The sequence below is a fragment of the Leclercia sp. 29361 genome, from assembly GCF_011290365.1.
Lineage (GTDB): Bacteria > Pseudomonadota > Gammaproteobacteria > Enterobacterales > Enterobacteriaceae > Enterobacter > Enterobacter tamurae.
In genome coordinates this window covers 1,897,760-2,009,969 of the sequence record NZ_CP049786.1, presented here as the reverse complement: position 1 = coordinate 2,009,969, position 112,210 = coordinate 1,897,760, and the positions used below count along the sequence as shown (strand labels likewise).

Below are 112,210 nucleotides of genomic sequence, written 5' to 3'. Positions count from 1 at the left end.
GACCTAACGCCTTATTGAAAAGGGTCGGCGAAAAATTGTCAACGTTTTGATGCTGTTGAAACGAAAAGAGGGAGCAGAGCTCCCTCTTCAACTGGCTTATGCCAGAGCTGCTTTCGCTTTTTCGACCAGCGCGGTGAACGCTAACTTGTCGAATACTGCGATGTCAGCCAGGATCTTACGGTCGATTTCAACAGAGGCTTTTTTCAGGCCGTTGATGAATTTGCTGTAAGAAATACCGTTCTGACGTGCTGCTGCGTTGATACGCGCAATCCACAGTTGACGGAACTGACGTTTACGTTGACGACGGTCACGGTAAGCGTACTGACCAGCTTTGATAACTGCCTGGAAGGCAACGCGGTATACGCGTGAACGCGCACCGTAGTAGCCTTTGGCTTGTTTCAAAATTTTCTTGTGACGTGCACGGGCAACTACACCACGTTTTACGCGAGCCATATGTGCTCTCCTGTATCTATTCTAATTAAAAAGTTAAAAAACGTTAACGACTTATGCGTACGGAAGGCACGCGATTACCAGGCCCAGATCGCCTTTAGAAACAAGGCCTTTTGGACGCAGGTGACGTTTACGCTTAGTAGATTTTTTGGTCAGAATATGACGCAGGTTTGCGTGCTTACGCTTAAATCCACCACCACCGGTTTTTTTGAAGCGCTTAGCAGCACCGCGTACGGTCTTAATTTTTGGCATTTTAATAACTTCCACTTCGCATTGTTAATAAACGAAACAAAGGCGAACAAAATCTGTGAAGCCTTTCGGCTCCACAGAAATTGCTACTTGAAGGCCTACTGTTTCTTCTTAGGAGCAAGCACCATGATCATCTGGCGGCCTTCGATCTTCGTAGGGAAGGATTCGACTACTGCCAGTTCACTCAGATCGTCGCGGACGCGGTTAAGCACTTCCATGCCGATCTGTTGGTGGGCCATCTCACGACCGCGGAAACGCAGTGTGATCTTGGCCTTATCGCCCTCTTCGAGAAAGCGTATCAGGCTGCGGAGTTTTACCTGATAATCGCCATCGTCGGTACCAGGACGGAATTTGATTTCCTTAACCTGGATAACTTTTTGTTTCTTCTTCTGTTCCTTGGAAGACTTACTCTTTTCATAAAGGAACTTGCCGTAGTCCATGATACGACAAACTGGCGGTTCGGCGTTAGGGCTGATTTCAACTAAATCTACTCCAGCTTCTTCAGCCTTTTCGATCGCTTCTCTCAGACTCACAATCCCCAGTGGCTCACCTTCCAGATCTGTTAAGCGAACTTCCTGGGCGCGAATCTCGCCATTGATACGATTCGGACGTGCCGTTTGAACTCGTTTTCCGCCTTTAATACCTTATTCCTCCAGTTGTTGAAGACTGCGGCTGCGAATCTCTTGTTGCAGCTTCTCAATCACTTCATTTACGTCCAGGCTGCCCAGGTCTTTACCACGGCGGGTGCGAACGGCAACTTTGCCTGCTTCCACCTCTTTATCACCACAGACCAACATATACGGGACACGACGTAAAGTGTGCTCGCGGATTTTAAAGCCAATCTTCTCATTTCTCAAGTCTGCTTTTACGCGAATGCCCGCATTTTGTAGTTTCTGCGTCAATTCTTTAACGTAATCAGCCTGAGAATCAGTAATGTTCATCACTACCACCTGCACTGGCGCAAGCCAGGTTGGGAAGAAGCCCGCGAACTCTTCGGTCAGGATGCCGATGAAGCGCTCCAGTGAACCGAGGATAGCACGGTGAATCATTACCGGCACCTGACGCTCGTTATCTTCGCCAACATAAGAGGCGCTTAAACGCTGCGGCAGGGAGAAGTCCAGCTGTACAGTACCGCACTGCCATGCACGATCGAGACAGTCATACAGGGTAAATTCAATTTTCGGACCGTAGAATGCGCCCTCGCCCAGCTGGTATTCGAACGGGATACCGTTCTCTTCCAGCGCCACGGCGAGATCCGCCTCAGCACGATCCCAGGTCTCATCGCTACCGATACGTTTTTCCGGACGCGTTGAGAGTTTGACCACGATCTTCTCGAAGCCAAAGGTGCTATACATATCGTAGACCATACGAATACAGGCGTTAACTTCATCACGTACCTGATCCTCAGTACAGAAGATATGAGCATCATCTTGCGTAAAGCCACGAACACGCATCAGACCATGCAGTGCGCCTGATGGTTCATTACGGTGGCAGCTACCGAACTCTGCCATACGCAGCGGCAGATCGCGATAGGATTTCAGACCCTGGTTAAAGATCTGAACGTGCCCCGGGCAGTTCATTGGCTTGATGCAGTATTCACGGTTCTCAGAGGAGGTGGTGAACATCGCATCTTTGTAGTTGTCCCAGTGGCCGGTTTTTTCCCACAGCACACGGTCCATCATGAACGGGCCTTTCACTTCCTGATACTGGTACGCTTTCAGCTTGGAACGCACGAAAGTTTCCAGTTCGCGGAAGATAGTCCAGCCATCGTTGTGCCAGAAGACCATACCTGGCGCCTCTTCCTGCATGTGATACAGGTCGAGCTGTTTACCGATTTTACGGTGGTCACGCTTCGCCGCTTCTTCCAGGCGCTGCAGGTACGCGTTCAGGGCTTTTTTGTCAGCCCAGGCGGTACCGTAGATACGCTGCAACATTTTGTTGTTGCTGTCGCCACGCCAGTAAGCGCCCGCGGTTTTCATCAGTTTGAAGTGATGGCAGAAGCGCATGTTCGGCACGTGCGGTCCACGGCACATGTCGATGTATTCTTCGTGATGATACAAGCCAGGCTTGTCATCATGAGCAATGTTCTCGTCAAGAATAGTGACTTTGTAGTTTTCGCCACGCTTCACGAAGGTTTCACGCGCTTCGTGCCAGCTGACAGTCTTCTTGATGACGTCGTAGTTGCTCTCAGCCAGCTCGTGCATACGCTTTTCGAGGGCTTCGATATCTTCCTGGGTCAGCGTGTGGTCAAGGTCAACGTCATAGTAGAAACCGTTGTCGATAACCGGGCCGATAGCCATTTTGGTGTTAGGCCACAGCTGCTTGATCGCATGACCGAGCAGGTGAGCGCACGAGTGACGAACGATCTCCAGACCTTCTTCGTCTTTCGCGGTGATGATCGACAGCTTCGCATCGTTTTCAATTAAATCGGAAGCATCAACCAGCGCACCGTCTACGCGGCCAGCAATAGTGGCTTTCGCCAGACCCGGGCCGATATCCAGCGCAACATCCATTGGGCTGACGGCGCGGTCGAAATGGCGTTGGCTGCCATCAGGAAGAGTAATTACAGGCATTTTATGTCCTTATTTGCAGTGATGCCCCACACATAAGAGCATATGCAAAGAAAATAATCTTTAATTTACAGTGAATTGCAAAGCCATCTGACCAACAATCGTCAAATTGGCCCGCAATCATGCACAGGATCGAAATCAGAAAAATGGCAATTTACGATCAGCCTGTTGATGGTAACACTAACGCCAGGGTGAAAACACCCTTACGGGCAGATTGAACGCGTTAGTACTTTTGCATGAGTTTAACGTTGAAATTCAAACAGCTTCTCGCAATACCGGGGGGCTGGGCTATTCTTGAACAGGTCCTTCAACACGCTATGGGGCATATTATGAACGTATCCAGCAGAACAGTCGTTATCCTGAACATTCTTTCTGCCACCGCATTACTCGTGATTCTGGCAGATAAGTTTCACTGGTTTTGAAGCTCATAGTTGCAAGCGCCTGACGCTTTGACATCCCGGCGAAGCGCAATTATTTTTGCTCTTTGGTAAACTACCGCCACCAAAGAACAAGGATGATTTGATGCCGACAAAACGCTTTTCAAAAAAATACTGGAAGATGGTGATTGTGTTAATCACCCTTTGTGCTGCCCTGCTGTTATTCCGTTGGGCAGCCATGCTTTGGGGTTAATCTCATCTTCCCTCTTCTGTAAGTTAACGTTGTTACGCTTTTTTGCGTAATCCCAACGAATATAAACTTACGTTTTAATTATCTTTACACAAAATACAGAAATAAAAAAACCGGTACATCAGAATCCGGTTTTTTTTAGCGGTAATAACAGCCAGCAAATGAATTTATCGTGTTTGACGAATCAATCAGGACCATTCACCGGCAACCAGTTTATGCACGTCGAACGCGTCATCCATGGATTGCCCGGTAGATTGCGAGCCCGGGGCGATGTTCGATCCGGCTTCTACATCAGAGGCTTTCGTGATGCCAATTTGTGTAGACGTGTCACTGGCAGAGTTATATGCAGAATCAGCGGCAAATGCGCCGAACGACAGTGCAGAAAGCACTATTGCTGCAGAAGCAGTTGTGATTTTATTCATGATGTTTTTCTCTTACTGAATTAATACAGACCAACTTAGAGCAATATCTAACTTATCCTCATAGTTTAGATCTGGATCACACTTTTGCATAGTCAAAATATTTATCAATTCGTGTCAAATAAACTGAATGTTAACAAAGCGGGGAATTATGGAGAAAATATGGAGATATCGGCTGCGGCTATATTTTAAAACACTGTTTATTATTTATCAGCACAAAAATTAAAAACGGGCCAATATATTATTGGCCCGCTGCGATTACATTTTGTAACCCAGAGAGACGGTAGTTCTGCGATCGGTATGTTCCGGTGCAGAGGCTGGTGGCTCAGAGTTCCAGGTCACATTGTAGGCAACCTTCAGCCCGAAATGGGCGTTAATCGCCACGTTCAGCGCAGTCTCAGAGTTGACGGTAGTGTCGTCAGCGCCAAAGACAGAGACGCCCTGGGTAAATTTGGCGTTATCGGTCATCTGCCAGGCATAGGTCCCGGACGCATAGCCCAGCGGCTGGGTTTCGGTGTCGCCGTCAGTATATTCGTCGTAACGTACACCCGGACCAAATTCAAAGCGGAAGCTGTGTACCGGACCGTTCAGGAACTGACGACCATAACCGGCCGTTGCTACATCACGCTGGCGATAGCCGTTGTAGCGGTCGGTCAACCAGCTTGCCTGGCCGAAGAGGTAGTCAACGTCAGTCATGTTGTAACGGCTACGCCCACCCACCGCATATTTCTCGGAAGAGCGCTCATCGTTAGATGAGGTATTGCTGGCGTTACCCCACAGCGACCAGGCGGTGCTGGTGCCGTACCAGGTCATAGTGGTGTCAGCGGTCAGGGAGGAGCTTTTGGTATTGCCTGATTGCGCCAGATAACCTGCGTTCAGGTTGCCTTCAAAAGGTTTCTGTGCAGTGGAGGGATCGTCCATGACAGTAAAAACGGAATCATCGGCTGTTGCATGCATTGACGCAAACAGGCCTCCCGCTACCATCATTGCAGCGGGTACTGTCTTTAAAAGCTTCATTTATAAAGAGTCCGTACAACAAAAAAAGAGACCATTACGGTCCCGGAAACTTTCTTGCGGATCAATGCCATGAGATCCAACGAAAGGTAACAAATTATAAAAAGGCTCAAATAACATAGCAATGATTTCTTGTTTCATTTTTGGAATAAGAACGATCTTAAACCAGCCGGTTATTTATAAATAAACGTCAGGGTACGTAACGATATTCATATTTAAAATCATATTGTTATTTACTTTCCCTTCCGCGGGTTAGGTGCCAGGCTTAAGGCTATCCTCATTCAAAGGAGATCAGCATGGATCGTATCTTTACGTTGACGCTCTCCCCTTCTCTGGACAGCGCAACCCTGACGGCACAACTCTATCCTGAAGGTAAACTCCGCTGCAGCGCGCCGGTATTTGAACCCGGCGGCGGTGGGATTAACGTGGCGCGCGCCATTGTGCACCTGGGCGGAAAAGCCACTGCCATTTTTCCCGCGGGCGGCGCCACAGGTGAGCATCTGGTCTCGCTTCTGGCTGATGAACAGGTCGCCGTGGACACGATTGAGTCCCACGACTGGACCCGGCAAAACCTGCACGTGCATGTTGAATCCACCCACGAGCAGTACCGTTTTGTGATGCCCGGTGCGACGCTGAGCGATGATGAGTTTCGCCAGCTGGAAGAGAAAGTGCTGGCCATCGAGAGCGGCGCGCTGCTGGTGATCAGCGGCAGTCTGCCTCCCGGGGTCAAAACCGAACGGCTGACGCAGTTGATCCGCGCTGCGCAACAGAACGGCATCCGCTGCATCGTTGACAGCTCCGGGGAGGCCCTCAGCGCCGCGCTGACCCTCGGTAATATCGAGCTGGTGAAACCCAATCAGAAAGAGCTGAGCGCGCTGGTCAATCGCGATCTCAGCCAGCCGGATGACGTGCGCCGCGCCGCTGAAGAGCTGGTGAAAAGCGGCAAAGCCCGGCGAGTCGTGGTGTCGCTCGGCCCACAAGGTGCGCTGGCCGTGGATGAGACCGGTTCAGTGCAGGTTGTACCGCCGCCGATGAAAAGCCAGAGCACCGTCGGCGCGGGTGACAGCATGGTGGGGGCCATGACCCTGAAGCTGGCGCAGGGTGCCTCCTTACGGGAGATGACCCAATACGGCGTGGCGGCAGGCAGCGCGGCGACCATCAATCACGGTACCCGGCTCTGTTCCCTGGATGACACACAGAAAATATTCACTTATCTGACCAATGCGTAATCATGGCCCTCCCGGTGACCCGGCGAGGGCGACAAATGGCATGAATCGTCTATGCTAAAAAAACTTTCGTGATAACAACGAGGTGAATTATGAGCAGTGGAGAGATCGCTCGCTACGTGGTAACCGTCAAAATTCATGAAGACTCGCTGACAGAACTCAATGAAATCAACAACCATCTTACCCGCGGCGGTTTTTTACTGACCATGACCGACGAGGATGGCACGCTGCACGAGCTGGGGACCCATACCTACGGACTGATTAGCGCGTTGAGTGAAGACGAGGTAAAAGCGCTGACCACGGGTCTGGTAGAGAGCGCCACCGGTAAAGCGCCCCAGGTTGAGGTGACGAGCTGGGAAAACTGGCACCAGCAGCAACAATAAATGCCATAGGGTCAACCAAACGGCCCAGATGTGCGTTAGTTCGTGTTTTTTGACCATAGTTTCACGCTAACTTTATGATCTGGCAGACAACATGGGAGAGCTATCATGTGGCAGGCTATCAGTCATCTTTTAAGTGAACAACTGGGCGAAGGTGAAATTGAACTGCGTAACGAGCTGCCAGGGGGCGAGATCCACGCCGCATGGCATCTTCGCTATGCAGGACGCGACCTCTTCGTAAAATGTGATGAACGCGAGCTGTTACCCATCTTCACCGCGGAAGCTGACCAGCTGGAACTGCTCTCCCGCAGCAAAACCGTCTCCATACCCCAGGTCTGGGCCGTCGGCAGCGATCGCGACTACAGTTTTCTGGTGATGGACTACCTCCCTGCCCGTCCTCTCGATGCGCACAACGCCTTCATTCTGGGGCAACAGATTGCCCGCCTGCATCAGTGGAGCGAGCAGCCGCAGTTCGGTCTCGATTTTGACAATGACCTCTCCACCACGCCGCAACCTAACGCCTGGCAACGACGCTGGGCGACCTTCTTTGCTGAACAACGGATCGGCTGGCAGCTGGAGCTGGCGGCAGAAAAAGGGCTGGAGTTCGGCAACATCGATGCCATTGTCGATCATATTCAGCAGCGTCTGGCCTCGCACCAGCCGCAGCCATCGCTGCTGCACGGCGATTTATGGTCCGATAACTGCGCGCTGGGCCCGAACGGTCCTTATATCTTCGATCCGGCCTGCTACTGGGGAGACAGGGAGTGCGACCTGGCTATGCTGCCGCTGCATCCTGAGCAACCGCCGCAGATTTACGACGGCTATCAGTCGATCTCGCCGTTACCGGCCGGTTTTCTGCAAAGACAGCCGGTGTATCAGCTCTATACCCTGATGAACCGCGCCATTCTGTTTGGCGGCGAGCATCTGGTGACTGCGCAGAGGGCGCTCGAGCGGGTGTTGGCAGCGTAACGCACAGACTGCCGGGCAGCACTGCCCGGCAACGAATGCTTATATCAGCCCGAGGAGGGAGAACAGGAAGTACCCGGCGACGATCATCAGCACCGGCAGCACATAGAGTGTGAAAATTTGCAGGAATATGGTGTGATTCGGTACCACGATACGCGATTCGATCTGCTCGCGGCTTAACCCCTCTTCTCCTTTCGCGTTCTCCAGAATCAGCTGTGCCTCCAGTCCTTCGCGAATCATACGGGTTTGTCGACGCATCCGCGCCCCTGAAGCCTGCAGCGCCAGGGCAATAAAGATCAGGGCAAAAATAATCCAGAACGCGATATTCATCCCCTGCCGGAAATCGGGCGTCGGAGAGTTGTACCAGAAGAAATTCAGAAATGGCGTGTTAAAGCGCATCATCTCGATCATGACGTGGGCAAAATCCAGCATCACGGCATTGATCCCGGCCTGCTTTTCGCTGTGGTCATAGATAAATTTCAGGACGGAAATAATGGTTGAGATCACTGCCGGGATAAAAATTATCCATCCGGCGATGATCTTCAGTATCGCTACACGTCCAGCTTGTTGATATGTCATCGGTTCCTCATTTTTAAAATACATCCTTTGAGGCTAAGTCTACCTGCTGGATGTCATTTTCGCCCGTTCTTTGCAGGCGATATGGTAAATTGCCAGGGTTAGGTAGCCTTTACCTCTGATCAACACCCACGAAAGGAGAAGTTGCATGTCGACGCCGCGTCAAATTCTTGCAGCCATTTTTGATATGGATGGATTACTGATTGATTCCGAGCCGCTCTGGGATCGTGCTGAACTGGATGTGATGGCCAGCCTGGGCGTGGATATCACCCGCCGTCACGAACTGCCGGACACCCTCGGCCTGCGCATCGATATGGTGGTTGAACTCTGGTACGCCCACCAGCCGTGGGTGGGACCAGGCCGTGACGAGGTAACCGACCGCATTATCAACCGGGCCCTGACGCTGGTGGAAGAGAACCGCCCGCTGCTGAAAGGGGCACGTGAAGCTGTGGCCCTGTGCAAAGCGCAAGGGCTGAAGGTGGGTCTCGCCTCCGCTTCGCCGCTGCATATGCTGGAAAAAGTGCTGATTATGTTTGATCTGCACGACAGCTTTGATGCGCTGGCCTCGGCAGAAAAACTGCCTTACAGCAAGCCGCATCCGCAGGTGTATATGGACTGCGCCGCGAAGCTGGGCATCGATCCAACCTGCTGCGTGGCGCTGGAAGACTCCGTTAACGGCATGATTGCCAGCAAAGCGGCGCGGATGCGCGCTATCGTCGTCCCCGCTGAAGAGAACCAGCATGATGCCCGTTACGCGCTGGCGGACGTCAAACTGGACTCACTGCAGGCGCTCACCGCCGCCCATCTGCGCGGATAGTTAGCGACCGCGGGTAACGCCCTGTTGCCCGCAAATATGATCCATCTAATATTTTTAAAACATCATTTCATTTCCATTTGATATTCCATTCTGCTGCTTCTATGCTTATCTCAGAACAACTATACCCCCCTACTTTCTGAGGTCTGTATGATACTGGATGCCTTTAATCTTTCAGGAAAAGTTGCCATCGTTACCGGCTGTGATACCGGCCTCGGCCAGGGCATGGCGCTGGGTCTGGCTCAGGCAGGCTGCGACATTGTGAGCGTTAATCGCCGTGTCCCGGAAGAGACCGCCGCAGGCGTGAAGGCCCTGGGGCGTCGGTTTTTGGCCATTCAGGCCGATCTCAGCAAGCAGGATGGCATTGACGATATTGTCGGGCAGACGGTCGCCGGGATGGGACGGGTCGATATTCTGGTTAATAACGCCGGCACCATCCGTCGGGAAGATGCTCTCTCCTTCAGTGAGAAGGACTGGGATGATGTGATGAACCTCAACCTGAAATCGGTCTTTTTCCTCTCCCAGGCGGTGGCCCGCCAGTTCATCGCTCAGGGGCAAGGGGGCAAAATTATTAATATCGCCTCCATGCTGTCGTTCCAGGGTGGGATCCGCGTTCCTTCCTATACCGCGTCAAAAAGTGGCGTGCTGGGGATCACCCGTCTGCTGGCTAACGAGTGGGCGCAACATGGCATTAACGTCAACGCCATCGCACCGGGCTATATGGCAACCAACAACACCCAGCAGTTACGCGACGACGAGCAGCGCAGCAAAGCGATCCTCGATCGCATTCCGGCAGGTCGTTGGGGTAAGCCGGAAGACTTACAGGGCCCGGCGGTGTTTCTGGCTTCGTCAGCCTCGGACTATATCAACGGCTATACCATCGCCGTGGATGGTGGCTGGCTCGCCCGTTAACAGGTTTGTGACAAAGAGTTACACCGTCACCGCTTCCGTCTACTGTATAAAAACCCTATACTGGATGCATCGACAGTTTAGTGGGTTTTATCATGACGGCGGAAGGTCATCTGCTCTTTTCTCTCGCCTGCGCAGTGTTTGCCAAAAACGCTGAGCTTACACCTGTGCTGGCGCAGGGTGACTGGTGGCATATCGTGCCATCGGCAGTGTTGACCTGCCTGTTACCTGATATCGATCACCCCAAGTCGCTGCTTGGCCAGCGGCTGAAGTGGATCTCCAAACCCATTGCCCGCGCCTGCGGCCATCGCGGCTTTACCCATAGCCTGCTGGCGGTATTTGGCGTTCTCACCCTGTTCTATTTAAAAGTCCCGGATAGCTGGCTGATCCCGGCGGATGCCATTCAGGGGATGGTGCTGGGTTATCTGAGCCATATTCTGGCGGACATGCTGACGCCGGCGGGCGTTCCCCTGCTGTGGCCCTGCCGCTGGCGTTTCCGTCTGCCAATCCTCAGACCGCAAAAAGGTAACCAGCTGGAGCGCGTCCTGTGCATGGCTCTCTTCGCCTGGGCGGTGTGGATGCCACAGACGGTGCCGGAAAACGGGGCCGTGCGCTGGTCGTCGCACATGATCAATTCCCTGCAGTTTCAGTTCAACCGCTTTATTCATCATCAAAGTGAACAGTAACTGGCCAAATTTAGCCGTTTTTGCATAACCCATTCCATTTGGATATAAGCGACCAGATCACACTTCTGATAATCTTGCGCCAATAAGGTCGGACCTAATACCGATCTGCAATTTAATCAGGAGAACGGGGATGAACTTTCCATTAATCGCGAACATCGTGGTGTTCGTCGGCTTACTGCTGTTGCTGGCGCAGTCGCGTCACAAACAGTGGAGCCTGGCAAAAAAAGTACTGGTCGGTCTGGTGATGGGTGTGGTCTTTGGCCTCGCGCTGCAGGCCATTTACGGTGCCAGCAGCCCGGTGCTGAAAGAGTCTATCCAGTGGTTTAACGTGGTGGGTAACGGCTACGTCCAGCTGCTGCAGATGATTGTTATGCCGCTGGTGTTTGCCTCTATTCTGAGCGCAGTAGCCCGTCTGCATAACGCTTCCCAGCTGGGTAAAATCAGCGTTCTGACCATCGGCACGCTGCTGTTTACCACTTTGATCTCTGCCCTGGTGGGTGTGCTGGTCACCAACCTGTTTGGCCTGAGCGCAGAAGGTCTGGTGCAGGGCACCGCGGAAACCGCGCGCCTGACCGCCATCGAGACCAACTATGCGGGTAAAGTTGCGGATCTCTCCGTACCGCAAATGCTGCTCTCCTTTATCCCGAAAAACCCGTTTGCCGATCTGACCGGGGCCAACCCGACGTCAATCATCAGCGTGGTGATTTTCGCTGCCTTCCTCGGCGTGGCGGCACTGAAGCTGCTGAAAGATGACGCCCCGAAAGGCCAGCGCGTGCTGGCCGCCATCGACACCCTGCAGAGCTGGGTGATGAAGCTGGTGCGTCTGGTGATGCAGCTGACCCCATACGGCGTTCTGGCGCTGATGACCAAAGTGGTGGCAGGTTCTAACCTGCAGGACATCATCAAGCTGGGCAGCTTCGTGGTCGCTTCATACCTCGGTCTGGGCATCATGTTTGTGGTCCACGGCATTCTGCTCGGCGTGAACGGCGTCAGCCCGCTGAAATACTTCCGTAAAGTATGGCCGGTACTGACCTTCGCCTTTACCAGCCGCTCCAGCGCGGCATCTATTCCACTGAACGTGGAAGCGCAGACCCGTCGTCTGGGCGTGCCGGAATCGATCGCCAGCTTCTCCGCCTCCTTTGGCGCGACTATCGGTCAGAACGGTTGTGCCGGTCTTTATCCGGCGATGCTGGCGGTGATGGTAGCGCCAACGGTGGGCATTAACCCGCTGGATCCGGTCTGGATTGCGACCCTGGTCGGGATTGTGACCGTGAGCTCTGCTGGTGTGGCCGGTGTGGGCGGCGGCGCGACCTTCGCTGCGCTGATCGTACTGCCTGCGCTGGGTCTGCCGGTAACGCTGGTGGCACTGCTGATCTCCGTTGAACCGCTGATCGACATGGGCCGAACCGCGCTGAACGTCAGCGGCTCCATGACCGCCGGTACGCTCACCAGCCAGTGGCTGAAGCAGACCGACAAAGCGGTACTGGACAGCGATGAACATGCAGAGCTGGCGCACCGTTAAGCACCTCCCCTGCTAAAAAAAACCGCCTTCAGCAATGAAGGCGGTTTTTTATTGTCTGTTAATCCTCAACGTCTTCTTCCTGGCGGACCTGCGTCGCCCAGCGTTGAGCCGACTCGGGCACGGTAAACGTCGGTGAGCGGCGAAAACGCTCGCCAATCAGCACAAAGGCCACATATTTGCCGCGTAATAACCAGACGTCACGAAAGCCATCCATTTTGCTGGCATGTTCTGGCGGCGCGGGTTCAACGCGGGGCTGGTAACTGATAACAGGACGATTTTGTTGGCGAAGAGGTTTCATAAGCAGCGGGTTCACTAAAGCAAACTCTAAAATCAGTAAATTCCTATGATAGCCGATTGCCCCTCCTGCGTCGCGCCCCATGTGCCATCTCAGCGTAAGCGGTAGCCAGGGATCGGGTTATCACCCGGTGCTCGCCCTGTAATGTTCTATAGTTATTGAGTTTTAACGCAAATATGACCGCGTTTCGGTAATAAAAACAGGAGACGAGTGCAATGTCGCAAAATGATAAGACTCACCACCCACAGCAATCCCCGGTCCATGACGAAAATGAAGCCAAACCCGGACTGGACTCGCTGGCCCCCGACGATGGTTCCCACCTCGCCAGCCCGGTTCCTACCCCGCCAGGCCAGGAGCCAACCGCGCCCGGCAGCCTGAAAGCCCCGCATACCGGCAATGAAAAGCTGAACGCGCTGGAGGCGGTACGCAAGGGCGGCGAAAACTTCCCGCTCACCACCAACCAGGGTGTGCGCATTGCTGACGATCAGAACTCGCTGCGCGCCGGCACGCGCGGCCCGACCCTGCTGGAAGATTTCATCCTGCGGGAGAAGATCACCCATTTCGACCATGAGCGCATCCCGGAGCGTATTGTCCACGCTCGCGGTTCAGCCGCGCATGGCTATTTTCAGCCTTACAAAAACCTGAGTGATATCACCAAAGCCGCCTTCCTTTCTGACCCGGATAAAATCACCCCAGTGTTTGTCCGCTTCTCCACGGTGCAGGGCGGCGCCGGCTCTGCCGACACCGTGCGCGACATCCGCGGGTTCGCCACCAAGTTCTATACCGAAGAGGGGATTTTTGACCTGGTAGGCAACAATACGCCGATCTTCTTCATTCAGGATGCCCACAAGTTCCCCGATTTTGTCCATGCGGTTAAGCCGGAGCCTCACTGGGCGATCCCCCAGGGCCAGAGCGCGCATGATACTTTCTGGGATTACGTCTCGCTGCAGCCTGAAACCCTGCATAACGTAATGTGGGCGATGTCCGACCGCGGCATTCCCCGCAGCTACCGCACCATGGAAGGCTTTGGCATCCATACCTTCCGCTTGATCAATGCCGAAGGCAAAGCCACCTTCGTGCGCTTCCACTGGAAACCGGTGGCCGGCAAAGCCTCACTGGTGTGGGATGAAGCGCAGAAGCTCACCGGGCGCGATCCGGACTTCCATCGTCGCGATCTCTGGGAGTCCATCGAAGCCGGCGACTTCCCGGAATATGAGCTCGGTTTCCAGCTGATCCCGGAAGAGGACGAATTCAAATTTGATTTTGACCTTCTCGACCCGACCAAACTGATCCCCGAAGAGCTGGTGCCGGTGCAGCTGGTGGGCAAAATGGTGCTCAACCGTAACCCGGATAACTTCTTTGCCGAGAACGAACAGGCCGCCTTCCATCCAGGGCACATCGTCCCGGGGATGGACTTCACCAACGACCCGCTGCTGCAGGGGCGTCTGTTCTCCTACACCGACACGCAGATCAGCCGTCTCGGCGGGCCGAACTTCCACGAGATCCCGATCAACAAGCCAACCTGCCCGTACCATAACTTCCAGCGCGACGGGATGCACCGGATGGAGATCGACACCAACCCGGCCAACTACGAGCCGAACTCGATCAACGACAACTGGCCGCGCGAGACCCCGCCGGGGCCAAAACGCGGTGGTTTTGAGTCGTATCAGGAGCGCGTGGAAGGGACCAAAATCCGCGAGCGCAGCCCCTCTTTCGCCGAGTATTACGCCCATCCGCGCCTGTTCTGGCAGAGCCAGACGCCTGTTGAGCAGGAGCATATTATTGGTGCCTTCAGCTTTGAGCTGAGCAAAGTGGTGCGTACCTATATCCGCGAGCGAGTGGTCGATCAGCTGGCACGCATTGATATCACTCTCGCCCAGGGCGTGGCAGACAATCTGGGGCTCACCCTCACCGACGAGCAACGCAATCTGGCGCCACCGCAGGATGTCTGCGGCCTGAAAAAGGATCCGTCCCTGAGCCTGTATGCCGTGCCCGGTGGTGATATCAAAGGCCGGGTCGTGGCGGTATTGCTCAACGATAACCCGCGAGCCAGCGACGTGCTGGCGGTGCTGCAGGCGCTGAAGGCCAAAGGGGTACACGCGAAGCTGCTCTACTCCCGGATGGGTGAAGTGACCGCCGATGATGGCTCGGTGCTGCCGGTGGCGGCGACCTTTGCCGGATCGCCGTCATTGACCGTCGATGCGGTGGTGGTGCCCTGCGGTGATATCCAGAGTCTGCTGACCAATGGCGATGCTGCCTATTATCTGCTGGAAGCCTATAAGCACCTCAAGCCGATCGCACTGGCAGGTGATGCCCGTCAGTTCAAACCGCTGTTGAAGGTGGCGGATCAGGGCGAGGAAGGCATTATCGAAGGCGATACCGCGGCAGGCGCGTTTATGGACGAGCTGGTCGTGCAGATGGCGGCGCACCGGGTCTGGTCGCGTCGCAGTAAAATCGCCAGCATTCCGGCGTAAAAAAAGCCGGGTGGCGCCGTGCCACCCGGCAGTATCCTGGGCCGGGTAGGCGAAACCGCCACCCGGCACTTCTCACAGATCCCTGAACGTCCCCAGACGATACCCGCGCTCGGCAATCGCATATTTCAGCGACGTCGAGGTGAGCACATCCAGCTCCGTCAGACGCGGCCAGCAATAGGCGCTTTTACGGATAGTGTTATCAATGAAAGCCGGGTGCGCCATCACCTCCAGGGAGCGTTCGCCCTGCTGCACGGAATGATCCAGCACGCTCAGGAACAACTCCTCACCGATCTCCTCGCCATAAAACGCGCTGCTGAAACCGTCAGTGGTTGGCGGCAGCTCAGCACTCTGTTCCCCGAGCCCCTCGACCTGACGATCCACCCGCAGCGCCACCCCTTTGCGGCGGGCAAACTCGGCCACCACCGGGAAGATGACCGGGATCATATGCACATGGTGATGGCTGTCGATATGGGTCGGCTCGCGGCCAAAGAGATCGACGAAGCGGTTGAACTGACAGTCCAGCTCGCGGGCAATCTCCTCCAGCGGCAACGTCCCCTGCCCGGCCATCTCCCAGATCCATTTCCCCAGCAGCCCCTCCCGCGTCAGCCCAGGCATCGGCGTCAGCGGCATGCCGAGAGTCAACACGAAGTGCATCCCGACACCCAGTTCCGGCAGATCCCGGCTGAGCGCGGCGGCGTGCTCAATGGCATCGCCGTTGACCATCGCGGTAGTCGAGGTCACCACGCCGTGTCGACAGGCTTCCACGATGCCGTAGTTCTGCCCTTTTGAGAGGCCATAATCATCGGCGTTGACGATCAGCAGATATTCCATTGGGCCCCCTCTCAGTGCTGCTCGCTTTTGAGTTTATCGATAGCGGCGGCAAAATTCGGCAGCCATTTCTCATGGGCCAGAATCAGGTCGCGCGCCAGCTTCTCGGCATCGCGATCGGACTGCACCAGCGGGCTCAGGTTCAGGGCCAGCAGCACGTCGTTCAGCTCGCCGCTGAGTGCCGCCTGGCTTGCCGCTACTTCAAAGCCCTTGATGGTGTGGATCAGCCCCATCACCTTGTCATCGAAATGGGTCAGACGCGGATGCGGCTTCGCGCCCTCACGGCCGAGGATGCAGGTCATCTCTACCGCCCAGTCGGCCGGGATATTATCAATGTGGCCATGGTGCGGCACGTTGACGTAGTGCTCCGCCTGCTTGTCGTTGTAAATGGCGTTGATCACTTCGCAGGCGGCGTCGGAGTAGTAAGCCCCGCCACGCTGCTCCAGCTCTTTCGGCTTCACGTTCAGCTCCGGATCCTTGTAGAGATCGAAGAGCTGTTTTTCCACCTTCTGCACCACCTGCGCCCGGGCGCCGCCTTTGTAGTACTCGCCCATCTCAATGGCCAGCATCTCTTTCAGCTTGAAGTAGTAGAGCAGATAGGAGCACGGCAGCAGATTGAGCGAGCGGATCAGCCCTTCGCTGAACGGCAGGTCGAAGATATTCTTCACCGAGCTGGCTTTCAGAGTGCCGGATGCCACGCCGTCCAGCAGCTCGGCAAAGCGTGACTCGCCGTTGACCAGCACATCTTTGATGAAGACCATGTGGTTCAGGCCGAACAGGTCGATGGAGAGTTCATCGTTGTCGGTCAACGCCAGCACATCGCGGATAAACATCTTCATGCCGATCGGAATATTGCACACCCCGATAAAGCGTTTGAAATCGGTGTGGCGGTAGACCGCCTCGGTCACCATCCCGGCCGGGTTGGTAAAGTTGATCACCCACGCCTGAGGGCAGATCTCCTGCACGTCTTTAATGATGTCGAACACTACCGGAATGGTACGCAGCCCTTTGAACAGGCCGCCAGCGCCGTTAGTCTCCTGCCCCAGATAGCCGTAGCTCAGCGGAATGCGCTCATCCAGCTCGCGGGCCTTCAGCTGGCCGACGCGCAGCTGAGTGGTGACGAAATCGGCGTCTTTCAGCGCCTGGCGACGATCGAGGGTTTTATGCACGGTCATCGGTACGCCCGCTTTTTTCACCATCCGCTGACAGAGGTCGAAAATAATGTCGAGCTTCTCCTGGCCTTCAGCCACATCCACCAGCCACAGTTCGCTGACCGGCAGTTCATGATAACGCTTGAGGAACCCTTCCAGTAATTCCGGGGTATAGCTGCTTCCGCCGCCGATGGTCACTACTTTCAGTTTCTTTTGCATAATATTCTCCCTGGGAGATCGACCATTTGAGTATAGCGATCCCGTCCCACTTATTTGGGCAAGTATTGAAGTCGATATTTCCGGCGGCAATTCCGCCGGACGTTAATTAATAACCGTGATATTTTTCCGGTAGCTGTTAGGTGTAAATGAGGTCAATTTCTTAAAGGTCTTAATAAACAGGCTCGGACTGCTGTAACCGGATTCGTAAGCAATATCCGTCACCGAATAGTTGGTGATCTCCAGCTGTTTTCTGGCGAAATTGATCCGTATTTCATTAATAATTTGCACCGGCGTTTTCTGATAATAACGCTGGGTCGCCCGGGTCAGGTACTCTTGCGATTTACCCGACAGCGCCACCATATTCTCCAGCGCGTTTTCACCAAAGCGCAGTTTATCGTGCATCATTTCAACGGTAGTGCGCAGCCATTGCGGAATATCGTCCGTCACCTGCTGCTCTTCACGATAGTGGCGTAAGCGGTTGACGACGTAGAAGGTCACCGTTTCGATGAATTCATCAAATTCATTGTCACGAAAGTTAAGCGAGGCAATCACGGTGTCGATCCAGTTCAGGAATTCACTTTTGACGTGATAGACCTGCGAGGCGACAAAGCAGAACGGCAGCAGCGGCGCGTAGTGGGTGTCGAAGAAGCGTTTACTGATACCCACGTTGAGAATGCGCGTGGCACCGAAGTCGTAAAAGCTCTGATGGTGCGATCCCATCGGGATGAAGACGAAGTCCCCGCGTTCCAGCAGCACCCGCTTGCCGTTGATCTCCTGGAAATAGCGGCCGGTCAGCACAATGGTGAACTCATAGTAGTCATGCTGATGCAGACCGCTGATGCTCTCCACCTTGTTGTAGATAAACACATGAAAATTTTTACCATTGAACAGCTGTTGTTCCCGGGCGGTAGTGATTTCCATGGCGCTGACCTCCTGCTATCAGTCTGACTTACTGCATTTTCTCGTGAAGTTCGATGAGTTCCGCCACCAGCTCACGGGCCAGCATGGAGGTCATCAGATGGTCCTGGGCGTGTACCAGCACCAGGCTCACCTTCATCTTACCTTCACCCTGATCGCTTTCGATCAGTTTTGTTTGCACCAGGTGCGCTTCGTTCAGTGCGGTGCGCGACTGGGCCATCATCTCTTGCGCACTGTCGAAATCGCCCTGCTTGGCTTTTTTCAGGGCCCCATACGCCAGACTACGGGCCTGTCCTGAGTTGATGATAAGCCCCATCACCACTTCTTCAAGGTCGTTCTCTGCAACCTCTTCTGCTTGTGCAACAACATTCTCTAAATCAAACATCTCGGTTTCTCCTGTACTGACGCGGGTTGCCCCGCGTCATACGACATCAGAATTTCAGTGCGAGGGCGATCTCTTCTTCGCTCTCTTCTTCATCGATAGTGGTCTGGGCCTTGTTGGCGATGGCAACGAACGGCATGTAGAGCAGGGTTGCCACCCCAAGGTTAAATATCGCCAGCAGGAAGGCCGCTACGCTGCCGTTGGTGTTGAAGAAGGCACCCAGGCCAGCGGGCATGGTCCACGGCGCGATGTTGGTCACCGGCGGGATGATCCCCAGGTAGTAGGCGGTCAGGGTAATAGCGGCCAGCAATGGCTGCACCAGGATGAACGGAATGAACATCACCGGGTTCATGATAATCGGCAGACCGAAGAGGATAGGCTCGTTAATCTGGAAGATGCCTGATGGCAGCGCCAGCTTCGCCACCTGACGGTGATCCGCACGACGGGAGGTGATAAACACCGCGATGATCAGACCCAGCGTCGCCCCGGTACCGCCCAGGAAGATATAGGAGTCGAGCATCGGTTTGGCCCACACGTGGAAGGTTTTACCGGCCGCCAGCGCCGCGTCAACGGAGCCGTACTGCTGATAAAGTGCCACGTTTTCCAGCGCCCACGGGGTCATGATGCCGCTGTCCAGCGCCGCCAGCGCCAGCGAGCCGTGCACACCGAAGAACCACAGCAGAGAGGTGAAAATCACGTAAGCCCAGCCCACGACGCCACCCATGGAGGCCAGCGGTGTAGAGATGGTGTCCATGATGATCTGGTGGAAGTTGGTGCCCCAGTGAGAGAGCGCCCAGGCGAGGGTCCCCATGATGGAGAGGATAATGAAGCCTGGGATCAGCGCCGAGAAGGAGCGGGACACTGATTCTGGCACGCTGTCAGGTAAACGAATCACCCAGTTGCGACGAATAATAAAAGTAAACATCTCCGCCACGACCAGGCCGATCACGATACCGGAGATGATGTTTGCCCCGCCCAGCCAGTTGGCCCCAACCGCGTAGGCTTCACCGACGCTGTAAGGGGTCACGGTCATAAAGGCCGCGACAGATAATAAACCGGCGGCCAGCGAGTCGACTTTACGCTCTTCCGCCAGCGCCATCCCAATAAAGAAAGGTGCCATCAGCGACATGATACCCAGCGTACCGTTGTACACATTGCCGCCGATGGCCTTGAAACCATTTAACGTTTCAATAGTTGAGGGATCTAAACGCACACCTAATGAATAGAAGAAGGAACCATCACCGAAGCTAAGAAAAACGTTATTAATTAAAACGAACATGGCCCCGGCCAGGGTTAACGGCATTACCTTAATAAAGCCGTTTTTAATGGCGTTGACATGCGGTTGCTTTCCTATTTTAACTGCAAAAGGAAGGAGTACCTTTTCAAGCGCAGCAATAAATCTACTCATAGAAAATGCCCTTAAATGCCGCAATAATATTGCGGCGTAAGTGTGTGTGAAATTGCTCTTTGACGGGAAAAATAAAAAATAAATTAATTAGCAGCTTTTTTAATCGCCGCTACAGCAGCTTTAAGAACACCCAAACCATCCACTTTGCCGTACAGCGCAGAGTCGATCACTTCCACCGGTTTATTCGGTAACAGACGTTGAATTTCCGGCAACATATAGGCAATTTGCGGCCCTAACAGCACCACATCCGCATTGATACCCTTCTCACCTGCCAGGGTTTCCGGGAAGGCTTCGATCACAACAGGTACTTCGTACTTTTCTGCCTGCGCGCGCATCTTAGACACCAGCAGTGACGTTGACATGCCCGCTGAGCAAAACAGATAGATATATTTCTTTTCCATAGCAATTTCCCTCTTATGTGCTCACCGCTTGCGCCGCGATATCCCCGCCTTGACCGACCGGAATCCCTCGCTGGCATATCTGATAGATGGAGTATACGGCAACTGATTTCCCAGGGATAATTCGAAAGGGAGTGCAATTGTCTCTCCTTGACCTGTCGTTATGACACTCTTCACATTTTAGGTAAATAATTCGCGGTGAGAATTAAGGTGGGTGGCGACGTAAAAAAACCGGCCTGCTGGCCGGTTTGTCTTTTTGCTCAGGAAAAGGTGTTATCAGGCCTTAGGTGCCTGCGGATCAGTATCGTATTCCGCACAGGTCTGGTAGCCGGAGTTAATCACGTGGCCAGTATCGTCGAGGGCCACAAAGTAGGTTTCTGTTTTACCATCGCGTTGACCCAGGATATAGGTCTGGCAAGTACCACGGGCGTGGATCATCGTCACCTCAGATGACGGCTTACCGGCAAGCTGCTGTACCTGTGCACGGCTCATGCCTTTTTTAACGTCTTTTACGACAGGCTCTTTAAACTGATCCGTGGTACGGTCATACGCAGTACACCCTGCCAGTAAAGTCATTACAGCCGCTGCGCCTAACATTCCTGCTAAATTCTTGTTCATATTCCGTCCTCTTGTTTATCAGCGTGTTAAGTAAGCCTGGAATAGAAAATCACATTTTTCAACCTTAAGCGTGACGGCAAAGTTTTTTCGGAAAATTCCTGTAATGCACGCATAAGCTGCTAAATCGGCCTGGTTCGCCCAATTCAAATCTGTGATCCTTGTCGTTTTCCGCATGACGAGTTAGCTTTAACAGAACATTCATCAGGCAAATTTGTGTAACGGAGGGGCTAAATGGCTCTGCAACAAGAAATTATCCAGGCGCTGGGTGCCAAACCCACCATCAATGCGGAAGAAGAGATCCGCCGCAGCGTCGATTTTTTGAAATCCTATTTAACCCGCTTCCCGTTTCTGAAGACGCTGGTGCTGGGCATCAGCGGCGGTCAGGACTCCACTCTCGCCGGGAAGCTCGCCCAGATGGCCATCAGCGAACTGCGTGCCGAAACGGGTAACGAATCCCTGCAGTTTATCGCGGTGCGCCTGCCCTTCGGTGTGCAGTTCGACGAACAGGATTGCCAGGATGCCCTCGAGTTTATTCAGGCGGATCGCGTCCTGACCGTGAACATTAAAGAAGCGGTGCTGGCCAGCGAAAAAGCGTTGCGCGACGCGGGCATTGAGCTGAGTGACTTCGTGCGCGGCAACGAAAAGGCCCGCGAGCGGATGAAAGCCCAGTACAGCATCGCCGGGATGACCAGCGGCGTGGTGGTGGGCACTGACCATGCGGCAGAGGCACTGACCGGGTTCTTCACCAAATATGGCGATGGCGGCACCGACATTAACCCGCTGTTCCGTCTCAACAAGCGCCAGGGCAAACAGCTGCTGGCCGCGCTGGGCTGCCCGGAGCATCTGTATAAGAAAGCCCCGACTGCGGATCTGGAAGACGATCGCCCTTCCCTGCCGGATGAAGCCGCGCTGGGCGTGACCTATGAAAACATTGACGATTATCTGGAAGGCAAGACGCTGGACGAAGGCACCGCCCGCATTATTGAAGGCTGGTATCTGAAGACCGAACACAAACGTCGCCCGCCGATCACGGTATTCGACGACTTCTGGAAACAATAATTCTGACGGGGCGGCATCTGCCGCCTCTTTTTTAACCACACCACAGCTGCTACACTGTATGCCTGAACAGTATCAGGAGTACGTTGTGAGCAGGCGTCAATCGGCACCGCGGCTTGAATTCGAAGCAGCCGCTATCTATGAATATCCCGAACATCTGCGTCCGTGGCTTGAGGCACTGCCTAAGCAGCCTGGCGTCTATTTCTTTCATGGCGACAGCGATGCCATGCCCCTTTATATCGGCAAAAGCGTCAATATTCGCAGCCGGGTCCTGTCGCATCTTCGCACCCCGGACGAGGCCGCCATGCTGCGCCAGTCCCGGCGTATCACCTGGATCCAGACCGCAGGTGAGCTGGGCGCTCTGCTGCTTGAGGCGCGTTTAATTAAAGAGCAGCAGCCGCTGTTCAATAAACGCTTACGCCGCAATCGCCAGCTCTGCTCCCTGCAGATCACCGAGGGCAAACCGCAGATCGTCTATGCCCGCGAGGTCGATTTTTCACACACCCCGAATCTGTTTGGCCTCTTCGCCAACCGCCGGGCTGCGCTGCAAACTCTGCAGACGCTGGCCGATGAGCGGCAGCTCTGTTATGGCCTGCTGGGGCTGGAGTCGTTAACTCTCGGGCGGGGCTGTTTCCGTTCCGCCCTGAAGCGTTGCGCGGGGGCATGCTGCGGGAAAGAGAGCGTGGAGGATCATCAGCAGCGATTAGTCGAGGGGTTACAGGCGATTGGGGTTACCTGCTGGCCGTGGGACAGTGCCGTGGCGCTGAAAGAGTCGCGCCCGGACATGACCCACTACCATATCATTCACAACTGGCTATGGCTGGGCGCGGTCGACAGCCTGGACGAGGCGGCGGACCTGCTACGCACGCCCGCCGGTTTTGATCAGGATGGGTATAAAATTCTCTGTAAGCCGCTGCTGACCGGCAACTATGAGATCATTCCCCTCAGTGTCCCGGAAGCCAGAAAATCTCGCTGAACAGCAACGTTCCCTCTTCCTTCAGCAGCCGCAGCGTATGGTCGCCCTCATGCCACCATGCGCCCTGATCGGCGGTGAGTAGCTTCTCGCCCAGCTGCCACGCGCCGCTCAGTACAAACACCACCCCGCCGCGTGACGCAAAGGTGGTGAAGGTGCGATCCGCCACCCGCACCTTCGCCCGGCAGCGGTCCCGGCGGGTCATAATGTTAAAATCCATCGACATTTGCCCCTCCATCAGCTGCGCCTTAACCGGCAGATCGCCGGCAAAGCTGAAGGGCTGATGACGCTGCAGCGTATGGGTAAACGCCTTCCCGCCATCCAGATGCACTTCTCCCCCTTCCAGCAGGGTGATCACCCGATCGATGCCGGGGGAGACCGAAAAGTCGCCGTTGCTGGCCAGAGAAGCGATACTGGCACGCCAGTTAAATTCCCGGGTTGCAGGGGGAAAACAACATATTTCGCGCGTCTCCCCGGCCCCGTTGCGCCAGAGGCTGATCGGCATTTTGCGGATATCAAAGAATTCCATCACCACTCCAGATGGCGCAATAGGCGCCAGAGCGTCCCGCACAGGGCGGTCGCGTTTTGTTTGTTATCGTTAGATCATCACTGTGTAGTATCGGCAGATGTGCACCACGGCCTTAGCCTGACGACGAAAAAATCCGTAACGCCAGACATTTCAAACACATTGTGCAAATCAATAACAGGAGAATACCGGGATGGCGGCGGCTGGCAAGAGGCGGGAAAAGAAAAAACCGCCGGACCTGTCCACAGCGTATTCGCTTGGGTGAACAGGACTCCGGCGGTCTTGAATGGCTTAACCGATTATTCGGCTGGTGGGGTCATTTTACCTTCCGGCGCGGAACGTTCTGTCAGACGCTTCTCAAAATTGGCATCAAACTGCTTTTTCTGTTCCGGGGTCAGAATGTTGTAAATCTTGTTCTGGGTTTCCATGTGCGCCAGCATGCGGGCCTTGTTCTGCTCGGCCATTTTGTCGACCTGCGCCTGAGCTTTCGCTTTATCGAAGCTGTCGCTGGCGATGATGTCGTGCATTGCGCGGCGCTCTTCCACTGGCGGACGCTTCATCTGGTCACGCTGGCTTTTCATGATGTCGCGGATCTGCGTTTTCTGTGCATCCGTCAGGTTCAGATCTTTAAACATCATGTCGTGATGCATACCCGGCTTGCCTTTATGGTGCATCATTTTGCTTTCGGCCGGCGCTGCGGTGGTGGTAGCGGTATCCGCAGCGAACGCCGCGCCGGTAGCGCCCAGAGCCAGGGTAGAGGCAACAAACAGTGCAGTTAATTTACGCATAATTTTGTCCTTCCTTTTCAGTTATTCTTCGGCGCTATGCCGTGTTGACGATATTCACTTTACGGGGATTATCGTCAATTAATCAGAGCAACAGTAAAACAATGAAAGTGTAAAAAACAAATTATCGTCAAATATGGAGAAAATAAGGATAAAGCGTGGAGAGTTGAAACAAGAATATTCATCTGGCTGATTTTAAAGAGATTGTGAAGGAGTATACCGGCAAGAAGATTAATAATAAAGCAAACAGCCAGGAATAATCTGTAATAAAACGCCAGATATCAGAAACGACTGAGAAAATAAACGACCCCACCGCATTACGCTGATGGGGTCGCGGGGTTTTCAGGTGATTTTTTCCAGCATCAGCCCGGCGCGCAACCCAAAGGCCACGGCGGGATTGGGGAACAGAACATACTCGGTCGGCTTTTGTACCTGGTAGCGTTCATCGCCATCCTCCGCCAACAGCACGCCCTGGCGGAACGGGGTGAAGTTCAGGGTGTGCGCCGCCATGTGCAGCACGAAGGCCTCGCTGCGGCGGGTGATCTGCTGCACCACCCGATACTGCTCGACCTGTGCCACGTGCGGCTCTGGTGCCTCGCCGTTCAGCAAGGCATACAGCGCCTGATGGGTAGCGGCGAAGCGGGCCAGATCGTTATGGCCGAACGGCAGCGCCTTGCCCAGCTCCAGCGTACAGGCCAGGGCGCCAAAGCGTTCGCAGCTGAAATGGGTGAAGGTCCCGCCCGGCGCCTGATGAAAGACCAGCGCCTCCAGGCCGGCATCTCCCAGCCATTGAAGAAAGGCCGCATCCCATGGCTGACTGCGCTGGGGCAGCACGCCAAAACGTTCATGATACGAGGCGCGGATGGCGGTATGCAGATCCAGATGCCAGCGATCGGCCCCCGCCTGCTGGTAAAACGCCGCTACCCGTTCCTCCAGCAACGTTACCCGGGCGGTTTCGTCGCAGGCCGGAAACTGCGCCCCGCGTCCGCTGAACAGGCGATTGATATCACAGGTCAGGTAGCGCTTGCCGGCCCTCAACGCCGGAGGATTACCAAAGATAATCAGCAGACGACAGCGCAGCGTCAGTTCGCCCCGAAACAGCGACCGCACCAGCAGGTCAACGATCTCTACCGGGGCGGTTTCGTTGCCGTGGATCCCGGCCGACAGCACCAGCGAGCGCGTGCTCGCCACTTCCGGGGTCAGCTCCAGCACCCCGCGCGCCAGCCAGCGCCAGTCAAAGGACGCTCCTCTGCCCTCCCGCTGAGCGGGCGTTTCATCGGCCATCGTCAGCGCCAGAAAGTTTTCCATCACGCCTCCTTTATTGCTGGAACGGGTAGACAGAGCCGAGCTGCAGAATCTGGCTCAGAGCATCCAGCGCCTCGCGCCCTTCGCGCAACAGCTGCGGATCCACCAGGTCGGCCTGGATCAGACGGTCACGGTAGTAGCGGTCCACCCAGTCATTGAGGGTGTTGAACAGGGTCTCGTTCATCATCACCGCCGGGTTGACCGCCCGCAGCTCCTCAGGGGTCAGCACCACGCGCAGGCGCAGACACGCCGGCCCCCCGCCGTTAGCCATGCTCTCGCGCAGGTCGAACACCCGCAGTTCACTGATGGGGTTATCCTCCGCCACCAGACCGCTCAGATAGCGCCAGACGCCCGGATGCGCCTGCGACTCCTGGGGCAGGACCAGCATCATGCTGCCGTCGTCCCGGCTCAGCAGTTGGCTGTTAAACAGGTAGGTGGCAACGGCATCCTTAACCGAGACCGCCTCGGTCGGCACCTCGATGGGCATAAAGCCAGGGACGCGATCGCGCAGGGTTTGCAGCAGCGCGGGCTGGTCGACGAATGCCTGCTCGTGGCAGAACAGCACCTGACGGTTCGACACGGCGATGACGTCGTTATGGAACACCCCCTGGTCAATCACCAGCGGGTTTTGCTGGGCGAAGAGGATCTGCCCGGGATTGACCTGGTTCAGCCGGGCAACTGCCTGGCTCGCGGCCAGGGTCTGACGGGCCGGGTAGCGGGCCGGCGCCTCATGGCCTCCCTCTTCACGTCCATAGACAAACAGCTGCAGGCCCGGCTCGCCGTAGTCGCCGCCGAGGCGGTTATGGTTGGCCGCCCCTTCATCACCGAACATCGCCACCTGCGGCAGCGCCGTATGGACGGTGAAGCGAGCCTCGTCGCGGAAAATGGCGCGCAGCACCTTCTCGGTGGTACCTGCTTCACTGGCGCGGTGGAACTTGTTGTTCAGGTTGGCAACGGTGAAATGCACTTTTCCGTCGAGGGTGTCCGCCGACGGGGCCACCGTCGCGGCATTGGCGACCCACATCGAGGAGGCCGAACTGGCGGCAGAGAGCAGCTGCGGCATCCGGGTGCCCGCCCTCTCCACCACCTGCTCATCGGTGCCGGTAAAGCCGAGCTGACGCAGCACGCCGACGTTAGGCCGCTCCTGTGGCGGGATCACCGCCTGGGGAAAGCCCGCATCCGCCAGCGCCTTCATCTTCAGCAGCCCCTGCTTCGCCGCCAGCCGTGGGTTAGAGATCTGAAAACGGTGTTTGGTCGAGGCCTCATTGCCAAACGACAGCCCGGCATAGTGGTGGGTTAACCCCACCAGCCCGTCAAAATTGACTTCACGCGCTTTCATGACGTTTCCCCTGAATAAAATCGAGGCCCGGGCTCAACTGCTCCGGCAGGACGATGGCCGGGGTTTCGAGGCTCGCCATGGGCCAGGCGCAGTAATCCGCCGCATACCAGGCGCTGGCGCGATGGTTCCCGGAGGCACCCACTCCGCCGAACGGTGCGGTACTGGCCGCGCCGGTAAGCGGTTTGTTCCAGTTAACGATCCCGGCGCGCGCTTCCAGCAACAGCTGGTCAAACTTGTCGCGTTCCGGGGAGATCAGCCCGCACGACAGGCCGTAGCGCGTGGCGTTGGCCATGGCGATGGCCTGGTCGAAATCGTCATAGCGCCAGACGCAGAGCAGCGGGCCAAAGACCTCTTCATCCGGCACATCGCGCACGCCGGTCATCTCGACAATCCCCGGGGTTAATAACGAGGTGCCCGCCCGGACCAGACGCGGATCGAGCAGCGACTTGCCGCCGCGGGCAACGTGCTCCCGCCAGACGTGATAGACGTTTTTCGCCGCCTGCTCGGAGATCAGCCCGCCGATAAACGGCTGGTCGTTGTCATCCCACGCGCCCGGCAGCAGATGGCCGCTCACCTCCACCAGACGGGCGAGGAAAGCGTCACCTTCGGCACCGTTTTTCACCAGCAGACGTCGGGCGCAGGTGCAGCGCTGTCCGGCGGTGATAAAGGCCGACTGAATGGTCAGGTGGACCGCGGCGTCGATATCCGCCGGATCGTCAACGATCAGGGCATTGTTGCCGCCCATCTCGAGGGCCAGAATTTTCTCCGGCTGTCCGGCCAGCTGGCGGTGCAGCTGATAGCCGGTCCCGGCGCTGCCGGTGAACAGCAGGCCATCGATATCGTCCAGCGCACTCAGCACCTGACCGGTTTCGCGCCCGCCCTGGACGAGATTGAGCACCCCTGGCGGCAGCCCGGCCTGCTCCCACAGTTTGACGACTGCCTCGCCGCTCCACGGCGTCAGCTCGCTCGGCTTGAAGATCACGGTATTACCCGCCAGCAGCGCCGGCACGATATGGCCGTTCGGCAGATGGCCGGGGAAGTTATAGGGGCCAAATACCGCCAGCACGCCGTGCGGACGGTGGCGCAGGCTGGCGGCCCCGTCGGCCATCTCAGTATGCTGCTCGCCGGTACGGGTATGGTAAGCCTTCACCGAAATGGCGATTTTATTGATCATCGCGGTAATTTCGGTTGCCGCTTCCCAGCGCGGTTTGCCGGTTTCGCTGGCAATCACGCGAGTCAGTTCCTGCTTGTTGGCCTCCAGCAGGGCAGCAAATTTCTCCACGATGGCCTGACGGGTGCTGAACGGCAGTTTCGCCCAGCCCGGGAAGGCCGCGCGTGCCGCCCGGCAGGCCTGCTCAACCTGTGCGGCGCTGGCGTCCGCCCCCTGCCATAACACCTCCTGACCTACCGGATTGTGTTTGGTGCGGGGTTCAGCTTCGCCGGTTACCCAGTCGCCGTTAATCCATAAGTTCATGCTGTTTTCTCCTCAGCGCACAGGCGCACCATGCGAATACGATCGCCGGCGCGGCATTTCAGGGCATCCAGTTGGGCTGGGGTCAGCACCAGACGTTCACAATCGGGATCCACGCGGATCAGCGTGGCGCGGAACTGGTCATACTGTTCATTAGCGACCAGACAGGCAGGCCACTCGCCCGGCGCAGGCTGGCCTTCGGCCACCTCCACCAGACGGCTTTTGCGGATCGCCCGCACCCGGTCGATATCGCACTCCAGCGTCGGACCGCCGTCAAAGATGTCGACATAGTTGCGGTAGCGGAAGCCCTCTTTTTCCAGCACCGCACGCGCCGGGGCGGTGTGCGGATGGACTTCGCCAATCACCGCCTGCGCCTCGGGGCTGAGGAAATGGGTATAGATAGGATGTTTCGGCATCAGCTCGGCAATAAAGGCTTTCTGCCCGGTGCCGCACAGGTAGTCGGCCTTGCTGAACTCCATCGAGAAGAAGCGTTCGCCGAGGCTTTTCCAGAACGGCGAGAAGCCGGTTTCGTCGATCACGCCGCGCATCTCGGCCACCACTTTTTCGTTAAAGCGATCGCGGAAGGCGGCCATAAACAGAAAGCGCGATTTCGAGAGCAGATAGCCGTTGCCCTCTTTGCGCCAGTCGGGATCGAGAAACAGGCTACAGAGTTCGCTGCTACCGGTGTGATCGTTACTGAGAAACAGCGTCGGCAGCGCGTTATAAACGTTGAGCTCTTTTGAGGCGTGCACCAGGGTGCCGACACGGTAGTTATACCAGGGATCGTTCAGACCCACCGCCACCTCAATGGCGCAGATCCCGGCCACGGTGCCGGTAGTGGACTCTTCCAGCACAAACACGTAACCCTGTTCGCCTTTCGGCAGCGTCCCTTGCCAGGTCTCCAGCGAGCGCTCGATGCGCGCCGAGAGAGTATGTTCATCAACCGGAAGCGAGGTCAGCCCGCCTCCTGTTTTACCGGCAAGCTGCATGAGGGCGGATAAATCCCCGCGCTCAATGGGACGGATGACCATCATGATGACACCCCGGACTTCACACGTTCACAGGCCAGCGCAAAGCGATCTAACCCGGTCTGCACCTCTTCCTCGCTGACGATCAGCGCAGGCGCAAAGCGCACCACGTTAGCCCCGGCGATCAACACCATCACGCCCGCTTTTGCCGCTTCCTGAGAAATAAGTTTAGCTTTTCCGGCGAACTCATCCGTGAGCACGCAGCCAATCAGCAGCCCCAGACCGCGAATTTCTTTGAACAGGCCGGTTTTACCGTTAATGGCCTGCAGGCGCTCGACAAACCACTCGTGACGCTGCTTCACGCCGGTCAGCACTTCCGGGGTGTTGATGATATCCAGCACCTGACCGGCCACCGCCGACGCCAGCGGGTTGCCGCCGTAGGTGGTGCCGTGGGTGCCGACGGTCATTACCCGGGCGAATTTGTCGGTGGTCAGCATCGCCCCTACCGGGAAACCACCGCCGAGCGCCTTGGCGGTAGAGAGCACGTCCGGGGTGACGCCGTAGTGCATATAGGCATACAGCTCGCCGGTGCGGCCAACGCCGGTCTGAACTTCGTCAAAAATCAGCACCGCGTTGTGGCGGTCGCACAGCTCGCGCAGCCCCTGCAGGAAGGCTTTGTCCCCAGGCAGCACGCCGCCCTCGCCCTGCATCGGCTCGACGATCACCGCGCAGGTGCTATCGTCGATCAGCTCGCTGGCCGACTGCAGGTCGTTATAGACCGCGTGGCGGATATCCGGCGGCAGCGGGGCAAAGTCCTGGGAATAGGAAGGCTGGCCGCCCGCGCTGACGGTAAACAGGGTGCGACCGTGGAAGGCATTTTTGAAAGCGACGATGCCGCTCTTCTGACTACCAAAATTATCGTGGGCATATTTACGCGCCAGCTTCAGCGCTGCTTCGTTAGCTTCGGCCCCGGAGTTACAGAAGAACACTTTTTCGGCAAAGGTGGCGTCGATCAGTTTTTTAGCCAGCCGCAGCACCGGCTCGTTGGTGAAGCCATTCCCGGTATGCCAGAATTTCGCCGCCTGGTCGTTGAGCGCCTGACGCAGCGCCGGATGGGCATGGCCCAGGGCGTTAACCGCAATACCCCCGGCAAAGTCGATATACTCTTTACCCTGTTGATCCCACAGGCGTGAGCCCTCTCCCCGTACCGGAATAAAAGCCGCCGGGGCGTAAACCGGCATCATCCATTCATCAAAGTTTTCACGCGTAATTGACAGAGACATAGCGACCTCATCCGGGTAAATAAAAGGTTGATTAAATGTTAAATATTTTAGTGTTTGCGCTGTAAATGTAGATTGCAGCGATCGTGCCAGCCAGCGATAAAAATGCATAAACGGGATGGGGTAACGTAATATCAACAGGTTACGACATGGAGTTATTCACTGTTATTGCATATAAAGTGAATATTTTTACAACAAGCGCGGCTTTGCCGGATGAAAAACAGAAGTTTTATGCAGAAACGAAATATAATTCTGGAATTGTGATCGCTGGCGAAATTTGTGGTCTTTTTACGCGCCATCGCGGGGCATCACGCGCCAGATCGGTGCAAAAATTGCACTGTCGCCGCGATCTGTCGCAGTAATTGGTGGAACATACGCAGCGGCGGCAGTCAGCCTGGCGAAATTCTGCTACCATCCCTGCACTATTCACCTTGCACTGGCAGCGACTATGAAATTTGTCTCTTTTAATATCAACGGCCTGCGCGCCCGTCCTCATCAACTGCAAGCTATCGTCGACCAACATCAGCCTGACGTCATTGGCCTGCAGGAGACAAAAGTCCACGACGATATGTTTCCTCTCGAAGAGGTGGCAAAGCTGGGTTACAACGTCTTTTATCACGGCCAGAAAGGCCATTACGGTGTGGCCCTGCTGACCAAAGAGACGCCAGTCTCGGTGCGTCGCGGCTTCCCGGGCGATAATGAAGAGTCCCAGCGCCGTATCATCATGGCGGAAATTCCTTCACCGCTGGGCAACATCACGGTGATCAACGGTTACTTCCCGCAGGGCGAGAGCCGCGACCATCCGCTGAAATTCCCGGCCAAAGAGAAGTTCTATCAGGATCTGCAGTCGTACCTCGAAACCGAGCTGAAAAAAGAGAACCCGGTGCTGATCATGGGCGACATGAACATCAGCCATACCGATCTGGATATCGGCATCGGCGAGGAGAGCCGCAAACGCTGGCTGCGCACCGGGAAGTGCTCCTTCCTGCCGGAAGAGCGCGAGTGGATGGCACGCCTGATGGACTGGGGTCTGGTGGATACTTTCCGCAGCGCCAATCCGGAAACTCAGGATCGCTTCTCGTGGTTTGATTATCGCTCCAAAGGCTTCGATGATAACCGCGGCCTGCGCATCGACCTGCTGCTGGCAAGCCCAGTGTTGGCAGAGCGCTGCATCGAAACCGGGATCGACTACGAGATCCGCAGCATGGAAAAACCGTCCGACCACGCCCCGGTTTGGGCGACCTTCGACGTAAAATAAGTGGCTGCGGATAGTCGCAAAATCCTGCTTCTGTGCGCCCTTGTGGGCGCATTTGTCGTTATTTATACCCAACTGCCCCCCGGCGTTTTGACGCTGGAAAATCTTCAGGCCCGGCATCTGGCACTGCTGCATTACTGCCAGCAGGCGCCACTGCAAAGCGCCGCTCTCTTCTTCACTCTCTACGTGCTGGTCACCACCCTGTCGCTGCCGGGCGCTGCGCTGCTGACCCTGCTCGGCGGGGCCCTGTTTGGTCTGTGGCCAGGGATTGTGCTGGTGTCGTTTGCCGCCACACTCGGTGCGACGCTGGCGATGCTGGTCAGCCGCTATCTGCTGCGCGACTGGGTCCAGCGCCGCTTTGCCGGGCCGATGCGCACCGTCAATGACGGGGTCGCCCGCGACGGGGCGTATTATCTGTTTGCCCTGCGCCTGATGCCGCTGTTTCCTTTCTTTGTGGTCAACCTGCTGGCCGGTTTAACCAGCATCAGGGTGAGGCGCTACTGGTGGGTCAGCCAGCTCGGGATGCTGCCCGGGGCGGTGGTGTATCTCAATGCTGGCCACCAGTTAGGGCAGATCGCCTCGCTGCGTGATATCCTCTCGCCGGGCGTGGTTTTCGCCTTTACCTTGCTGGGCCTGCTGCCGCTCGCCACCCGCTGGCTGTTTGCCCGCTTTTCCCGAACGTCTTCATAACAGGGGGCATTATGCGCCGTGTGCGTTTGTGCATGTTTCTGACTGGCCTGCTGATCGCAGGGCACGCGCTGGCTGATGACAGCTGGCAGAAAGTGAAAGAGGAGGCCCGGGGCCAGACCGTCTGGTTTAACGCCTGGGGCGGCGATGCGGCGGTGAACCGCTACCTGGACTGGGTGAGTGGCGAAATAAAAAGCCACTACGCCATTACCCTGAAGATTGTCCGTCTGGCGGATGCCGCCGATGCGGTGAAACGCATCCAGACCGAGGCCAGCGCCGGGCGCAACACCAACGGTTCCGTCGACCTGCTCTGGGTCAACGGCGAGAACTTCCGCACCCTGAAAACCGCCGGGCTGCTGCAGACCGGATGGGCACAAACGCTCCCTAACTGGCGTTATGTCGACACCACCAAACCGGTGACGGAAGATTTTGCCATCCCGACCGAGGGGGCAGAGTCGCCATGGGGCAGCGCACAGCTCACCTTTATCGCCAGCCGCAAGACCCTGCCTGAACCGCTGGCAGATCCGCAGGCGCTGCTGGCCTGGGCCGCTCAACACCCCGGCACCGTCACCTACCCGCGCCCGCCCGACTTTACCGGCACCGCATTCCTGGAACAGCTCCTGCTGACGCAAACCACCCAGCCGGAGGCCCTCAAACAGCCGCCGGACAGCGCCACCTTTGCCGCAGTCACCGCCCCGCTGTGGGCGTATCTGGATAAACTGCATCCCCACCTGTGGCGCGAGGGCAAAGATTTCCCGCCGTCACCGGCGCGGATGGATGCCCTGCTGGCCAGCGGCAATTTAGGCCTGTCGATCACCTTTAACCCGGCCCACGCCCGGCAAAAGGTGAACAGCAAGGAGCTGCCCGCTGACAGCTACAGCTTTGGTTTTCAGCAGGGGATGATTGGCAACGTGCACTTTGTGGCGATCCCGGCCAACAGCTCTGCCAGCGCGGGTGCGAAAGTTGTCGCTAACTTTTTACTCTCGCCGCAGGCGCAGATCCGCAAGGCCGATCCGGCCCACTGGGGCGATCCGAGCGTGCTGGATCCACAGACTTTGCCTGCCGCTGAGGCCGCCGCACTGCGTCAGTTTATCCCGGCAGAACTCCCGGCGACGCTCGGGGAACCTCACGCCGCCTGGGTTAACGCGCTGGAGCAGGAATGGCTGCGTCGCTACGGCACCCATTAAGCGGCCTGGCCTGGCTGCTGATGGCGGTGGTGTATCTGCCGCTGCTCCCCGCCGTCGTCCTGCTGTTGCCCCCGGTCTTCTCACTGGAGAACTGGCTGGCGCTGGCGGCCGATCCTCAAATACCCCAGGCGCTGATCGCCACCCTGGTTTCCACCCTGATTGCCGCCGCCGGGGCGCTGCTGCTGGCCCTGGCGGTGGTGGCCGCGCTGTGGCCCGGCAGCCGCTGGCGACGGCTGTGCAACCATCTGCCCTGGCTGCTGGCGATCCCCCACGTGGCCTTTGCCGTCAGCGTGCTGCTGATTTTTGCCGAAGGCGGCGAGCTCTACCGCCTCTGTTCGATCTGCTCCCCGGTGCTGGATCGCTACGGGATCGGTCTGGGCCTGACCCTCGCCGTTAAGGAGAGCGCGTTTGTTCTCTGGGCAATTTACGCCTCGCTGCCGGAAAAAGATCTGGCGCAAAAAGTGACCGTGCTGCGATCCCTGGGCTATGGCCGCTGGCAGGCGCTGAGCTGGCTGATCCTCCCCGCCATTGCGCCCGCGCTGGGGGCGGTGATGCTGGCGACGATCGCCTGGACGCTGTCGGTGGTGGATGTGGCCCTGATCCTCGGGCCGGGTAATCCTCCCACCCTGGCGGTGCTGGCCTGGCAGTGGCTCTCGCAGGGCGATGCGCAGCAGCAGGCCAAAGGGATGCTGGTCTGTGTGATCCTGATGGTCATCCTGGAGCTGATCGCCGTCGCGCTGTTTCTCGGCTGGCGACGCTGGCGGCGTACTATTCCGGATGTCTCCGGGGAGCGCCCGACGCCGCGCCCGCTGCGGGTGGGAAGCACCTGCGCCCTGCTGTTGCCGCTGGCGGGTATCGTCAGCGTGGCGGTTCTGGTGCTGGTGGCAGGCAACGCCAGCGTCTCCCGGGAGACGGCGGGTGTGAGCCTTGCGCTGGGGCTCGCCTCGGCGGCGCTTGCGCTGGGAATGATCCTGCTCTGGCTGGAGTGGGGCCCGCAGCGCGGAGCCTTCTGGATCTGGCTGCCGCTGGCGCTCCCTGCCCTGCCGCTGGTGGCCGGGCAGTATCAGCTGGCGCTGCTGCTGCAGCTCGACGGGCAGTGGATTGCCATCCTGTGGGGGCATCTGCTGTGGGTGCTGCCGTGGATGCTGCTGGTGATGCAGCCAGCCTGGCGCCGACTCGATCCGCGCCAGTTCCTGATTGCCCGCACCCTCGGCTGGGGATCGCTTAAAATATTCTGGCTGATCAAATGCCCGCAGATGATCCGCCCGGCGCTCACCGCCTTTGCGGTCGGGTTTTCCGTCAGTATGGCGCAGTATCTGCCTACCCTGTGGCTGGGCAGCGGCCGGTTCGCCACCCTGACCACCGACGCCGTGGCGCTCAGCAGCGGCGGCAGTAGCGCCGTGCTGGCGGCCCAGGCGCTGTGGCAGTTGCTGCTGCCGATGCTGGTTTTCGCCACCTGCATCTTGCTTTCCCGGCTGGTTGGCCGCTTTCGACAGGGGTTACGTTAATGCTGATGGTCAAGGATGTTTCACTCTCGCTGCGCCAGACGACGCTGCTGCACAATGTCAGCTTCACCGTGCCGCCCGGCGATATTCTCACCCTGATGGGCCCCTCCGGCAGCGGTAAATCGTCGCTGTTTGCCTGGATGGTGGGCGCCTTGCCTGGCGATTTTCGCGCCGTGGGGGAGCTGTGGATCAACGCCCGGCGCTGCGACACGCTCCCCACCGAGCAGCGGGGAGTGGGCCTGCTGTTTCAGGATGCGTTGCTCTTCGATCACTTCAGCGTCGGGCAGAATCTGCTCCTGGCGCTCCCGGCAACTATCAAAGGCGACCAGCGTAAACAGCAGGTGATTGCCGCCCTGGACGCCGCCGATCTGAGCGGTTTCTTTCCTCGCGATCCCGCCACCCTCTCCGGGGGACAGCGCGCCCGGGTGAGCCTGCTCCGCGCCCTGCTGGCCCAGCCCCAGGCGCTGCTGCTTGATGAGCCCTTCAGCCGTCTGGATAAAAATCTGCGCGACCAGTTTCGCCGCTGGGTGTTCGCCGAAGTGCGCGCCCGGCAGATCCCGGTGGTGCAGGTGACCCACGATGAGGACGATATTCCTCCGAATGGGCAGGTGCTGCCGATGGCAGGCTGGCAATGAATCCCGTGACATCCTGCGCAAACGCAACGTTTTTTGTCGGGCCGGTTGCCACAATGTCGGCTCATTTTTTTACGATCGGGCATTTCGATGAAACGTGTTTCTCAATTGACCGCGCTGACCGCCGCTTTAGGTCTCGCCTCTTTCTCAACCTTTGCCGCTGATATGTCGCACTCCCTGACGCTGACAGAGCTTCAGCAGCAGCAAGGTTCGATTATTGATACCCGTGCCAGCGCCTTTTACAACGGCTGGCCGCAGACCCTGAACGGCCCTTCCGGCCACGAGCCTGCCGCCCTTAACCTCTCCGCAAGCTGGCTCGGGGCGATGAACGCGTCCCAGCTGAAAGCCTGGGCGTCGCAGCATCAGCTGACGCCGACCACGCCGGTGGCCTTATACGGTAGCGACAGCGATAACCAGGCCGTCAAGGCACGGCTGGCTCAGGCGGGCTTCAGCCAGGTCACGCTGTTAAGCGATGCCCTGAAAACCCTGGATCGCCTCCAGCGCCTCGCCCACTTCGAACAGCTGGTCTACCCGCAGTGGCTACACCAGCTCCAGCAGGGTAAGCCGGTGACCGCCGCCCCTGCCGGGGAGTGGAAAGTGATTGAAGCCGCCTGGGGCGCACCGAAATTTTATCTGCTGAGCCATATTCCCGGCGCGGGCTATATCGACACCAACGAAGTGGAAAGCGAGCCGCTGTGGAATAAGGTCTCTGATGCCGATCTGAAGGCGATGCTGGCGAAACATGGCATCCGCCATGACACCACGGTGATCCTCTATGGCCGCGACGTGTACGCCGCCGCGCGCGTGGCGCAGATCATGCTCTACGCCGGGGTGAAAGATGTTCGCCTGCTGGACGGGGGCTGGAAAGCCTGGGACGCGGCAAAACTGCCGGTCGAGCGCGGGACGCCGGATAAGGTCACGCCAGCCGCCGATTTTGGCGCGCCGATCCCCGGTCAGCCGCAGCTGATGCTGAATACTGACCAGGCCCGGGGCCTGCTGCATCGTAAAGATGCCTCGCTGGTGAGCATCCGCTCGTGGCCCGAATTTACCGGCGTGACCAGCGGCTACAGCTACATCAAACCGAAAGGTGAGATCGCAGGCGCCCGCTGGGGCCATGCCGGAAGCGATTCGACCCATATGGAAGATTTCCATAACCCGGATGGCACCATGCGTACCGCAGACGATATCGCCGCCATGTGGAAGCAGTGGAACATTCTGCCGGATCAGCAGGTAGCGTTTTACTGCGGCACCGGCTGGCGGGCATCAGAGACCTTTATGTATGCCCGGGCGATGGGCTGGAAAAAGGTCGGCGTTTACGACGGGGGCTGGTACGAATGGAGCAGCAACCCGCAGAACTCGGTTGTGACCGGTGAACGCGGGCCAGAAAGTTCACTCTGATCCTGGCTGACGCTGAACCTCTTTCAGCGTCAGATAGCCACTCCAGATGCGCGTTGCGGTGGTGAGCCAGCACAACGCGCCAAACACCCACGCCAGCCACGCAAAGTGCGCCGGAAACAGGCAGAAAAGCACAAACAGCAGAATGGTTTCGCTCCCTTCCGTCAGCCCACCCAGATAGTAAAACGACTTATGGGCGTAGCCCGGATTGTCGATGTCGTGCTTCGCGGCGAGCGTCGCAAAGGCCAGAAAGCTACTCCCGGTGCCGATAAAGGCAAACAGCAGCCAGGCGGCGGGCAGCGCATTTACCGCCGGATTGGCCAGCGCAAAACCAAAGGGCACCAGGGCATAAAACAGAAAATCGAGGGCGTTATCGAGAAAGCCCCCGGCATCGCTCAGCCCGCGCCGCCGCGCCAGCGCTCCATCGAGCCCGTCCAGCAGCCGGTTCAGCACAATCGCCACCAGCGCCGCCAGATACCAGCCCAGGGCCAGAAACGGCAGGGCCAGCACCCCAATGGCAAAGCCGATCAGCGTAATGCCGTCCGGGGTGATCCCCGGTTTATCCAGCTTCATCACCAGCCGGTTGAGCAGCGGTTTCAGACGTGGGTGCAGATGACGGTCAAGCATGGGGTTTCTCTCCGGGCATGGCGCATAGCCCCTGGGAAGGGATCTCCAGCGCGGCATTAAAACGCGCCGACAGGTTCTGGAAAGCGAGCAGCGCGGTCATCTCGGTGATCGCCTCCTCACTGAAGTGGCGACGTAACGCTGTTTTAATGGCATCGTCAACCACCGGGGGGGTGGCAGTCACCGCCTCGGCATAGGCCAGCGCGGCGCGCTCTTCGTCGCTGAAAAGCGCGCTGTCGCGCCATGTCGCAACGGCCTGCACCTTCTCCAGCCCACCGCTGCGTTCCGCCAGGCGCAGCGCATTGGCGTCGATGCAGAACGCGCAGTGGCACACCTGCGAGACGCGGGTCATCAGCAGCGAACGCAGCCCCGGGTCGAGAGGCGATTTTTTACGCTCCAGAAAGCCGACAAACAGCGCCACCAGCCAGAAGAGCCGGGGCATTCTTCCCCACCAGCGCAGCGGATTGAGCACCGCGCCATAATGTTTTTTCTGCATCCTGGCGATTGGCGTTAAACTGACGGGGATGGATTCGATGGGTTTAACCCAGACGGGTGGTAACTCTTTCACAGGAGGCTCCCTGGTCGCTGATAAGTACGCCGATCCTAACGCTTTCTCTCTCAACCATTATTGACGATCATGCTAAAAACACTCGATGTTGTCTGCGCTATTCTCGAACGGGATGGCAAAATTTTACTGGCGCAGCGCCCGGCGCACGCCGACCAGCCGGGGATGTGGGAGTTTGCCGGCGGCAAAGTGGAGGCCGGGGAAACGCAGCCTGACGCCCTGGTGCGTGAGCTGCGCGAGGAGCTGGGCATTGAGGCCCGGCCCGGAGGGTATATCGCCAGCCACCAGCGGGAAGTGTCCCGGCGGCTTATCAACCTGCACGCCTGGCACGTCCCGGCGTTTACCGGCACGCCCACAACGCATTACCACACCCAGCTGGTGTGGTGCACGCCGCGCGAGGCGCTACGCTACGATCTCGCCCCGGCGGATATCCCTCTGCTGGAAGCCTTTATTCTCTTACGCGACGCCAGACCAGCGGATTGGTGCTAATCGCCTGCGGATCGCGCTGACACTGCAACAACACGCCTTCGGCTTTTACCACCGATCCTTCTGAATAGTTCTGATCCTGATAGATGCAGCACTGGTTGCACGGCGGCGGGCGCTGACCGCTGGAGCTGAAGATCTCCGGCGGGATATTCACATCTACACCCCCGGTACTAAATCGCTGGTCGGCCTGACTGCTGGCCGCGAAAATTCCAAGCAAAACAGCCATCACAATATGCTTCATCGACGCCTCTTCCTGTTGTGTCCTGATATTCACTATAACGGTAAACCAGCCGACAAACTTTAATCCCACCGATCATCGTTTTTTGTTATGACCCGGCGCGTTTAATGAATTTAACTTGAGGGCGAAATTTAGCTTGCGTCACAAAGTGCATCGGGTGGTATAGTCGAAAAACACAACAACATGCATCTTTTTGTTACAAATAAAATAATCCCAATATATTAGAGGAACTTATAGTTATGGACCAGGCGTGCTCTCTTGAATCCTTTCTGAATCGTGTTCAACAGCGTGACCCGCATCAGAGCGAATTTGCTCAGGCCGTACGTGAAGTGATGACCACGCTGTGGCCATTCCTGGAACAAAACCCCCGCTATCGTCAGATGTCCCTGCTTGAACGCCTGGTTGAGCCCGAGCGCGTGATCCAGTTCCGCGTGGTGTGGGTGGATGACCGCAATCAGGTACAGGTCAACCGCGCCTGGCGCGTTCAGTTCAGCTCGGCGATTGGCCCGTTCAAAGGCGGGATGCGCTTCCACCCGTCGGTTAACCTGTCGATCCTGAAGTTCCTCGGCTTTGAGCAAACCTTTAAAAACGCCCTGACCACCCTGCCTATGGGTGGCGGCAAAGGCGGCAGCGATTTTGATCCGAAAGGTAAGAGCGAAGGCGAAGTGATGCGCTTCTGCCAGGCGCTAATGACCGAACTCTATCGCCACCTGGGCGCGGATACCGACGTACCGGCCGGGGATATCGGCGTGGGCGGTCGCGAAGTGGGCTTTATGGCCGGGATGATGAAAAAACTCTCCAATAACAGCGCCTGCGTCTTCACCGGAAAAGGGCTCTCCTTCGGCGGGAGTCTGATCCGCCCGGAAGCCACCGGTTACGGTCTGGTCTACTTCACGGAAGCGATGCTGAAGCGTCACGGGATGAGCTTTGATGGTATGCGCGTCGCGGTGTCCGGCTCCGGCAACGTGGCCCAGTACGCTATCGAGAAAGCAATGGAACTGGGTGCCCGGGTGATCACCGCCTCCGACTCCAGCGGCACCGTGGTGGATGAAGCGGGCTTCACTACTGAAAAACTGGCGCGCCTGTGCGAGATCAAAGCCAGCCGCGACGGTCGCGTGGCCGATTACGCCCGCGAGTTCGGTCTGACCTACCTGGAAGGCAAACAGCCGTGGGCTGTCCCGGTCGATATCGCCCTGCCGTGCGCTACCCAGAACGAACTGGACGTGGATGCCGCGCACCAGCTGATCGCCAACGGTGTGAAAGCGGTAGCAGAAGGCGCCAACATGCCAACCACCATCGAAGCTACCGACCTGTTCCTGCAGGCTGGCGTGCTGTTCGCACCGGGTAAAGCGGCGAACGCCGGCGGTGTGGCAACTTCAGGCCTGGAGATGGCGCAGAACGCCGCGCGTATGGGCTGGAAAGCCGAGAAAGTGGATGCGCGTCTGCACCACATCATGCTTGATATCCACCACGCCTGCGTCGAGTACGGCGGGGAAGAGAAGCAGACCAACTATGTCCGCGGGGCAAACATTGCCGGGTTTGTGAAGGTGGCGGATGCGATGCTGGGTCAGGGTGTGATCTGATTCTGTGTGGTGCGGGCTGATGCCCTCACCCCGGCCCTCTCCCACGGGGAGAGGGAGGAAACATTAAAAAAGGCAACGCAAGTTGCCTTTTTGCTTTTACCTCGTAGCCGCCACCCGGCAATTCCTCAGGCCGCACTCTTCTTCTTAAACTTTTTCTTCTTGTCGCCACCCGGCGCAACCATGCCGCGAAAATCCCTGACCGAGGTGTTCCGTGCTTGGTTAATCAGATCGAATAACGTGCCCACCAGCGGCTGCATAAAATCCTGATAACGACACTGCTTTTCGCTGATCTGGGTCAGGACCGACTCCCAGTGCGCGGTCATGTCCGGTCGTGCGGCCATCTCCGGCAGGGAGTGGATCAACGCCTTCCCGGCGTCCGTCGCGTGAATATAACGCCCTTTCTTATGCAGAAAACCGCGCTTAAACAGCAGCTCGATGATCCCGGCGCGGGTCGCTTCCGTTCCCAGTCCGTCAGTGGCGCGCAGGATCTTCTTCAGATCTTTATCCTGCACGAAGCGGGCAATACCGGTCATGGCCGAGAGAATGGTGGCATCGGTGAAGTGGCGCGGCGGCTGGGTCTGTCGCTCCACCACTTCGCCCTTCTCGCACAACAACTCGTCATCTTTTTTCACCACCGGCAGCGGCGTGCCGTCGTTCTCTTCGTCCCGCTCTTTATTGCCCAGCAGCGTGCGCCAGCCCGCTTCGGCAAGGAAACGCGCTTTGGCGATAAACTTGCCTTTGGCGATCTCCAGCTCAATGACGCACTTGCGGAACAGGGCATCCGGGCAGAACTGCATCAGATACTGGCGGGCAACGAGGTTATAGACCTTGGCTTCGTTCTCGGTCAGATTGACCTTGCTGCTGCGCGCCGTCGGGATGATGGCGTGGTGAGCATCCACCTTTTTATCGTCCCAGCAGCGGTTGCGGGTGTCCGGATTGACCACCGGCTGCGGCACTAGATCGGGAGCATGAGCGGCAATGGCGTTCAGCACCGCGTGGCGTCCGGCGAAATGCTCTTCCGGCAGATAGCGGCTGTCGGAACGCGGATAGGTGATCAGCTTGTGCGTCTCATACAGCTTCTGGCAGATATCAAGCACGTTTTGCGCGCTCAGGCCGTAGCGTTTTGCCGCCTCGATCTGCAACGCCGACAGGGAAAATGGCAGCGGTGCAGGTTCTGATTCCCGTTTATCGTTATAGCTGGTGACGACGGCGGGCTGGCCCTGAATGCGGGTGACCACGTGGTCGGCCAGGGAACGATGCAACAAACGCCCCTCTTCATCCTGATACGGCTCGCAGGCCTCGCTCGGCTGCCAGATGGCGGTAAAACGCTCCTCCTTCGGGGTGACGATATGGGCTTTCACTTCGAAGAAGTCTTTGGCGACAAAGTTCTCGATCTCTTCATCGCGGCGCACCACCAGCCCCAGCACCGGGGTCTGCACGCGGCCCACCGAGAGCACCCCCTGATAACCCGCGTTACGCCCGAGAATGGTGTAGGCGCGGGTCATGTTGATACCGTAGAGCCAGTCGGCGCGGGCGCGGGCCAGGGCCGAGACGCACAGCGGGACAAACTCGCTGTTGGATCGCAGACGCGAGATGGCGCGCTCTACCGCCTGTGGGTTGAGATCGTTGATCAGACAGCGCTGCACCAGCTTGCGCTTTTCTGGCGCAAGGCTCAGGTAGTCCAGCACCTCGTCCACCAGCAGTTGCCCTTCCCTGTCCGGGTCACCGGCGTGGATCACTTCCGCGGCGTCTTTCAGCAGACGCTTAATGACGTTGAGCTGTTTGGTGACCGACGGGCGCGGCTGTAGCTGCCACTTTTCCGGCACGATGGGGAGATCGTTAAGATTCCAGCGCGCGTAGCGGCTGTCGTAGGCGTCCGGCTGGGCCTGCTCCAGCAGGTGACCGATACACCAGGTGACCACCTGCCCGTTCCCGCACTCGATATAGCCATCGCCTTTGCGGTGCGGTTTAGGCAGCACATCGGCGATAGCGCGCGCCAGACTCGGTTTTTCGGCAATAAATAACCGCATTGAGTTAACGGATCTCAATCATCGGACGACCGCCACGGGCCCGCACCAGCTCGCCAATGGCGGTCAGGGTGATCCCGAACTCAGCGGCGGTCGCCTGGACGTCGGCTTCTGCCTCCGGGGTCACCGCCAGCAGCAGGCCGCCGGAGGTCTGGGGATCGCACAGCAGATCGCGCCACTCGGCAGGCATGTCGCCCATCAGATGACCGTAGCTGGCAAAGTTACGCTGCGTACCACCCGGGACAGCGCCCTGGGCAATATAGGCTTCAACGCCCGGCAGCTTCGGCACGTCCTGGTACCAGACCTGAGCCTGCACGCCCGCCCCCTGGCACACTTCGCTCAGGTGGCCCAGCAGGCCAAAGCCAGTGACGTCGGTCATCGCCTTCACGCCGTCGATGTTGGCGAAGGCGGCCCCGGCGAGGTTCATCTGGCACATCACCTCTGTCGCCAGCCCTTTGTGTTCCGGCAGCAGCAGGGATTTTTTCTCGGCAGTAGTGAGTACGCCAATGCCCAACGGCTTGGTGAGGAACAGCTTGCAGCCCGCTTCAGCGGTACTGTTACGTTTAACGCGTTCGGTTGGCACTACACCGGTGACCGCCAGGCCAAAGATGGGCTCCGGCGCATCGATGGAGTGACCGCCCGCCAGCGCAATCCCCGCCTGCTGACAGGCAAAGCGTCCGCCCTCGATCACCTCGCGGGCGATCTCCGGGGCCAGGGTATTGATCGGCCAGCCGAGGATCGCAATCGCCATGATCGGCTTGCCGCCCATGGCGAAAATATCGCTGATGGCGTTGGTGGCGGCAATGCGCCCGAAGTCGTACGGATTGTCGACGATCGGCATAAAGAAATCGGTGGTGCTGATAATGCTGGTCCCGTTACCTAAATCGTAGACGGCGGCATCGTCGCGGGTTTCGTTACCCACAAGCAGATTCGGGTCGACAAACTTCGCCTGCTCGCTATGCAGAATGGTTTCCAGCACTTTGGGGGAAATTTTACAACCGCAACCGGCTCCATGGCTGTATTGCGTTAAACGAATGGCTTGCTCGCTCATGACAATCTCCTTTCATTACAATTGCACTATGTTAGCGCTCATTCCATTAAGTGATAAGTATGACTGTCTGAATTCTGCTGCAGTTGTTCAGGATCCAGACAGTTTTTGCGCAGGGAGATCAGAAACGGGTGACAAACGGCGTGGTGTCGGGCACGGAGACGGTGGTCGACGCCTTCAGCTGCGGGGTGCCCAGATAGAGGAAACCGACGATTTTATCGTCTGCACCGCAGTTCAGTCCTTCGCGGACCACCGGGCTATCGGTTAACGCGCCGCTGCGCCAGATCCCGTTATACCCCTGGGCGACGGCCGCCATCTGCATGGCCATCACCGCACAACCAGCCGACATCTCCTGCTCCCACACCGGCACCTTGTGCTGCGGCTGGCATTTGGCGACCACGGCGATAATCATCGGCGCACGGAACGGGGCGTTGCGGGCTTTTTCAATCGCCTTCTCATCCTGCCCGGCGGCCACGGCCCCCTTCTCCAGCAGGGCGCTGAAGCGATCGCGTCCTTCACCTTCTATGATAAAGAAGTGCCACGGCTGCAAGGTACCATGATCCGGGGCGCGCATCCCGGCGCGGAGAATGTTGTCCAGCTGTTCGCCTGCCGGGGCGGGCTCCGCCAGGCGCGACGCGCTACGACGATTAACGAGCAGTTCGAGTGCATCCATGGGGTTACTCCTGTCTTGAAATTTACTCAAAATTAACACGACGGCAGATTTTGTTACAGCGTGGCAGGCGATTCCTGCTGACAAGTGGCGGTCGGGTCATTACGATAGCCCGACAACACCGTCCAGTGGCGACGGGAAGGTAATTATCTGGACAGGGAGAATACATGCGAACCCTCTGGCGACTGTTTGCCGGCTTTTTTAAATGGACGTGGCGACTGCTGAATTTCGTCCGCAATCTGGTGATGAACATCTTCTTCATCCTTATTCTGATGGTGTGCGTGGGTGTCTGGATGCACATCAGCTCCACCAGCCAGGCCCAGAATGCCGGGCGCGGCGCGCTGCTGCTCGACATCGCCGGTGTGGTGGTGGATAAACCCTCCACCAGCAACCGTCTGGGCGTGCTGGGCCGCCAGCTGTTTGGCGCCAGCAGCGATCGTCTGCAGGAAAACTCGCTGTTCGATATTGTCGATGCTATTCGTCAGGCAAAAGACGATCGCAATATCACCGGCATCGTGCTGGATCTGAAGAACTTCGCCGGGGCGGATCAGCCTTCGATGCAGTACATCGGTAAAGCGCTGCGTGAGTTCCGCGACAGCGGCAAACCGGTGATTGCGGTGGGCGATAACTACAGCCAGGGGCAGTACTATCTGGCGAGCTTTGCCAATAAAGTGTGGCTCTCACCGCAGGGCACCGTCGATCTGCACGGTTTCGCCACCAATGGTCTTTATTACAAATCCCTGCTCGATAAGCTGAAAGTCACGACCCACGTGTTCCGCGTCGGGACCTATAAATCGGCCGTTGAGCCGTTTATCCGCGACGACATGTCCCCTGCCGCCCGTGAAGCGGACAGCCGCTGGATCGGTGAGCTGTGGAAAAACTACCTTGGCACCGTGGCCGCCAACCGTCAGATCACCCCGGAGCAGGTCTTCCCGGGTGCGCAGGCAGTGCTGGACGGGCTGCGTAACGTCGATGGCGATACGGCGAAGTACGCCCTGAACAGCAAGCTGGTGGATGCCCTGGGCTCCAGCGCCGAGATTGAAAAGTCCCTGACCAAACAGTTCGGCTGGAGTAAAGAGGAGAAGAATTACAGCGCGATCAGCTTCTATGATTATCAGGCGAAAAAACCAGCTGATACCGGCGACAGCATTGCCGTGGTCTTCGCTAACGGCGCGATCATGGATGGCGAAGAGACACCGGGGAACGTGGGTGGCGATACCACCGCCTCACAGATCCGCGACGCGCGTCTCGACCCGAAAGTGAAAGCCATCGTCCTGCGGGTGAACAGCCCGGGCGGTAGCGTCAGCGCCTCGGAAGTGATCCGCGCTGAACTGTCAGCGGCCCGCGCCGCCGGTAAACCGGTGGTGGTCTCCATGGGCGGAATGGCGGCATCCGGTGGGTACTGGATCTCGACCCCGGCGAACTACATCGTGGCGAACCCAAGCACCCTGACCGGTTCCATCGGCATCTTCGGCGTGATTAACACCGTGGAGAACAGCCTCGACTATCTGGGCGTGCATACTGACGGTGTGGCGACCTCGCCGCTGGCGGATATCGCCATCACCAAAGCCTTACCGCCGGAAGTGTCGCAGATGATGCAGCTCAGCATTGAGAACGGCTATAAGCGCTTTATCACCCTGGTGGCCGACTCCCGTAAGCAGACCCCGGCGCAGATCGACCAGATTGCCCAGGGCCATGTCTGGACCGGCCAGGATGCGAAGAGCAACGGACTGGTGGATAATCTGGGCGACTTCGATGACGCCGTAGCCAAGGCCGCCGAACTGGCGAAGCTGAAGCAGTGGCATATCGACTTCTATCAGGATGAGCCGACCTTCGTTGATCTGGTTATGGACAGCTTCTCCGGCTCGGTGAAAGCCATGCTGCCGGACGCGCTGCAGGCGTATCTGCCGGCACCGGTCGCCTCGGCGGCGAAGGCAGTCAAAGCGGAGGGCGACAAACTGGCCGCCTTTAACGATCCGCAAAACCGCTACGCGTTCTGCCTCACCTGCGCTAACGTGCGTTAATCCCCATCCCCTCTTCTGCGAAGAGGGGATTTTTCTTTGAAGCCCAAGAACATTACATCATGCAAAAGAAATCAATCTATGTGGCCTATACCGGCGGTACCATCGGTATGCAGCGCTCGGAAAATGGCTATATCCCGGTTTCGGGTCATCTGCAGCGCCAGCTGGCGTTGATGCCTGAGTTCCATCGCCCGGAGATGCCGGACTTTACCATCCACGAGTATGACCCGCTGATGGATTCGTCCGACATGACGCCGGAAGACTGGCAACATATCGCCGACGACATCAAGGCGCACTACGATCAGTATGATGGCTTCGTGATCCTGCATGGCACGGACACCATGGCGTTTACCGCCTCGGCGCTCTCCTTCATGCTGGAAAACCTCAGCAAACCGGTGATCGTTACCGGCTCGCAGATCCCGCTGGCGGAGCTGCGTTCTGACGGGCAGATCAACCTGCTCAACTCGCTGTACGTGGCGGCCAACTTCCCGATTAGCGAAGTGAGCCTGTTCTTCAACAACCGCCTGTATCGCGGCAACCGCACCACCAAAGCGCATGCGGACGGCTTTGATGCCTTTGCCTCCCCGAACCTCTCCCCGCTGCTGGAAGCCGGGATCCATATCCGCCGCCTCGGTACACCGCCTGCCCCCCATACGACGGGCGAACTGGTGGTGCATCCGATTACCCCGCAGCCAATTGGAGTGGTGACTATCTATCCAGGTATCTCCGCCGACGTGGTACGCAACTTCCTGCGCCAGCCGGTAAAAGCGCTGATCCTGCGCTCCTATGGTGTGGGCAACGCCCCGCAAAACGGTGAGTTCCTGAAGGAGCTTCAGGAGGCGAGCAGCCGTGGGATCGTGGTGGTCAACCTCACCCAGTGCATGTCCGGCAAAGTGAATATGGGCGGCTATGCCACCGGTAATGCCCTGGCACAAGCGGGGGTGATTAGCGGTTTTGATATGACGGTGGAAGCCACCCTGACTAAACTTCACTACTTACTGAGTCAGGATCTGGATGTGCAGTCGATTCGCACCGCGATGATGCAAAACCTGCGTGGCGAACTGACGCCAGACGAATAAGGAGTCCGCATGAAACAACGAGCCCTGTTACTGGTCGATTTACAGAATGACTTCTGCGCTGGCGGCGCCCTGGCGGTGGCCGAAGGCGACAGCACGGTGGACATCGCCAACGCGCTGATTGAGTGGTGTAAAGCCCGCGGTGAAGCGGTAGTGGCCAGCCAGGACTGGCATCCGGCAGATCACGGCAGCTTTGCCAGCCAGCATAACGTCGAGCCCTTCACCCAGGGCGAGCTGGATGGCCTGCCGCAAACTTTCTGGCCCGATCACTGTGTGCAGCAGACCGAAGGCGCAGAGCTGCATCCCCTGCTGAACAGCAAGGCCATCGACGCGATCTTCCAGAAAGGGGAAAACCCGAACATCGACAGCTACAGCGCCTTCTTTGATAACGGTCACCGACAGAAAACCGGGCTGGATCAGTGGCTGCGCCATCATGAAATCGTTGAGCTGATTGTGATGGGCCTGGCGACCGATTACTGCGTCAAATTTACCGTACTGGATGCGTTGCAGCTGGGCTACCAGGTTAACGTCATCACCGACGGCTGCCGCGGGGTCAACATTCAGCATCAGGACAGCGCTCAGGCGTTTATGGATATGGCGTCAGAAGGCGCCACGCTGTACACGCTGGCGGACTGGCAGGAGACGCAGGCGTAGTGCGCCTTTGTGCCGGGTGGCGCTTCAAGGTAAATGCAAAACGGTAACCTGGGTTACCGTTTTTTATGTTTGCGCCCTCTCCCCGTGGGAGAGGGTCGGGGTGAGGGCATCAGGCCGCACTATCCTCCATTAGTCCCATAAAGTGAACTGCCTCGCACTCTCAGCGAGACGGCAATGCTATTCTTTTTTGGCACTTTTTTCGCCACGCCCTTACGTGGCGTGCTTGTTTTTTACCGTCAAAATTGAAGAGGAATTGCTATGAAACTTTTGCCCTTGTTGGCAGCCTTACCCCTGCTTTGCGCGTCCGTTGCTTCCGCCAGCTCCCTGATGTCGGTGGGCTATTTTAATGGGGGTGGCGACGTCACCGCCGGACCGGGCGGGGATATAAATAAACTCGATGTTCGCCAGATCACCCACCTGAACTACTCCTTCGGTCTGATCTATAACGACGAAAAAGACGAAACTAACCCGGCGCTAAAAGAGCCGGGCAAACTGCACCAGATTTGGCTCTCGCCGAAAGTGGCTGCCGACCTGGCTTTGCTCCCTGTCCTGCGCAAACAAAACCCCAATCTCAAGGTCCTGCTCTCCGTAGGCGGCTGGGGCGCGCGTGGTTTCTCGGGGGCGGCATCCAGCCCGGAGACCCGGGCGGTATTCATCCGCTCCGCGCAGGCGATCGTGGAAAAATACGGTCTGGATGGGATCGACCTCGACTGGGAATTCCCGGTTAACGGCGCATGGGGACTGGTCGCCAGCACTCCAGCGGATCGGGACAACTTTACCGCCCTGCTGAAAGAGCTGCGTACCGCGTTTGGCAATAAAAAACTGGTAACCATCGCCGTCGGCGCCAATGCAGAAAGTCCGAAAAGTTGGATTGACGTGAAGGCGATTGCACCGTTACTCGATTACATCAACCTGATGACCTACGACATGGCGTACGGCACTCAGTACTTCAACGCCAACCTGTATGACTCCAGCGCCTGGCCGACCGTGGCCGCGGCGGATAAATACAGCGTCGACTTCGTGGTGAACAACTATCTGGCCGCCGGGCTGAAGCCACAGCAGATGAACCTCGGCATCGGCTTCTATGGCCGCGTGCCGAAACGCGCCGTGGAGCCTGGCATCGACTGGAGCAGGCCGGATGCACAGAAAAACCCGGCAACGCAGCCTTATTTCAGCGCGCAACAGATCGACCTGTTCAAATCGCTGGGCTATGACCTGACCAAAGACACCTACGTGAAGTACAACGATATCGTGAAGATGTTTTTAAACGATCCGCAGAAACGCTTTACCGAGCAGTGGGACGATCGGGCCAAAGTGCCGTGGCTGTCGGTGAAGGGGGATGAGGGTAAGCCGCTGTTTGCCCTCTCTTATGAGAACCCGCGGTCGGTGGCGATTAAAGCGGAGTACATCAAAGAGAAAGGCCTGGCCGGGGCGATGTTCTGGGAGTACGGCGCGGATGACAACAACCAGTTGGCGAAGCAGCTGGCGGAGTCGCTGGGGATTAAGTAAAACATAAGCCCTCTCCCCAGAGGAGAGGGCTTCAACCCGCAGGATTACTGCATTTTCAGGGTCGCAATCGATTTTGGCGCGATGCCGAAATCCTCTTTCAGCTGCTGCTTACTCTTCATCACCATCTGCCCCTGGGTGTCGATGGTCATGTGCTGCGCGTCAGTGTTATTGCGCGCCTGCCACAGCATGACTAACTGGAGGCAATTCTCTTTCTGCTCCGCGGTCAGCGCCACGCCATCGGCCCATTTTCCCAGCTCAACTGCCGTGACCAGACGCTGATAAACATCCGGCGTCATGCCGTTAATCATCTCTTCAATATTCATGTTAAATCGGGCTCCGAAGGAATAATTTGCTGAATCGATTTTTCAGCCTTTCGTCTGGTCGCCGTTCTGGTCGTCAGTGAAGCTTAATGAGGCGGAATTGACGCAAAAACGCTCCCCTGTCGGCTGAGGGCCGTCCGGGAAGACATGACCGAGATGGGCGTCACAGTTTCCACAGCGAATCTCAATGCGCTCCATACCGTGGCTGATGTCCTTGAGATAGTGAATGGCCTCTTCACTCACCGGTTCATAGAAGCTCGGCCAGCCGCAGCCAGAATCGTATTTGCTTTGGGAGTTAAACAGTGCAGCATCACATACCAGGCAGTGGTAGACACCATCGCGCTTGTTATGCAGCAGACGCCCGGTAAACGGCGGTTCCGTACCGTGGTTTTGCGTCACGTAGAACTGCATTTCTGTGAGGTTTTTTTTCAGTTCATCGGGGTTTTGTTGATTCGACATAGGCTTACATCTCGCAGTTGAAACAGACAACTTTTACCCTCGATTCTAACAAAACATTAACACTGAAGTATGAACTTTTGATCTAAACTTACTCGTTGCGCAGAGGCACTCAGACAAATGTGATCTACTCCACGTTTTTATGTGGTCAGCCCTTTAAAATTCCGTGCGCAGGCCCCATATGGGTGCTAGCTCCGAGGGAATGTGAGGTGAGTCAATCGAGCAAAGGTAATGCGAAGGATTGATTTGTCGCAATGATTGACACGATTCCGCTTGACGCTGCGTAAGGTTTTTGTAATTTTACACGCAACCTTTTATTCACTAACAAATAGCTGGTGGAATATATGACTATCAAAGTAGGTATCAACGGTTTTGGCCGTATCGGCCGTATTGTTTTCCGTGCTGCTCAGGAACGTTCTGACATCGAAATCGTTGGTATCAACGATCTGTTAGACGCTGAATACATGGCGTATATGCTGAAGTACGACTCAACTCACGGTCGTTTCAACGGCACCGTTGAAGTGAAAGACGGCCACCTGGTTGTCAACGGCAAAACCATCCGTGTTACTGCTGAAAAAGATCCAGCTAACCTGAAGTGGAACGAAATCGGTGTTGACGTTGTTGCTGAAGCAACCGGTATCTTCCTGACCGACGAAACTGCGCGTAAGCACATCACCGCTGGCGCGAAAAAAGTTGTTCTGACTGGTCCATCCAAAGACAACACCCCAATGTTCGTTAAAGGCGCTAACTTCGAGAAGTATGCTGGCCAGGACATCGTTTCTAACGCATCCTGCACCACCAACTGCCTGGCGCCACTGGCTAAAGTTATCAACGACAACTTCGGTATCGTTGAAGGCCTGATGACCACCGTTCACGCTACCACCGCTACTCAGAAAACCGTTGATGGCCCGTCTCACAAAGACTGGCGCGGCGGCCGCGGCGCAGCTCAGAACATCATCCCATCTTCTACCGGTGCTGCTAAAGCTGTAGGCGTTGTACTGCCAGAGCTGAACGGTAAACTGACTGGTATGGCGTTCCGCGTTCCAACTCCTAACGTATCTGTAGTTGACCTGACCGTTCGTCTGGAAAAAGCTGCTTCTTATGAAGAAATTAAGAAAGCAATCAAAGCTGCTTCCGAAGGCGCAATGAAAGGCGTTCTGGGTTACACCGAAGATGACGTTGTTTCTACCGATTTCAACGGCGAAGTGTGCACTTCCGTGTTCGATGCTAAAGCAGGTATCGCACTGAACGACAACTTCGTGAAACTGGTTTCCTGGTACGACAACGAAACCGGTTACTCTAACAAAGTTCTGGACCTGATCGCTCACATCTCCAAATAAGTGAGATGAGAATCTGATCCAAAAAGGCGACCTCGGTCGCCTTTTTTTATGGCATTAAAGACAGAGGATTGCGTAATGATTAAAACAATTTTTGCACTTCCGGTAGTCGAACAACTTACCCCTGTGCTCTCCCGCCGCCAGATCGATGACGTTGAAGTGATTGTGGTCGAACATCCGCAGGTTCAGGCTTCTGTTGCCCTGCAGGGCGCACACCTGCTCTCCTGGCAGCCCGAAGGCGAAGTGGAAGCGCTGTGGCTGAGCGACATCACCTCCTTTAAAAAAGGGGCGGCGATCCGCGGCGGCGTGCCAATCTGCTGGCCGTGGTTTGGCCCGGCTACCGAGCAGGGCCTGCCGTCACACGGTTTTGCCCGCAACCTTCCGTGGACGCTGAAGGCGCACAACGAGGATGAATCCGGCGTGGTGTTGACCTTCGAACTGCAAAGCGATGACGAGACCCGCAAACTGTGGCCGCACGACTTCACCCTGTACGCCCGCTTCAAGCTGGGTAAAACCTGCGAGATCGAACTGGAAGCGCACGGTGAATTTGAAACCACCTCTGCCCTGCACACTTATTTCAACGTCGGCGACATCGCTGCCGTCACGGTGAATGGCCTGGGTGATAGCTTTATCGACAAAGTGGATAATGCGAAAGAGGGCAAACTGAACGACGGTTCACAGACCTTCCCGGACCGTACCGACCGCGTCTACCTGAATCCGGAAGCCTGCAGCGTCATCGAAGATACCGCGCTGAATCGCGCTATCGAAGTTATCCATCATCATCACAGCAACGTGGTGGGCTGGAACCCGGGCCCGGCGCTCTCAGTCAGCATGGGTGACGTTCCGGATGACGGCTATAAGACGTTTGTCTGCGTGGAAACCGCCTGCGTCAGCGAACCGCAAACTGCATCGGAAGAGAAACCTACCCGTCTGGGACAGACCATTCACATTGTGAAGCGGTAATCCCCTGCCCTTGCCCTCTCCACGCTGAGAGGGCATGAGCTCACTTCACACCACGTCCAACGCCGTTTTCTGTTTCGGCGCCGGGAAGGCCGCATCCAGCTGCGTTATCGCCTCCGCAGACAGGGAAATATTTAGCGCGCCTGCATTCTCTTCCACATGCTGAACGGATGATGTTTTCGGGATCGCCATGACCCCGCGGTGACGTATCACCCATGCCAGCAGAACCTGCGCCGCCGTGACGTTGTACTCTTTCGCCACCGCATTCACTACCGGATGATTAAACAGCCCGGAACGTAGCCGCCCGGCCTGCGCCAGCGGGCAGTAAGCCATCACCGGCATCGACTGCTGCTGACACCACGGGAGCAGATCGTATTCGATACCGCGCGAGGCGAGATGGTACAGCACCTGATTGGCGGCACAGGCCTGGCCGCCCGGCACTTGCCAGAGTTCCTGCATATCCACATAATCGAGGTTCGACACACCCCAGCGGCCAATTTTGCCCTGCTGTTGCAATGTCTCCATCAGCCGGACGGTCTCATCCAGGGAATAATTCCCGCGCCAGTGCAGCAGATAGAGGTCGATATACTCGGTACCGAGACGGCGCAGGCTGGCTTCACAGGCGGCGATCCCTTTTTGCCCGCCGGCATTCCATGGGTAGACCTTGGAGACCAGGAATACCTCGTCGCGCAGGCCTTTAATGGCTTCACCGACCACCTCTTCTGCACCGCCGTCGGCATACATCTCGGCGGTATCAATCAGCGTCAGTCCGCGTTCAATGCCCGCCCGCAGGGCGTTCACCTCCTGCTGACGCTGAGCCGCTTTTTCACCCATATACCAGGTGCCCTGCCCGATGGCCGGCAGCACGATATTGTTGCCAACGTTAACGGTTTTTTCGCTCATCACACTCTCCTGTTTATCTGCACCACCCCAGGACAAACGGAGCGCAGGCGCTCCGTCATGATGCACATATTGCATCACCCTAAAAAAAACGGAGCGCAAGCGCTCCGTTGTAATGCACAAATTGCACAGTAAAGATGCACAATCAGAAACTGTAGGTCAGGCCCACCGACATCAACCCGGTCCAGGACTTGTCGACCATCGGGCTGTCTTTCACCTCATCGCTGAGGCGGTTATAGCGACCGGTGGCGTAGACGTTCCAGTCAGACGCAAACTTATAGCTCGCGGTCAGCTCCAGGTACGGGTTCCAGCCATCGTCTGCATCATAGCTGTTGAGGCCGCTGCGACGGGACTCTTTATGGGACACGCCATAATAGTAGTCGTTGTAGTTATCACTGTGGTATTCCACACCGATACCCGGGGTGAGCGTCAGCCCGCCGTTGGTGTAACGGTACAACCACGCCAGATCCCAGATATAGCCGTTACTGTTATCGAGCGTATCACCCGCCAGGGCGGTGCGCAGGAAACCGTACTCGGTATTATGGACCCAGGAAACCCCCGCCATCATGGTGCTCTTACGTTTATCGAGCTGGCGAAGCTGATAGCTGTCGCTGTCGCCTGGCTTGAAGTGCGTCGGGTCGTAATAGGCCATGATGGAGAGTTTGTCGGTCTGGTCGTTCCACAGATAGTAGCCACCGCCCAGCCCGCGGAACCAGAAATTATCCCCTTCATAGGTGATAACCGGTACCGGATAGATATCACGGTCATATTGTTTATAAGGGCTGTTGATTACGCCGACACCAGCACCAACTGACCACTGATTCTCCGCGTATGCTGTACTCACTGAGGTGGCAACGATAATCCCCAGTGCCAGAAGTTTGAGTTTGGTCACAATCCATTCTTTCCTGTAGTCAAATAATCAGCGGGTGAAGTGTAACCGTCATTCCCCCCATTTCTCAAAATTTTTTGTCAACTAATCAATTTGATTAACCCCTTATTTTGTGTGCGACAAATGACGGAACGCTGTCAGTCAGATTACCGTTCAGTGAAGGAAGGAGGTTTATCTAAAAATATTTGGCTGAATTTCTGGATGAGTTATTGATATGTCATTGAAATTAGATTTTGCGTGCAGGCAAGTTTTGCAAATGCCATCTACGCTTAATTTTAAGAAGCTGAATACCGGATCACCCCGCGGTTTTAGCGCCCGACCTGGCACACGGGTTGCTGCTCTTGCAGTGAGGTGCAACGGGTCCCGCTTCCGGGAGCCTCTACTATTCATATGAACGGCTCTCTTCCTGTGCTAAAAAACGAAAGGACGGCATGCCATGAATATATTCGATCACTATCGCCAGCGATATGAAGCTGCCAAGGACGAAGAGTTCACACTGCAGGAATTTCTTGCCATCTGTCGGCAAGATCGCAGTGCCTATGCCAATGCGGCAGAACGACTATTGATGGCTATTGGTGAGCCGAATATGGTTGATACTGCCCAGGAGCCACGGCTTTCCCGTCTGTTTTCGAATCGGGTCGTCGCCCGATATCCTGCGTTTGAAGAATTTTACGGCATGGAAGATGCCATCGAGCAGATTGTTTCCTACCTGAAACACGCTGCTCAGGGTCTGGAAGAGAAGAAACAGATCCTGTATCTGCTGGGTCCCGTCGGCGGCGGTAAATCCTCCCTGGCTGAACGGCTGAAAGCGTTGATGCAGCGCGTGCCGATTTACGTGCTAAGCGCCAACGGCGAACGCAGCCCGGTCAACGACCATCCGCTGTGTCTGTTCAACCCGCAGGAAGATGCGCAGATCCTGGATAAAGAGTACGGTATTCCCCGTCGCTATCTCGGCACCATCATGTCGCCGTGGGCGGCGAAACGCCTGCATGAGTTTGGCGGTGACATTACCAAATTCCGCGTGGTGAAAGCCTGGCCGTCGATTCTGGAACAGATCGCGATCGCTAAAACCGAACCGGGTGACGAGAACAACCAGGATATCTCTGCGCTGGTAGGTAAAGTGGATATCCGTAAACTGGAAAACCACGCGCAAAACGATCCTGACGCTTATGGTTATTCCGGTGCGCTGTGCCGCGCCAACCAGGGGATTATGGAGTTCGTCGAGATGTTCAAAGCGCCGATCAAGGTGCTGCATCCGCTGCTGACCGCCACCCAGGAAGGTAACTACAACGGTACTGAAGGGATCTCTGCCCTGCCGTTCAACGGTATTATTCTGGCGCACTCCAACGAATCTGAGTGGGTCACTTTCCGTAACAACAAAAACAACGAGGCCTTCCTTGACCGTGTTTACATCGTCAAAGTGCCTTACTGCCTGCGGATCTCCGAAGAGATCAAGATTTACGAAAAACTGCTGAACCACAGTGAGCTGGTTCATGCCCCATGCGCCCCGGGGACCCTGGAAACGCTGTCGCGCTTCTCGATCCTGTCGCGCCTGAAAGAGCCAGAAAACTCGAGCATCTACTCGAAAATGCGCGTCTACGACGGTGAAAGCCTGAAAGATACCGATCCGAAAGCGAAATCCTACCAGGAGTATCGCGACTACGCCGGTGTCGACGAAGGGATGAACGGTCTGTCCACGCGCTTTGCGTTCAAAATCCTCTCCCGCGTGTTCAACTTTGACCACGCTGAAGTGGCCGCTAACCCGGTACACCTGTTCTACGTCCTGGAGCAGCAGATTGAGCGTGAGCAGTTCCCGCAGGAGCAGGCTGAACGTTACCTCGAGTTCCTCAAAGGCTATCTGATCCCGAAATACGCCGAGTTTATCGGCAAAGAGATCCAGACCGCCTATCTGGAATCTTACTCCGAGTACGGGCAGAACATCTTTGACCGCTACGTCACCTATGCTGACTTCTGGATCCAGGATCAGGAGTATCGCGATCCGGATACCGGCCAGCTGTTTGACCGCGAGTCACTGAATGCGGAACTGGAAAAAATCGAGAAGCCTGCCGGGATCAGTAATCCGAAAGACTTCCGCAATGAGATCGTCAACTTCGTGCTGCGCGCCAGAGCGAACTTCAGCGGACGCAATCCGAACTGGACCAGCTACGAAAAACTGCGCACGGTTATTGAGAAGAAAATGTTCTCCAATACCGAAGAGCTGTTGCCGGTCATCTCCTTTAATGCCAAAACCTCAACCGACGAGCAGAAAAAACACGACGATTTTGTCGATCGCATGATGGAGAAAGGCTACACCCGCAAACAGGTTCGCCTGCTCTGCGAGTGGTACCTGCGCGTGCGTAAATCGTCTTAATAGCCCGAAAAGCCCGGCGGCGCGTTGCTTGCCGGGCCTACTACAATGTTCCGTAGGCCGGATAAGCGTCAGCGCTACCCGGCACTTACGGGCACTGAAAGTTGGCAAATGCAGTACGGGGGGCATATGACCTGGTTTATTGACCGGCGTCTTAACGGCAAAAACAAGAGCACGGTGAATCGCCAGCGCTTCTTGCGTCGTTATAAAGCGCAAATCAAACAGTCGATCTCCGAGGCCATTAACAAGCGTTCGGTCACCGACGTAGACAGTGGGGAGTCCGTTTCCATTCCGACGGACGACATTAGCGAACCGATGTTCCATCAGGGACGCGGCGGTTTGCGCCATCGCGTTCATCCAGGTAACGACCACTTCATCCAGAACGACCGTATCGAACGTCCGCAAGGCGGGGGCGGCGGCGGTGGCGGGAGTGGTCAGGGCCAGGCCAGCCCGGACGGGGAAGGTCAGGACGAGTTTGTGTTTCAGATCTCCAAGGATGAGTATCTGGATCTGCTGTTTGAAGATTTGGCCCTGCCGAATCTGAAGAAAAATCAGCATCGTCAGTTGAATGAGTATAAAACGCACCGGGCCGGTTTTACCGCCAACGGCGTACCGGCCAACATCAGCGTGGTGCGTTCCTTGCAGAACTCGCTGGCGCGCCGCACGGCGATGACGGCGGGGAAAAAGCGTGAACTTCGCGAGCTGGAAGCCAGCCTGGAGACCGTGGCAAACAGCGAGCCCGCGCAGCTGCTGGAAGAGGAGCGTCTGCGCAAAGAGATCGCCGAACTGCGCGCCAAAATTGAGCGCGTGCCCTTTATCGACACTTTTGACCTGCGTTACAAGAACTACGAAAAACGTGCGGAACCCTCAAGCCAGGCGGTGATGTTCTGCCTGATGGACGTTTCCGGCTCGATGGATCAGGCCACCAAAGATATGGCCAAGCGCTTTTATATTCTGCTCTATCTGTTCCTGAGCCGAACCTATAAGAACGTGGATGTGGTCTATATCCGCCATCACACCCAGGCGAAAGAGGTGGATGAGCATGAGTTCTTCTACTCGCAGGAGACGGGCGGCACCATTGTTTCCAGCGCCCTGAAGCTGATGGATGAGGTGGTGAAGGAGCGTTACGATCCGGCGCAGTGGAACATCTATGCGGCGCAGGCCTCGGATGGCGATAACTGGGCGGATGATTCGCCGCTGTGCCATGAAATTCTGGCGAAAAAACTGCTTCCGGTCGTGCGTTACTACAGCTATATCGAGATCACCCGCCGCGCCCACCAGACGCTGTGGCGTGAATATGAACATCTGCAATCCATGTTTGATAACTTCGCGATGCAGCATATTCGCGATCAGGACGACATCTATCCGGTCTTCCGGGAGCTGTTCCACAAGCAATCAGCCACCAGCAACAGTTAACTCCACCGCCGGTCACTGACCGGCGGTGTTACGATCGCCTCAGAATGTCACATTCATTTTCGCCCAGACGGTGCGGCCAGGCTCATTCACCGGCGTATCGGATGAATAACCAAAGCTGCTGTTCCCCGCCAGGTTAAGATGTTCGCTGTAGCTCTTGTCCAGCAGGTTATCGACACCGCTGCTCAGCTTCAGGAACTTATTCACTTTATATGCCGCGTTGGCGGAGAGGATCGCGAACCCGGCGCTCTGATCGAAATCTTTCCCGACCACGTTACCTTCGTTCATCGCCACCCGGTGTTGCGGGCTGACCATGCGCAGCAGGCCGGTTGAACTCCAGTCGCCCTGCTCCCACGTCAGGCCAAGACGCGCCTCCAGCGGCGGCATTTGCGGCAGCGGCTGATGATCGTCGGTGTTCTGACCCCAGGAGTAGTTAAGGGTGGCGTCGGTTTTCCACTGGTCGCTCAGCTGATACGAGGCCCCCATCTCGCCGCCCATGATGGTAGCGTCCACGTTGTCGGCCTGGCTGACGTGGCTGTAGTTCGGATCGTAGCTAAACAGGATGAAGTCGTTGATGCGCCCGACGTAGGCGGAGATCCACCCGGTGGTGTGCTCGCCTTTGTACTGGGCGCCAATGTCGAGCTGGGTGGTTTTCTCCGGCTTCAGATTATCAAACACGTCCGCGGTACCATCAGGCCCGTAGGTCGGGGAGAACAGTTCCCAGTAGTCCGGGAATCGTTCGGTATAGCCCAGCCCGGCGTAAACCATGGCCGGCATCGTGCCCAGGTTATGCTCCACGCGCAGGAAGCCCGCCGGGAGGGTATCTTCCCGGCTGTCGCTGCCGACGCCGGTATAGTTGTCCACCTCGACCTTATCCAGACGCGCGCCGCCGATAACTTTGCTCAGTTCGGTGGCATTCCACGTCAGTTCGCCAAAGGCGCCGTAATCGTGGAAACGGGCATCTTCCTGCCAGCCCTGGTTCTCGTCATCTTCATTGCTGCGGTGGGTGTTGGTCTGCATGTCCACCCCGCTTTGCAGCTGGAAATCAGACCACAGCCAGGTGCCCATCATTCTGCCGCCAACGGTACGGCGATCGACCTGTTTCTCCATCGGCATCGACATGTCCATCGAGCCCATGGACATACCACCCCCCATGGTGCCCGCAGAGCGCATGGAGTAGTTATCCATGATGTGGTTGGCGTAGTTGTAGTAGATGCTCATGTCCAGCGAGTCGAAGATTTCGCCGATATGATCTTTCTTAAAGCGCAGGCCCAGGCTTTCGCGTTTGAACTGGGAGCCATCCATCCCGCGCCCGGCGTAGCTTGCGTCCCCATTGCCCTGCCCGGCGGTCAGCTCCAGCAGCGTGTCGGCATCCGGCGTCCAGCCGATGGCAAGATCGGTGTTCCACTTGTCCCACTTCGAGGCCACGCGATCGCCATTGCCATCTTTGTAATCGCCGGATTTCGATTTATTGCCGTTCAGGCGGACATAGCCCTGGTCATTACCAAAGCTGACGTCGGCGTTCTCATCGAAGCGATCGCTGGAGGCAGCGAGGAAGCTGGCATCGCCCTTGACGCCCGCGCTGTCAAAGCGCAGCGGTTCCCGGTCGAAGCGCACCGTCCCGGCGGAGTTGCCTGGCCCCCAGAGCACGGTTTCCGGTCCTTTGGTCACGGTCAGCAGATCGTAGCTTTCTGGCGAGATGTACGAGCTCGGGGCATCCATTCGGGACGGACACGCCCCGAGCATCTCGCTGTCGTTGGTCAGCAGACGCAGACGGGAGCCGAACATGCCGCGAAACACCGGGTCGCCGTTGCTGCCGCCGTTACGGATCTGGCTGAAGCCGGGAATGGTTTTCAGGTAATCGGAACCATCGCTGGCCGGTACCGGCTGACGCGGCGTTTTTGGCGAGGTTACGATCTCCAGCGGCGAGAGAACCGGGGCGGTCACGGTGATCACATCGCCATCATTAAGCTGCGGCGCGGCGTTTTGCTCGGCGCCAGAGGCAGTGCAGGAGAGCGCGACCAGCAACGACCACGCCAGCGGATGGGGTGAAAATCTTACTTTATTCATTACGGTACCTGGCTAAAAGTGTCGGTGTGTACCGCTACAAAGAACGAATCCCTTTGTTCAGAGAATTACCGTAACGAGCAGGCACATGAGTCAGGCCGAAATTCTGCCGGGGTGTGCCATGTGGAACAACGTTTACTGAAGAGAATAAGAAGTGCAGAAAGGGGTTGAAAAATCATACAGCCAGTGAATAGCACCCTGGCAGTACCGCACCCGATTATAGTTTTTTTGCGGGATAAGCCTTTTTACCCGCCGGTAACCGCGTAAAGTAAGCAGGCTAACTTTTTTGCAAGGATAACAATATGATTGACCCGACTCTGCTCATACTTCTGGGGCTCGCTGCGCTGGGCTTTGTCAGCCATAACACCACCGTCGCCATTTCCATTCTGGTACTGATCATCGTGCGGGTTACGCCGCTCAACACCTTTTTCCCGTGGATTGAAAAGCAAGGACTGACCGTCGGGATTATCATCCTCACCATCGGCGTGATGGCGCCGATCGCCAGCGGCACCCTGCCCGCCTCGACGCTGATCCACGCCTTTATGAACTGGAAATCATTGATTGCCATCGCCGTGGGGGTGTTTGTGTCGTGGCTGGGCGGGCGCGGCGTCACGCTGATGAGTTCCCAGCCGACGCTGGTAGCCGGACTGCTGGTAGGCACGGTGCTGGGGGTGGCGCTGTTCCGTGGCGTGCCGGTCGGCCCGCTGATTGCCGCCGGGCTGGTGTCGCTGTTTATCGGGAAGTCGTAGCCAGACTGGCGATATACCGCGCCGGGGTCTGACCCAGTCCTTTTTTGAACATGGTGATAAACGCAGTGGTGGAGTCATAGCCCAGATCCTGGGCCACTTGCTGCACCGACTGGCCGCGGATCAATCCCTGCAGGGCCACAATCAGCTGGAGCTGATGCCGCCAGCGGCGAAAGCTGAGCCCGGTTTCACTCACCACCAGCCGGGCAAGGTTGCGCTCACTCATCGCGAAATGGCGCGCCCACTGATGCAACGTCTGCCATTGTGCCGGAGAGGCAGCCATGGTCTCACTCATCAGGCGGATTTTAGGGTGCGGAGAGACCGGGAGTTGAAGTTGCTCTTCGGGCTGGCGGGGCAGTTCATCAAACAGCACCTCCACCAGCCGCTGGGTGGCGGGCTCCTGCTTTTCAGGGCTGCGCGCCGCCAGGGTCAGGATCAACTCCCGCACCAGCGGCGAAATTTTTAGCGTGCAGCAGCGGTCCGGGAGCGTTACGGCGCCGGGCTCGATAAACAAAAAGCAGAGCCGGGCGCTGGGGGTGGCTCTGTTGCTGTGCGGCAGCTGGCCGGGGATCCAGACCGCAAACTGCGGCGGCACCATCCACATGGCGTTCTCCACCTCACAGGTGATCGCCCCATGCAGGGCCAGGATCAGCTGCCCTTTGCGGTGCTGATGTCGGGGAATACGCTGCTCGTCCGCCACCACGCGCACGTGAAACGCCACCGCGGCGTCATGCTGACTGTCGGGATCGTACCCTTCAAGGCCCAGACCGATCATAATCTTGTCCGATATTAGCGATAATCTGTCATTTTAGCTTGATTTCAACCGTCCTGAAAATGCGTATCCTGTAGCCTCATTTCGACGTAAGAGATAACAATGACCATAGCCCTTCCGACTACCGGCAAGCAGCGGGCGCTGCTGATTGCCGGGATCCTGCTGATTGCCACCTCGCTGCGGGTGACCTTTACCGGCGCTGCGCCGCTGCTGGACGCTATCCGCGCCGATTATGGCCTGACTACCGCCCAGACCGGACTGCTCACTACGCTCCCCCTGCTGGCCTTTGCGCTGATCTCGCCCCTGGCGGCTGGTCTCGCCCGCCGCATCGGCATGGAGCGCAGCCTGTTTATCGCCCTGTTGCTGATCGTCGCCGGGATCGCCCTGCGCTCCCTGCCCTCCGCAATGCTGCTGTTTGGCGGCACGGCGGTGATTGGCTGCGGTATTGCGCTCGGCAACGTGCTGCTACCGGGGCTGATTAAACGTGATTTCCCCGGTCAGGTGGCGAAACTGACCGGGGCGTACTCCCTGACGATGGGGGCCGCGGCGGCGCTCGGTTCAGCACTGGTGGTGCCCGTCGCCCTGAGCGGTGCAGGCTGGCACGGTGCGCTGTTGATGCTGATGGTGTTTCCCCTGCTGGCGCTGCTCCTGTGGCTGCCGCAGTGGCGCCAGCGCCCTGTCGGGTCGCTGAGCGGTGCGCGGGCGCTGCATAGCCGGGGCATCTGGCGCTCAACGCTGGCCTGGCAGGTGACGCTGTTCCTCGGGATCAACTCGCTTATCTACTATGTAATTATTGGCTGGCTGCCGGCGATCCTGCAGAGCCACGGCTACAGCGAAACCGAAGCCGGGTCCCTGCACGGGCTGTTACAGCTGGCAACCGCCGCACCGGGGATTGTGGTGCCGCTGATCCTGCTTCGGCTGAAGGATCAACGTGGCGTGGCCGGACTGTCGGCAATGATGTGTGCGGTGAGTGCCGCGGGGCTGTGGTTTATGCCGGATCTGGCGGTGATGTGGACGCTGATTTTTGGCTTCGGTTCCGGGGCCACCATGATCCTCGGCCTGACCTTTATTGGCCTGCGCGCCAGCTCGGCGCATCAGGCCGCGGCCCTTTCCGGGATGGCGCAATCGGTGGGCTATCTGTTGGCTGCCTGTGGCCCCCCGCTGATGGGGAAAATCCACGATGCCAACGGCGACTGGCGGATCCCGCTGCTTGCCTGTGCGCTGGTTTCACTGGTGATGGCCCTCTGCGGGATGCTGGCCGGGCGTGACCGGGAGATCACGTCCGGCTAAGTCAGCCTTCAGTAATTCTGTGCTGCGCGAAGCAGAGCGTGCACCAGCGGGGCCGGTCGGCCTGCCAGCGCGGCGCGCTCATGCTGGAACAGCGTGGCGATAAAGAACGGGTGCGTCACCAGCTCTACGGCACGGATCTCACCCTGCGCGTCCCAGCCGGTGACGCGCATATCACCCTTCTCCAGCTCCTGCGCGAACTCAGGCGAAACACCGTAATTGCAGTGATAACCCTCTTCGATCTCTTCCTGGCCATAGGCTTTGGCAATCAGGGTATTGGCGCGCAGTTCAATGGTGTCGCTTTGCTCAACAAGCGAGCAGGTCAGCGGGGCAATCACCATCCGGCCTTCGGTATCCGTCTCGGCGTGGGCCGCATCCTGCCAGCCCAGGACGTTGCGGGCATATTCAATCAATGCATGCTGGAAGCCGCCGCAGGTGCCAAGAAACGGGACGCTGTTTTCACGGGCGTAGCGTGCGGCAATAAACGCGGCGTCAACATTTTTGTACGGGCTGGCCGGAACCAGCCAGATAGCGTCGTAGCCGACCAGATCTTCCGGGCTGGTTAATTCGGTGGTCGCCAGCCAGTCGTAGTCGGCCGTGATGTCCAGCACCGCTGCGGCATCGTCAATGGCCAACGGGATCGCCTGGTGAGCCAGAACGTCAGGATTGTAGTCGCCAACCAGTGCAATTCGGAGGGTATTTTTTACCGCGGAGAGTTCCATAGAGTGATCCTTATGCCAGACAAATATCAGATAACATAAGGAACCTCAGACTACCGATCTTTCGTTGATATCACAATACCTTAAAATACGTGGGCAGATTGTGATAGCGTTGAAGCGCTATAGCGTGGCAGGGAGAAGGAGCAAAAAAATGATTCAGTGCAAACGTCTGTATGATGAGGCCAGTAAAGAGGATGGCTATCGGATCCTGGTGGACCGGCTCTGGCCGCGGGGGATGAAAAAGGAGGCGCTACTGTGCGATGAGTGGTGTAAAACGCTGACCCCATCCAATGACCTGCGTAAGGCGTTTCACAGCGAGACAATCGACTTTGCCAGTTTCAGCCAGGCCTATCGTCAGGAGCTGGCGCGGCATCAGGAGGAGGGGCTGCGGATTGCCCGCCTGGCGGACAAGCAGACCGTGACGCTGCTGTATGGGGCGAAAGACCGGCAGCAGAATCACGCTCTGGTGTTAGCCGACTGGCTGCGTCAGCTTTAAATCAATCCAACATCAGGGCGTCGAGCGTTTCCGGCGCCTGTTCAGGGGTGATCGGCATCAGATGTTCCGGGCGCACAAACGCAAACCCCAGCTGATTATCAAACGAAAACACGTCGCCGGTCACCAGCCACAGGGCACGTTCTGCACCCGGCGGCAGTTCTGTCACGATCCCGTTGACGGGGTTCAGAAAACGCTGCCCCGGCTGGCAGAGGCTGAATAACTCAACGGATTTTCCGATATTGCGACGCCCTGCTGGCGTGCGGGCACCGATAATCATCGCCAGGTTGCCCGGGTTTAACTGAAACATATTTCCTCGAATTTGGCTGCTGAATACTTAGGAATAATCTTAGTGCAAAGTGTATCTCAGCCAACGAGCCCTGTCACCAGGGTGAAGGGGTGATCTGTTCTCCATGATTTCTTCATCATGGTGACAAGTTTCCTTGCTAGAGTGGCGCTGTTCTCACTTGACCAGAGAACATCATTCCGTAATCAAGATCTATTTTCCCCGGCGCGTGCCGGGGATTTTTTTATCCGTCAGAATTTACTGTTCCACGCCAGAATATATGAAATGTCGTCAATTCATGTTCTACTACCCGCAGTCGAATCTTTCAGCAAAACAGACAGGTACAGAGGTCTTCTGTAGGGGAGTTGAGCAGCGTCATGTCGGATATTATTCTTGCCCGTGTTTCAGAAACGCTTAGCACTGAGCAATCACTTGAGAGCCTGGTGCGTCAGCTGCTCGAAATGCTAGAAGTGGTCACCGACATGGAGTCGACCTATCTCACCAAAATCGATATTAATGCCCGCCTGCAGCATATTCTGTACGCCCGAAACAGCAAACAGATGCAGATCCCGGAAGGGCTGAGCGTTCCCTGGGGCGAGACCCTGTGCAAGCGGGCAATCGATTCTGACTGCTTCTTCAGCAATAACGTGGCCGAACACTGGGGTGACTGTGATGCGGCAAAATCGCTGGGCATCACCACCTACATGAGCATACCGATTCATCTGACGGATGGTTCCCTGTACGGCACCCTGTGCGCCGCCAGCTCCAGCAAACATCCCCTGAGCGAACGCGGCGAGCACGTCCTGAAACTCTTCGCCGGGCTTATCGCCCAGAACATCGAGAAAGAGTCGCTGGTCAGGCAGTTGCGCGAAGCCAATGCCGCCCTGATCGCTTACTCCTATACCGATGCCCTGACCGGTCTGCCAAACCGCCGCGCCATCTTTGAAAATCTCACCACCCTCTTCTCGCTGGCGCGCCATCTGAACCGTAACGCCATTATCGCCTACATCGATCTGGATGATTTTAAGCTGATTAACGATCGCTTTGGTCATGAGGCGGGCGATCAGTTTTTGGTTGAGGTGGGCAAGCGCCTGAACGACGGGCGCGGCGACGATGAGATCGTGGGCCGGCTCGGTGGGGACGAATTCCTGGTCGCCTGTCTCTGTCAGGATCGCGAGAGCGGCGAGCAAACCTCATTAAGCCTGGTGAAAACGCAGCTGAGCGCGCAAATTGCTGGTGAATACTGGCTGGGGGATGTGCACCTTGTCTATCCGGGTGCCAGCCTCGGGGTAATTGAGGTGGATCCTGCTGAACTTGATGCCGACAGCGCGCTGCGGGCAGCCGATGCTGCCATGTACAGCGATAAGAAAGGCAAACTTAAAACGCCCTTTCTCAATATCGATTAACCCCGTAAACTCGACGGGTTTTGCATTTACTGACAGGTGGTAGCATGCGGCTTGGTATTCTGTTCCCGATCGTGATTTTTATCACGGCGGTCATCTTTTTAACGTGGTTTTTTGTCGGCGGTTACGCTGCGCCCGGGGGATAAGTGAGAAAAACGACCATTATTATGCTGATTGTCGCCATCGCGGCCGTTGCCGGTAGCCAACTGGGCTGGTGGTAAGAGATGCAAAAAGACCGCCGATAATGGCGGTCTTTTTGTCTGAAGCGTCGGTTTAGCTTCTCACTTTACGGTAGATAAACAGCACTACCAGTGCGCCAACCACCGCTACCATGAAGCTACCGAAGTTGAAGCCATCGACTCTGCCGAAACCGAAAAGGGTACTGATCCAGCCCCCAACGACGGCACCGATGATCCCCAGTATGACCGTAACGATGAATCCACCGCCATCTTTGCCCGGCATGATCCACTTAGCCAGAATACCCGCGATAAGCCCAAAGATAATCCAGGATATGATTCCCATAGCTGCTTTCCTCTCTGTATGGTTTTTGTCGTCAAATCAAATACACACAAAGCTTAGCACAGGATTCAGAATTGCAAGTTTGTGATTACCATCACGTGAGAAATTTAAGAAAAAAACGATAAACCGACGTTCCGCACAAACATTGGGGTTGTAATCGTTAATGAGAAATATTATCTTTCTCAATACTGAATAGTTGAGCAAATCACTCAGGTATTCAGTACGACATTGCTCACATTGCTTCCAGTATTTCTTGCCCACGTTACGTGGGCTTTTTTTTTGCCCTGCCCACGTGATTTGATCGTTCCGCTATTTGCTATTACGCTTATCAGCACAATTCATTCATAGCCAGAATGGTGTTGATAACATGAACGTAACCAGTCGATTCGTGATCTGTATTAACCTTGTTTGTGCCAGTTCGTTGTTGTTGATTCTTTCTGACAAATTTAACTGGTTTTAATGTGAGCAGGCCCGGCACCCCGCCGGGTTCTTCGCCTTAATCATCCCCTTCGATCAAGAATCCCGCGCGACGTATCGCCTCCTTGCAGTCTGTGACGCCTGCGGCGTATCCGGCTTCGATATCGCACACCGGGCTGGCGCTGGTATAAGGGAGCTTCACTTCTGTGGCGAGCTGTTGTTTCAGCCGGGCGTTCTCCTGGCGAAGGGAGAGCAGTTCGGCGGCAAGGTCTGCAAGAGTGGCAGGCGTTGGTGCAGAGATGTCGCCTGTAGTGAGGCGATGAAGCCATGTGTCGTCAATCATGGTCCCTCCTGCTGGATATTAGCGTCACTAAACGCAGGATGGGTTCCAGAGACGGAACCCACCGCGGTGTAGGGCAGATCGTGTACGCAAGTGAAGAGGAATAGAGTGGGTAGCCTAGTGGCGTTCCGGTTCACACCAGGCATTCATTAACTGCCGCAAAACGTAGATAAGCCCCGACACAATCAGAAGCGCGGATAAGGCTGCCAGCAACGCAATTGTCATAAGAAACTCCATGTTCTCAGGTTTGTTTCTTGAAAATCTTAGAACGTATTTTTCATTTGTCATCTTTTATTGATTTAAGAATGACGCAACCGCGCTGGAGAACCGTTCTGGCTGATCGAGCATGACAAAATGAAAACTGTCATCGATACGCGTGAAATGGATTTCGGATGCAGCGGCATAGGCTTGACGGTACATCGTCTCCACGCTGGCTGCAGGTATCCCGAATAAAGGGTCATACGCATACACGATCTCAATAGGCGCCCGAATGCGGCCAAGCTCGGGACGTAAATCAGTAACCATCAGTTCATACACTGCATCCGCAACGGTTTTGCGATCAGAATTGATCCCCGCCGCCGCCAGTGCAGGTCTCACCGCCTCGGTCTTCGCCAAACGGGCGATGGAGGTATTCTGAAACGCTACGAATTGCTCCGCAGACTGGGACAGTAGCCAGTCCCGCATGGCGGTTGCATGCGGGACCGCCGTTTCGCTGGTCGCCGCAGGGTTAATCGTCAACGTATAGAATGGCAACGCATCGACGATCATCAAGCGACCGACCAGGTCGGGATAACGGGCCCCCAGCATCAAGGCGATCTCCCCCCCAAGAGAGTGGCCAATGATCACAGGGGCTTTGATGTGCTGGGTGTTGATATATTCCGCGATGGCATCAACTGCCGGAGCGATGACCTTCCCCTCCGGGTTGGAAATAGCAGGTGTACCCGCAAATCCCGCAAGTTCGACAAGATGAATGCGGTGGCTCGTACGTAAACCTGAGGCTAAATCGGCCCAAACGTCGCGAGACGACGCCAGCCCCGGAATCAATATGACATCCGTTCCTGTGCCTTCGGTCTGTACAGAGATGCGCTGCGAGTTTGGTTGTTCTGAAGCCCCAGCCAGTGGCTGAGCGGCGGACGCCGGGACTAAGATTGACATCAGTAAAAGAGTTCCTCCGATCATTGCACGGATATTTGCGGTACGCATTAGATGACCCTGTTTAAAATATTTACTAACCCATCATCCCTGAAGCTATCTTGATGTTGATAACCGTTTGAGGGCTATGAATAAAAAAAACGGGAGCCCATCGGCTCCCGTTTTCATATAACCCGAGATTCAGATTACATGTTCGCGATGATCGCGTCACCAAACTCTGAACATTTCAGCAGCTTAGCGCCTTCCATCAGACGTTCGAAATCGTAGGTTACGGTTTTGGCGTTAATCGCGCCTTCCATACCTTTAACGATCAGGTCTGCGGCTTCGAACCATTCCATATGGCGCAGCAGTAGTTACACGCAATCATTGTAAGCCATTACTTTATATAAGAATGATAACACAAAATCAGATTTTATGGCTTGCTTGACCTGCTTTATAAGCCTTTGTTTTTGCCGTAATTGCTTAGAGTTTTGATAACCACTTTTCAAGCCGAAAAGTGCCTTAACCGATCAAAACTATTTGTCTGTTAAGTGCCAGAAGTGGACATTGTGACAGTCAGGAAGCCCTTATCTGAACGAAAAGAAATAATGTCGTTGGGATGGTTTACTTTACAATGTCGGTTTTGAACAGCCTACAAAACAGGTGAGCACGTGCATGCCAACATGATTGAATACCTAAATATTTTCATACAGGTTGTTGAGCAGGGTAGCTTCACGAAAGCTGCTGATGTACTTCAGATTCATCGCCCCACTGTGAGCAAAGCGATACAGCAGATAGAGCATGATCTGGGTGTAAAACTCATTTATCGCACAACCCGAAAGCTGAGCGTTACTGCTGAAGGGGATGAGTTCTATCATCATGCCAGGCATGTTCTGGCCGAAGTTAATGACATGATGGCCAGTTTTTCACCGACACTTCCACCGCGAGGACGCCTGAGACTTGATGTGCCCCTGGCGCTGGCGCATTCCATATTGATCCCTAATCTCAGGCATTTTCAGGCACTGTATCCAGGTATTGAAGTTGTGCTGGTTTCTTCCGATAAAAAAACTGATTTGATTACGGAAGGCGTAGATTGCCTTGTCCGCCTGGGTGCGCTTCAAGATTCTAGTTTTATATCCAGACGTCTTGGTGACATCCGGATGGTTACCTGTGCAGCCCCGTCTTACCTGCAGCAGCAGGAGCGGCCAGAAACACTTGCGGATCTGGATAAACATCGGGCAATTAACTTTTTTAGCGACCACAGTCGTGACGTCATGGAATGGAAGTTTATCGAAGATGGGAGCATTGTTTCGCTACGCCCTGCGGGCAGCCTGCTGGTTGATAATTCCGATATTCTGCTTTCTTGTGCTCTGGCTGGTCTGGGCATTATCCAGGCTACTTACGATGCCGTTGCTCCCCATATTGCTTCCGGCGCTCTTGAAGAGATTCTGCCGCAATACCCATCGGTGTCAAAGCCCGTGTCAGTGATGTATCCCGACAGACGCTACCTTTCTCCAAAAGTGAGCGTCTTTATCGACTGGTTCAGTGATATTCTGGCCACGCAGATCCGCTGAAGCAGGCGGATTGTTAATGGATAATTAATACTGAAGTTCCCTCTCAGCTATTTCTGGTGTGTTCGTAACAACGTAGATTGTTCACAAATGATTCGGGCATCCCTTCGGCATTATTCTGAAGGTGTGCCTTTAACTGGAGAGAGTTGAATATGTCTAAAGTTATTACCTTTAACCGCACCGGTGGCCCGGAAGTGCTGGAAGTTGTTGATGTGAAGGTGCCTGCACCGACAGCGGGTGAAGTGCAGATCCGCGTACATGCGATAGGTATCAACCGTGCAGAAATCATGTACCGCAACGGCCAATATGTTATTGAGCCGGAATTTCCGGCACGTCTTGGTTATGAAGCGGCCGGCGTTGTACAGGCAGTAGGTGAGAATGTAGATGAGTTTACCACTGGAGATCGGGTAAGCGTGATCCCTTCATTTATGTTTAATGAATACGGCATGTATGGTGAAGTGGTCAACGCACCGGTTCATGCTGTCGTAAAGCATCCTGAAAACCTTTCATTCGAGGAAGCCGCCGCAAGCTGGATGATGTATGTCACCGCTTATGGTGCGCTGGTTGAGTATGGCAACCTTCAGGCTGGTCAGAATGTCGTGATCCGCGCAGCATCAAGCAGCGTGGGTCTGGCTGCCATACAGATTGCTAACATGCTGGGTGCAAACCCAATTGCACTCACACGGACCTCTGAAAAAAGCGAAATGCTCCTTAAAGCTGGCGCAGCCGCCGTCATTGCTACTGCGGAGCAGGATATGGTTGCTGAAATCAGTCGTGCAACAGATGGCGCAGGTGCCCATATTGTTTTTGATCCCGTCGGTGGGCCGGACGTGGCAAAACTGACGCAGGTGATGGCACCACAGGGTATGTTTTTCCAGTACGGCGCGCTCGATAGCCGTGACATGCTTGTGCCTGTATTTGATATTCTCGGTAAGCATCTCACCCTGCGTGGATATGAGCTGTTTGAAATCACGACGGACTCTGAAAAAATGGCGCGCGCAAAATCCTTTATCACAGAAGGCTTGCGAGTCGGCAAACTGAAGCCGGTCATCGATAAGACGTTCCCGTTCGAAGAGATTGCAGACGCCCAGCGCTATATGGAGTCCAATGGACAGGTCGGCAAAATAGTTGTGACCGTTGAGTAATCCTTACCGCAGCATTCTATAAATGAGTTTTGCGCAGCCTGGATATTTCCAGGCTTTTTATTGTTCGTGGTTTCGATACTATGGCTCCGGCAGGTACTGGCTTCGATTTCCACTACTCGAAAATTAAATGTCCGTTTCTCGCTCATAGCGGACATTAAAACTCATTAGGGAGGATCATCTGATCCCCCTAACTACGCACCGCTTCTTGCACCGTGCACTTATCACCATCACCATCGACGCTGTTGATGAAGTACGTCACCCTGCCCATACCTCGACATATTCCGCCGCGTTCCGTTCGACGCTTCGCCATCATCCGCGATTAAGGCCTTTCCTCTGAGCTTAGCGAACTGCGTCCTTACACCGCTGAGGAGCAGCAGCACTGCCGGCTGGTTTCGGATTGTGCGTTTTAACCAAAGTATTGCATTCATCGGTTGAACTCACAACCATAAGCGGACATAACGAAGAGAGCACCATCTCTCAGATGATGGCCAGATTACATTGCCAAATTAAATAAGAGGTAATACATCTAACAGCGCCACGCTTAAACATGCCACCCAAACGAATAACGTAGCAGACGTAATAAAATATATAAAAATTTGAACCACACATATTATATACGTCGAAGATATGCTTTCTCTTTTTGAAGCCATTCCAAAGGCTTCGGCAAGGCTCCGCCGCTTCGTAACAATAAAAAAAGACGGTCGCCAATCTTTAAAGGGCAAAATGGTTCTATAACTTTGCCTCCGGCATGAACAAACCAGATATTCATTCAGCACCTGTGAATTATCTATGTTGTGTTTTGTTATCGAGGCGGTAATACTTGCATTACAAATCGTGCCTCACCCAGAACAGATAACCCTAATTATCTTTATCTCTACAGTTATTTTTTATATAAGAATAATCCTAGTATTTTTTACCACTTTTTTATTTGCCATCCCAAGATGATGATCTACATTTATAAACGTTGGCAGAGAACAATCACTCTTGTTAACGTATCCCTTTCATTTTTATCTAAAGAGGAACTATATATGACTGAGCATCGCGGCGGTTCTGGTAATTTCGCGGAAGATAAAGAAAAAGCATCTGAAGCAGGTCGTAAAGGAGGCCAGCATAGCGGTGGTAATTTCAAAAACGATCCGCAAAAAGCTTCTGAAGCTGGCAAGAAAGGCGGACAAAATAGCCATGGCGGCGGAAGAAAGTCTGAGTAGACATATATTGTTGTTAATGTGTTGTCGTAAAATGCGAAACGCATTTTCACTAGCTAATATGTGAACATGAAAGAGCCATTAGCGGTAATCCTGATTGCAGATGTTGGGATTGCCGCTTTTGCGTCAATTATATTTACTTCATCATGAAGTTAATTGAAACTGAAGGGATAGCATACTCCTTAATGTTCGAGGCCGAATCGTTGGGCATTTTCTGCCGCTGCAAGTACGAGGCACGAGAGACACAAAGTAATTTGCTGGCTCGCACTGACACCATCACTGCTAGAGTATTCTGAACCACGTATGCTTCTCGATCACAGCAGACGTTAAACGCTATGTTGAATATCCACCTGCTCTTCTGGATCTGTTTCAGCCATAGCAGCCGCGGCCTCCAGCTGGCGCTGATTCCAGATGCTGTCCACAGGCATCTCTACACGGATGGAGACGTACTGATCGGCAGGAATGTCGATCGGGTCGCACTCGTTAAACCCTTCTCGTTCGTTGCGGGCGAAGGTCGGGGACCCCGGGTGAGTGCGATGGTAGGTTTTCACCAGTACAGAACCGTCAGCATTCACTTCATAGTCAAGCCATACCAGCGGCTGTCTGTTGCGGTCTTTCGGGATGTCAAAGCCACCATCTATACCACCCCACTCAGCATCGGCGTTCAGGCCCATACAGCCGCTCACCAGATACTCACCAATACCCATGCGCGTTACGACACACCCCTCTGATTCGTCATTGGTCTGCGCGGTGCCATCATGGAAGATCTGCACGATAGGCGATGCGCCTTTCAGCGTGCCGTCTGCCGCTTTGGTAGTGTTCGTGGTGGTGTAAACTTCGCACAGTTTCCCGTTCGTGCCAGCATCAGAAGAAAGTATACGCAAGTACATTCTCGGCGCGGTTGCAACAATGGTGGGAATGACAACCTGATAAACTGTGTTTGCATCAAAGGGGACGAGCAAAAGCGATGCGTTATCATCAATGCCGCCAAGCTTCATTTTAGAAAGGTAGGTGCCAAATCCCAGGCGCTGCTCCTGGTTTATGGCCTGGAGAACTGTAGTTCCCAGACCAAACGCGCCAACCTCCATTACATTACCAGACGTCGTCCCGACATCACGCTGCGCAGCTGATTTCAGTCCGGCGATGTCCGCAGCGGCCAGGCTGATAGTATCTTTTCTGTTTGCCATGTTGTGCTCCTTATGCCCACACGCGAGCCGGTGTTTTCGGGGTAACAACAAAGTCGTTCAGCCCGGATAGATCGAGCGAGTCATTCATGGCCCGCAAATTGGCGTGATAGCCGGGTTCGGTGGTGTACTTGATCATTTCGTTTTCTTCACCGGGATTGATAACTTCGGCAGGAACAGTAATAACGCCGACAACATCCAGGATGGCAAAGGAGTGATATAAACCGCCCTGCTCCTCATCATTCACAAACCCTACCGCGATTAATTGCTTTCGCATTTCACCAGCATCAGTAAAGCGCAGATATAAGTCTTTCATTAGCGGAGTCCATTAATTTGATTGGGAGTTAACAGGCGATGCCAGATCCGGAAATTGCAGATGTGATAAACAACGTAGGGGTTACTTTGAATCCTCAGTGATGTTGCACCTCCTGTCGCCACGGTTGGACCCTGCGTTTTAGCGTTACTGTTTCCGTTAAAATATGCAGTAATGGTGTCTGTAACATCCTGTGATAAAGCAAAAATCTTTTGACTAAATGGATAAGCTACCGAATTTCCGGCACCACCGGACCCACGATACGAATACATCATCGAAGCGGTTAAGCGAGTGATGATATCGTTCCTTGCGCCAGGGCATGTGACGATGTCTGCATAACCTACTGTCGGTTGTACGTATCTGTTAACTGAAAGTTCAAATGCAACCACCCGGTTGATTAAGTCCCCGGAAAGCCTGTAGCCGACGTTACCGGAAGCCTGGAGATCGAATGTATCAGCGGCTCTTGTGGTAGCTGCAGAACCGGTTGGAATATAGCTGGTTGCAATGGGGTTCTTTTCACACTGAGCCATTTGAACGTAAATCACCGCACCAACTGGGAGGTTGGTGCCGCTATTAAGCCATATTCCCCCCGTTACAACCCCTGCGCTTGCCGCTGTAAAGGTAACGCTCACATATACATATCCGTCACCCCCGAGTGACGACTCGTAGGTTAGCCCTGCGGTGGCACTCATGTACCCCCCAGTATTGCCATCAAAGAAGGAATCAGCTATTTGCGCACCATCAAGCGTAAACCTGAATCGTATTCTGTATGAAGTGGCTTTCACCCTGGCGGATAAAGTAACTTTGTCACCAATTGCTACGGTGATATTTGAGCTTGCCGTCGTCTGATGATTCGCGCTCGTAGCAGCGTTGACTGTTCCTCTGAAGGTATTTGCCTGAGTTGATCCGTCCACAACCAGGGCTTTATCAAGCGTGCCATTGCTGCTCCATTTTGTCGGGTCTTCACTATTCAAAATATAATTAACAGAAGCCCCCTCCATCAATAAACCCTCTCGTTCAAAGCGTGGTTCATTAATAGCGGCAGTCTGGAGAACACCAGATTTATCAATATACGTCGCCGTCGTTGACCGGGTAAAAGTTGCCGACTTTGTTGGTAGCTCCAGCACCTGTCCCGAAATAGTCAGCGTGTCATATGGTGCAGAGCCCGCCAGCAGGCGCAGATCGTCATTAAGTGGTGCCCAAACATCAGGGAACGGCGCCTCCTCATATGGTACAGAGGTCAGTTGCTGGGCGGCGGCCAGCGATGCTGCGGAGCTGCTTGCGCTGGCCGCTGCGTTGGTTTCTGAGGTCTTTGCGTTCGTTTCTGACGTTTTCGCATTGTTTTCTGAAGTCTTGGCGTTTGTCTCAGATGTTTTTGCGTTCTTCTCAGACGTTGCAGCTGCGGTCTTTGATGAGTTCGCGTTCGTCTCTGAAGTTTTGGCATTCTTCTCAGACGTTGCAGCTGCCGCGGCGCTGGTGCCTGCCGCGTTCGCAACGGCGATCAGCTTCGACCAGCTCGGACCCGTTTTTTTCGAACCGTCAGCCAGGGTTACGGTGACGTCACCGGTACCCGATAAAATCAGGTCCTGGTTTACGATATCAATTTGCGCCTGGCGAAAACCTTCCGTGACGGCTTTAGCTAAATCGTCATCAAGTGTGGCCATTCGTGTTGTCCTTAAAATGAAAAACCCAGCCGGAGCTGGGTTGTGTTGTTCAGAGAGCTTGAGGGAGAAGTGAATCGCCACGGGTTTAACAGACACCTCCGAGTCATTTAAGATGGCTTAAAGAGAGGTGCCCATGAGCGGTAAGCGTTATCCCGAAGAGTTTAAAACTGAAGCAGTCAAACAGGTTGTTGATCGCGGTTATTCTGTTGCCAGCGTTGCAACACGTCTCGATATCACCACCCACAGCCTTTACGCCTGGATAAAGAAGTACGGTCCGGATCCTTCCATTAATAAAGAACAGTCAGATGCTCAGGCCGAGATCCGCCGTCTCCAGAAAGAGCTGAAGCGGGTTACCGACGAACGGGACATATTAAAAAAAGCCGCGGCGTACTTCGCAAAGCTGTCCGACTGAGGTACGCCTTTATCCGTGACAACTCCTGTTGCTGGCCTGTTCGCCTGCTCTGTCGGGTGCTGGATGTTCATCCCAGTGGTTTTTACGCCTGGCTTCAGCAGCCGCATTCACAACGCCATCAGGCAGACCTGAGACTGACAGGACAGATTAAACAGTTCTGGCTGGAATCGGGATGCGTCTATGGTTATCGCAAAATCCATCTGGATCTGCGGGACAGCGGGCAACAGTGCGGAGTGAACAGAGTCTGGCGACTGATGAAACGTGTCGGGATAAAGGCTCAGGTCGGATACCGGAGCCCGCGGGCACGTAAAGGCGAGGCCAGTATCGTGTCGCCCAACAGGCTCCAGCGACAGTTTAATCCGGATGCTCCGGATGAGCGTTGGGTAACGGACATAACCTACATCAGGACCCGCGAAGGCTGGCTGTATCTTGCCGTGGTTGTTGATCTGTTCTCACGCAAAATTATCGGCTGGTCCATGCAATCCCGGATGACAAAGGACATTGCCCTGAACGCACTGCTGATGGCTGTATGGCGGCGTAATCCCCAAAAACAGGTGCTGGTTCATTCGGATCAGGGCAGTCAGTACACAAGCCATGAGTGGCAGTCGTTCCTGAAATCACACGGCCTGGAGGGCAGCATGAGCCGTCGCGGTAACTGCCATGATAATGCGGTTGCAGAAAGCTTTTTCCAGTTGTTGAAACGCGAACGGATAAAGAAAAAGAGCTACGGAACGCGGGAAGAAGCCCGCAGTGATATTTTTGATTACATCGAAATGTTTTATAACAGTAAGCGTCGGCATGGTTCCAGCGATCAGATGTCACCGACAGAATATGAAAACCAGTATTATCAACGGCTCGGAAGTGTCTAGATTATCCGTGGCGATTCAAAGATTACTTTTTGAGGGATTGTCTGAAGTAATTATCGTAAGGGTCACAGTCTATGTACATAACCCTCAACCCAGCGACCCAGGGTTTTATTGTCAGGCTTACGCTTCCCAGCGTTGACTGATAAACCTCCGTGCTGTTCGTTCTCCATCTGCCATTACTGGCGATACCGGCACCGGCGCAGGTGTAATTCGAAAATCCATAGTTCGGGTGTGCCGGGTCCTGGGGAATATACATAAAGCTGGTAATTCCCGTAGTTACTGCCAGCGGTCGATCTGACTCCATATAAGACTGGGTTATGAATTTTGCGTCCAAGGGGAGGCAGTTGTTGTGCCACACCATTACCCCATCGCGGTACATGTAGAACCCTGCCGCAGGCATGGGGGGCAATACTTTTGCAAATATATACGCCCTGGTCGGATACTGATTCTGTCCCGCATTAGCAAACTGCAGCTGATATGTGCCCCCACTTTCTATTTGGTTAAAGAAGGATCGGCTAAGAGCTCCTCCTTCGTAATTGCGGTTCCGCATGAAAACCATGATACCGGCTCCCACACGGACACCGGTATCAACAGTTCTGGCACCGGCCTCGATATCAATCACGTTCGCCAGCACAAAAGGGGTGAAGTCAGGCGCGAGCTTTACGGTTTTCACGCCAGACGGGTACTGATAAAGAGCAAACCCGGTGTATGTCGTATCAGCGCCTGTTTTTGCTGTTGCTGTCACCATCAGCCGCAGCGGCACAGTGGTGTTCCATGTCAGTGTGCTGCCTGAGACTGATGCGGTGATCGTGTTATTTTGCTCATTGTTAGCCAGGGTGTTATTCATGGCCGTAACGGCAAGATCAAAACCGGGAGCTGAATATGCTTTTGAGCCACTACCATTTACGACGAGGTGATCAATAACATAGGTGAACCCCATAGAGTTGGTGGCATCAAAGCCGGTGCCCTCAATAAACATCTGCATCATAACGGTTTACCCATTACCACCAGGGGCCTGTTAGCGGCGTCATAAAATACAATCCTGTCCGCATTGATTTTAAGCTGACCGCCACCAGTGCTCCCGTTCATTTCAAGCGTGCCCCCCTTATCCAGCCGCCACCCGGCAGAACCTGCTACATAATTGACCGACTGAATGAAGTTACCGATCTTGGCGTTATCGATAGACCCGTCCTGGATGAACACCGAGCGCAAAAACAGCTGCCCGCCGGTGGCGGCAAACACCAGTTCCTGCCCGGTGGTCGTCGGGTTATAAACCGCAAACGTGTCGGCGCTGACGAGGAAGTTAGAGGAGCCTGCGGCATCAATGCCCAGCTGGATACCCAGTCAATCAGGTAATAGTTCGTCGCGTCCTGTCTGGTGGACAGGTCCAGTCTGAACTGATTCATCGTGGTTTCGGTCAGCCACGGGATATTGTCGAACTCCACCGTTGCGATACCGTTGGCGTCATAGGCAGGCTCGGCGACGGTGATCATGTTAGTGTCGTTGAATCCACCCGTACCACGCCACCGCAGCTGCCCCGCCCAGCCGGGCGCACCGACTTTCCTGATGCGGAGTTTAACGAAGCGATAGGACGAGGGGTTGATAGCCAGTGATCCCGGCGATGCCACCCACGGATCGGTGGCATGGTTCGCAGGTCGTATCCACCCGTCAACGATTGTGGGAGTTCCGTTCCCGGTCCAGCCCTCTACCGTCGAATCGAAGTACCAGATTTTCGCCGGGTCGAACTGGGAGCCGGTGCCCGCCGATATCTGCGCGATCTGCTGCGCCAGCGAGTCGGTGGTGGTCTGAATCGTCTGGTTGACGTTGCTGATATCCGCGACGCGCTCGTTCTTCTCGGTCAGCAGCGCCTGCCCCCGCGCCGTTGCCTCGTCGGTGATGGCTTTCTTACGGTCCGTGACCTCCTGCGCCAGGCCCGCTTTAGTCGCCGCCGACTCTGTCGTTACTGCGGTGATGTCGTCGCGCGCAGACTGGATATCTTCACCCAGATCGGCAATGTCCGAAACGAGGTTTTTATAGCCCTCGGTCTGTTCAAGCGTGTCGCCGATCATGTCGAGATAATCACCGGCGTTAGAGCTGGACTGGCCTGCCGCCCACTCTGTCCAGTCTCCGGTGTTGCCGATACGATCCACCAGGCGCGCGCGGTACCACTGGCTGACGCCCGCCCGCATCGGCCCATGCTGGTAATGCGTGGCCGGATACGGCACCAGCGCCAGTAATTGTGGGTTAGCCTTGTCTTCGGTGGTGGCGCGCTGAATTTCGGTGTATGCCGTATCACCAGAGCCATCCGGGAAAGCCCAGGTGATGTCGATAGCCCAGACAACATCGTCCGTGGCGGCCAGTGCCTGCGGCGTTCCAGGCCTGCCGTTTTTGCCCGTAAGATAGGTGGTGTCAGCATAACCCCACGGCGAGCTTGAATCCTGGGCGTTCAGCGCGCGCACCCGCACGTCATAACTCCCGGTGTAGATCCCCTGCACCGCAAATCCCTGGGCGCTGCTCACCGGAACGTTTATCCAGTCGCCATTATCCTTGCGCCACTGCGCCTGGTACCGGATCGCGCCATCTACCCTGTCCCAGGACGCATTCATGGTGGCGACGGTGAGTCCCTGCTCGATATGGTCGGTTTCGGTAAGGATGATGTTTTTCGGTGCCGGCAGAACGCTTACCGGCGTGACGGTGACCGGCGCCGGGGTAATGCGTACACCGTCATCGATATAGCGGTATTTATTCGGGTCATGCTGAACCGCGGTGATCGTAAAACCACCGTTGCTGTCGTCGTTCGCCCGGATGGATGTCACACGAAAATACTGGATAGCCAGGTTGTCGCTGTCGATGGCCCACACTGCGCCGGATTCAGGCGGCAGCCTGAAGGGGGTGGTGACCGTCACCGTCTGTTTATCCGCGCTGATGGACGCGATTGTCCGCGTCTGCGCCTTGCCGTCCGGCAGGTTGACCACCAGGCGATCGCCAGCAGCGTAATCAGCGGGACGATCAAGCGTAACGTTCCGCCCGTTTACCGCCCGGATGCGTCCGCCGTTCTGCCTGCCGGCGCGGAACGGGTCCGCGATACCGATAATTTCCGCAGGCAGGGGAATATAACCGTCCAGCCCCACGCCAAATGACACCGTTCCGTCGCGCGCATTAGACAGCAGCGCCCAGCGGCCCCGGCGGTGCGCTTCACTCTGGGATGTGCAGCCAATCGCCGTCATCGACATCTGGTTGACCTTGTACCGCTTCACCAGGTCGGAATCGTAGACACTCTCAACAGTATCGCTGTAATGGTTCTGCGGATCAGACCAGGACACCAGGGCAGACGAGTAGCGGTTTTTGTAGCTGCCGCCGCCGTAGGTAAACAACCCGTCAATCACGTTTGATGCGTGGTAGGTAAAATCCACTTCATCCTGCGGCACATCCGCGCGCACGTAAATCTGGTCGTTGCCCCAGAAGGTGATCCCCCGGAATATCGCCGCCAGATCGCTGAGAACAGTGTAGGCGTCCTGCTGGCTCTGGATGTAGACGTTGCAGGTGAAGCGCGGCTCGGTACCACCCGCCCCGTTCGACACCTTCTGATCGCAGTACTGCGCAATCGCATACAGCTCCCACTTATCGATCATGGCAGCATCGATGCGGGTGCCCATGCCGTAAATCTCATCCAGCACCAGATCGTAAAATACCCAGGCCGGGTTCCAGCTGCTGAATATCCTGCGTGAAACTCATATTCACCCCATAAAAAAACCGCCCGGAGGCGGTAAGTCATTCTGGATTTGAAGATAATCAGGGAGCAAAGGACTGCTCGAACGTGAACGCTACTGTCGCTTTTTTTCCGGAGGGGAGCGAAACACTGAAGGAATCAGCCTTCATCCGATAGAGCTTCTTCTCCCCCCAGGGGTTCGTCCACCAGAACGATTTTGTAATGTGCGACATAAGGAACGCACGCAGCACTGCGGCCTCGCTTCGTGTGCCCGTCCAGTCAAGTTCCCAGACTTCGGACTTGTCATTGATCCCCATCCCGGCGATCTGTTTATACCCGTCGCCAAACTGGGACTGAAGCGTACGGGCGCTTTCCGTTCCCCGGGCAGTTTTACGGGTGCCCCAGCTGAATGTGTCTGTCACCGCTACCCCCTTGGGTAAAGTACACCACCTGGCCCCAGCTCCTTTTTAAGCCGGTCAGTGATGGTCTGCTGAACAATGCCCTGAAGCTGCCGCGCCGTTCCAATGGTGTCCGCCTGGCTGGACTCGCCCCCCCCCTGCTGACTGACACTGACCGGTGCATAAACGCTGATCCCCCGCGTGGCCGCAGCGGGCATATTGCCGCCACCCACCAGTCCGCCGGACGCGTAACCGCGCATCATACTGTACAGATTTCCCACCCCGATCCGGCTGGTCGCCTCTTTGGTAAAAACGAACTCCCCGCGATGAACCACCCCGGCAGGTTCATATTTACCGCCCGATCCGGTATAGCCGCCCCCGGCAAATCCGATAGCCGAACTGACAGCGCCCACGATCCCCACTCCCGCCTGTTTAAGGGCGATCTGCGCCAGCATCGAAAGCGTTGAGCGGGTGAAGTCACTCCACTTTGCTTTACCGGTGGTAAGCATGTCCGCAAGGTTTTGCGTCATTCCGTCAAAGGTGCTGGCGGCTACATTTTTCATCTGGCCGTACGCGTCACCCGCAGAATCGGCGTAATCAGCCCAGGCGGATTTCCCACCAGACAGCCAGTCACCGCGCATTTTATCCTGTTCCTGATAATATCCCTGTAGCGCCTGCAGCTCTTTCTGGTAGCCCTGATCTTTTTCAGACCCGCCGCCATTTTTCCAGCCCTGTAGTAACTGAGCCTCTTCATTGCGCCGCTGTGCAGCACGACTACTCATCCCCGCGCTTTCCGCCAGCGCCCGGGTTTTCTCACCCATCTGGGTAACGTATTTTTGCGATGTATCCTGCATCGGCATCCAGTTCTTCCCCGGTGTACTCCGCGTCGGTGAGATAAACGGCGACGGCCGGGAAATCTCCCTCTTCGAGCACTGCTGGCCTACCGTCAAAATAAATGGCGTCAGTACCAATCGCGCTTTCCAGCGCGTCAAGAATCAACTGTCGGATATCACTGTGTTTCATTTTGTCAGAATCAACCTGAGTTGGTTTGTAAGGGATGCCCGGAGCTCTTTGGGCATATCCGAGTCCATGAGCTTCGGCAGCTCAGCTTTAAATGCCGTGGTTAAAGGGGCTGCCAGAGGAATGCTGACCACTTCGATCGGATAACGAGGCTTTGCTGTTCGCCTCATGACGTGCCAGCGACCATTTTTAAGCTGCTGAATGAATCCGCCCGGGAAACGGAACGGTCCAATGCGCAGCACGCTGTTGGCCCCTTTCTTATCCCGTTTTCTGCGGGAAAGGCGCACGCTGGCGGTACCGAGTTTTATGGCCGGTAAATTGCCACGGTTTACACGGATAAGCGCGCGGGGTTTATTAACCGTCGCACGTCTCAGCCTGGCGCGTTGCTTTACCAGTTTTCGCGGTACGCGGGTATCTTTCGACACGACTGCCACGCTGCGGCTGACGGCCCGGTTTGCCACGCGGTTAACGGCCTGTGCCGACGCACGCGGAACAGCCGTTTTGCTGATGCTGTTGAGATTCTCTATCGCCTGCTCAAGGCCTTTAATGGACATGCAGCCTCCTTAACGACGGCGGGTACCGGCGGGCGGGCTCCCGTTACCCAGCCAGATATGGCAGGATCCACAATCGTCAGGGCCAATTCGCTCAACCCAGAAAGCTCGCCCGTTAATCATCAGGGTGTCCATGCGTTCCAGCTGCTGAACAGTGGCGGTTTCCACAAACAGGGTCGGACTGGTACCTTCAACCCGAATCCCCACACCGGCATAACCAATATTCTCTAGATCATCGAAAACGCCCATCAGGGTGACACCTGACAAAGCGCCTGACATCACCTTTGCATCTGCGCCCATCACACTGCGTATAGCGCCATCCGCTCGCGACATGGCCTCGTCAAAGAGATTATCGTAATCAGCCATGCGGTCCCCTTCAGACTTCTCTAGCCAGCCCCTTTGCGATCAGCTCGTCTGCATCCTGTTTGGATACGCGAATGATCACACCGGGCTCAACGATGGAGACCGGTTCGTTACGCGTGGCATGCAGCGCGTCAATATGCAGGGTTGCCAGCGTTTCTACTGTTACCCGGTCATCGGTTGTGGTCGCTTTCGTTTTTTCTTTCGCCGCGTCAGCAATATCAACGTCGGTGCTGCCGGTGCTGCCGGTGCTGCCGGAAGCATTCTCCTCTCCATTTTCACCGTCAACCGAACCGGCATCTCCATCCAGCTCCTCTTCAAGCTCAGCAATACGCATCGACAGCTCCTGGATGGTGCCGCTGGTATTCACGTCACGGCCCAGCATTTTGCCCAGCTCTTTCAGCCGGGCGATAAGTGTTTCTTTTTCAGTCATGGAAACTACTCCGAAAAATTGGCCCCGAAGGGCCACCAGGTGGAAGTTACGCGAGTTTCACGGATACAAATTCGTCCGAGTCTGCCAGCAGCATCAGCGGCGCGGACTGGATCATAGTGAATTCACGGGCCGGGTCACCGGACTGCACCCAGTTTTTCGGATAGCGTGCGGACGCGTTAATGCCCTCGCGCTGCGCGTCCACATCCTGGATACAGCCATAGGTCCGCAGACCGCGCGCCTGTGTGTTACCCAGTACCATGGTGTTATCCGGCAGGTAATTCTTCTGCACGCCCCCTTCAACGTACTGACCGGCGTACACGACGATTGCCACATCGCCGTACATACCCTTATAGGAAACCGCCTGACCGAGATCCTTGAGTGCGGTTTCCAGCTCAGAGTTAGAGCCGCGGCGGGTATCCAGCTTGTCTTTGACGGCCTTAAAGGAGCGGAACAGTGACCAGCCTTTTGGATCGAACACGATGATGTTGACCACGCCACTGGCATTCACCGCATACGTCTCGATGTCATCGGTCGGATCATAGGTTTCTTTGTCCCGGACGGACCAGGCCGCAGCACCCGCCTGAACAATGTTGTTTCTGGCGCTGCGCTGCATATCCACCTCCACCGGCTCGAATGCCTCCCCGGTCATGGTATATTTACCGCTGAGCACGGCGGATACGGCCTGCATTTCTTCTACCTGCGCAATCGCCAGCTCTTCATCTTTCATGTTCTGCAGAATGATGCGGCGGCGGCGATAAGCAGGATCAGCTAGGTTCTGTGGATCTTCATCCGGCAGACGACGCAGGGTCATCTGCGGGTTTACTTCGTGCTTGGGCTTAACATAACCAGGCGTAAATTCTGAGGTTGTGCCACCGCGCGAGCGGATGACCTTGCCGGAAATAACAGGCGAGACATAGAGCGCCATGTTAACCAGGCCCGGGATTTGCGACAGGTACACCTTCTCAGTGCTGAAGGGATAGCTTTCGCGGAAGAAGATGCGAAGGAAAAGCGGATCGAACTTAAATTTCTTCTCATTGACCGCCAGCAACTGGGCAGTGGTATAAATTGACATAGATTTTTCCCGTAAAAAAAGCCGCACAGGCGGCTTTTATGGATGAATGTGAGTGTTAATAAAGGGTTTAGATGATGCTGACGGCCGTGCCGGTAAACGCATTATGCTTGATATGCTCATCTGTCACAGCTGAAGGCCAGAGAACATCTTCAATGCGGAATGAGCCGGATTTATAAAATGCCAGCTCCACGCTGCTCTGGTCTGCCGCTACGGCAAGAATACCGCATGCCGCGCCAGCGTGAGCGCCGTCCCAGACCGTTAACTTGCCCGTATGAGTGGTGTCATGGCCGGCGTGGAGGCTGTCAGTTCGCCAGGTGCATATGCAGTATGTGCCGGGTCACTGTTGCCGAGCGGCTGTAAATGGGTAAAAACTTCAGTCGTTGCCATAAGAGCCTCTTAAACGGGGGTGTTTAACAAATCGTCACCTGCTCCAGCAGATGCATTACCTGTCGATAGCGCACCGGGTGCTGTTTCCATCAGGCGATCCAGTGCCGTATCGGAACGCGCCTGGGCACTTTGCGGTGCCGCGGCCAGAATGCGCTGTGCGCTTTCGACCGTCATACCCGGCGTTTCGGCCAGTGCACGCGCCTGTGACTCACGTCCTTTCGCCTCTTCGCAGTTCAGGATCCCCATGATTCGGCCATTTTCGGCACTCACCGCTGCGGCGACCTGGGCACTGACCTCTGCCGGGGAAGCAACAACTGCAGCAGCGGATTCGACAGTATTTGTCTGTTCTGCTGACGCGGTTGCTTGAATAGCATCCGCAGCTGCGGCTGATGCGGTGGTTACTTTTTCCATATTTCCTCCAGGGGAGATTGTTTTTCGTTTGTTAAGTGACTCGCGCATCACGTTCAGCGCGTCAGTGTTATTGACCAGCTCTTCAGCCAGACCGGCATCCACCGATTCCTGACCGGAAAATACAGCCGCTTCGGTATCCAGCACGGACTGCACGGACATGCCTGTATAAGCGGCAACCTTTTCGGCAAACATCCGGCGCGTGGCGTCGATCCGCGTCTGAAAATCATCGCGAACGTCTTTCGGTAGTTTTTCGTAAGGGTTGCCATCAACCTTGTGATCGCCGCTGTAAATCAGGGTCACCTCGACGCCCTGCGTTTTCAGGGCAGCGCCGTAGTTGCTGTGCGCCATCATCACGCCGATTGAGCCCGTACGCGCGGTCTGGGTGACCAGACGGCGGGAAGCGGCGCTGGCGATAAGTTGCCCGGCGCTGCAGTTCATATCGTTTGCCAGCGCCCAGATGGGCTTGATACCGCGCATCCGTGCAATAATGTCGGCGCAGTCGAATGCACCGGACACCATCCCGCCAGGCGTATCCATATCGAGGAGAATGCCGTCGACGCCGGGATCGCTCATGGCCAGCTGCAGGCGGGCAATGATCCCGTTGTATCCCGTCATGCCGGAATAAGGCTGCAGCGAACGGGTTTTACTGACCAGCGTGCCGGAAACGGGCAGCACCGCGATACCGTTCGTTATCTGGTAACTACGCGACGGCCGGGGCACCATCTCCTCATCATCACCAAAGAGCGCCAGCGGTTCGGCAATCTGCTCAGCACCAGGCGTTGCGCCAGACACCGTATCCGTCAGTCGAGTGATCCCCAACTGGCCTGCCAGCGCGCAAAAGAAAACCCGCGCATAGGCGGGTTCAAGCATCAGCGGCTCATTAAAGGCCATGCTGGCAATATGCGGGAGATTACGCAGTTCTGGCGTCATCTTTATCCTCCTCGTTTGATTTTTTCAGCCCGGATTCAAAAGCGGCTGCCGCCCAGGCCGGGGGTTTAAGACCCGCGCTCCGGCGCTCCATAGTTTCACGTACCTGCTGAGAAAATATTTCCTGATAGTCATCTCCGCGTTTGGCGCACTCCTTCTCATAGGTGCTGAGGCCGGCCTCGATCAGCATTACAGCCTCCTGCACCTCCTTCAGGCCATCAATAGCCATGCGCCCCGAGCCGATCCAGTTTGCGTTACCCCATGAAGTTCTCGCTTCCTGGAAGCTGAACCTGGCTTTGGATGGGAGCGTGACAACCCGGCGCGCAATCGCCTCTTCCAGCCAGCAGACAAACATCTGACAGGCCTGCCGGGCTGCTACGAACTTGCGTCGACCCATAAAGAACGCCCAGGATTCATTGGCGCTGGCGCGTGCGGTGGAGTAACTCATCTGGGAATAGTTACGCGAGAGCTGCTCGTATGACACCCCCAGCCCGGCGGCGATATAGCGCAGCAGTGACTGCTCAAATGTGGAATAACCGTTATCCGTATCCTGTGCTGACTGCAGATTCAGTGAATCACCAGGCATCAGGTGCGGGACTTTGGCACCACCGAGCCGAACCGGCGCCGCGGTGTAATACGATGCCATTTCACCCAGCCAGCCTGTCATTTTGCTTTGCTGGTCTTTACTGTCAGAGCCGAGAATAAAGTCCATCGCCGTCTGCGTATCCAGTTCGCTTTCAATGGTGGCCGCATACATCGCTTTCACGATCGCACTCTGCAGTTGCGTATTTTGCAGGGTGTCGAGCATCTTCATCTGCTCCATCACGCTGTAAAACACGTTGGCACCGCGCGTTTGCCCGTCTTCAAGCGGCTCGAACACATGGATAAACGATGGTCTGCCCCCATGGAGTTCGCGGGGAATATACGTCCATTTCTGCGCCATCCAGCCCGGATAACCATCCTCGCTTACGTAGTAGCCCAGCGCCGCACCAGCATCGTTTATGCTGACACCGGCGCGGCAGTTCCGGGTGTCCCCCATGTTATTGGGATTGCTGACGCGCTTCGGACTGACCATCTTGAATTGCGTGCGGAAAAGCCGCGTTGAATCACTGTCCCAGGTGGGCTGCACGAACAACTCACCGTTGAATGCGTGCGTCGCGACCCCCTCACGGATCATCATCGTAAACGTTCGCTTGCGCTCGGCATCAATCCCGCAAAAGTCATCTTCAGCATACTCATACCAGGCGGCTTCCACCTCCCTGGCAAACGCGCGGCACTCCTCTTCTTTAATACCGAGATAACGCCAGCTCGGGCAGTAACTCAGTCTGAAAAATGACCCAACGATGTGATCCTGGTGAAGTTGTACGGCGTTTGCTGCGTAGCCGTTATTTCGTACAAGATCGTCAGCACGGGCGTTTCCACGTGATAAATTAGGCAGGAGCGCCGCATCAGCACTTTCGATGGGCGGATTCCAGGAGCGCAACTGGCCGCCAAATCCGCCGCCACCGCCGTGATACCCGGCATATTCGCGCAGGGATGTTTTACCGTCTGGGCCCACTAAAGCTGGTAATTTCATACATAAAACCCTGCCGGTCCCCGGCGCCGTGAAGTGGAGCCAACCTGAGATTCGAGGTCAGCAATGTATTTTTTCAGCTCGCTGACTGAGGTAGCTGTAAATTCCACCCTTCGACCATCTTTCTGTACCGTTGCCACCCGTTTACCCATCATGAGGTCATGTAATGCAGTGCGTGCTGCCTCCAGATCAGCCTGTGTCGCCATTATTCTTCTCCGGATAATGCCCGGGCGTAATCCGCCAGGGTTTTGTGATTTTTACGCCCGCTGTCTTCCTCCAGCAGAGTTGCCAGAAGAGAATCGAGATTAAGCTGCCATCGCGAAATGCTGATCCGCAGGGCTGCAAGTGCGTAGACAAAGCAGTCGAGCGCCTCATTTCGTCGCTTTTTGCTGTCCCAGACGATCTTTTTCTTACCGTCTACCCACTTCTCGACCTGCTCCTCAGCTGTCAGCTGCTGAGCTTCGGCTAAATCATAGATTTCAGGGTTATTAGGGAAATGCACTGCTCCGGCGAGGGGTTCACCGGCCTCTGGCACGAGGGTGAAACGGTTATAGATTTGCTCTTTAGCCGTGTCGGTGCCCACTTCCGTGAGATAAACACCGTTTTTGTTGCGTTTGCGCGGCATGCTGGCAACGGGTTTACCGTAGACAGATGCCCCTTTAATGGGTATCAGGCGGAACAGGCCATGCTTTTTCGAGCGGTTGTAAACGATGGTCGGATCGATACCGCCGATATCCCAGCAGATGCGTGAAACCGACATTTCCACCCCATTTTGCCGGGTATATGTCCGGTTGATAGCCTCATCAATCCGAAGCAGAGTAGCTTCATCGTCATGACGGCCCATGATGATCTGCCTGTCGATAAGCCAGCTTTCTTCGCCGGGCCCCCAGCCCCAGACCCGCATTTCATAACGGTCAAGCTGGGAGTCAATACCGGCTGTCAGGTAGGCCACCCGCTCCGGTACCGCGGCACCAAAGTGCTCCTTACGTTCGGCCATTACGTCTGCATCGGGGCGGTCACCAATTTTCGGCTCCCATGTTTCGCCAAGCGTGGTATTAACGAAAGTCTTGCGCTTGCCGGTATCCCCTTTTGTCTTGATCCAGTCTTTGACGATTTGCACCCAGGTCGTGAAGGGACTGTAGGCAGTCCAGATATGAAAAGTGACGCTGTCAGGTGGATCAATTTCGGTACCGGATGATGAAAACCAGCACAGGCCGTCCCGTGTCCAGATCCCCGTCTCCCCGCAAAGATAACGGGCCTGCGCGAAATCGAGCTCCTGCTGCTTAATCACACAGGCGTTATGCTCGCAAAGGTAAAACACACTGGCAGGCTCACCCGGCGTCCACTTGAAGCCGAACGGCGTCTCTTTATCGCCGAATTTCAGGTACTGCTCTTCCCCGCAATGCGGGCAGGGAACGTGGAACCGCAAAAAATGCTGCGACTCTTTCGCGGCACGCTCAATCTGGCAGGTGCCCCTGACTTTTGGCGTGGATCCGCGGATGGACTTGGGCCAGACCGAGCCTTCAATTCGTTTATCACCCAGAAACGTCGGGGAGCCCTCTTTCTCGATATCTTCATCAAAGGCGGCCAGTTCGTCATAGCCCGCCACATCGACGGATTTCTCGCGATAGTTTTTTGCGGCCTTCCCCCCCAGACACCAGAATCCACGCCCGTTTGAAAAACGCTTCATACTGAGGGTATTGTCCCGGTGTTTTTTGCCATACCAGGGAGCCAGCGCCAGCAAGGTGGGAATATCACGGATTGTCGGCTCGACATGCGACTTCATAAAGTTCTCGGCATCGCCGTCAGTCGGCAACCAGATAAGGGAGTTTCGCTGCTTATGCTGGATGAAATACGCATAAACCCCGAGCAGCATCTTTGAATAGCCAACACGGGCAGACTTCACGACATTCACTTCACGGATATAGTCGTTGCCCATGGCATTCATGATCGCACGCTGGAAGGGTAAGGTTTCCCAGCGTCCCTCCTGATAAGCAGACTCTTTCGGGAGGTAATAGTTATCGTCTGCCCATTCAACGGCAGTCATTGGCAGGGGTCTGACCAGAACAGAGAGCCCTTCCTTTACCGCATGAACAAAGTTATTCATCTGTATTTCTGTAATACTCATCCGCAAACTCCTGCATCCTCTCCGCAGACTCAACGCATTTATTAGCTCCCTTTGCAACCAGCTCTTTGAGATAAGCCAGCTGGCGATCATTTAATTCAGGGAATCGTCTCTGCATCGAAAGCGGAATGCTGTCCAGAACGGATGCCAGCTCCCCGGCCAGGCGAGATAGCGCAAAAATGGAGAAGGCCGTATCAATCACCTTATGCTCAGCTATCTGATTTTTTAAACGCTGCGCGATCGCCTGTTCAGAAGTCAGCTCGATTCTGGCAACCAGCAACGCCTCTTCATGATCATCATCGCTGCCATCATCCGTACGTGAGTAGCGGTTACGTTGAAGATAAGAAAGATAGAAATAGCGCCACTCATCTATGTCGAGTTCACCGCGTTTCTTTGAAACTGGCGCACCCGGTAGTTTTTGCAATCTGCGCAACTGCCGTTCCGTCAGGCGTAAATGTTCCGCCACCTCCACCTGAGTTGCCACAAGTCACCTCATCTGTTCCTGATCTGCTCTCCCACCTAAAAGACGGTCTCATCCGGTAAAATGAACAAAAAATCGCATGTCCGGTTCTAGGAAATCATATTTTATTAATTTTCAATCAATTAGTTCCTTAACGAACCGGACATTACTTCTGGGAAATTTTCATAAATAGCGAGAATCTGCGAGGTCGCCGCCCCGTACCAAGCCGATATGCCGGAAAGGACCCGCAAACGATAATAAATATCAATTGCATTGATGCGCGTACGATGCACAATAAAAAAGGCCGCTATTGCGACCTTGTCTTTAGAAGGTGAGGTTATAGAAGTTTAATTTTTACGTCATAGCCTTCCAGGCCTGTCATCGTTTCGCGAGCAACAAATTGAATTTCAGTAATTTCTTTTCCAGTTTTTTTTTGTAGTTCTGAAATTTTCTTGGCTATCAGAGCGGCAATGTCTTCTTCTGCCTTTTGCGTCAGCGCTTCAATTTTCATTTTTACCTCTTCTGATTCATTTACTGTTTCCATTTTCAAGCAAGGTGACAATTTCTGATTAACAGTCCTTACCCATAACTGGATATAAATTATAGACTATCAATATTGCATACGCTGAATACGTAGAGAATTTGCTTTCAAATTCTTTGACATAGCCCCCCACTAAGTTAGTTCTGCTCACGTTGATGACGATAAAAAGCCCCTGTATTTCTACAAGGGCTTTGGGCATATGGTGCCGGGTGCCTCCCGGTGAGCCTTTGGGTCAACCACCCGTGACTCGCTGCTTCAGTCTTTCACGATGAGCGCCAGTGAAGAAGAGCCATCAGGTTACTTAGCCCCGCCGCTGAGGGGGATCCACCATAATCTTTAAATTGTGAATTCTAAAATCATCTCACTTATCGATAAACTGAAAATGACCATTGATGCCGCTTACGTACAGTTCAAAGGTATTTATTCACTGCACTTATTACTTCTTCTTTGTTCAGCTCCCGATCAGAAGCAACAAAAATATCGATGTGATCGCCTGTTAATGAATGTATTTCAGTAAGCATTACTTTTAACGATACTTCATCACCATTTGGGTAATTCCGTATAATAGATGTTACTGGTTTAAGCACATTTATGACTTCTACCTGTTGCGAGTTGAAGAAAACCAAAACTTTTTTCATCGATTTGCCTCAATCCATATGCGTCTGTTTTCAGGCAATTGTCATTTTGTCTTCAAAGAAACGCTGATACTTTTAAAAAAACCATGCTGCTACATGATCTCAATTAGCACTGCTTATATTCCAGCCCGTATTACTCCGGGGCCGCTAGGCGAAATACGATTCATAAATAAGCAATACACCTTTCTCATAACCATTTCAGGAGTGGTGAGTTGAGTCTATACATAAAAAAAAGTTAAGCATCCTTTAAAAAGAAAAGGTGTCGAATGTGTTGACTTATAGCATACATTAACGCAATAAACCTACTAAAGCAGCGAAATCAACTGGTTTCACACCATAATCCCTCGTAAAATCTTTATCGTTTTTCATCATCAGGTGTGCTCTGTAATGGCAACCATACTCATGCATTCGCCGCGCTCGCCTAGCGGATTCTTCGCTCTGTGGTCATGCACAGCCAGCTCGGAATTGGCGCTCTCAGTAATGCTTTTCTCATCAACCTTTACCAGAGGCTAAGCTGGCTCTCTAATGAGAGAACCGTTAGAAGGCCATTGCTCTGCGTTTGCCGCCATACAGCTGCTGCGAACTAGCGCTTTGAGTGTTTTGTTCGTTTGACCTTAGGCTGACATATCGATCCTATTATCCGCTACTGGGGATACTTTCTAGTAAGGCATAAGTCAGCGGAATAGATAAAAGTTGCAAATAAATTGCAATTTCTAACGAAAGTGTTATTGTCCCCGCGCTATGAAAGCAAGAAGCACATAAGAAGAAAAATAGTTTGACTCAAAGTTGCCCCACACCGGGGCTTTTTTTTTGTTTTTAGCGTCGTATCCCGCCTAACTAGCGTAACCGGCTAACATTTTAGCCTTTCTTTTTTAAACGAACTTTAATCCGTTTGCATTGATTAATGTTACCACTTACCTGTCGGGGTATGAAGCACCTTCTCTTCCAGGACTATTCCTATAAAGATATTCCAGCGAAATAATTATGGTAATAAAGTAACGATGACCTGCCCCCAGGATTAGATACAAGGCTCAGTTAGTAATGTCGGATCCTTCACTCTCAGAATTACCCTTTCTCCAGCTCGCTGCAAATTCAGACGGCGTCTGATAATTCAGCGTGGAGTGCGGGCGACATTCGTTATAATCCTGACGCCATTCGCTGATGGTTTTCCTGGCATGATTGACGTCGCTGAACCAGTGTTCATTCAGGCATTCATCGCGAAAGCGTCCGTTAAAACTCTCAATAAATCCGTTCTGCGTCGGCTTGCCGGGCTGGATAAGTCGCAGCTCCACTCCATGCTCAAAGGCCCACTGATCGAGCGCGCGGCAGGTAAACTCCGGGCCCTGATCGGTTCTTATCGTAGCCGGATAGCCGCGAAACAGCGCAATGCTGTCCAGAATACGCGTGACCTGCACGCCTGAAATCCCGAAGGCAACAGTGACCGTCAGGCATTCCTTTGTGAAGTCATCGACGCAGGTAAGGCACTTGATCCTGCGACCAGTAGCCAGCGCATCCATGACGAAATCCATCGACCAGGTCAGGTTGGGCGCCTCCGGGCGGAGCAGCGGCAGACGTTCTGTTGCCAGCCCTTTACGACGACGTCTGCGTTTAACGCCCAGCCCGTTCAGATGATAAAGGCGGTACACGCGCTTGTGATTAACCAGAAGCCCTTCACGGCGCAGTAACTGCCATATGCGGCGGTAGCCAAAACGCCTGCGCTCCAGTGCCAGTTCAGTAATGCGCCCTGATAAATGGGCATCAGCCGCCGGACGCTGAGCGTCATAGCGGCAGGTCGACAGGGACAAACCTGTGAGTCTGCAGGCACGACGTTGCGACAGACCGGTCGCATCACACATCAACACCACGACTTCGCGCTTCTGGTCTGTCGTCAGTACTTTCGCCCAAGAGCCACCTGAAGCGCCTCCTTATCCAGCATGGCCTCGGCGAGCAGCTTCTTGAGTCTGGCGTTCTCTTCCTCAAGCGACTTCAGGCGCTTAACCTCAGGCACCTCCATGCCGCCATACTTCTTACGCCAGGTATAAAACGTGGCGTCGGAAATGGCGTGCTTACGGCAGAGTTCACGGGCAGAAACTCCGGCTTCAGCCTCGCGGAGAATACTGATGATCTGTTCGTCGGAAAAACGCTTCTTCATGGGGATGTCCTCATGTGGCTTATGAAGACATTACTAACATCGCGGTGTATTAATCAACGGGGAGCAGGTCAACGATATGCATTTGCATGCCCTTATAAGCAGACCGAATTTCCTGCTTATAAGGGTTTTCTTTTGTGAACTTCATATGGGATATAGTTTCAAGCAGCTACTTCAGGCACTGTGTAATAATAAATTCCTGCAGGTAATCTACCTGCTTTGTTACAGTGGCTATTCGCTCCCTGAGGGTGAAATAATTCCGCTCAGCGGAGCCTGTAAGTCGGGGGCCGGAAGCATCGCCCAGGCTGCTGGTTGAGGACGCTCCGTCCGCGGGACAGGTTGCGTAGAGTTGCAACCGGCGCTTACCAGTAGCAACATCGCGTTGAAGCTGATCAATATTTTCCCGGGCATCTGCCAGTTCCTTCGTGTATTTCGCATCAAGAGCTGCAACGTCGCGCTGGCGCTTCTGCAGATCACTTATTGTGTCTTTCGCAAGCTTCAGGTTGTGTTCGGCAGTGTCGGCGCGCTGACGCTCATCTTCAGCTTTGCCGAAGAACCAGAACGCAAGCCCACCGAATACCATTATAACAACCAGTAAAAGCAAAGGCTTCCAGTCAAAGGTCATTGCTGCTCTCCGCCAGGCACATGGATCGCTCCATCTCTCGTCGGTTCTGAAGACCTTTCCACTTCATACCACCAGCGTAAACCCAGCGACGCATTTCTTCGCACGCTCCGTCGTGATCACCTTTGTTCAGCTTGCGCAGCAGCGTTGACTTCGAGAACGCGTCAGAGCCAACGTTAAAGACGAAGCTGTAGAGCGCGGCGCGCTGATACTCGCCCAGCGGCACCTTAACCAGATTGTCTACCGTACGCTTGGCTGGCTGGAGGTCTTTCCATAGCAGGCTGTCACATTCGCGATCGGTATATTTCTTCCCTCTCACGATATCCCGTCCAGTATGGCCATCGCAGACAGTCCACACCCCGACGACGTCTTTATACGCTTCGTACTTACGCCCTTCTACGCCATCCTGCCCACCGAGAAACAGCGAGGCGATAAGCATTACACCGCCACCAGCAGCGGCGATGAGTTTGTTACGCAGGCTACTGGTCATTGGCATCTAATCATCTCCGACTTTGACAGCAGGTCCGTACTTCTCCAGCGCCTTTACCTGCGCATTTGCAACTTTACGTTTGAAGTACCAGTTAATGAGCCCGGTAATGATTATCCCGGCAATGCCAGCCAGTACGCCGATGGCGCTCCATTCGTCAGGGCTCAGTTTTGTGAGGACGCCGTTCAGGATGGTTCCTCCTGAGGTGCCAAGGGCGACTCCGGTGACAAGTTTGCTCATACGGGACATTTCTCTCACCTCGCTGGGATGCGGGTGCTATTTGGTAAGGGATCAGGCTCTCCGAATGAATTACCGACAAAGTGAATGCTCGGTTCCGGGAGACTAAGATAAAAAAGGCCCGCGTTTTCAGCGGGCCCAACTGAGTTTAAATCTAAGTAGGTAGGCATGTTGCCTAGCCACCATCCGTATTGCAGCTGTGTCGAGCAGCGTTACTGACCGGTCAGGATATAAGGTTAATGGCTATGGCTTGGTTCACGATTAAATAATAGCACTACTAACGAAGCGCATATAAAAAAGCCTGCTTTTGCAAGCAGGCAATATTAAACCCAGGTATTGATACTAAGACAGGTGCCGGGTGCCTCCCGGTGACTCGTTACCAGTTATACGAGCCGCAAGCACACTTACATATATTTCAACTGGATTGCCCCACCGCACAGGGGGATTCACCGCTTAAAAGTCTATACCATATATTGAAGCGCACCGGTGTTTATTTCAAATATGTGGTGGCCTTAACGGTCCTGCTAAAATTTCAGCCTCTCCGTCATCACAAATATCATCGCCCTGTGTGAGATGCCAGATACCTGTAATGATTCTGCCTATTTCAGGGTCTTCAATTTCGACGTCAGTGTAATAAGCAATCTGAACCCTGCCGCCGTACTGTATCCAGTAAAAACCTGGTTCCATAATGATCGCCCTCTTCAAGCTCTGACAGAACTTATCAAGACGACAGTATCTGATATGTTAACCGGAATCCATGCGGGATGTGGGCGGCAAAGCCTATATCAGAACCGTGCAAAGAAGCTCATTATTGAGTGTGATGCCGGGTGCCTCCCGGTGACGCTGCGCCAGACCGCAGAATCGCGCTACTCACTTGCCATGTCTAGTCGCCCCGCCGCATAGGGGGATTCATCACAGGCACAGCCTAGTCCTCTTCCTGCCATAAAGCTATTTTTATCTGTGTATTTATTCAGTATAACCAAAAAGACCAGCGGTGCTGTGCTGGCTAAAGTCATATAAAACAAAAAGGCCGCCAATCGGCAGCCTTAGAAATCTGTGGTAATTGGACTGTAGTGCCGGGTGCCTCCCGGTGACTCTATGCTAGATCACAGAATCGCGTCATTCACCTCCAAGTCTAGTCGCCCCACCGCATAGGGGGATTCACCACAGGCGCAGCCTAATCGCCTTTCTTCAACAAAGCTAACTTTATTTACTCAGTATGAAAAAGAAAAAGGCCAGCGGTGTTAAGCAGTCCAGAATCATGTAAAACAAAAAGGCCGCCAATCGGCAGCCTTAGATATAGATGATACTGAGGTTGTGGTGCCGGGTGCCTCCCGGTGACCCTGCGCTAGACCACAGAACCGCGTTCTTCAAACCCGACTCGTTTTGCCTAGCCGCCCCACCGCTGAGGGGGATTCACCACCCGCGCACTGTACGTGGCTTGCATCTTTAAAGATACATATCATTTGCTATTTATTAATAATAAAAAAACCCCGCCGGAGCGAGGTTTCGTAATTTGTTTGATAAGAGCTTTTCGACGCTGCCATCGTGGCGCAGCTCTGCCAAGCATGAATGAATTATTCATCTTTCTGGCCCGTTTTCAACATAAATTGAAATATTTTTTAAGAGGCCTCTCAGTTTTGCTCCGTTTTCATCTGCCGGCACACGGTCAGAAACACCTTTGCCTGGAAGATTTCAAGGCACCACCGCACGCGCTTACGCGCTTCGCCGTCAGTGAGCCAGGGGGCCACGTGCTGCAACTCCCGCGTGATGTCGGACATCTTCTTGCGGGTGGTATAGAACTGCCGGCCAACCAGATACACCGGGTCGTGCAGGTCGAAGGTGTTCAGCATGATCTGCTCGATAAAGTCAGCATCATCGCGGCGCTCGCTCTCTTCGATCAGCGCTGACAGGGTCACCGGCCACAGAATGGACCGGGCACGCAGCGCTGCCTGAACGCCACGGAACCCCTCTTCCCTCGCCTGACCCAGCGCCTCAGTGATGCGCGACAGCTGAGTGTCCGACCACTCCGATTGCTTAACCTCAGACCAGAACTGGCTGAAATTCTCCAGACGGTATTGCGCGCGGGTTTTACCGCCGACGCATTCGCCCCAGACCGTCAGCAAGGATTTGATCCATGCAGACTGAACACTCTTAAGAGGCGTGAACTTCCCGAGGTAACTTTTTCTCGGTGCAGCAGCTGCTTTACCCAGACCTTCGATATGAATGCGGCGTTGACGTGGTGTCATCCTGTACTGCTCCTTAAGCCAGAACGCCGAGCGCAAATGCCCGGTCCAGCACTCTGATTATCATTTCCGGCTGAGTACCGTGCTTACGCTCGAATTTCACCGGATCGTCATGTAGTTCGGTATGGTGCTGGCGGCACAGGGGGATCACGAGACTGTCGTGCGCCTTCGTTCCCATGCCACCCTGGCCCCAGCCGATTAGATGGTGTGGATCATCTGACGGTCTGCCGCAGCACTCGCAGGGCTGCGTCTTAACCCATGCCAGATATTTGGGTTTGTCCCAGCGGGTCCGCTTTGGCCGCTTCATCAGGGTCTGAGGGGATTCGGGATCCACAAGTACGCTCACTACTGGCTTAATGGCTCGAACTTCAGGTAGCGCGCGGGCCTTGTCGGCGATGATGCTGGTGGCCGGTACCGCCGGTACGATCTCGCTCTCACGGTAAGTCTCTTTCACAGCTGTCAGGCGTAAAGCTTCGCGGGCAACTGATTCTGGCAGCGCATCAGTGACGCCGACACGAACAGCCCACCAGCACAACTCAGGCAGGGATATCTCGCGGGTCTTATCGATCGCCAGCGCCGACCGGGTAGTGTCCAGCACCCAGTCGATGACGTTCTGACGCGCCAGCTCCGCCAGGCGCTCGGTGAATTGTTCGCGCAGCTGGTTGTCGCAGTGGCCACAAAGAAGAATTGCGCCGGGCTCATGCCGCATGGTAGTCAGTTCGTGATAGTGGTAGTCGCTGTGCTGGTACTGGCATGTGCCGCCGCCGTGGCGCAGCAACCAGTATACGGGCCATCTAAATCCTCGTATTACCAGCCGAGCTGGTGGTCATTGGTCAAAACTCGATTACGTAAAAAGTGGAGCCAGGGCCTGAAGGTGGGCGATCATCACGCCGGCAAGCTCTCCGGGTAACAATGCAGCGTTGGCAAGTAGGTTTTCAAAACCCTCCTTCGCTTGCTTCGCGTTCGGCAGGCCCAGCAACTTTGCCTGGTGATGCTCGCCGGTCTCTTTTATTGCATCGGCCACCAGCTCAATATCGGTTTTACCCTGTCGAAGGCCATGCTTTCTGGCGATCTCAATGGGCATTGCCAAACCGATCGCGTTTGCGAGCTGCATGACGTGAGCCGTGTACTTGCTGGAGTTGGTTTCGTTTTTCAGGTAGCGATAGAGGTTCTGCTTGTTCACTGTTATCCCTCTGCCACCCTCCCGGGCCCACTGTTCGGCCACCAGCTGCGTAATAACGTCCTGCGCCTGCCCGGGAAGAGTGAGCTCCCATTCACGAACAGCTGCCAAGATAGACTGGCGTCGTAAGTTGTCTCTGCGGCGAGGTTCATAATGATTTTTCGATTTCAGCGGAGCGGCATTCTGCTGGTTAATATGTTGAAAAGTTACCGAGTGCATGGTCAGGCATCCTTTTGAGGTAAACCATCGGTGGGGTTTGGATACAGATCAGGGCGCAACTCGTGCGGAGTTACCTGCCAGTCCAGAGCCCTGCAGGCATTAAGAACTTCAGTGCTGGCAACTTGAGTGCGAAACCAGACTGATACTGTCTGCGAGTTCTTACCCAGGCGGCGAGCTAGTTCAGACTGACTTCCACACAAAGAAATTATTTTTTGTTGAATGGCTTCGTTCATGGTTCCTCCTAGTTTAGGAATCACATGATTGATAAATAATTTGTCAATGTCAAGAAACTTAATCAATCACAACTGAAAAGAAACTTTGTATGCTTGCTGATAGGTTTAATTTGGATCCGAATATGAACTTCGAAGAACGACTATTAAGAGCTCTTGAGGAAGCTGGCATATCTCAATCTGAGTTAGGCAGAAGAGTTGGCGTCAATTCTCAAACAGTCAGTAACTGGTGTAATACAGGTAACTTTCCTCGCAAGGAAAAGCTTGCATTATTCCCTCAAGCCCTTGGAAAACCACTATATTGGTTTTTTATGACTGATGAAGAAGAGGCTCAACTTAAGGCCACTACAGCTAGCAAAACTGTGTTAACTGAAAAGCAGGCTGCTTTGTTAGAGGTGTTTGATCAGCTTCCAGAGGTAGAGCAAACACGCTTCGTTCAGTTGGCTAGTGATCGCCTCGAAGAGCTCGATAGGTTTATGGCAGAGTTCTTGAGCAAAAGAAAAATAGAACCGACGCCGAACAAAGACTAAGACAGAACAAAAACGCCGCTTTTAGCGGCGTTTTTTTTGTATCCCGCCAACCTAAAACCCCTTCTAAAACAATCATTGAAATAAAATATGTCATAATCAGTTTGACTGATGACAAATTTATTTGTAGTCTGATTTCACAAATTCAGTCATCCAGGCAGGACGCCCACGTAGTAGCTGCCGGCGGCATATGAAACACCGGATGAGATGACCAGAGAATGTGCTTTGCGGTGAACCAGCTATTTGCTGAGTTTATCGAGTTTTTCAGGCGGAGAAGCGACTGACCACCGCAGCTGGGGCGCCAGCAAAGCACATACAAACAATGCGCAGCAGATAGTACCGTTCCGCTTGCCAGCGTTACAGGCTGATATAGGAGTAAAAATTGTGGATTACATGGACATCAGAAAGAGTGAGCTTTATGCACATTGCAAAGGCTCACTCTGGAGAAATGGGTCTGGCTGGAAAGCATATAACCCTATTTCCATTCGTCTTCTGCGAGCTTCTGGTTAAGAAAGACTTCGAATTTTACATAGAGTTTTTCAATCTCTTCAACAGGATCGTGTTGGTCTGAAAGATTTCGACCGGATGAGATTTGAGCAGAACGGTAGGAGTTATATGTATCAACCGCTAGGCGAGTTAAATACAAGACCTTCTCTTCTTTTTCCACAGTTAATTCCCTCGTTACAGTATGGGAATTACCACAATAGCACTGAAGTTAGGGCCGCGATACGACAGGCAAAATTAAACAGGAGATAACCATGATCGACTACGCACGTAATCCCGTTAAACAGCAGGCTATTCGCCTCAACATTGTTGAAGTCCTGATCCGCAAGTTCTGCTACTTCATGGCGCAAAAAGGCAATCCAGAGCTCAACGCATGAACTCGCTTTTCGCCTTAATCGTTAACGTCTGCGCCCTCACCGGGGAATGCTCAGACATCATGCTCGGGGTTTATAAGACCGAGGCGGTTTGTGAAGCAGCTGCCGCAGAGCAGCACGTTAAAGGACAGTGTTACCCGTACAAACCGGCTGACGACCAACAGCCAGCGTTACATTTTTAATCGAGTTTTGACCAATGGCCTGACTGGCCCTGAAGGGATCCATTATGGAATTTGGAATGAAACGAGTGATGGCATCTGTACAGGCTGTTGCGGTTCTGGAAAGAATCTACTGCGGCAAGCCAGTACCCCTCGCCACACTGAGTAAAGAATCGAAGCTCTCAGTTTCCTACCTGGAGCAAATTTTTAAGCGGCTGCGCAGCGGCAAGCTGGTCACCTCACACAGAGGACCGGGCGGCGGATATAGCCTTCGTGAAGGTGATATCTCAGTTTCAGCAGTCATCCGCGCAGTCAGCAAGATCCCGTCGAATACCACGTTCGACCCGGTTCTTGTTGCACTTGACGGAGTGCTTATCTCTCAGCTGGCGAACAAGCCCAGCGCCCGATAAGCACAAAACCCGCGCAAGGCGGGTTCAGTACCCGGTCAGCCGACCAAAGCTTTCCGGAATCGAGTTTTGACCAATGACCACTACCTAAGCAGCGCTCATTAGCTGTTGGGTATCTTACACCCAAACGAGGCTCCACCATGGAATTTTTTTATCATATTAAGGCGACTCAGAAATCCGGCAAACCTGACGGTGTTATCTGGTTCAGTGCCAATACGGCGTCACGCGCTGCGCTGCAGCTGGACGTCGCGCTGGAAGATGTAGGTATCGAAACTGGCCGCGGTAAGGACTACGCCAAGCCTGTTCGTACCGACATGCCTGTTGTTGACGATCTACCTGAAGAAGGCGTGATTGATTACACCTGGTGCAAATGCTACGAACTGGCTGACGACCAGCGAACCTGGAATGTGATTGCCGGCACTGCGCAGCAACCTCATCCAGACGGAAAAGTTGTTGAGGGTACCGACACCACTATCGTCGATAGCGTGGATATCGAAACTGGCGAAAGCATTGTTGATGCAGATGGTACCGAAACGGTTTGTGATGCGGTAAGAGAGTTCCGCGAGCGCAAACTTCCGGTATTGACGACCGTCGCCACCCTGCCTTTCCGTCAGCGTCTTCTGGCGCAGTTCATCGCGGACAAACATTATCTCTACCACGTCGACGAAGAGCAGAAGAAGGCCATACTGGAGCTTGAGCTGGATGTGGACAACAGCTACGTGCAGAACCTTATTCTGGCCGCCGAAAATGTTGAGGGCTTCAAGAAAGCACATGAGCCCGACATCTGGAAAGTGGTCAGTGCTCTGAAAACCATCTTCCCAGTTGATGGAAAACGCACAGAGCTGTCTGTCGTCATCCAGTTCTTCAAAGCGTGGTTCAACACCGGACACATTGACCGCGGGATCCTGACGCGAGAGTGGGCCGCCGGCAATCGCATTAACCTCGTGCAGCGCACTGACTCAGGGACCAATGCTGATGGTGGATACGTAACCGACCGCGGCACTGACACACAACATACCCTGGACACCCTTGATCTGGAAATCGCCTGCGCCCTGCTGCCGATGGACTTCAACCATCGTGAAATCCCGGGCAGCATTGCGCGCCGCGCCAAAGAGATTATCGCGAACAAAGAAGAGCCGTGGAAATCGTGGAGCAAGATCCTGCGCAACCAGCCTGGCGTTCTGGCAGTGAACCGCGCGGCGATCTTCAACCTGGTGCGCATCGCGCCGGAGGATATCCACCTGAACCCGGTTGCGCATCTGGAGTTCGTTAACCAGACGATGACAGCTGAATTCAATGCTGCAACTGAGTTGCTGCCGCTGCCTGCGCCAGCTGCTGAACCTGAGGTGCCAGCAGCACAGCCGGGCGGCGGCGGAAAAACCGATCGCAACCCTAACTACAAACCCGACTTTGACGGGCTCGATACTGAGATTGCGTTGGCAACGCTGTCAGCAGATTTCAATATTTACGACATTCCAAGTGATGTTTTCCGCCAGGCGAAGGCTATCGTCGCTGCGAATGACAGTCCGTTTAAAGAATGGTCTGAAGCTTTGCGCGCAACGCCCGGTATTCTGGATTACTCCCGCGCTGCAATTTTTGCGCTGATCCGTAGCGCTTTTAAAGGGATTCATTTCGAGCCTAAGCATATTCGCGGACACATCCACGCAAACCTGACCGAAACCGACCACGAGAATCCTACAGCGGAAGTGCTGGCGGCGGCTCGCCACACCCCAGAGGTTAGCTGGGAAAAAGAAATTAACGAGAAGATTGAAGCGGAAAAAGCAGAGTTAGCCAGTCAGCCGCAGGTCGCGAACCTCGGCGGCGGCATGTTCTCCATCGAAGGCCTGATGAACGAAAAACAAACAGAAAATGATGACCGTTCACCGGTTAATGAGGAGACCACCAGCGATGTGCAGATGGAAGAGACTAACCCGGCGGAAGGAGAAAATAGTGATGCGGTTTCACCAGACGAAGGCGCTGATGCAGCTGCTGCGCAAACAGATGCCGTAGCGGGAACCATCTGCACTGGCTGTGGTACCGAAGGTGGCGGCGGTTGCCCTGACTGTGGTGCCGTGGCTGGCGATGCAACCTATGCGGTAATGGAGGGGGGCCTGAAAGAGGAACTGGAGGCACTGGGGGCAGATACCTCAAAATCGGAAACCATGTTCACGCACCTGATGGTGGATCTCGAGACAATGGGTAAAAAACCAGGCGCGCCGATCGTTTCTGTGGGAGCAGTATTCTTTGACCCGGCCAGCGGGAAAACCGGTGCTGAATACTATCAGGTGATTAGCTTGGAATCGTCGATGTCATTCGGGGCCAGGCCAGATGCCAGCACCATCCTCTGGTGGTTGAAGCAATCGCCGGAAGCACGATCTGCAATCGTGGTGGATGATACGGTCGGCCTGGTGGAAGCGTTGGAGCATTTCCTCGACTTCATTGCTGAAAACGCAGCTAACGGCTCGAAGAATGTGCAGCTCTGGGGGAATGGTAGCTCTTTCGATTGCTCACTTCTGGAAGCAGCTTTCGAACTGGCCGACACTCCCTTCCCGATCCCGCACTGGAACTATCGGGATGTTCGTACTGTTGTCGAACTGGGCAAAGCTGTTGGGCTGAACTCGCGCTACGACATCCCTTTTGAAGGCGATCAGCATAATGCCCTGGCCGACGCCCGCCACCAGGTCAAATACGTATCAGCTATCTGGCAGCGCCTGACAGCAATCTGATTTCAGTTTTTCAGCCAATGGCCCGTTTCTGGGCCATTATGAGGTAAAGCATATGATCCAGATGTTAACTCTTGAAGAATGGGCCGCTGAAAAATACAGAAGCAACCCTCCAAGCGTGTCGACACTTCGACGATATGCAAAACAGAATCAGTTTTCTCCACCAGCAATGAAGCAGGGCCGCTTATGGCGTGTTCGTGAAGATGCTGAACTGGTAGGTGAACTGACCGCGCCGGTAGTTAAGAAGAACGATTCCATATTGCTACAAAGGATTTTGAACGATGGCTGCCAGACCACGTAAAAACAATGTATCTGTTCCGAACCTTTACCCCCTCTACAGCAGGAAGGTGAATAAAGTTTACTGGCGTTATAAACATCCAATTACTGGCAAATTCCATGCGTTAGGCACTGATGAGGCCGAAGCTGTAGCGATCGCCACGGAAGCAAACAAGCGCCTGGCAGAACAGAGAACCCGGCAAATTCTGGCGATCAGCGACAGGATCGCCACCAGTAAAGGTAAGGCGATCACGGTATCAACATGGCTCGACCGATACTGGAAAATTCAGGAAGAGCGTCTGGCTACTGGCGATATCAAGCTGAACACGTTCAAACAGAAAAACAAACCGGTTTCGTTATTGCGAGAGCGTGTCGGAATGAAGTTACTGCCATCAGTGGATGTTCGCGATATTGCCCAGCTGCTCGATGAGTACGTCGCTGCCGGCCAGCCGAGAATGGCTCAGGTAGTGCGAACGGTGCTGGTTGATATTTTCAAAGAGGCTCAGCATGCGGGTGAAGTTCCTCCAGGTTACGATCCTGCCTCAGCGACCAAAAAACCCCGCAGAAAAATCACTCGCCAGCGCCTTAGCCTGGAGGAATGGCAGAGGATTTTCGATATTGCAGACAGTAATCATCAATATATGGGGAATGCAATGCTGCTGGCATTGGTGACGGGCCAGCGCCTCGGTGATATTTCCAATATGAAGTTTAGCGATGTCTGGGATGATCACCTGCACGTGCTGCAGGAAAAGACAGGGAGCAAAATTGCCATCCCTCTATCGCTTCGCCTTAACGCAATAAACTGGAGTTTGCGGGATATAATTTCTCGTTGCAGGGATTATGCTGTCAGCCCTTATCTGGTTCATTTTTTCAGAGCCACCTCTCAAGCGGAACGTGGCTCGCAGGTTAGATCCAATACGCTGACAACAAATTTCAGCAAGGCCCGTGATAAAGCTGAGATACCACTGGAAGAAGGCAAGACGCCGTCTACTTTTCACGAGCAGCGTTCTTTAGCGGAAAGGTTATATAAAGCGCAGGGTGTGAACACGAAAGAGCTTCTTGGACATAGGTCCCAGCAGCAGACTGATGGCTATCATGATGACCGTGGGAAGGACTGGACGACAATCGCGATATAGGATTTTGGGGTGGGGTTTTGATAACTTGTTTTGATAAACTTTTGATAACCGTTCAAAAACTAATAATAAAAAACGGGAACCAACAAGCTCCCGTTTGCATACAACCCAGATTCTGGATTACATGTTTTCGATGATCGCGTCACCAAACTCTGAACATTTCAGCAGTTTAGCGCCTTCCATCAGACGTTCGAAATCGTAAGTTACGGTTTTGGCGTTAATCGCGCCTTCCATACCTTTAACGATCAGGTCTGCGGCTTCGAACCATTCCATGTGACGCAGCATCATTTCTGCGGACAGGATGATGGAACCTGGGTTCACTTTATCCTGACCAGCGTACTTAGGCGCTGTACCGTGAGTCGCTTCGAACAGGGCGCACTCGTCACCGATGTTCGCGCCTGGTGCGATACCGATACCGCCAACCTGCGCCGCCAGGGCGTCGGAGATGTAGTCACCGTTCAGGTTCATACAGGCGATAACGTCGTACTCAGCCGGACGCAGCAGGATCTGCTGCAGGAACGCATCGGCGATCACATCTTTAATGATGATCTCTTTGCCGGTGTTCGGGTTCTTGATCTTCTGCCACGGGCCGCCGTCGATCAGCTCACCACCGAACTCTTCCGCCGCCAACTGGTAACCCCAGTCTTTGAACGCGCCTTCGGTGAACTTCATGATGTTGCCTTTGTGAACGATAGTCACAGAGTCACGGTCGTTGGTGATCGCGTATTCAATCGCTGCACGAACCAGGCGCTTGGTGCCGTCTTCGGAGCATGGCTTGATACCAATACCGCAATGTTCAGGGAAGCGAATTTTCTTCACGCCCATCTCATCGCGCAGGAATTTGATCACTTTCTCTGCGTCGGCAGAGTCAGCTTTCCACTCGATGCCCGCGTAGATATCTTCGGAGTTCTCACGGAAGATAACCATGTCGGTCAGCTCAGGGTGTTTAACCGGGCTTGGGGTGCCCTGGTAGTAACGCACCGGGCGCAGGCAGACGTACAGGTCGAGTTCCTGACGCAGAGCAACGTTCAGGGAGCGAATACCGCCACCGACTGGCGTGGTCAGTGGGCCTTTGATGGCAACGCGGTAGTCACGGATCAGATCCAGCGTCTCAGCTGGCAGCCAGACATCCTGGCCGTAAACGTGGGTAGATTTTTCACCGGTGTAAATTTCCATCCAGGAAATTTTACGCTCGCCTTTATAGGCTTTCTCAACAGCGGCATCCACCACTTTCAGCATTGCTGGGGTTACGTCAACACCGATACCGTCACCTTCGATGAACGGGATAATCGGATTGTGTGGGACGTTCAGCTTGCCGTCTTGCAGGGTGATCTTTTTACCTTCCGCCGGAACTACTACTTTGCTTTCCATTAACCTCTCCTTCGGGCGCTTCTGGTTGTTACTGATCTTATGTTAATAATTTGTAATGAGCCCTTCGATAGTACCTGAATGTCTGGCGCCATGAAAGGCATTCGTTATTAGGCTATAATGCGGCAATTGATAACGTCTGAAAATACCATGCAGAAAACTTCTTTTAGAAATCACCGGGTTGAACGATTCAGCACACGACAAGCCGCCAGGCCGCGCAAACCGCGCGAGGCGACACGCGTCATAGTGTTCAATAAACCCTACGATGTGCTGCCGCAGTTTACCGACGAAGCCGGGCGCACTACGTTGAAGGATTACATCCCCATTCAGGGGGTTTATGCCGCGGGCCGACTCGATCGCGACAGCGAAGGGCTGATGGTGCTCACCAACGACGGCGAGCTGCAGGCCAGGCTCACCCAGCCCGGGAAACGCACCGGCAAAATCTACTACGTGCAGGTTGAGGGCATTCCGGATGACGACGCGCTAGCCGCATTGCGTAACGGCGTCACGCTGAATGACGGCCCTACCCTGCCCGCGGGCATTGAGCTGGTGAGCGAGCCTGAGTGGCTCTGGCCGCGCAATCCCCCCATCCGTGAACGCAAATCGATTCCCGTTTCGTGGATAAAAGTCACCCTGTATGAAGGCCGCAACCGCCAGGTGCGTCGCATGACGGCCCATGTCGGGCATCCGACATTACGTCTGATTCGCTACGCGATGGGCAGTTACACGCTGGATAGCCTCGCCAACGGTGAGTGGCGGGACGTTACCGAACAAGGAGAACATCATGTTTAAGCCGCACGTCACGGTGGCCACGATTGTCCACGCCGAGGGCAAATTTTTAGTGGTGGAAGAGACCATCAAGGGCAAAGCGCTGTGGAACCAGCCTGCGGGCCACCTTGAAGCCGACGAGACGCTGGTTCAGGCCGCGCGTCGTGAACTGTGGGAAGAGACCGGCATTCATGCCGAACCGCAGCACTTCATCCGCTTACATCAGTGGATCGCCCCGGATAAGACCCCATTTTTGCGCTTCCTGTTTGCCATCGAGCTTAGCGAAATGTGCGCCACTGAGCCGCACGACAGCGATATCGATCGCTGCCTGTGGGTGGATGCCGACACGATCCTGACCGCCACCAATCTGCGTTCGCCGCTGGTTGCGGAGAGTATTCGCAGCTACCTCACCGGCAATCGTCTGCCGCTGGAGACGATTGGCGAATTTAACTGGCCGTTTACAGAGGGTGTCAATGCCGGGGGCGCGTGATAGAATACGCCGCCTTGAAGTTCAATGTCGTGAGTATTCCAATGTCTGAAAGCCAAAAAAAAGTGATCGTCGGCATGTCCGGCGGCGTCGATTCTTCCGTCTCTGCCTGGCTGTTGCTGAAACAGGGCTATAAGGTTGAAGGCCTGTTCATGAAGAACTGGGAAGAGGACGATGGCGAGGAATACTGTACCGCGGCTGAAGATCTGGCTGATGCGCAGGCGGTCTGCGACAAGCTCGGCATTGAACTGCACACCGTCAACTTTGCGGCAGAGTACTGGGATAACGTGTTCGAGCATTTCCTGGCTGAATACAAAGCCGGCCGCACGCCGAACCCGGACATCCTCTGCAACAAAGAGATCAAATTCAAAGCCTTCCTCGAATTCGCCGCTGAAGATCTGGGCGCTGACTACATCGCGACCGGCCACTACGTGCGCCGCGCCGATGTCGACGGCAAAAGCCAGCTGCTGCGCGGTCTCGACGGCAACAAAGATCAGAGCTACTTCCTCTATACCCTCGGCCACGAACAGATTGCCCAAAGCCTGTTCCCGGTGGGCGAGCTGGAAAAACCGGAAGTGCGTAAAATCGCTGAAGAGCTGGATCTGATCACCGCCAAGAAAAAAGACTCTACCGGTATCTGCTTTATCGGTGAGCGTAAATTCCGTGAATTCCTCGGCCGCTATCTGCCTGCCCAGCCGGGCAAAATCGTCAACGTGGATGGCGACGTGATTGGCGAGCACCAGGGATTGATGTACCACACGTTAGGCCAGCGCAAAGGGCTGGGGATCGGCGGCACCAAAGAGGGTAGCGAAGATCCGTGGTACGTCGTCGATAAAGACGTAGAAAATAACATTCTGATTGTGGCCCAGGGCCATGACCATCCGCGTCTGATGTCCATCGGCCTGATTGCTCAACAGCTGCACTGGGTCGATCGCCAGCCGCTGAAAGGCACGCTGCGCTGCACGGTGAAAACCCGTTATCGTCAGACCGATATTCCCTGCACTATTACCGCGCTGGACGACGACCGCATTGACGTGCGTTTTGACGAGCCGGTTTCTGCCGTAACCCCGGGCCAGTCTGCCGTCTTCTACAGCGGTGATATCTGCCTCGGCGGCGGTATTATCGAACAACGCCTGCCGCTGACTGCGGTTTAATGCGATTACACACAGAAAGGAGCCAGTGTGGCGAAGAACTTTTATGACATCACCCTGGCGCTGGCGGGAATTTGCCAGTCTGCCCGTCTGGTGCAACAGCTGGCGCATCAGGGTCATTGCGATGCTGACGCGCTGCACGTTTCGCTCAACAGCGTCGTGGATCTGAACCCCAGTTCAACTCTCGGCGTCTTTGGTGGTAGCGAAGCGAATCTTCGCCTCGGTCTGGAAACCTTACTCGGTGTGTTAAATGCCAGCAACCGTCAGGGGCTGAATGCGGAACTGACGCGTTACACCCTCAGCATGATGGTGCTGGAGCGCAAACTGAACGCTGCCAAAGGGGCGATGGATACCCTGGGCGATCGCATTGCAGGTCTTCAGCGTCAGCTCGATCATTTTGATTTGCAGTCAGAAACGTTACTTAGCGCCATGGCCGGTATTTATGTGGATGTTATCAGTCCACTGGGGCCGCGGATCCAGGTCACCGGATCCCCTGCCGTCCTGCAAAGCCCGCAGGTACAGGCCAAAGTGCGTGCCTCGCTGCTGGCCGGTATTCGTGCCGCAGTGCTGTGGCAACAGGTCGGCGGTGGCCGCCTGCAGTTAATGTTTTATCGTAATCGCCTGACGACTCAGGCAAAACAAATTCTTGCTCATTGTTAACCTCCCGGAGTTGCGAACTATGGAATTATCCTCACTGACCGCCGTTTCCCCTGTCGATGGACGCTACGGCGATAAAGTCAGCGCGCTGCGCGGGATCTTCAGCGAATATGGTCTGCTGAAATTCCGTGTCCAGGTTGAAGTACGCTGGCTGCAAAAGCTGGCCGCGCAGGCAGCGATCGCGGAAGTTCCTGCTTTTGACAGCCAGGCAAACGATTACCTTGATAAAATCGTTGCGGAATTCAACGAAGAAGACGCCGCGCGCATTAAAACCATCGAGCGCACCACCAACCACGACGTGAAAGCGGTTGAGTATTTCCTGAAAGAGAAAGTGGCCAGCGTTCCGGCGCTGCACGCGGTATCTGAATTTATTCACTTTGCCTGTACCTCTGAGGATATTAACAACCTCTCCCACGCGCTGATGCTCTCTACCGCGCGTGAGGAAGTGGTTCTGCCATACTGGCGCAAAATCATCGACGCGGTGAAAGCCCTGGCGGTGGAGTATCGCGATATCCCGCTGCTCTCCCGTACCCATGGTCAGCCAGCCACCCCGTCCACCATCGGCAAAGAGATGGCTAACGTCGCCTACCGTATGGAGCGTCAGTACCGCCAGCTGGAGCAGGTGGAGATCCTCGGCAAAATCAACGGTGCGGTCGGTAACTATAACGCCCACATCGTCGCCTACCCGGAAGTGGACTGGCACCAGTTCAGCGAAGAGTTTGTTACCTCTCTGGGCATCCGGTGGAATCCGTACACCACGCAGATCGAGCCGCACGACTATATCGCCGAGCTGTTTGACTGCATCGCGCGCTTCAACACCATCCTGATCGACTTCGACCGTGATGTGTGGGGCTACATCGCCCTGAACCACTTCAAGCAGAAGACCATCGCCGGTGAAATCGGTTCTTCCACCATGCCGCACAAGGTTAACCCAATCGACTTCGAAAACTCCGAAGGCAACCTGGGTCTGGCCAACGCTATGCTGCAACACATGGCCAGCAAACTGCCGGTATCACGCTGGCAGCGCGACCTGACCGACTCAACCGTGCTGCGTAACCTCGGCGTGGGCATTGGCTATGCGCTGATTGCGTATCAGTCTACCCTGAAGGGTGTGAGCAAACTGGAAGTGAACCGCGAGCGCCTGCTCGACGAACTGGATCACAACTGGGAAGTGCTGGCGGAGCCGATCCAGACCGTGATGCGCCGCTATGGCATCGAAAAACCGTACGAAAAACTGAAAGAGCTGACCCGCGGCAAGCGCGTTGACGCCGAAGGCATGAAGCAGTTTATCGACGGACTGGAACTGCCAGAAGACGAGAAAACCCGCCTGAAAGCGATGACCCCGGCCAACTACATCGGCCGCGCCATTGCGATGGTTGATGAGCTGAAATAACGCTTTTTACCCTCTTTCCGCCCGGAAAGAGGGTTCCCTCCCCTCCGGTTTACGAAATGTTTATCCCTGTCGCAACATAATCAGCTTAAACTATTCAGACCATTCATATTAGGGAGAAGCGATGATGCGCGTACTGGTTGTTGAGGATAATGCGTTGCTACGTCATCACCTGAAGGTTCAGCTTCAGGAAATGGGGCATCAGGTGGACGATGCCGAAGATGCCAAAGAAGCCGACTACTATCTCAATGAACATCTGCCCGATATCGCCATCGTTGATCTCGGTCTGCCTGATGAAGATGGCCTGTCGCTAATCCGCCGCTGGCGCAGCCACGATGTCTCCCTGCCGGTGCTGGTCCTGACCGCCCGCGAAGGCTGGCAGGATAAGGTTGAAGTGCTGAGCGCCGGCGCGGATGACTACGTTACCAAACCGTTCCATATCGAAGAGGTCGCCGCCCGCATGCAGGCGTTGATGCGCCGCAACAGCGGTCTGGCCTCGCAGGTGATCTCCATTCCACCGTTTCAGGTGGATCTCTCCCGCCGCGAACTGGCCATCCATGATGAGGTGATTAAGCTCACCGCTTTTGAATACACCATTATGGAGACGCTGATTCGCAACAGCGGCAAAGTGGTGAGCAAAGATTCCCTGATGCTCCAGCTCTACCCCGATGCCGAGCTGCGCGAAAGCCATACCATTGATGTGCTGATGGGGCGTCTGCGTAAGAAAATTCAGGCGCAGTATCCAGAGGATGTCATTACCACCGTGCGCGGTCAGGGCTATCTGTTCGAATTACGCTAAATGAAAAAACTCTTTCGTCACTTTCTGCCATTGTCGCTGCGGTTTCGTTTTCTGCTGGCCACGGCGGTGGTGGTGCTGGTGCTCTCGCTGGCCTACGGGATGGTGGCGCTGGTGGGCTACAGCGTCAGCTTCGACAAAACCACCTTCCGTCTGCTGCGCGGGGAGAGCAATCTGTTCTATACCCTCGCAAAATGGGAAGACAATAAAATTACCATCGATATGCCGGAGCATCTGGATCGCCAGAGCCCGACCATGTCGCTGATTTACGATGAGAAAGGCAAGCTGCTGTGGGCCCAGCGCGATGTCCCCTGGCTGATAAAAACTATCCGCCCGGAGTGGTTAAAATCCAACGGTTTTCACGAGCTGGAA

General features: G+C 55.2%; 117 protein-coding genes and 6 pseudogenes (1 of these 123 only partly in view). 52 read left to right on the top strand and 71 right to left on the bottom strand.

The genetic code is table 11. From position 1 onward, the window contains the following. Positions 1–96: 96 nt before the first annotated feature. From rplT to thrS, 4 genes are all read right to left on the bottom strand, one after another. Positions 97–453, bottom strand: a complete 357-nt coding sequence (rplT, locus tag G7090_RS09560; protein ID WP_012017122.1) for a 50S ribosomal protein L20 — start codon at positions 451–453, stop codon at positions 97–99. A gap of 51 nt (positions 454–504) precedes the next feature. Beyond that, complete coding sequence (gene rpmI, locus G7090_RS09555) at positions 505–702, bottom strand: 50S ribosomal protein L35 (RefSeq protein WP_003030583.1); 198 nt, start codon at positions 700–702, stop codon at positions 505–507. Positions 703–797: 95 nt separating this feature from the next. Continuing rightward, the gene (gene infC / locus G7090_RS09550) at positions 798–1,340 is read right to left on the bottom strand and encodes a translation initiation factor IF-3 (RefSeq protein WP_106993634.1); all 543 of its coding nucleotides are present in this window, start codon (positions 1,338–1,340) and stop codon (positions 798–800) included. 3 nt (positions 1,341–1,343) lie between these two features. Beyond that, positions 1,344–3,272 (bottom strand): threonine--tRNA ligase, encoded by a 1,929-nt coding sequence (gene thrS / locus G7090_RS09545; protein ID WP_166182231.1) that lies wholly within the window; start codon positions 3,270–3,272, stop codon positions 1,344–1,346. A gap of 233 nt (positions 3,273–3,505) precedes the next feature. On the opposite strand from thrS, the gene yncL reads away from it, so the two are divergent. Beyond that, on the top strand, positions 3,506–3,691 hold the full coding sequence (gene yncL, locus G7090_RS23925) for a stress response membrane protein YncL (protein WP_312078419.1): 186 nt from the start codon (positions 3,506–3,508) through the stop codon (positions 3,689–3,691). Between the two features lie 100 nt (positions 3,692–3,791). Beyond that, the gene (gene yniD, locus G7090_RS23740; RefSeq protein ID WP_242685365.1) at positions 3,792–3,899 is read left to right on the top strand and encodes a small membrane protein YniD; all 108 of its coding nucleotides are present in this window, start codon (positions 3,792–3,794) and stop codon (positions 3,897–3,899) included. Between the two features lie 185 nt (positions 3,900–4,084). Here yniD and G7090_RS09535 read toward each other — a convergent pair whose 3' ends face one another. Next, the gene (locus G7090_RS09535) at positions 4,085–4,318 is read right to left on the bottom strand and encodes a hypothetical protein (RefSeq protein ID WP_106993632.1); all 234 of its coding nucleotides are present in this window, start codon (positions 4,316–4,318) and stop codon (positions 4,085–4,087) included. A gap of 255 nt (positions 4,319–4,573) precedes the next feature. Then, positions 4,574–5,332, bottom strand: a complete 759-nt coding sequence (locus tag G7090_RS09530; RefSeq protein ID WP_106993631.1) for a YdiY family protein — start codon at positions 5,330–5,332, stop codon at positions 4,574–4,576. A 293-nt stretch (positions 5,333–5,625) separates the two neighbouring features. Here G7090_RS09530 and pfkB point away from each other — a divergent pair, with 293 nt between their 5' ends. The 3 genes from pfkB (at position 5,626) to G7090_RS09515 (ending at position 7,904) form a co-directional block, all read left to right on the top strand. Next, positions 5,626–6,558: a 6-phosphofructokinase II gene (gene pfkB / locus G7090_RS09525; RefSeq protein ID WP_106993630.1), complete on the top strand. Its 933-nt coding sequence runs from the start codon at positions 5,626–5,628 to the stop codon at positions 6,556–6,558. Positions 6,559–6,647: 89 nt separating this feature from the next. After that, positions 6,648–6,938 carry a type V toxin-antitoxin system endoribonuclease antitoxin GhoS gene (ghoS, locus tag G7090_RS09520; protein WP_106993629.1) on the top strand — a complete coding sequence of 97 codons (291 nt, stop codon included), beginning with the start codon at positions 6,648–6,650 and terminating at the stop codon, positions 6,936–6,938. Positions 6,939–7,043: 105 nt separating this feature from the next. Next, positions 7,044–7,904, top strand: coding sequence for a fructosamine kinase family protein (locus G7090_RS09515; RefSeq protein WP_166182230.1), 861 nt, complete (start codon positions 7,044–7,046; stop codon positions 7,902–7,904). A gap of 39 nt (positions 7,905–7,943) precedes the next feature. Here the strand turns inward: G7090_RS09515 and G7090_RS09510 are convergent, their stop codons facing one another. Beyond that, complete coding sequence (locus G7090_RS09510; protein WP_166182229.1) at positions 7,944–8,480, bottom strand: YniB family protein; 537 nt, start codon at positions 8,478–8,480, stop codon at positions 7,944–7,946. A gap of 145 nt (positions 8,481–8,625) precedes the next feature. Between G7090_RS09510 and hxpB the strand changes: the two genes are divergently transcribed. The 4 genes from hxpB (at position 8,626) to G7090_RS09490 (ending at position 12,408) form a co-directional block, all read left to right on the top strand. Further along, entirely contained in the window at positions 8,626–9,294 is a 669-nt protein-coding gene (gene hxpB / locus G7090_RS09505; RefSeq protein ID WP_166182228.1) for a hexitol phosphatase HxpB, read from the top strand. Positions 9,295–9,441: 147 nt separating this feature from the next. Then, positions 9,442–10,203 carry a 2-dehydro-3-deoxy-D-gluconate 5-dehydrogenase KduD gene (gene kduD, locus G7090_RS09500; protein ID WP_166182227.1) on the top strand — a complete coding sequence of 254 codons (762 nt, stop codon included), beginning with the start codon at positions 9,442–9,444 and terminating at the stop codon, positions 10,201–10,203. Between the two features lie 92 nt (positions 10,204–10,295). Then, on the top strand, positions 10,296–10,886 hold the full coding sequence (locus G7090_RS09495; protein ID WP_106993625.1) for a metal-dependent hydrolase: 591 nt from the start codon (positions 10,296–10,298) through the stop codon (positions 10,884–10,886). A gap of 130 nt (positions 10,887–11,016) precedes the next feature. Then, complete coding sequence (locus G7090_RS09490; protein ID WP_166182226.1) at positions 11,017–12,408, top strand: L-cystine transporter; 1,392 nt, start codon at positions 11,017–11,019, stop codon at positions 12,406–12,408. Between the two features lie 58 nt (positions 12,409–12,466). On the opposite strand, the gene cedA is transcribed toward G7090_RS09490, so the two are convergent. After that, positions 12,467–12,721 (bottom strand): cell division activator CedA, encoded by a 255-nt coding sequence (cedA, locus tag G7090_RS09485; protein ID WP_256367596.1) that lies wholly within the window; start codon positions 12,719–12,721, stop codon positions 12,467–12,469. Positions 12,722–12,918: 197 nt separating this feature from the next. Between cedA and katE the strand changes: the two genes are divergently transcribed. Continuing rightward, positions 12,919–15,177: a catalase HPII gene (gene katE, locus G7090_RS09480; protein ID WP_106993622.1), complete on the top strand. Its 2,259-nt coding sequence runs from the start codon at positions 12,919–12,921 to the stop codon at positions 15,175–15,177. 72 nt (positions 15,178–15,249) lie between these two features. Here the strand turns inward: katE and chbG are convergent, their stop codons facing one another. The 7 genes from chbG to osmE form a co-directional block, all read right to left on the bottom strand. After that, the gene (gene chbG, locus G7090_RS09475) at positions 15,250–16,008 is read right to left on the bottom strand and encodes a chitin disaccharide deacetylase (protein ID WP_166182225.1); all 759 of its coding nucleotides are present in this window, start codon (positions 16,006–16,008) and stop codon (positions 15,250–15,252) included. Between the two features lie 11 nt (positions 16,009–16,019). Next, entirely contained in the window at positions 16,020–17,375 is a 1,356-nt protein-coding gene (locus G7090_RS09470) for a 6-phospho-beta-glucosidase (RefSeq protein ID WP_106993620.1), read from the bottom strand. Positions 17,376–17,477: 102 nt separating this feature from the next. Then, complete coding sequence (gene chbR / locus G7090_RS09465) at positions 17,478–18,296, bottom strand: transcriptional regulator ChbR (RefSeq protein WP_166182224.1); 819 nt, start codon at positions 18,294–18,296, stop codon at positions 17,478–17,480. A 28-nt stretch (positions 18,297–18,324) separates the two neighbouring features. Next, entirely contained in the window at positions 18,325–18,678 is a 354-nt protein-coding gene (chbA, locus tag G7090_RS09460) for a PTS N,N'-diacetylchitobiose transporter subunit IIA (RefSeq protein ID WP_166182223.1), read from the bottom strand. 46 nt (positions 18,679–18,724) lie between these two features. Next, complete coding sequence (chbC, locus tag G7090_RS09455) at positions 18,725–20,083, bottom strand: PTS N,N'-diacetylchitobiose transporter subunit IIC (RefSeq protein ID WP_106993617.1); 1,359 nt, start codon at positions 20,081–20,083, stop codon at positions 18,725–18,727. An 83-nt stretch (positions 20,084–20,166) separates the two neighbouring features. Next, positions 20,167–20,484 carry a PTS N,N'-diacetylchitobiose transporter subunit IIB gene (gene chbB, locus G7090_RS09450; protein ID WP_106993616.1) on the bottom strand — a complete coding sequence of 106 codons (318 nt, stop codon included), beginning with the start codon at positions 20,482–20,484 and terminating at the stop codon, positions 20,167–20,169. Positions 20,485–20,757: 273 nt separating this feature from the next. Further along, on the bottom strand, positions 20,758–21,099 hold the full coding sequence (gene osmE / locus G7090_RS09445) for an osmotically-inducible lipoprotein OsmE (protein ID WP_106993615.1): 342 nt from the start codon (positions 21,097–21,099) through the stop codon (positions 20,758–20,760). Between the two features lie 231 nt (positions 21,100–21,330). Between osmE and nadE the strand changes: the two genes are divergently transcribed. After that, a complete protein-coding gene (gene nadE / locus G7090_RS09440; protein ID WP_142489164.1) occupies positions 21,331–22,158 on the top strand; it encodes an ammonia-dependent NAD(+) synthetase in 828 nt (275 codons plus the stop codon). An 85-nt stretch (positions 22,159–22,243) separates the two neighbouring features. Beyond that, on the top strand, positions 22,244–23,131 hold the full coding sequence (gene cho / locus G7090_RS09435; protein WP_166182222.1) for an excinuclease Cho: 888 nt from the start codon (positions 22,244–22,246) through the stop codon (positions 23,129–23,131). Here the strand turns inward: cho and ves are convergent. The 7 genes from ves to G7090_RS09400 all read right to left on the bottom strand — a co-directional run bounded on the left by ves (position 23,100) and on the right by G7090_RS09400 (position 30,805). Then, positions 23,100–23,657, bottom strand: coding sequence for an environmental stress-induced protein Ves (gene ves / locus G7090_RS09430; RefSeq protein ID WP_106993612.1), 558 nt, complete (start codon positions 23,655–23,657; stop codon positions 23,100–23,102). The genes cho and ves overlap by 32 nt on opposite strands. A 296-nt stretch (positions 23,658–23,953) precedes the next feature. Next, on the bottom strand, positions 23,954–24,442 hold the full coding sequence (spy, locus tag G7090_RS09425) for an ATP-independent periplasmic protein-refolding chaperone Spy (protein ID WP_106993611.1): 489 nt from the start codon (positions 24,440–24,442) through the stop codon (positions 23,954–23,956). Between the two features lie 339 nt (positions 24,443–24,781). After that, positions 24,782–25,747, bottom strand: coding sequence for a succinylglutamate desuccinylase (gene astE / locus G7090_RS09420; RefSeq protein WP_166182221.1), 966 nt, complete (start codon positions 25,745–25,747; stop codon positions 24,782–24,784). 10 nt (positions 25,748–25,757) lie between these two features. Then, entirely contained in the window at positions 25,758–27,083 is a 1,326-nt protein-coding gene (astB, locus tag G7090_RS09415; protein ID WP_166182220.1) for an N-succinylarginine dihydrolase, read from the bottom strand. Further along, the gene (astD, locus tag G7090_RS09410; RefSeq protein WP_166182219.1) at positions 27,070–28,557 is read right to left on the bottom strand and encodes a succinylglutamate-semialdehyde dehydrogenase; all 1,488 of its coding nucleotides are present in this window, start codon (positions 28,555–28,557) and stop codon (positions 27,070–27,072) included. The genes astB and astD overlap by 14 nt, the downstream gene beginning before the upstream one ends. Further along, positions 28,554–29,588: an arginine N-succinyltransferase gene (astA, locus tag G7090_RS09405; protein ID WP_106993607.1), complete on the bottom strand. Its 1,035-nt coding sequence runs from the start codon at positions 29,586–29,588 to the stop codon at positions 28,554–28,556. Before astA ends, astD begins: the two co-directional genes overlap by 4 nt. Further along, positions 29,585–30,805 carry an aspartate aminotransferase family protein gene (locus tag G7090_RS09400; RefSeq protein ID WP_166182218.1) on the bottom strand — a complete coding sequence of 407 codons (1,221 nt, stop codon included), beginning with the start codon at positions 30,803–30,805 and terminating at the stop codon, positions 29,585–29,587. The genes astA and G7090_RS09400 overlap by 4 nt, the downstream gene beginning before the upstream one ends. A 146-nt stretch (positions 30,806–30,951) precedes the next feature. Here G7090_RS09400 and G7090_RS09395 point away from each other — a divergent pair, with 146 nt between their 5' ends. From G7090_RS09395 to G7090_RS09365, 7 genes are all read left to right on the top strand, one after another. After that, a complete protein-coding gene (locus tag G7090_RS09395; protein WP_166182217.1) occupies positions 30,952–31,164 on the top strand; it encodes a hypothetical protein in 213 nt (70 codons plus the stop codon). Positions 31,165–31,250: 86 nt separating this feature from the next. Then, a complete protein-coding gene (gene xthA / locus G7090_RS09390; protein WP_166182216.1) occupies positions 31,251–32,060 on the top strand; it encodes an exodeoxyribonuclease III in 810 nt (269 codons plus the stop codon). Then, the gene (locus tag G7090_RS09385; RefSeq protein ID WP_242685363.1) at positions 32,061–32,747 is read left to right on the top strand and encodes a TVP38/TMEM64 family protein; all 687 of its coding nucleotides are present in this window, start codon (positions 32,061–32,063) and stop codon (positions 32,745–32,747) included. Positions 32,748–32,767: 20 nt separating this feature from the next. Then, positions 32,768–33,931 carry an ABC transporter substrate-binding protein gene (locus G7090_RS09380; protein WP_371811834.1) on the top strand — a complete coding sequence of 388 codons (1,164 nt, stop codon included), beginning with the start codon at positions 32,768–32,770 and terminating at the stop codon, positions 33,929–33,931. After that, a complete protein-coding gene (locus tag G7090_RS09375; protein WP_166182214.1) occupies positions 33,904–35,439 on the top strand; it encodes a thiamine ABC transporter permease in 1,536 nt (511 codons plus the stop codon). Before G7090_RS09380 ends, G7090_RS09375 begins: the two co-directional genes overlap by 28 nt. Further along, on the top strand, positions 35,439–36,071 hold the full coding sequence (locus G7090_RS09370) for an ATP-binding cassette domain-containing protein (protein ID WP_166182213.1): 633 nt from the start codon (positions 35,439–35,441) through the stop codon (positions 36,069–36,071). The genes G7090_RS09375 and G7090_RS09370 overlap by 1 nt, the downstream gene beginning before the upstream one ends. A gap of 87 nt (positions 36,072–36,158) precedes the next feature. Further along, positions 36,159–37,466 carry a rhodanese-like domain-containing protein gene (locus G7090_RS09365; RefSeq protein ID WP_166182212.1) on the top strand — a complete coding sequence of 436 codons (1,308 nt, stop codon included), beginning with the start codon at positions 36,159–36,161 and terminating at the stop codon, positions 37,464–37,466. Here G7090_RS09365 and G7090_RS09360 read toward each other — a convergent pair. Continuing rightward, the gene (locus tag G7090_RS09360; RefSeq protein WP_166182211.1) at positions 37,458–38,090 is read right to left on the bottom strand and encodes a CDP-alcohol phosphatidyltransferase family protein; all 633 of its coding nucleotides are present in this window, start codon (positions 38,088–38,090) and stop codon (positions 37,458–37,460) included. The genes G7090_RS09365 and G7090_RS09360 overlap by 9 nt on opposite strands. Next, on the bottom strand, positions 38,083–38,583 hold the full coding sequence (locus G7090_RS09355; protein WP_166185184.1) for a carboxymuconolactone decarboxylase family protein: 501 nt from the start codon (positions 38,581–38,583) through the stop codon (positions 38,083–38,085). The genes G7090_RS09360 and G7090_RS09355 overlap by 8 nt, the downstream gene beginning before the upstream one ends. 141 nt (positions 38,584–38,724) lie before the next feature. Here G7090_RS09355 and G7090_RS09350 point away from each other — a divergent pair, with 141 nt between their 5' ends. Then, positions 38,725–39,141 (top strand): pyrimidine (deoxy)nucleoside triphosphate diphosphatase, encoded by a 417-nt coding sequence (locus G7090_RS09350; RefSeq protein WP_166182210.1) that lies wholly within the window; start codon positions 38,725–38,727, stop codon positions 39,139–39,141. Here G7090_RS09350 and G7090_RS09345 read toward each other — a convergent pair. Then, positions 39,101–39,379 carry a YnjH family protein gene (locus tag G7090_RS09345; RefSeq protein WP_166182209.1) on the bottom strand — a complete coding sequence of 93 codons (279 nt, stop codon included), beginning with the start codon at positions 39,377–39,379 and terminating at the stop codon, positions 39,101–39,103. The genes G7090_RS09350 and G7090_RS09345 overlap by 41 nt on opposite strands. Before the next feature lie 236 nt (positions 39,380–39,615). Between G7090_RS09345 and gdhA the strand changes: the two genes are divergently transcribed. After that, entirely contained in the window at positions 39,616–40,959 is a 1,344-nt protein-coding gene (gdhA, locus tag G7090_RS09340) for an NADP-specific glutamate dehydrogenase (RefSeq protein WP_106993597.1), read from the top strand. Positions 40,960–41,084: 125 nt separating this feature from the next. On the opposite strand, the gene G7090_RS09335 is transcribed toward gdhA, so the two are convergent. The 3 genes from G7090_RS09335 to G7090_RS09325 form a co-directional block, all read right to left on the bottom strand. Continuing rightward, complete coding sequence (locus G7090_RS09335) at positions 41,085–42,989, bottom strand: DNA topoisomerase III (protein WP_166182208.1); 1,905 nt, start codon at positions 42,987–42,989, stop codon at positions 41,085–41,087. Between the two features lie 4 nt (positions 42,990–42,993). Further along, the gene (gene selD / locus G7090_RS09330) at positions 42,994–44,037 is read right to left on the bottom strand and encodes a selenide, water dikinase SelD (RefSeq protein WP_106993595.1); all 1,044 of its coding nucleotides are present in this window, start codon (positions 44,035–44,037) and stop codon (positions 42,994–42,996) included. A 118-nt stretch (positions 44,038–44,155) separates the two neighbouring features. Next, complete coding sequence (locus G7090_RS09325; protein WP_106993594.1) at positions 44,156–44,707, bottom strand: NAD(P)H nitroreductase; 552 nt, start codon at positions 44,705–44,707, stop codon at positions 44,156–44,158. 164 nt (positions 44,708–44,871) lie between these two features. Here G7090_RS09325 and sppA point away from each other — a divergent pair, with 164 nt between their 5' ends. The 4 genes from sppA (at position 44,872) to G7090_RS09305 (ending at position 49,964) form a co-directional block, all read left to right on the top strand. Continuing rightward, positions 44,872–46,728: a signal peptide peptidase SppA gene (gene sppA, locus G7090_RS09320; protein ID WP_166182207.1), complete on the top strand. Its 1,857-nt coding sequence runs from the start codon at positions 44,872–44,874 to the stop codon at positions 46,726–46,728. A gap of 59 nt (positions 46,729–46,787) precedes the next feature. Continuing rightward, positions 46,788–47,804 carry an asparaginase gene (gene ansA / locus G7090_RS09315; protein WP_166182206.1) on the top strand — a complete coding sequence of 339 codons (1,017 nt, stop codon included), beginning with the start codon at positions 46,788–46,790 and terminating at the stop codon, positions 47,802–47,804. A gap of 9 nt (positions 47,805–47,813) precedes the next feature. Next, positions 47,814–48,455, top strand: a complete 642-nt coding sequence (gene pncA, locus G7090_RS09310) for a bifunctional nicotinamidase/pyrazinamidase (RefSeq protein WP_166182205.1) — start codon at positions 47,814–47,816, stop codon at positions 48,453–48,455. A 258-nt stretch (positions 48,456–48,713) separates the two neighbouring features. After that, a complete protein-coding gene (locus tag G7090_RS09305; protein WP_166182204.1) occupies positions 48,714–49,964 on the top strand; it encodes a glycoside hydrolase family 18 protein in 1,251 nt (416 codons plus the stop codon). 44 nt (positions 49,965–50,008) lie between these two features. Here G7090_RS09305 and G7090_RS09300 read toward each other — a convergent pair whose 3' ends face one another. Together G7090_RS09300 and msrB are read right to left on the bottom strand one after the other, a co-directional pair. After that, entirely contained in the window at positions 50,009–50,287 is a 279-nt protein-coding gene (locus G7090_RS09300) for a YeaC family protein (protein ID WP_166182203.1), read from the bottom strand. Positions 50,288–50,329: 42 nt separating this feature from the next. Next, on the bottom strand, positions 50,330–50,743 hold the full coding sequence (gene msrB, locus G7090_RS09295; protein WP_106993588.1) for a peptide-methionine (R)-S-oxide reductase MsrB: 414 nt from the start codon (positions 50,741–50,743) through the stop codon (positions 50,330–50,332). A 341-nt stretch (positions 50,744–51,084) separates the two neighbouring features. Between msrB and gapA the strand changes: the two genes are divergently transcribed. Both gapA and G7090_RS09285 read left to right on the top strand, forming a co-directional pair. Continuing rightward, on the top strand, positions 51,085–52,080 hold the full coding sequence (gene gapA / locus G7090_RS09290) for a glyceraldehyde-3-phosphate dehydrogenase (protein ID WP_032617687.1): 996 nt from the start codon (positions 51,085–51,087) through the stop codon (positions 52,078–52,080). 75 nt (positions 52,081–52,155) lie between these two features. Further along, entirely contained in the window at positions 52,156–53,040 is an 885-nt protein-coding gene (locus tag G7090_RS09285) for a D-hexose-6-phosphate mutarotase (RefSeq protein WP_166182202.1), read from the top strand. A gap of 45 nt (positions 53,041–53,085) precedes the next feature. Here the strand turns inward: G7090_RS09285 and G7090_RS09280 are convergent, their stop codons facing one another. Together G7090_RS09280 and G7090_RS09275 are read right to left on the bottom strand one after the other, a co-directional pair. Then, the gene (locus G7090_RS09280; RefSeq protein WP_166182201.1) at positions 53,086–53,940 is read right to left on the bottom strand and encodes an aldo/keto reductase; all 855 of its coding nucleotides are present in this window, start codon (positions 53,938–53,940) and stop codon (positions 53,086–53,088) included. 142 nt (positions 53,941–54,082) lie between these two features. Then, positions 54,083–54,829: a MipA/OmpV family protein gene (locus G7090_RS09275; protein WP_166182200.1), complete on the bottom strand. Its 747-nt coding sequence runs from the start codon at positions 54,827–54,829 to the stop codon at positions 54,083–54,085. Between the two features lie 433 nt (positions 54,830–55,262). On the opposite strand from G7090_RS09275, the gene yeaG reads away from it, so the two are divergent. Together yeaG and G7090_RS09265 are read left to right on the top strand one after the other, a co-directional pair. Further along, positions 55,263–57,197, top strand: coding sequence for a protein kinase YeaG (yeaG, locus tag G7090_RS09270; protein WP_106993584.1), 1,935 nt, complete (start codon positions 55,263–55,265; stop codon positions 57,195–57,197). 126 nt (positions 57,198–57,323) lie between these two features. Further along, positions 57,324–58,610 carry a YeaH/YhbH family protein gene (locus tag G7090_RS09265; RefSeq protein ID WP_106993877.1) on the top strand — a complete coding sequence of 429 codons (1,287 nt, stop codon included), beginning with the start codon at positions 57,324–57,326 and terminating at the stop codon, positions 58,608–58,610. A 39-nt stretch (positions 58,611–58,649) separates the two neighbouring features. Here the strand turns inward: G7090_RS09265 and G7090_RS09260 are convergent, their stop codons facing one another. Continuing rightward, complete coding sequence (locus tag G7090_RS09260; protein WP_166182199.1) at positions 58,650–60,677, bottom strand: TonB-dependent copper receptor; 2,028 nt, start codon at positions 60,675–60,677, stop codon at positions 58,650–58,652. Positions 60,678–60,976: 299 nt separating this feature from the next. Between G7090_RS09260 and G7090_RS09255 the strand changes: the two genes are divergently transcribed. Continuing rightward, entirely contained in the window at positions 60,977–61,423 is a 447-nt protein-coding gene (locus G7090_RS09255; RefSeq protein WP_106993582.1) for a DUF441 domain-containing protein, read from the top strand. On the opposite strand, the gene G7090_RS09250 is transcribed toward G7090_RS09255, so the two are convergent. After that, entirely contained in the window at positions 61,407–62,195 is a 789-nt protein-coding gene (locus G7090_RS09250; RefSeq protein WP_166182198.1) for a helix-turn-helix transcriptional regulator, read from the bottom strand. The genes G7090_RS09255 and G7090_RS09250 overlap by 17 nt on opposite strands. Positions 62,196–62,294: 99 nt before the next feature. Between G7090_RS09250 and G7090_RS09245 the strand changes: the two genes are divergently transcribed. Further along, positions 62,295–63,482 carry a CynX/NimT family MFS transporter gene (locus G7090_RS09245; RefSeq protein WP_166182197.1) on the top strand — a complete coding sequence of 396 codons (1,188 nt, stop codon included), beginning with the start codon at positions 62,295–62,297 and terminating at the stop codon, positions 63,480–63,482. Between the two features lie 8 nt (positions 63,483–63,490). On the opposite strand, the gene G7090_RS09240 is transcribed toward G7090_RS09245, so the two are convergent. Further along, positions 63,491–64,201 carry a CTP synthase gene (locus G7090_RS09240; protein WP_106993579.1) on the bottom strand — a complete coding sequence of 237 codons (711 nt, stop codon included), beginning with the start codon at positions 64,199–64,201 and terminating at the stop codon, positions 63,491–63,493. A 148-nt stretch (positions 64,202–64,349) separates the two neighbouring features. On the opposite strand from G7090_RS09240, the gene G7090_RS09235 reads away from it, so the two are divergent. Further along, entirely contained in the window at positions 64,350–64,694 is a 345-nt protein-coding gene (locus G7090_RS09235) for a DUF488 domain-containing protein (RefSeq protein WP_166182196.1), read from the top strand. A gap of 1 nt (position 64,695) precedes the next feature. On the opposite strand, the gene G7090_RS09230 is transcribed toward G7090_RS09235, so the two are convergent. Then, on the bottom strand, positions 64,696–65,001 hold the full coding sequence (locus G7090_RS09230) for a hypothetical protein (protein WP_166182195.1): 306 nt from the start codon (positions 64,999–65,001) through the stop codon (positions 64,696–64,698). Positions 65,002–65,354: 353 nt separating this feature from the next. Here G7090_RS09230 and G7090_RS09225 point away from each other — a divergent pair, with 353 nt between their 5' ends. Next, positions 65,355–66,383 carry a sensor domain-containing diguanylate cyclase gene (locus tag G7090_RS09225; protein WP_166182194.1) on the top strand — a complete coding sequence of 343 codons (1,029 nt, stop codon included), beginning with the start codon at positions 65,355–65,357 and terminating at the stop codon, positions 66,381–66,383. A gap of 44 nt (positions 66,384–66,427) precedes the next feature. Next, complete coding sequence (locus G7090_RS09220) at positions 66,428–66,526, top strand: YoaK family small membrane protein (protein ID WP_032617670.1); 99 nt, start codon at positions 66,428–66,430, stop codon at positions 66,524–66,526. 127 nt (positions 66,527–66,653) lie between these two features. Here G7090_RS09220 and G7090_RS09215 read toward each other — a convergent pair whose 3' ends face one another. The 4 genes and pseudogenes from G7090_RS09215 to G7090_RS09200 all read right to left on the bottom strand — a co-directional run. Beyond that, positions 66,654–66,902, bottom strand: a complete 249-nt coding sequence (locus G7090_RS09215) for a GlsB/YeaQ/YmgE family stress response membrane protein (RefSeq protein ID WP_106993575.1) — start codon at positions 66,900–66,902, stop codon at positions 66,654–66,656. Between the two features lie 493 nt (positions 66,903–67,395). Beyond that, positions 67,396–67,659, bottom strand: a complete 264-nt coding sequence (locus tag G7090_RS09210; protein WP_106993573.1) for a hypothetical protein — start codon at positions 67,657–67,659, stop codon at positions 67,396–67,398. Between the two features lie 288 nt (positions 67,660–67,947). After that, positions 67,948–68,859, bottom strand: a complete 912-nt coding sequence (locus G7090_RS09205; protein WP_166182193.1) for an alpha/beta fold hydrolase — start codon at positions 68,857–68,859, stop codon at positions 67,948–67,950. Between the two features lie 134 nt (positions 68,860–68,993). Continuing rightward, a pseudogene (locus G7090_RS09200) lies at positions 68,994–69,161 on the bottom strand (NADP-dependent isocitrate dehydrogenase); the annotation flags it as partial. A gap of 309 nt (positions 69,162–69,470) precedes the next feature. Here G7090_RS09200 and G7090_RS09195 point away from each other — a divergent pair. From G7090_RS09195 to G7090_RS09185, 3 genes are all read left to right on the top strand, one after another. Further along, positions 69,471–70,361 carry a LysR family transcriptional regulator gene (locus G7090_RS09195; RefSeq protein ID WP_166185181.1) on the top strand — a complete coding sequence of 297 codons (891 nt, stop codon included), beginning with the start codon at positions 69,471–69,473 and terminating at the stop codon, positions 70,359–70,361. Positions 70,362–70,510: 149 nt separating this feature from the next. Further along, positions 70,511–71,503, top strand: a complete 993-nt coding sequence (locus G7090_RS09190) for a zinc-dependent alcohol dehydrogenase family protein (protein WP_166182192.1) — start codon at positions 70,511–70,513, stop codon at positions 71,501–71,503. Positions 71,504–72,531: 1,028 nt separating this feature from the next. Further along, positions 72,532–72,711 (top strand): general stress protein, encoded by a 180-nt coding sequence (locus G7090_RS09185; protein ID WP_046654899.1) that lies wholly within the window; start codon positions 72,532–72,534, stop codon positions 72,709–72,711. Positions 72,712–73,034: 323 nt separating this feature from the next. On the opposite strand, the gene G7090_RS09180 is transcribed toward G7090_RS09185, so the two are convergent. From G7090_RS09180 to G7090_RS09170, 3 genes are read right to left on the bottom strand one after another with little or no spacing between them, the layout of a single operon-like run. Then, entirely contained in the window at positions 73,035–73,895 is an 861-nt protein-coding gene (locus G7090_RS09180) for a hypothetical protein (protein WP_242685362.1), read from the bottom strand. Positions 73,896–73,905: 10 nt separating this feature from the next. Then, entirely contained in the window at positions 73,906–74,208 is a 303-nt protein-coding gene (locus G7090_RS09175; protein ID WP_166182191.1) for a hypothetical protein, read from the bottom strand. Beyond that, positions 74,208–75,869, bottom strand: a complete 1,662-nt coding sequence (locus tag G7090_RS09170) for a hypothetical protein (RefSeq protein WP_166182190.1) — start codon at positions 75,867–75,869, stop codon at positions 74,208–74,210. Before G7090_RS09170 ends, G7090_RS09175 begins: the two co-directional genes overlap by 1 nt. A 133-nt stretch (positions 75,870–76,002) precedes the next feature. Between G7090_RS09170 and G7090_RS09165 the strand changes: the two genes are divergently transcribed. Continuing rightward, positions 76,003–77,150 (top strand): IS3 family transposase gene (locus tag G7090_RS09165; protein WP_166182117.1). Its coding sequence is split into 2 segments (ribosomal slippage): positions 76,003–76,240 and positions 76,240–77,150, totalling 1,149 coding nucleotides; the frame shifts between segments, so codons are not numbered across the junction. A gap of 22 nt (positions 77,151–77,172) precedes the next feature. Here G7090_RS09165 and G7090_RS09160 read toward each other — a convergent pair. The 26 genes and pseudogenes from G7090_RS09160 to G7090_RS09030 all read right to left on the bottom strand — a co-directional run bounded on the left by G7090_RS09160 (position 77,173) and on the right by G7090_RS09030 (position 99,122). After that, positions 77,173–78,135 (bottom strand): hypothetical protein, encoded by a 963-nt coding sequence (locus G7090_RS09160; protein WP_166182189.1) that lies wholly within the window; start codon positions 78,133–78,135, stop codon positions 77,173–77,175. Beyond that, a pseudogene (locus G7090_RS23920) lies at positions 78,132–80,851 on the bottom strand (host specificity protein J); the annotation flags it as partial. The pseudogene G7090_RS23920 and the gene G7090_RS09160, both read right to left, overlap by 4 nt. A gap of 88 nt (positions 80,852–80,939) precedes the next feature. Next, positions 80,940–81,278 (bottom strand): phage tail protein, encoded by a 339-nt coding sequence (locus tag G7090_RS09145; protein WP_166182188.1) that lies wholly within the window; start codon positions 81,276–81,278, stop codon positions 80,940–80,942. 2 nt (positions 81,279–81,280) lie between these two features. Further along, a pseudogene (locus tag G7090_RS09140) lies at positions 81,281–82,108 on the bottom strand (phage tail tape measure protein); the annotation flags it as partial. After that, positions 82,107–82,277, bottom strand: a pseudogene (gpU, locus tag G7090_RS09135) (phage tail terminator protein); the annotation flags it as partial. The pseudogenes G7090_RS09140 and gpU, both read right to left, overlap by 2 nt. Beyond that, positions 82,274–82,828 carry a phage tail protein gene (locus G7090_RS09130; RefSeq protein WP_103179218.1) on the bottom strand — a complete coding sequence of 185 codons (555 nt, stop codon included), beginning with the start codon at positions 82,826–82,828 and terminating at the stop codon, positions 82,274–82,276. The gene G7090_RS09130 and the pseudogene gpU, both read right to left, overlap by 4 nt. A 9-nt stretch (positions 82,829–82,837) precedes the next feature. Further along, entirely contained in the window at positions 82,838–83,191 is a 354-nt protein-coding gene (locus G7090_RS09125) for a head-tail joining protein (protein WP_166182187.1), read from the bottom strand. A 10-nt stretch (positions 83,192–83,201) separates the two neighbouring features. Continuing rightward, positions 83,202–83,618, bottom strand: coding sequence for a DNA-packaging protein FI (gene gpFI, locus G7090_RS09120; RefSeq protein WP_166182186.1), 417 nt, complete (start codon positions 83,616–83,618; stop codon positions 83,202–83,204). Between the two features lie 46 nt (positions 83,619–83,664). Then, complete coding sequence (locus G7090_RS09115; RefSeq protein WP_166182185.1) at positions 83,665–84,690, bottom strand: major capsid protein; 1,026 nt, start codon at positions 84,688–84,690, stop codon at positions 83,665–83,667. Positions 84,691–84,757: 67 nt separating this feature from the next. Further along, positions 84,758–85,077: pseudogene (locus G7090_RS09110) on the bottom strand (head decoration protein). A 9-nt stretch (positions 85,078–85,086) separates the two neighbouring features. Then, positions 85,087–86,418 (bottom strand): S49 family peptidase, encoded by a 1,332-nt coding sequence (locus tag G7090_RS09105; protein WP_166182184.1) that lies wholly within the window; start codon positions 86,416–86,418, stop codon positions 85,087–85,089. Further along, positions 86,399–87,991: a phage portal protein gene (locus G7090_RS09100; protein WP_166182183.1), complete on the bottom strand. Its 1,593-nt coding sequence runs from the start codon at positions 87,989–87,991 to the stop codon at positions 86,399–86,401. The genes G7090_RS09105 and G7090_RS09100 overlap by 20 nt, the downstream gene beginning before the upstream one ends. Continuing rightward, positions 87,988–88,194: a phage head-tail joining protein gene (locus tag G7090_RS09095; RefSeq protein WP_166182182.1), complete on the bottom strand. Its 207-nt coding sequence runs from the start codon at positions 88,192–88,194 to the stop codon at positions 87,988–87,990. Before G7090_RS09095 ends, G7090_RS09100 begins: the two co-directional genes overlap by 4 nt. Further along, positions 88,194–90,116, bottom strand: a complete 1,923-nt coding sequence (locus G7090_RS09090; protein WP_166182181.1) for a phage terminase large subunit family protein — start codon at positions 90,114–90,116, stop codon at positions 88,194–88,196. Before G7090_RS09090 ends, G7090_RS09095 begins: the two co-directional genes overlap by 1 nt. Then, positions 90,088–90,597 (bottom strand): terminase small subunit, encoded by a 510-nt coding sequence (locus G7090_RS09085; protein ID WP_166182180.1) that lies wholly within the window; start codon positions 90,595–90,597, stop codon positions 90,088–90,090. Before G7090_RS09085 ends, G7090_RS09090 begins: the two co-directional genes overlap by 29 nt. Before the next feature lie 313 nt (positions 90,598–90,910). Continuing rightward, positions 90,911–91,084: a GnsA/GnsB family addiction module toxin gene (locus G7090_RS09080; RefSeq protein WP_166182179.1), complete on the bottom strand. Its 174-nt coding sequence runs from the start codon at positions 91,082–91,084 to the stop codon at positions 90,911–90,913. 440 nt (positions 91,085–91,524) lie between these two features. After that, positions 91,525–91,752: a hypothetical protein gene (locus G7090_RS09075; RefSeq protein WP_166182178.1), complete on the bottom strand. Its 228-nt coding sequence runs from the start codon at positions 91,750–91,752 to the stop codon at positions 91,525–91,527. Between the two features lie 1,028 nt (positions 91,753–92,780). Then, a protein-coding gene (locus G7090_RS09070; RefSeq protein ID WP_118929462.1) for an IS3 family transposase occupies positions 92,781–93,901 on the bottom strand; the annotation gives its coding sequence in 2 pieces (ribosomal slippage) (positions 92,781–93,643 and positions 93,643–93,901; 1,122 coding nt in all). Positions 93,902–94,067: 166 nt separating this feature from the next. Then, positions 94,068–94,523, bottom strand: a complete 456-nt coding sequence (locus G7090_RS09065) for a lysis protein (RefSeq protein ID WP_106992790.1) — start codon at positions 94,521–94,523, stop codon at positions 94,068–94,070. Continuing rightward, a complete protein-coding gene (locus tag G7090_RS09060) occupies positions 94,513–95,010 on the bottom strand; it encodes a lysozyme (protein WP_166185172.1) in 498 nt (165 codons plus the stop codon). Before G7090_RS09060 ends, G7090_RS09065 begins: the two co-directional genes overlap by 11 nt. Positions 95,011–95,016: 6 nt before the next feature. After that, entirely contained in the window at positions 95,017–95,247 is a 231-nt protein-coding gene (locus G7090_RS09055; protein ID WP_166182177.1) for a class II holin family protein, read from the bottom strand. A gap of 492 nt (positions 95,248–95,739) precedes the next feature. Beyond that, positions 95,740–95,931 carry a hypothetical protein gene (locus tag G7090_RS09050; RefSeq protein ID WP_106992788.1) on the bottom strand — a complete coding sequence of 64 codons (192 nt, stop codon included), beginning with the start codon at positions 95,929–95,931 and terminating at the stop codon, positions 95,740–95,742. A gap of 947 nt (positions 95,932–96,878) precedes the next feature. Then, a complete protein-coding gene (locus tag G7090_RS09045; protein ID WP_106992787.1) occupies positions 96,879–97,493 on the bottom strand; it encodes a hypothetical protein in 615 nt (204 codons plus the stop codon). A 13-nt stretch (positions 97,494–97,506) separates the two neighbouring features. Then, positions 97,507–98,271, bottom strand: a pseudogene (locus tag G7090_RS09040) (DUF968 domain-containing protein); the annotation flags it as partial. Positions 98,272–98,334: 63 nt separating this feature from the next. Then, positions 98,335–98,889 (bottom strand): toxin YdaT family protein, encoded by a 555-nt coding sequence (locus tag G7090_RS09035; protein WP_106992781.1) that lies wholly within the window; start codon positions 98,887–98,889, stop codon positions 98,335–98,337. Between the two features lie 2 nt (positions 98,890–98,891). Next, entirely contained in the window at positions 98,892–99,122 is a 231-nt protein-coding gene (locus tag G7090_RS09030; protein WP_166182176.1) for a YdaS family helix-turn-helix protein, read from the bottom strand. Positions 99,123–99,244: 122 nt separating this feature from the next. Between G7090_RS09030 and G7090_RS09025 the strand changes: the two genes are divergently transcribed. Continuing rightward, complete coding sequence (locus tag G7090_RS09025; protein WP_032617649.1) at positions 99,245–99,649, top strand: helix-turn-helix domain-containing protein; 405 nt, start codon at positions 99,245–99,247, stop codon at positions 99,647–99,649. 472 nt (positions 99,650–100,121) lie between these two features. Here the strand turns inward: G7090_RS09025 and G7090_RS09020 are convergent, their stop codons facing one another. Next, complete coding sequence (locus tag G7090_RS09020) at positions 100,122–100,313, bottom strand: hypothetical protein (protein WP_146145500.1); 192 nt, start codon at positions 100,311–100,313, stop codon at positions 100,122–100,124. A gap of 91 nt (positions 100,314–100,404) precedes the next feature. Here G7090_RS09020 and G7090_RS23885 point away from each other — a divergent pair, with 91 nt between their 5' ends. The 6 genes from G7090_RS23885 (at position 100,405) to G7090_RS08995 (ending at position 105,224) form a co-directional block, all read left to right on the top strand. After that, on the top strand, positions 100,405–100,527 hold the full coding sequence (locus G7090_RS23885; protein ID WP_255474660.1) for a hypothetical protein: 123 nt from the start codon (positions 100,405–100,407) through the stop codon (positions 100,525–100,527). After that, positions 100,524–100,706 carry a DUF1482 family protein gene (locus G7090_RS09015; protein WP_166182175.1) on the top strand — a complete coding sequence of 61 codons (183 nt, stop codon included), beginning with the start codon at positions 100,524–100,526 and terminating at the stop codon, positions 100,704–100,706. The genes G7090_RS23885 and G7090_RS09015 overlap by 4 nt, the downstream gene beginning before the upstream one ends. Before the next feature lie 44 nt (positions 100,707–100,750). Beyond that, the gene (locus tag G7090_RS09010; protein WP_207630106.1) at positions 100,751–101,092 is read left to right on the top strand and encodes an Rrf2 family transcriptional regulator; all 342 of its coding nucleotides are present in this window, start codon (positions 100,751–100,753) and stop codon (positions 101,090–101,092) included. A 137-nt stretch (positions 101,093–101,229) separates the two neighbouring features. Then, positions 101,230–103,815, top strand: coding sequence for an exonuclease (locus tag G7090_RS09005; RefSeq protein WP_166182174.1), 2,586 nt, complete (start codon positions 101,230–101,232; stop codon positions 103,813–103,815). Positions 103,816–103,867: 52 nt separating this feature from the next. Beyond that, positions 103,868–104,113 carry an excisionase gene (locus G7090_RS09000; protein WP_059359847.1) on the top strand — a complete coding sequence of 82 codons (246 nt, stop codon included), beginning with the start codon at positions 103,868–103,870 and terminating at the stop codon, positions 104,111–104,113. Continuing rightward, the gene (locus G7090_RS08995; RefSeq protein WP_166182173.1) at positions 104,094–105,224 is read left to right on the top strand and encodes a phage integrase Arm DNA-binding domain-containing protein; all 1,131 of its coding nucleotides are present in this window, start codon (positions 104,094–104,096) and stop codon (positions 105,222–105,224) included. The genes G7090_RS09000 and G7090_RS08995 overlap by 20 nt, the downstream gene beginning before the upstream one ends. A gap of 117 nt (positions 105,225–105,341) precedes the next feature. On the opposite strand, the gene icd is transcribed toward G7090_RS08995, so the two are convergent. After that, a complete protein-coding gene (icd, locus tag G7090_RS08990) occupies positions 105,342–106,592 on the bottom strand; it encodes an NADP-dependent isocitrate dehydrogenase (RefSeq protein WP_166182172.1) in 1,251 nt (416 codons plus the stop codon). A gap of 117 nt (positions 106,593–106,709) precedes the next feature. Between icd and rluE the strand changes: the two genes are divergently transcribed. From rluE to phoQ, 7 genes are all read left to right on the top strand, one after another. Then, entirely contained in the window at positions 106,710–107,381 is a 672-nt protein-coding gene (rluE, locus tag G7090_RS08985; RefSeq protein ID WP_106992775.1) for a 23S rRNA pseudouridine(2457) synthase RluE, read from the top strand. Beyond that, entirely contained in the window at positions 107,374–107,847 is a 474-nt protein-coding gene (locus G7090_RS08980) for an NUDIX hydrolase (protein ID WP_166182171.1), read from the top strand. Before rluE ends, G7090_RS08980 begins: the two co-directional genes overlap by 8 nt. A 41-nt stretch (positions 107,848–107,888) precedes the next feature. Beyond that, complete coding sequence (gene mnmA, locus G7090_RS08975) at positions 107,889–108,998, top strand: tRNA 2-thiouridine(34) synthase MnmA (RefSeq protein ID WP_166182170.1); 1,110 nt, start codon at positions 107,889–107,891, stop codon at positions 108,996–108,998. Positions 108,999–109,025: 27 nt separating this feature from the next. Continuing rightward, on the top strand, positions 109,026–109,655 hold the full coding sequence (hflD, locus tag G7090_RS08970; RefSeq protein ID WP_106992772.1) for a high frequency lysogenization protein HflD: 630 nt from the start codon (positions 109,026–109,028) through the stop codon (positions 109,653–109,655). 19 nt (positions 109,656–109,674) lie between these two features. Then, positions 109,675–111,045: an adenylosuccinate lyase gene (purB, locus tag G7090_RS08965; protein WP_166182169.1), complete on the top strand. Its 1,371-nt coding sequence runs from the start codon at positions 109,675–109,677 to the stop codon at positions 111,043–111,045. 124 nt (positions 111,046–111,169) lie between these two features. Further along, the gene (gene phoP / locus G7090_RS08960; protein WP_032617646.1) at positions 111,170–111,841 is read left to right on the top strand and encodes a two-component system response regulator PhoP; all 672 of its coding nucleotides are present in this window, start codon (positions 111,170–111,172) and stop codon (positions 111,839–111,841) included. Further along, positions 111,842–112,210, top strand: partial view of a two-component system sensor histidine kinase PhoQ gene (phoQ, locus tag G7090_RS08955; RefSeq protein ID WP_106992770.1) — the 5' portion only. Its footprint extends 1,107 nt past the window's final position; 369 of the gene's 1,476 nt are visible here — the first part of the coding sequence; it begins with the start codon at positions 111,842–111,844; its stop codon lies off the right edge, out of view.

What these genes read in the sequence shown, in the direction of transcription:
- sppA (WP_166182207.1), top strand. Translation starts at nt 44,872, where the DNA reads ATGCGAACCCTCTGGCGACTGTTTGCCGGCTTTTTTAAATGGACGTGG.
- G7090_RS09050 (WP_106992788.1), bottom strand. Translation starts at nt 95,931, where the DNA reads ATGGAACCAGGTTTTTACTGGATACAGTACGGCGGCAGGGTTCAGATT.
- G7090_RS09230 (WP_166182195.1), bottom strand. Translation starts at nt 65,001, where the DNA reads ATGTTTCAGTTAAACCCGGGCAACCTGGCGATGATTATCGGTGCCCGC.
- G7090_RS09250 (WP_166182198.1), bottom strand. Translation starts at nt 62,195, where the DNA reads ATGATCGGTCTGGGCCTTGAAGGGTACGATCCCGACAGTCAGCATGAC.
- phoP (WP_032617646.1), top strand. Translation starts at nt 111,170, where the DNA reads ATGCGCGTACTGGTTGTTGAGGATAATGCGTTGCTACGTCATCACCTG.
- astE (WP_166182221.1), bottom strand. Translation starts at nt 25,747, where the DNA reads ATGGAAAACTTTCTGGCGCTGACGATGGCCGATGAAACGCCCGCTCAG.
- G7090_RS09395 (WP_166182217.1), top strand. Translation starts at nt 30,952, where the DNA reads ATGGAGTTATTCACTGTTATTGCATATAAAGTGAATATTTTTACAACA.
- G7090_RS09035 (WP_106992781.1), bottom strand. Translation starts at nt 98,889, where the DNA reads ATGCACTCGGTAACTTTTCAACATATTAACCAGCAGAATGCCGCTCCG.
- chbA (WP_166182223.1), bottom strand. Translation starts at nt 18,678, where the DNA reads ATGTTTGATTTAGAGAATGTTGTTGCACAAGCAGAAGAGGTTGCAGAG.
- chbG (WP_166182225.1), bottom strand. Translation starts at nt 16,008, where the DNA reads ATGGAATATCTGCTGATCGTCAACGCCGATGATTATGGCCTCTCAAAA.
- G7090_RS09000 (WP_059359847.1), top strand. Translation starts at nt 103,868, where the DNA reads ATGATCCAGATGTTAACTCTTGAAGAATGGGCCGCTGAAAAATACAGA.
- G7090_RS09535 (WP_106993632.1), bottom strand. Translation starts at nt 4,318, where the DNA reads ATGAATAAAATCACAACTGCTTCTGCAGCAATAGTGCTTTCTGCACTG.
- G7090_RS09160 (WP_166182189.1), bottom strand. Translation starts at nt 78,135, where the DNA reads ATGATGCAGATGTTTATTGAGGGCACCGGCTTTGATGCCACCAACTCT.
- msrB (WP_106993588.1), bottom strand. Translation starts at nt 50,743, where the DNA reads ATGTCGAATCAACAAAACCCCGATGAACTGAAAAAAAACCTCACAGAA.
- G7090_RS09115 (WP_166182185.1), bottom strand. Translation starts at nt 84,690, where the DNA reads ATGTCAATTTATACCACTGCCCAGTTGCTGGCGGTCAATGAGAAGAAA.
- osmE (WP_106993615.1), bottom strand. Translation starts at nt 21,099, where the DNA reads ATGAACAAGAATTTAGCAGGAATGTTAGGCGCAGCGGCTGTAATGACT.
- G7090_RS09470 (WP_106993620.1), bottom strand. Translation starts at nt 17,375, where the DNA reads ATGCAAAAGAAACTGAAAGTAGTGACCATCGGCGGCGGAAGCAGCTAT.
- kduD (WP_166182227.1), top strand. Translation starts at nt 9,442, where the DNA reads ATGATACTGGATGCCTTTAATCTTTCAGGAAAAGTTGCCATCGTTACC.
- rpmI (WP_003030583.1), bottom strand. Translation starts at nt 702, where the DNA reads ATGCCAAAAATTAAGACCGTACGCGGTGCTGCTAAGCGCTTCAAAAAA.
- G7090_RS09280 (WP_166182201.1), bottom strand. Translation starts at nt 53,940, where the DNA reads ATGAGCGAAAAAACCGTTAACGTTGGCAACAATATCGTGCTGCCGGCC.
- G7090_RS09220 (WP_032617670.1), top strand. Translation starts at nt 66,428, where the DNA reads ATGCGGCTTGGTATTCTGTTCCCGATCGTGATTTTTATCACGGCGGTC.
- G7090_RS09090 (WP_166182181.1), bottom strand. Translation starts at nt 90,116, where the DNA reads ATGAGTATTACAGAAATACAGATGAATAACTTTGTTCATGCGGTAAAG.
- G7090_RS09025 (WP_032617649.1), top strand. Translation starts at nt 99,245, where the DNA reads ATGAACTTCGAAGAACGACTATTAAGAGCTCTTGAGGAAGCTGGCATA.
- G7090_RS09180 (WP_242685362.1), bottom strand. Translation starts at nt 73,895, where the DNA reads ATGGCAAACAGAAAAGATACTATCAGCCTGGCCGCTGCGGACATCGCC.
- G7090_RS09530 (WP_106993631.1), bottom strand. Translation starts at nt 5,332, where the DNA reads ATGAAGCTTTTAAAGACAGTACCCGCTGCAATGATGGTAGCGGGAGGC.
- gdhA (WP_106993597.1), top strand. Translation starts at nt 39,616, where the DNA reads ATGGACCAGGCGTGCTCTCTTGAATCCTTTCTGAATCGTGTTCAACAG.
- G7090_RS09075 (WP_166182178.1), bottom strand. Translation starts at nt 91,752, where the DNA reads ATGAAAAAAGTTTTGGTTTTCTTCAACTCGCAACAGGTAGAAGTCATA.
- hxpB (WP_166182228.1), top strand. Translation starts at nt 8,626, where the DNA reads ATGTCGACGCCGCGTCAAATTCTTGCAGCCATTTTTGATATGGATGGA.
- G7090_RS09130 (WP_103179218.1), bottom strand. Translation starts at nt 82,828, where the DNA reads ATGTCCATTAAAGGCCTTGAGCAGGCGATAGAGAATCTCAACAGCATC.
- G7090_RS09055 (WP_166182177.1), bottom strand. Translation starts at nt 95,247, where the DNA reads ATGAGCAAACTTGTCACCGGAGTCGCCCTTGGCACCTCAGGAGGAACC.
- gapA (WP_032617687.1), top strand. Translation starts at nt 51,085, where the DNA reads ATGACTATCAAAGTAGGTATCAACGGTTTTGGCCGTATCGGCCGTATT.
- G7090_RS09195 (WP_166185181.1), top strand. Translation starts at nt 69,471, where the DNA reads ATGATTGAATACCTAAATATTTTCATACAGGTTGTTGAGCAGGGTAGC.
- G7090_RS09255 (WP_106993582.1), top strand. Translation starts at nt 60,977, where the DNA reads ATGATTGACCCGACTCTGCTCATACTTCTGGGGCTCGCTGCGCTGGGC.
- ghoS (WP_106993629.1), top strand. Translation starts at nt 6,648, where the DNA reads ATGAGCAGTGGAGAGATCGCTCGCTACGTGGTAACCGTCAAAATTCAT.
- rluE (WP_106992775.1), top strand. Translation starts at nt 106,710, where the DNA reads ATGCGGCAATTGATAACGTCTGAAAATACCATGCAGAAAACTTCTTTT.
- G7090_RS09325 (WP_106993594.1), bottom strand. Translation starts at nt 44,707, where the DNA reads ATGGATGCACTCGAACTGCTCGTTAATCGTCGTAGCGCGTCGCGCCTG.
- G7090_RS09265 (WP_106993877.1), top strand. Translation starts at nt 57,324, where the DNA reads ATGACCTGGTTTATTGACCGGCGTCTTAACGGCAAAAACAAGAGCACG.
- purB (WP_166182169.1), top strand. Translation starts at nt 109,675, where the DNA reads ATGGAATTATCCTCACTGACCGCCGTTTCCCCTGTCGATGGACGCTAC.
- G7090_RS09215 (WP_106993575.1), bottom strand. Translation starts at nt 66,902, where the DNA reads ATGGGAATCATATCCTGGATTATCTTTGGGCTTATCGCGGGTATTCTG.
- astA (WP_106993607.1), bottom strand. Translation starts at nt 29,588, where the DNA reads ATGATGGTCATCCGTCCCATTGAGCGCGGGGATTTATCCGCCCTCATG.
- gpFI (WP_166182186.1), bottom strand. Translation starts at nt 83,618, where the DNA reads ATGACTGAAAAAGAAACACTTATCGCCCGGCTGAAAGAGCTGGGCAAA.
- G7090_RS09400 (WP_166182218.1), bottom strand. Translation starts at nt 30,805, where the DNA reads ATGTCTCTGTCAATTACGCGTGAAAACTTTGATGAATGGATGATGCCG.
- G7090_RS09350 (WP_166182210.1), top strand. Translation starts at nt 38,725, where the DNA reads ATGCTAAAAACACTCGATGTTGTCTGCGCTATTCTCGAACGGGATGGC.
- G7090_RS09510 (WP_166182229.1), bottom strand. Translation starts at nt 8,480, where the DNA reads ATGACATATCAACAAGCTGGACGTGTAGCGATACTGAAGATCATCGCC.
- G7090_RS23885 (WP_255474660.1), top strand. Translation starts at nt 100,405, where the DNA reads ATGATCGACTACGCACGTAATCCCGTTAAACAGCAGGCTATTCGCCTC.
- G7090_RS09080 (WP_166182179.1), bottom strand. Translation starts at nt 91,084, where the DNA reads ATGAAAATTGAAGCGCTGACGCAAAAGGCAGAAGAAGACATTGCCGCT.
- G7090_RS09205 (WP_166182193.1), bottom strand. Translation starts at nt 68,859, where the DNA reads ATGCGTACCGCAAATATCCGTGCAATGATCGGAGGAACTCTTTTACTG.
- nadE (WP_142489164.1), top strand. Translation starts at nt 21,331, where the DNA reads ATGGCTCTGCAACAAGAAATTATCCAGGCGCTGGGTGCCAAACCCACC.
- G7090_RS09005 (WP_166182174.1), top strand. Translation starts at nt 101,230, where the DNA reads ATGGAATTTTTTTATCATATTAAGGCGACTCAGAAATCCGGCAAACCT.
- G7090_RS09190 (WP_166182192.1), top strand. Translation starts at nt 70,511, where the DNA reads ATGTCTAAAGTTATTACCTTTAACCGCACCGGTGGCCCGGAAGTGCTG.
- G7090_RS09175 (WP_166182191.1), bottom strand. Translation starts at nt 74,208, where the DNA reads ATGAAAGACTTATATCTGCGCTTTACTGATGCTGGTGAAATGCGAAAG.
- G7090_RS09100 (WP_166182183.1), bottom strand. Translation starts at nt 87,991, where the DNA reads ATGAAATTACCAGCTTTAGTGGGCCCAGACGGTAAAACATCCCTGCGC.
- G7090_RS09015 (WP_166182175.1), top strand. Translation starts at nt 100,524, where the DNA reads ATGAACTCGCTTTTCGCCTTAATCGTTAACGTCTGCGCCCTCACCGGG.
- xthA (WP_166182216.1), top strand. Translation starts at nt 31,251, where the DNA reads ATGAAATTTGTCTCTTTTAATATCAACGGCCTGCGCGCCCGTCCTCAT.
- G7090_RS09125 (WP_166182187.1), bottom strand. Translation starts at nt 83,191, where the DNA reads ATGGCTGATTACGATAATCTCTTTGACGAGGCCATGTCGCGAGCGGAT.
- G7090_RS09490 (WP_166182226.1), top strand. Translation starts at nt 11,017, where the DNA reads ATGAACTTTCCATTAATCGCGAACATCGTGGTGTTCGTCGGCTTACTG.
- G7090_RS09240 (WP_106993579.1), bottom strand. Translation starts at nt 64,201, where the DNA reads ATGGAACTCTCCGCGGTAAAAAATACCCTCCGAATTGCACTGGTTGGC.
- G7090_RS09235 (WP_166182196.1), top strand. Translation starts at nt 64,350, where the DNA reads ATGATTCAGTGCAAACGTCTGTATGATGAGGCCAGTAAAGAGGATGGC.
- G7090_RS08980 (WP_166182171.1), top strand. Translation starts at nt 107,374, where the DNA reads ATGTTTAAGCCGCACGTCACGGTGGCCACGATTGTCCACGCCGAGGGC.
- G7090_RS09515 (WP_166182230.1), top strand. Translation starts at nt 7,044, where the DNA reads ATGTGGCAGGCTATCAGTCATCTTTTAAGTGAACAACTGGGCGAAGGT.
- G7090_RS09375 (WP_166182214.1), top strand. Translation starts at nt 33,904, where the DNA reads ATGGCTGCGTCGCTACGGCACCCATTAAGCGGCCTGGCCTGGCTGCTG.
- G7090_RS09355 (WP_166185184.1), bottom strand. Translation starts at nt 38,583, where the DNA reads ATGCAGAAAAAACATTATGGCGCGGTGCTCAATCCGCTGCGCTGGTGG.
- G7090_RS09030 (WP_166182176.1), bottom strand. Translation starts at nt 99,122, where the DNA reads ATGAACGAAGCCATTCAACAAAAAATAATTTCTTTGTGTGGAAGTCAG.
- yeaG (WP_106993584.1), top strand. Translation starts at nt 55,263, where the DNA reads ATGAATATATTCGATCACTATCGCCAGCGATATGAAGCTGCCAAGGAC.
- G7090_RS09060 (WP_166185172.1), bottom strand. Translation starts at nt 95,010, where the DNA reads ATGACCAGTAGCCTGCGTAACAAACTCATCGCCGCTGCTGGTGGCGGT.
- ansA (WP_166182206.1), top strand. Translation starts at nt 46,788, where the DNA reads ATGCAAAAGAAATCAATCTATGTGGCCTATACCGGCGGTACCATCGGT.
- chbR (WP_166182224.1), bottom strand. Translation starts at nt 18,296, where the DNA reads ATGGAAATCACTACCGCCCGGGAACAACAGCTGTTCAATGGTAAAAAT.
- mnmA (WP_166182170.1), top strand. Translation starts at nt 107,889, where the DNA reads ATGTCTGAAAGCCAAAAAAAAGTGATCGTCGGCATGTCCGGCGGCGTC.
- G7090_RS09335 (WP_166182208.1), bottom strand. Translation starts at nt 42,989, where the DNA reads ATGCGGTTATTTATTGCCGAAAAACCGAGTCTGGCGCGCGCTATCGCC.
- G7090_RS09010 (WP_207630106.1), top strand. Translation starts at nt 100,751, where the DNA reads ATGGAATTTGGAATGAAACGAGTGATGGCATCTGTACAGGCTGTTGCG.
- chbC (WP_106993617.1), bottom strand. Translation starts at nt 20,083, where the DNA reads ATGAGTAGATTTATTGCTGCGCTTGAAAAGGTACTCCTTCCTTTTGCA.
- G7090_RS09260 (WP_166182199.1), bottom strand. Translation starts at nt 60,677, where the DNA reads ATGAATAAAGTAAGATTTTCACCCCATCCGCTGGCGTGGTCGTTGCTG.
- G7090_RS09045 (WP_106992787.1), bottom strand. Translation starts at nt 97,493, where the DNA reads ATGACACCACGTCAACGCCGCATTCATATCGAAGGTCTGGGTAAAGCA.
- yniD (WP_242685365.1), top strand. Translation starts at nt 3,792, where the DNA reads ATGCCGACAAAACGCTTTTCAAAAAAATACTGGAAGATGGTGATTGTG.
- astD (WP_166182219.1), bottom strand. Translation starts at nt 28,557, where the DNA reads ATGAACTTATGGATTAACGGCGACTGGGTAACCGGCGAAGCTGAACCC.
- G7090_RS09170 (WP_166182190.1), bottom strand. Translation starts at nt 75,869, where the DNA reads ATGGCCACACTTGATGACGATTTAGCTAAAGCCGTCACGGAAGGTTTT.
- icd (WP_166182172.1), bottom strand. Translation starts at nt 106,592, where the DNA reads ATGGAAAGCAAAGTAGTAGTTCCGGCGGAAGGTAAAAAGATCACCCTG.
- astB (WP_166182220.1), bottom strand. Translation starts at nt 27,083, where the DNA reads ATGAAAGCGCGTGAAGTCAATTTTGACGGGCTGGTGGGGTTAACCCAC.
- spy (WP_106993611.1), bottom strand. Translation starts at nt 24,442, where the DNA reads ATGCGTAAATTAACTGCACTGTTTGTTGCCTCTACCCTGGCTCTGGGC.
- G7090_RS09300 (WP_166182203.1), bottom strand. Translation starts at nt 50,287, where the DNA reads ATGAATATTGAAGAGATGATTAACGGCATGACGCCGGATGTTTATCAG.
- G7090_RS09095 (WP_166182182.1), bottom strand. Translation starts at nt 88,194, where the DNA reads ATGGCGACACAGGCTGATCTGGAGGCAGCACGCACTGCATTACATGAC.
- G7090_RS09245 (WP_166182197.1), top strand. Translation starts at nt 62,295, where the DNA reads ATGACCATAGCCCTTCCGACTACCGGCAAGCAGCGGGCGCTGCTGATT.
- G7090_RS09305 (WP_166182204.1), top strand. Translation starts at nt 48,714, where the DNA reads ATGAAACTTTTGCCCTTGTTGGCAGCCTTACCCCTGCTTTGCGCGTCC.
- G7090_RS09185 (WP_046654899.1), top strand. Translation starts at nt 72,532, where the DNA reads ATGACTGAGCATCGCGGCGGTTCTGGTAATTTCGCGGAAGATAAAGAA.
- G7090_RS09105 (WP_166182184.1), bottom strand. Translation starts at nt 86,418, where the DNA reads ATGACGCCAGAACTGCGTAATCTCCCGCATATTGCCAGCATGGCCTTT.
- G7090_RS09225 (WP_166182194.1), top strand. Translation starts at nt 65,355, where the DNA reads ATGTCGGATATTATTCTTGCCCGTGTTTCAGAAACGCTTAGCACTGAG.
- G7090_RS08995 (WP_166182173.1), top strand. Translation starts at nt 104,094, where the DNA reads ATGGCTGCCAGACCACGTAAAAACAATGTATCTGTTCCGAACCTTTAC.
- katE (WP_106993622.1), top strand. Translation starts at nt 12,919, where the DNA reads ATGTCGCAAAATGATAAGACTCACCACCCACAGCAATCCCCGGTCCAT.
- G7090_RS09285 (WP_166182202.1), top strand. Translation starts at nt 52,156, where the DNA reads ATGATTAAAACAATTTTTGCACTTCCGGTAGTCGAACAACTTACCCCT.
- rplT (WP_012017122.1), bottom strand. Translation starts at nt 453, where the DNA reads ATGGCTCGCGTAAAACGTGGTGTAGTTGCCCGTGCACGTCACAAGAAA.
- ves (WP_106993612.1), bottom strand. Translation starts at nt 23,657, where the DNA reads ATGGAATTCTTTGATATCCGCAAAATGCCGATCAGCCTCTGGCGCAAC.
- G7090_RS09365 (WP_166182212.1), top strand. Translation starts at nt 36,159, where the DNA reads ATGAAACGTGTTTCTCAATTGACCGCGCTGACCGCCGCTTTAGGTCTC.
- G7090_RS09210 (WP_106993573.1), bottom strand. Translation starts at nt 67,659, where the DNA reads ATGATTGACGACACATGGCTTCATCGCCTCACTACAGGCGACATCTCT.
- G7090_RS09360 (WP_166182211.1), bottom strand. Translation starts at nt 38,090, where the DNA reads ATGCTTGACCGTCATCTGCACCCACGTCTGAAACCGCTGCTCAACCGG.
- G7090_RS09345 (WP_166182209.1), bottom strand. Translation starts at nt 39,379, where the DNA reads ATGAAGCATATTGTGATGGCTGTTTTGCTTGGAATTTTCGCGGCCAGC.
- chbB (WP_106993616.1), bottom strand. Translation starts at nt 20,484, where the DNA reads ATGGAAAAGAAATATATCTATCTGTTTTGCTCAGCGGGCATGTCAACG.
- selD (WP_106993595.1), bottom strand. Translation starts at nt 44,037, where the DNA reads ATGAGCGAGCAAGCCATTCGTTTAACGCAATACAGCCATGGAGCCGGT.
- yncL (WP_312078419.1), top strand. Translation starts at nt 3,506, where the DNA reads ATGAGTTTAACGTTGAAATTCAAACAGCTTCTCGCAATACCGGGGGGC.
- G7090_RS09495 (WP_106993625.1), top strand. Translation starts at nt 10,296, where the DNA reads ATGACGGCGGAAGGTCATCTGCTCTTTTCTCTCGCCTGCGCAGTGTTT.
- thrS (WP_166182231.1), bottom strand. Translation starts at nt 3,272, where the DNA reads ATGCCTGTAATTACTCTTCCTGATGGCAGCCAACGCCATTTCGACCGC.
- pncA (WP_166182205.1), top strand. Translation starts at nt 47,814, where the DNA reads ATGAAACAACGAGCCCTGTTACTGGTCGATTTACAGAATGACTTCTGC.
- pfkB (WP_106993630.1), top strand. Translation starts at nt 5,626, where the DNA reads ATGGATCGTATCTTTACGTTGACGCTCTCCCCTTCTCTGGACAGCGCA.
- G7090_RS09370 (WP_166182213.1), top strand. Translation starts at nt 35,439, where the DNA reads ATGCTGATGGTCAAGGATGTTTCACTCTCGCTGCGCCAGACGACGCTG.
- G7090_RS09065 (WP_106992790.1), bottom strand. Translation starts at nt 94,523, where the DNA reads ATGACCTTTGACTGGAAGCCTTTGCTTTTACTGGTTGTTATAATGGTA.